The 115,343-nt window shown below is 40.0% G+C and carries 110 protein-coding genes (1 of these 110 running past the window's edge); 61 read left to right on the forward strand and 49 right to left on the reverse strand.

All coding sequences use genetic code 11. The annotated features are described in order from the left end of the window. Window positions 1-250: 250 nt before the first annotated feature. Complete coding sequence (folP, locus tag FEK29_RS11910) at window positions 251-1,063, reverse strand: dihydropteroate synthase (protein WP_044230153.1); 813 nt, start codon at window positions 1,061-1,063, stop codon at window positions 251-253. A gap of 213 nt (window positions 1,064-1,276) precedes the next feature. On the opposite strand from folP, the gene FEK29_RS17970 reads away from it, so the two are divergent. Both FEK29_RS17970 and FEK29_RS11915 read left to right on the forward strand, forming a co-directional pair. Further along, the gene (locus FEK29_RS17970; protein WP_161595354.1) at window positions 1,277-1,429 is read left to right on the forward strand and encodes a hypothetical protein; all 153 of its coding nucleotides are present in this window, start codon (window positions 1,277-1,279) and stop codon (window positions 1,427-1,429) included. A 138-nt stretch (window positions 1,430-1,567) separates the two neighbouring features. Continuing rightward, entirely contained in the window at window positions 1,568-1,786 is a 219-nt protein-coding gene (locus tag FEK29_RS11915) for a hypothetical protein (RefSeq protein ID WP_138258668.1), read from the forward strand. Window positions 1,787-2,394: 608 nt separating this feature from the next. Here the strand turns inward: FEK29_RS11915 and FEK29_RS11920 are convergent. Then, window positions 2,395-3,165, reverse strand: a complete 771-nt coding sequence (locus FEK29_RS11920) for a tetratricopeptide repeat protein (RefSeq protein WP_138258669.1) — start codon at window positions 3,163-3,165, stop codon at window positions 2,395-2,397. Next, window positions 3,149-3,574: a hypothetical protein gene (locus FEK29_RS11925; RefSeq protein ID WP_138258670.1), complete on the reverse strand. Its 426-nt coding sequence runs from the start codon at window positions 3,572-3,574 to the stop codon at window positions 3,149-3,151. The genes FEK29_RS11920 and FEK29_RS11925 overlap by 17 nt, the downstream gene beginning before the upstream one ends. Before the next feature lie 109 nt (window positions 3,575-3,683). On the opposite strand from FEK29_RS11925, the gene FEK29_RS11930 reads away from it, so the two are divergent. From FEK29_RS11930 to FEK29_RS12010, 17 genes are all read left to right on the forward strand, one after another. Further along, window positions 3,684-4,508, forward strand: coding sequence for a tyrosine-type recombinase/integrase (locus tag FEK29_RS11930; protein ID WP_138258671.1), 825 nt, complete (start codon window positions 3,684-3,686; stop codon window positions 4,506-4,508). A gap of 302 nt (window positions 4,509-4,810) precedes the next feature. Beyond that, window positions 4,811-8,914 carry a DUF6908 domain-containing protein gene (locus FEK29_RS11935; RefSeq protein ID WP_138258672.1) on the forward strand — a complete coding sequence of 1,368 codons (4,104 nt, stop codon included), beginning with the start codon at window positions 4,811-4,813 and terminating at the stop codon, window positions 8,912-8,914. Between the two features lie 4 nt (window positions 8,915-8,918). Next, the gene (locus FEK29_RS11940) at window positions 8,919-9,140 is read left to right on the forward strand and encodes a hypothetical protein (RefSeq protein ID WP_102995033.1); all 222 of its coding nucleotides are present in this window, start codon (window positions 8,919-8,921) and stop codon (window positions 9,138-9,140) included. Between the two features lie 84 nt (window positions 9,141-9,224). After that, a complete protein-coding gene (locus FEK29_RS11945) occupies window positions 9,225-13,409 on the forward strand; it encodes an SNF2-related protein (protein WP_161595355.1) in 4,185 nt (1,394 codons plus the stop codon). A 50-nt stretch (window positions 13,410-13,459) separates the two neighbouring features. Then, a complete protein-coding gene (locus FEK29_RS11950) occupies window positions 13,460-14,047 on the forward strand; it encodes a hypothetical protein (protein ID WP_138258674.1) in 588 nt (195 codons plus the stop codon). Between the two features lie 11 nt (window positions 14,048-14,058). Further along, entirely contained in the window at window positions 14,059-14,685 is a 627-nt protein-coding gene (locus FEK29_RS11955; protein WP_138258675.1) for a hypothetical protein, read from the forward strand. A 3-nt stretch (window positions 14,686-14,688) separates the two neighbouring features. Continuing rightward, window positions 14,689-15,159 carry a hypothetical protein gene (locus FEK29_RS11960; protein ID WP_138258676.1) on the forward strand — a complete coding sequence of 157 codons (471 nt, stop codon included), beginning with the start codon at window positions 14,689-14,691 and terminating at the stop codon, window positions 15,157-15,159. Between the two features lie 6 nt (window positions 15,160-15,165). Further along, window positions 15,166-15,993: a hypothetical protein gene (locus tag FEK29_RS11965; protein ID WP_138258677.1), complete on the forward strand. Its 828-nt coding sequence runs from the start codon at window positions 15,166-15,168 to the stop codon at window positions 15,991-15,993. Next, complete coding sequence (locus FEK29_RS11970) at window positions 15,974-16,936, forward strand: zonular occludens toxin domain-containing protein (protein ID WP_138258678.1); 963 nt, start codon at window positions 15,974-15,976, stop codon at window positions 16,934-16,936. The genes FEK29_RS11965 and FEK29_RS11970 overlap by 20 nt, the downstream gene beginning before the upstream one ends. Before the next feature lie 115 nt (window positions 16,937-17,051). After that, a complete protein-coding gene (locus tag FEK29_RS11975) occupies window positions 17,052-17,246 on the forward strand; it encodes a helix-turn-helix domain-containing protein (protein WP_138258679.1) in 195 nt (64 codons plus the stop codon). Window positions 17,247-17,249: 3 nt separating this feature from the next. After that, on the forward strand, window positions 17,250-19,010 hold the full coding sequence (locus FEK29_RS11980; protein WP_138258680.1) for a site-specific DNA-methyltransferase: 1,761 nt from the start codon (window positions 17,250-17,252) through the stop codon (window positions 19,008-19,010). A 3-nt stretch (window positions 19,011-19,013) separates the two neighbouring features. After that, window positions 19,014-20,021: a virulence RhuM family protein gene (locus tag FEK29_RS11985; protein ID WP_138258681.1), complete on the forward strand. Its 1,008-nt coding sequence runs from the start codon at window positions 19,014-19,016 to the stop codon at window positions 20,019-20,021. Window positions 20,022-20,024: 3 nt separating this feature from the next. After that, on the forward strand, window positions 20,025-22,667 hold the full coding sequence (locus FEK29_RS11990; protein WP_138258682.1) for a DEAD/DEAH box helicase: 2,643 nt from the start codon (window positions 20,025-20,027) through the stop codon (window positions 22,665-22,667). A 2-nt stretch (window positions 22,668-22,669) separates the two neighbouring features. Continuing rightward, on the forward strand, window positions 22,670-23,818 hold the full coding sequence (locus FEK29_RS11995; RefSeq protein WP_138258683.1) for a hypothetical protein: 1,149 nt from the start codon (window positions 22,670-22,672) through the stop codon (window positions 23,816-23,818). A 1-nt stretch (window position 23,819) separates the two neighbouring features. Then, complete coding sequence (locus FEK29_RS12000; RefSeq protein WP_138258684.1) at window positions 23,820-25,607, forward strand: ATP-binding protein; 1,788 nt, start codon at window positions 23,820-23,822, stop codon at window positions 25,605-25,607. Between the two features lie 7 nt (window positions 25,608-25,614). Then, window positions 25,615-26,877, forward strand: a complete 1,263-nt coding sequence (locus FEK29_RS12005; protein ID WP_138258685.1) for a DUF2130 domain-containing protein — start codon at window positions 25,615-25,617, stop codon at window positions 26,875-26,877. A 44-nt stretch (window positions 26,878-26,921) separates the two neighbouring features. Then, window positions 26,922-28,883, forward strand: a complete 1,962-nt coding sequence (locus FEK29_RS12010) for an ATP-binding protein (protein WP_138258686.1) — start codon at window positions 26,922-26,924, stop codon at window positions 28,881-28,883. On the opposite strand, the gene FEK29_RS12015 is transcribed toward FEK29_RS12010, so the two are convergent. From FEK29_RS12015 to FEK29_RS12035, 5 genes are read right to left on the reverse strand one after another with little or no spacing between them, the layout of a single operon-like run. Continuing rightward, window positions 28,880-29,509 carry a hypothetical protein gene (locus tag FEK29_RS12015; RefSeq protein ID WP_138258687.1) on the reverse strand — a complete coding sequence of 210 codons (630 nt, stop codon included), beginning with the start codon at window positions 29,507-29,509 and terminating at the stop codon, window positions 28,880-28,882. The genes FEK29_RS12010 and FEK29_RS12015 overlap by 4 nt on opposite strands. A gap of 3 nt (window positions 29,510-29,512) precedes the next feature. Next, entirely contained in the window at window positions 29,513-31,318 is a 1,806-nt protein-coding gene (locus tag FEK29_RS12020; RefSeq protein ID WP_138258688.1) for a DUF2779 domain-containing protein, read from the reverse strand. After that, the gene (locus tag FEK29_RS12025) at window positions 31,315-32,109 is read right to left on the reverse strand and encodes a cation transporter (RefSeq protein ID WP_138258689.1); all 795 of its coding nucleotides are present in this window, start codon (window positions 32,107-32,109) and stop codon (window positions 31,315-31,317) included. The genes FEK29_RS12020 and FEK29_RS12025 overlap by 4 nt, the downstream gene beginning before the upstream one ends. A gap of 9 nt (window positions 32,110-32,118) precedes the next feature. Then, window positions 32,119-33,174: a nucleotidyl transferase AbiEii/AbiGii toxin family protein gene (locus tag FEK29_RS12030; protein WP_138258690.1), complete on the reverse strand. Its 1,056-nt coding sequence runs from the start codon at window positions 33,172-33,174 to the stop codon at window positions 32,119-32,121. Continuing rightward, window positions 33,171-33,941 carry a DUF6577 family protein gene (locus tag FEK29_RS12035; RefSeq protein ID WP_138258691.1) on the reverse strand — a complete coding sequence of 257 codons (771 nt, stop codon included), beginning with the start codon at window positions 33,939-33,941 and terminating at the stop codon, window positions 33,171-33,173. The genes FEK29_RS12030 and FEK29_RS12035 overlap by 4 nt, the downstream gene beginning before the upstream one ends. Before the next feature lie 396 nt (window positions 33,942-34,337). Between FEK29_RS12035 and FEK29_RS17975 the strand changes: the two genes are divergently transcribed. From FEK29_RS17975 to FEK29_RS17980, 26 genes are all read left to right on the forward strand, one after another. Further along, a complete protein-coding gene (locus FEK29_RS17975) occupies window positions 34,338-34,493 on the forward strand; it encodes a hypothetical protein (RefSeq protein WP_158651290.1) in 156 nt (51 codons plus the stop codon). 54 nt (window positions 34,494-34,547) lie between these two features. Then, window positions 34,548-35,435 carry a hypothetical protein gene (locus FEK29_RS12040; RefSeq protein ID WP_138258692.1) on the forward strand — a complete coding sequence of 296 codons (888 nt, stop codon included), beginning with the start codon at window positions 34,548-34,550 and terminating at the stop codon, window positions 35,433-35,435. A 103-nt stretch (window positions 35,436-35,538) separates the two neighbouring features. Continuing rightward, on the forward strand, window positions 35,539-36,183 hold the full coding sequence (locus FEK29_RS12045) for a hypothetical protein (protein WP_138258693.1): 645 nt from the start codon (window positions 35,539-35,541) through the stop codon (window positions 36,181-36,183). Between the two features lies 1 nt (window position 36,184). Beyond that, window positions 36,185-36,754: a hypothetical protein gene (locus FEK29_RS12050; RefSeq protein WP_138258694.1), complete on the forward strand. Its 570-nt coding sequence runs from the start codon at window positions 36,185-36,187 to the stop codon at window positions 36,752-36,754. A 10-nt stretch (window positions 36,755-36,764) separates the two neighbouring features. Then, window positions 36,765-37,184 (forward strand): hypothetical protein, encoded by a 420-nt coding sequence (locus FEK29_RS12055; protein WP_138258695.1) that lies wholly within the window; start codon window positions 36,765-36,767, stop codon window positions 37,182-37,184. Window positions 37,185-37,195: 11 nt separating this feature from the next. Next, complete coding sequence (locus FEK29_RS12060) at window positions 37,196-37,744, forward strand: hypothetical protein (RefSeq protein ID WP_138258696.1); 549 nt, start codon at window positions 37,196-37,198, stop codon at window positions 37,742-37,744. Between the two features lie 9 nt (window positions 37,745-37,753). After that, a complete protein-coding gene (locus FEK29_RS12065; RefSeq protein WP_044638292.1) occupies window positions 37,754-37,981 on the forward strand; it encodes a hypothetical protein in 228 nt (75 codons plus the stop codon). 10 nt (window positions 37,982-37,991) lie between these two features. After that, window positions 37,992-38,414, forward strand: coding sequence for a hypothetical protein (locus FEK29_RS12070; protein WP_138258697.1), 423 nt, complete (start codon window positions 37,992-37,994; stop codon window positions 38,412-38,414). Next, complete coding sequence (locus FEK29_RS12075) at window positions 38,414-39,220, forward strand: hypothetical protein (RefSeq protein ID WP_138258698.1); 807 nt, start codon at window positions 38,414-38,416, stop codon at window positions 39,218-39,220. The genes FEK29_RS12070 and FEK29_RS12075 overlap by 1 nt, the downstream gene beginning before the upstream one ends. Further along, a complete protein-coding gene (locus FEK29_RS12080; RefSeq protein WP_138258699.1) occupies window positions 39,217-40,953 on the forward strand; it encodes a YncE family protein in 1,737 nt (578 codons plus the stop codon). The genes FEK29_RS12075 and FEK29_RS12080 overlap by 4 nt, the downstream gene beginning before the upstream one ends. Window positions 40,954-40,957: 4 nt before the next feature. Continuing rightward, complete coding sequence (locus tag FEK29_RS12085) at window positions 40,958-41,452, forward strand: N-acetylmuramoyl-L-alanine amidase (RefSeq protein WP_138258700.1); 495 nt, start codon at window positions 40,958-40,960, stop codon at window positions 41,450-41,452. Then, the gene (locus tag FEK29_RS12090) at window positions 41,452-41,637 is read left to right on the forward strand and encodes a hypothetical protein (protein WP_138258701.1); all 186 of its coding nucleotides are present in this window, start codon (window positions 41,452-41,454) and stop codon (window positions 41,635-41,637) included. Before FEK29_RS12085 ends, FEK29_RS12090 begins: the two co-directional genes overlap by 1 nt. 10 nt (window positions 41,638-41,647) lie before the next feature. Further along, window positions 41,648-42,121, forward strand: a complete 474-nt coding sequence (locus FEK29_RS12095) for a hypothetical protein (RefSeq protein WP_102995003.1) — start codon at window positions 41,648-41,650, stop codon at window positions 42,119-42,121. An 11-nt stretch (window positions 42,122-42,132) separates the two neighbouring features. After that, window positions 42,133-42,540: a hypothetical protein gene (locus tag FEK29_RS12100; protein ID WP_138258702.1), complete on the forward strand. Its 408-nt coding sequence runs from the start codon at window positions 42,133-42,135 to the stop codon at window positions 42,538-42,540. Window positions 42,541-42,552: 12 nt separating this feature from the next. Further along, window positions 42,553-42,933: a peptidoglycan-binding domain-containing protein gene (locus FEK29_RS12105; protein ID WP_138258703.1), complete on the forward strand. Its 381-nt coding sequence runs from the start codon at window positions 42,553-42,555 to the stop codon at window positions 42,931-42,933. A gap of 4 nt (window positions 42,934-42,937) precedes the next feature. Then, the gene (locus FEK29_RS12110; RefSeq protein ID WP_044638301.1) at window positions 42,938-43,138 is read left to right on the forward strand and encodes a hypothetical protein; all 201 of its coding nucleotides are present in this window, start codon (window positions 42,938-42,940) and stop codon (window positions 43,136-43,138) included. Next, on the forward strand, window positions 43,138-43,485 hold the full coding sequence (locus FEK29_RS12115) for a hypothetical protein (protein WP_138258704.1): 348 nt from the start codon (window positions 43,138-43,140) through the stop codon (window positions 43,483-43,485). Before FEK29_RS12110 ends, FEK29_RS12115 begins: the two co-directional genes overlap by 1 nt. Window positions 43,486-43,496: 11 nt before the next feature. Beyond that, a complete protein-coding gene (locus FEK29_RS12120) occupies window positions 43,497-43,865 on the forward strand; it encodes a hypothetical protein (RefSeq protein ID WP_240042743.1) in 369 nt (122 codons plus the stop codon). Continuing rightward, window positions 43,849-44,214 carry a hypothetical protein gene (locus tag FEK29_RS12125; protein WP_138258705.1) on the forward strand — a complete coding sequence of 122 codons (366 nt, stop codon included), beginning with the start codon at window positions 43,849-43,851 and terminating at the stop codon, window positions 44,212-44,214. The genes FEK29_RS12120 and FEK29_RS12125 overlap by 17 nt, the downstream gene beginning before the upstream one ends. Then, the gene (locus tag FEK29_RS12130; RefSeq protein ID WP_138258706.1) at window positions 44,153-44,551 is read left to right on the forward strand and encodes a hypothetical protein; all 399 of its coding nucleotides are present in this window, start codon (window positions 44,153-44,155) and stop codon (window positions 44,549-44,551) included. The genes FEK29_RS12125 and FEK29_RS12130 overlap by 62 nt, the downstream gene beginning before the upstream one ends. A 6-nt stretch (window positions 44,552-44,557) precedes the next feature. Beyond that, a complete protein-coding gene (locus FEK29_RS12135; protein WP_138258707.1) occupies window positions 44,558-45,898 on the forward strand; it encodes a hypothetical protein in 1,341 nt (446 codons plus the stop codon). A gap of 9 nt (window positions 45,899-45,907) precedes the next feature. Then, entirely contained in the window at window positions 45,908-46,240 is a 333-nt protein-coding gene (locus FEK29_RS12140; RefSeq protein ID WP_138258708.1) for a hypothetical protein, read from the forward strand. Window positions 46,241-46,396: 156 nt separating this feature from the next. Further along, on the forward strand, window positions 46,397-46,933 hold the full coding sequence (locus FEK29_RS12145) for a M15 family metallopeptidase (RefSeq protein ID WP_138258709.1): 537 nt from the start codon (window positions 46,397-46,399) through the stop codon (window positions 46,931-46,933). After that, window positions 46,933-47,367 carry a hypothetical protein gene (locus FEK29_RS12150; RefSeq protein WP_138258710.1) on the forward strand — a complete coding sequence of 145 codons (435 nt, stop codon included), beginning with the start codon at window positions 46,933-46,935 and terminating at the stop codon, window positions 47,365-47,367. Before FEK29_RS12145 ends, FEK29_RS12150 begins: the two co-directional genes overlap by 1 nt. Continuing rightward, on the forward strand, window positions 47,364-47,831 hold the full coding sequence (locus FEK29_RS12155; RefSeq protein ID WP_044638308.1) for a DUF2190 family protein: 468 nt from the start codon (window positions 47,364-47,366) through the stop codon (window positions 47,829-47,831). Before FEK29_RS12150 ends, FEK29_RS12155 begins: the two co-directional genes overlap by 4 nt. A 10-nt stretch (window positions 47,832-47,841) precedes the next feature. Further along, window positions 47,842-48,015, forward strand: coding sequence for a hypothetical protein (locus FEK29_RS17980; protein WP_161595357.1), 174 nt, complete (start codon window positions 47,842-47,844; stop codon window positions 48,013-48,015). 8 nt (window positions 48,016-48,023) lie between these two features. On the opposite strand, the gene FEK29_RS12160 is transcribed toward FEK29_RS17980, so the two are convergent. Genes FEK29_RS12160 through FEK29_RS12185 form a run of 6 tightly spaced genes read right to left on the reverse strand, consistent with a single transcriptional unit; the run spans window position 48,024 to window position 54,842 of the window. Further along, window positions 48,024-48,608 carry a TetR/AcrR family transcriptional regulator gene (locus FEK29_RS12160; protein ID WP_138258711.1) on the reverse strand — a complete coding sequence of 195 codons (585 nt, stop codon included), beginning with the start codon at window positions 48,606-48,608 and terminating at the stop codon, window positions 48,024-48,026. A gap of 31 nt (window positions 48,609-48,639) precedes the next feature. Then, the gene (locus tag FEK29_RS12165) at window positions 48,640-51,747 is read right to left on the reverse strand and encodes an efflux RND transporter permease subunit (protein WP_138258712.1); all 3,108 of its coding nucleotides are present in this window, start codon (window positions 51,745-51,747) and stop codon (window positions 48,640-48,642) included. Window positions 51,748-51,757: 10 nt separating this feature from the next. Beyond that, complete coding sequence (locus FEK29_RS12170) at window positions 51,758-52,804, reverse strand: efflux RND transporter periplasmic adaptor subunit (protein WP_138258713.1); 1,047 nt, start codon at window positions 52,802-52,804, stop codon at window positions 51,758-51,760. Between the two features lie 4 nt (window positions 52,805-52,808). Beyond that, on the reverse strand, window positions 52,809-54,113 hold the full coding sequence (locus tag FEK29_RS12175; protein ID WP_138258714.1) for a TolC family protein: 1,305 nt from the start codon (window positions 54,111-54,113) through the stop codon (window positions 52,809-52,811). 13 nt (window positions 54,114-54,126) lie between these two features. Further along, on the reverse strand, window positions 54,127-54,411 hold the full coding sequence (locus FEK29_RS12180; protein ID WP_138258715.1) for a cupin domain-containing protein: 285 nt from the start codon (window positions 54,409-54,411) through the stop codon (window positions 54,127-54,129). Next, window positions 54,408-54,842 carry a hypothetical protein gene (locus FEK29_RS12185; RefSeq protein WP_138258716.1) on the reverse strand — a complete coding sequence of 145 codons (435 nt, stop codon included), beginning with the start codon at window positions 54,840-54,842 and terminating at the stop codon, window positions 54,408-54,410. The genes FEK29_RS12180 and FEK29_RS12185 overlap by 4 nt, the downstream gene beginning before the upstream one ends. 366 nt (window positions 54,843-55,208) lie before the next feature. Here FEK29_RS12185 and FEK29_RS12190 point away from each other — a divergent pair, with 366 nt between their 5' ends. Further along, complete coding sequence (locus FEK29_RS12190; protein ID WP_138258717.1) at window positions 55,209-55,718, forward strand: PepSY-associated TM helix domain-containing protein; 510 nt, start codon at window positions 55,209-55,211, stop codon at window positions 55,716-55,718. A 73-nt stretch (window positions 55,719-55,791) separates the two neighbouring features. Here FEK29_RS12190 and FEK29_RS12195 read toward each other — a convergent pair whose 3' ends face one another. The 6 genes from FEK29_RS12195 to FEK29_RS12220 form a co-directional block, all read right to left on the reverse strand. After that, complete coding sequence (locus tag FEK29_RS12195; RefSeq protein ID WP_394347773.1) at window positions 55,792-58,107, reverse strand: glycoside hydrolase family 3 protein; 2,316 nt, start codon at window positions 58,105-58,107, stop codon at window positions 55,792-55,794. Window positions 58,108-58,127: 20 nt separating this feature from the next. After that, window positions 58,128-59,738: a carboxylesterase/lipase family protein gene (locus tag FEK29_RS12200; RefSeq protein WP_138258718.1), complete on the reverse strand. Its 1,611-nt coding sequence runs from the start codon at window positions 59,736-59,738 to the stop codon at window positions 58,128-58,130. A 52-nt stretch (window positions 59,739-59,790) separates the two neighbouring features. Then, on the reverse strand, window positions 59,791-61,158 hold the full coding sequence (locus FEK29_RS12205; protein WP_138258719.1) for an FAD-binding protein: 1,368 nt from the start codon (window positions 61,156-61,158) through the stop codon (window positions 59,791-59,793). Window positions 61,159-61,167: 9 nt separating this feature from the next. After that, entirely contained in the window at window positions 61,168-62,085 is a 918-nt protein-coding gene (locus tag FEK29_RS12210) for a sugar phosphate isomerase/epimerase family protein (protein ID WP_138258720.1), read from the reverse strand. A 46-nt stretch (window positions 62,086-62,131) separates the two neighbouring features. Next, window positions 62,132-62,833 (reverse strand): NUDIX hydrolase, encoded by a 702-nt coding sequence (locus FEK29_RS12215; protein WP_138258721.1) that lies wholly within the window; start codon window positions 62,831-62,833, stop codon window positions 62,132-62,134. A 108-nt stretch (window positions 62,834-62,941) separates the two neighbouring features. Continuing rightward, window positions 62,942-66,556, reverse strand: a complete 3,615-nt coding sequence (locus FEK29_RS12220) for an alpha-L-rhamnosidase (protein WP_138258722.1) — start codon at window positions 66,554-66,556, stop codon at window positions 62,942-62,944. 178 nt (window positions 66,557-66,734) lie between these two features. Between FEK29_RS12220 and FEK29_RS12225 the strand changes: the two genes are divergently transcribed. The 10 genes from FEK29_RS12225 (at window position 66,735) to FEK29_RS12270 (ending at window position 79,626) form a co-directional block, all read left to right on the forward strand. Beyond that, on the forward strand, window positions 66,735-67,757 hold the full coding sequence (locus FEK29_RS12225; RefSeq protein ID WP_138258723.1) for a GntR family transcriptional regulator: 1,023 nt from the start codon (window positions 66,735-66,737) through the stop codon (window positions 67,755-67,757). A 174-nt stretch (window positions 67,758-67,931) separates the two neighbouring features. Next, entirely contained in the window at window positions 67,932-70,037 is a 2,106-nt protein-coding gene (locus FEK29_RS12230) for a bifunctional aldolase/short-chain dehydrogenase (protein ID WP_138258724.1), read from the forward strand. 74 nt (window positions 70,038-70,111) lie between these two features. Next, window positions 70,112-71,392: a sugar isomerase gene (locus FEK29_RS12235; protein WP_138258725.1), complete on the forward strand. Its 1,281-nt coding sequence runs from the start codon at window positions 70,112-70,114 to the stop codon at window positions 71,390-71,392. 3 nt (window positions 71,393-71,395) lie between these two features. After that, window positions 71,396-72,766, forward strand: coding sequence for an FGGY-family carbohydrate kinase (locus FEK29_RS12240; protein ID WP_138258726.1), 1,371 nt, complete (start codon window positions 71,396-71,398; stop codon window positions 72,764-72,766). Between the two features lie 6 nt (window positions 72,767-72,772). Next, window positions 72,773-73,924, forward strand: coding sequence for an alpha-hydroxy acid oxidase (locus FEK29_RS12245; RefSeq protein ID WP_138258727.1), 1,152 nt, complete (start codon window positions 72,773-72,775; stop codon window positions 73,922-73,924). A 19-nt stretch (window positions 73,925-73,943) separates the two neighbouring features. Next, entirely contained in the window at window positions 73,944-75,353 is a 1,410-nt protein-coding gene (locus tag FEK29_RS12250) for a purine-cytosine permease family protein (RefSeq protein ID WP_138258728.1), read from the forward strand. A gap of 235 nt (window positions 75,354-75,588) precedes the next feature. Further along, a complete protein-coding gene (locus FEK29_RS12255; RefSeq protein ID WP_240042744.1) occupies window positions 75,589-77,169 on the forward strand; it encodes a carboxylesterase/lipase family protein in 1,581 nt (526 codons plus the stop codon). Window positions 77,170-77,469: 300 nt separating this feature from the next. Beyond that, window positions 77,470-78,048 carry a SanA/YdcF family protein gene (locus FEK29_RS12260; protein ID WP_240042745.1) on the forward strand — a complete coding sequence of 193 codons (579 nt, stop codon included), beginning with the start codon at window positions 77,470-77,472 and terminating at the stop codon, window positions 78,046-78,048. Window positions 78,049-78,105: 57 nt separating this feature from the next. Next, a complete protein-coding gene (locus FEK29_RS12265) occupies window positions 78,106-79,338 on the forward strand; it encodes an NRAMP family divalent metal transporter (RefSeq protein ID WP_240042746.1) in 1,233 nt (410 codons plus the stop codon). Window positions 79,339-79,434: 96 nt separating this feature from the next. After that, the gene (locus FEK29_RS12270; RefSeq protein ID WP_138258731.1) at window positions 79,435-79,626 is read left to right on the forward strand and encodes a hypothetical protein; all 192 of its coding nucleotides are present in this window, start codon (window positions 79,435-79,437) and stop codon (window positions 79,624-79,626) included. A gap of 3 nt (window positions 79,627-79,629) precedes the next feature. Here FEK29_RS12270 and FEK29_RS12275 read toward each other — a convergent pair whose 3' ends face one another. The 7 genes from FEK29_RS12275 to FEK29_RS12305 form a co-directional block, all read right to left on the reverse strand. Next, on the reverse strand, window positions 79,630-81,549 hold the full coding sequence (locus FEK29_RS12275; protein ID WP_138258732.1) for an OmpA family protein: 1,920 nt from the start codon (window positions 81,547-81,549) through the stop codon (window positions 79,630-79,632). A 10-nt stretch (window positions 81,550-81,559) separates the two neighbouring features. After that, window positions 81,560-82,546, reverse strand: coding sequence for a PorP/SprF family type IX secretion system membrane protein (locus tag FEK29_RS12280; RefSeq protein WP_138258733.1), 987 nt, complete (start codon window positions 82,544-82,546; stop codon window positions 81,560-81,562). A gap of 6 nt (window positions 82,547-82,552) precedes the next feature. Beyond that, window positions 82,553-87,016 carry a Calx-beta domain-containing protein gene (locus tag FEK29_RS12285; RefSeq protein ID WP_138258734.1) on the reverse strand — a complete coding sequence of 1,488 codons (4,464 nt, stop codon included), beginning with the start codon at window positions 87,014-87,016 and terminating at the stop codon, window positions 82,553-82,555. 153 nt (window positions 87,017-87,169) lie between these two features. Next, window positions 87,170-88,054, reverse strand: coding sequence for an ACP S-malonyltransferase (gene fabD, locus FEK29_RS12290; RefSeq protein ID WP_138258735.1), 885 nt, complete (start codon window positions 88,052-88,054; stop codon window positions 87,170-87,172). 68 nt (window positions 88,055-88,122) lie between these two features. After that, entirely contained in the window at window positions 88,123-88,638 is a 516-nt protein-coding gene (locus tag FEK29_RS12295; protein ID WP_138258736.1) for a gamma carbonic anhydrase family protein, read from the reverse strand. Window positions 88,639-88,653: 15 nt separating this feature from the next. After that, a complete protein-coding gene (locus tag FEK29_RS12300; protein WP_138258737.1) occupies window positions 88,654-89,385 on the reverse strand; it encodes a LytR/AlgR family response regulator transcription factor in 732 nt (243 codons plus the stop codon). Further along, window positions 89,382-91,583, reverse strand: a complete 2,202-nt coding sequence (locus FEK29_RS12305; RefSeq protein WP_138258738.1) for a histidine kinase — start codon at window positions 91,581-91,583, stop codon at window positions 89,382-89,384. Before FEK29_RS12305 ends, FEK29_RS12300 begins: the two co-directional genes overlap by 4 nt. Before the next feature lie 305 nt (window positions 91,584-91,888). On the opposite strand from FEK29_RS12305, the gene FEK29_RS12310 reads away from it, so the two are divergent. Further along, on the forward strand, window positions 91,889-93,064 hold the full coding sequence (locus FEK29_RS12310; protein WP_138258739.1) for a vWA domain-containing protein: 1,176 nt from the start codon (window positions 91,889-91,891) through the stop codon (window positions 93,062-93,064). A gap of 54 nt (window positions 93,065-93,118) precedes the next feature. Here FEK29_RS12310 and FEK29_RS12315 read toward each other — a convergent pair whose 3' ends face one another. Beyond that, window positions 93,119-94,147 carry a PorP/SprF family type IX secretion system membrane protein gene (locus FEK29_RS12315; RefSeq protein WP_138258740.1) on the reverse strand — a complete coding sequence of 343 codons (1,029 nt, stop codon included), beginning with the start codon at window positions 94,145-94,147 and terminating at the stop codon, window positions 93,119-93,121. 215 nt (window positions 94,148-94,362) lie between these two features. Here FEK29_RS12315 and FEK29_RS12320 point away from each other — a divergent pair, with 215 nt between their 5' ends. The 4 genes from FEK29_RS12320 to FEK29_RS12335 all read left to right on the forward strand — a co-directional run bounded on the left by FEK29_RS12320 (window position 94,363) and on the right by FEK29_RS12335 (window position 97,498). Next, on the forward strand, window positions 94,363-95,271 hold the full coding sequence (locus FEK29_RS12320; protein WP_138258741.1) for a NifU family protein: 909 nt from the start codon (window positions 94,363-94,365) through the stop codon (window positions 95,269-95,271). Between the two features lie 70 nt (window positions 95,272-95,341). Next, a complete protein-coding gene (locus FEK29_RS12325; protein ID WP_138258742.1) occupies window positions 95,342-95,542 on the forward strand; it encodes a dodecin family protein in 201 nt (66 codons plus the stop codon). Window positions 95,543-95,908: 366 nt separating this feature from the next. Further along, window positions 95,909-96,733 carry a mechanosensitive ion channel family protein gene (locus FEK29_RS12330; protein WP_138258743.1) on the forward strand — a complete coding sequence of 275 codons (825 nt, stop codon included), beginning with the start codon at window positions 95,909-95,911 and terminating at the stop codon, window positions 96,731-96,733. 105 nt (window positions 96,734-96,838) lie between these two features. Beyond that, a complete protein-coding gene (locus FEK29_RS12335; protein ID WP_138258744.1) occupies window positions 96,839-97,498 on the forward strand; it encodes a hypothetical protein in 660 nt (219 codons plus the stop codon). An 11-nt stretch (window positions 97,499-97,509) separates the two neighbouring features. Here FEK29_RS12335 and tsaB read toward each other — a convergent pair whose 3' ends face one another. The 21 genes from tsaB to sov form a co-directional block, all read right to left on the reverse strand. After that, window positions 97,510-98,187 carry a tRNA (adenosine(37)-N6)-threonylcarbamoyltransferase complex dimerization subunit type 1 TsaB gene (gene tsaB / locus FEK29_RS12340; RefSeq protein WP_138258745.1) on the reverse strand — a complete coding sequence of 226 codons (678 nt, stop codon included), beginning with the start codon at window positions 98,185-98,187 and terminating at the stop codon, window positions 97,510-97,512. Between the two features lie 75 nt (window positions 98,188-98,262). Continuing rightward, window positions 98,263-99,630 carry a TolC family protein gene (locus FEK29_RS12345; RefSeq protein WP_138258746.1) on the reverse strand — a complete coding sequence of 456 codons (1,368 nt, stop codon included), beginning with the start codon at window positions 99,628-99,630 and terminating at the stop codon, window positions 98,263-98,265. Between the two features lie 29 nt (window positions 99,631-99,659). Beyond that, window positions 99,660-100,796 (reverse strand): efflux RND transporter periplasmic adaptor subunit, encoded by a 1,137-nt coding sequence (locus tag FEK29_RS12350; protein WP_138258747.1) that lies wholly within the window; start codon window positions 100,794-100,796, stop codon window positions 99,660-99,662. A gap of 25 nt (window positions 100,797-100,821) precedes the next feature. Beyond that, complete coding sequence (locus tag FEK29_RS12355; RefSeq protein ID WP_138258748.1) at window positions 100,822-102,084, reverse strand: ABC transporter permease; 1,263 nt, start codon at window positions 102,082-102,084, stop codon at window positions 100,822-100,824. Window position 102,085: 1 nt separating this feature from the next. Further along, a complete protein-coding gene (locus FEK29_RS12360; RefSeq protein WP_138258749.1) occupies window positions 102,086-103,315 on the reverse strand; it encodes an ABC transporter permease in 1,230 nt (409 codons plus the stop codon). Beyond that, complete coding sequence (locus FEK29_RS12365) at window positions 103,308-104,009, reverse strand: ABC transporter ATP-binding protein (protein ID WP_138258750.1); 702 nt, start codon at window positions 104,007-104,009, stop codon at window positions 103,308-103,310. Before FEK29_RS12365 ends, FEK29_RS12360 begins: the two co-directional genes overlap by 8 nt. Window positions 104,010-104,108: 99 nt before the next feature. Continuing rightward, window positions 104,109-105,224: an efflux RND transporter periplasmic adaptor subunit gene (locus tag FEK29_RS12370; protein WP_138258751.1), complete on the reverse strand. Its 1,116-nt coding sequence runs from the start codon at window positions 105,222-105,224 to the stop codon at window positions 104,109-104,111. Between the two features lie 112 nt (window positions 105,225-105,336). Further along, entirely contained in the window at window positions 105,337-106,593 is a 1,257-nt protein-coding gene (locus FEK29_RS12375; protein ID WP_138258752.1) for an ABC transporter permease, read from the reverse strand. A gap of 38 nt (window positions 106,594-106,631) precedes the next feature. Continuing rightward, window positions 106,632-107,882 carry an ABC transporter permease gene (locus tag FEK29_RS12380; RefSeq protein WP_138258753.1) on the reverse strand — a complete coding sequence of 417 codons (1,251 nt, stop codon included), beginning with the start codon at window positions 107,880-107,882 and terminating at the stop codon, window positions 106,632-106,634. A 114-nt stretch (window positions 107,883-107,996) separates the two neighbouring features. Continuing rightward, the gene (locus FEK29_RS12385) at window positions 107,997-108,248 is read right to left on the reverse strand and encodes a hypothetical protein (protein WP_240042747.1); all 252 of its coding nucleotides are present in this window, start codon (window positions 108,246-108,248) and stop codon (window positions 107,997-107,999) included. An 18-nt stretch (window positions 108,249-108,266) separates the two neighbouring features. Continuing rightward, complete coding sequence (locus FEK29_RS12390) at window positions 108,267-108,761, reverse strand: DUF420 domain-containing protein (protein ID WP_394347774.1); 495 nt, start codon at window positions 108,759-108,761, stop codon at window positions 108,267-108,269. Between the two features lie 43 nt (window positions 108,762-108,804). Continuing rightward, window positions 108,805-109,530 carry an SCO family protein gene (locus FEK29_RS12395; RefSeq protein WP_138258755.1) on the reverse strand — a complete coding sequence of 242 codons (726 nt, stop codon included), beginning with the start codon at window positions 109,528-109,530 and terminating at the stop codon, window positions 108,805-108,807. After that, window positions 109,530-110,162, reverse strand: a complete 633-nt coding sequence (locus FEK29_RS12400; protein WP_138258756.1) for a hypothetical protein — start codon at window positions 110,160-110,162, stop codon at window positions 109,530-109,532. The genes FEK29_RS12395 and FEK29_RS12400 overlap by 1 nt, the downstream gene beginning before the upstream one ends. Window positions 110,163-110,291: 129 nt before the next feature. Continuing rightward, window positions 110,292-110,675, reverse strand: a complete 384-nt coding sequence (locus FEK29_RS12405; protein ID WP_138258757.1) for a cytochrome C oxidase subunit IV family protein — start codon at window positions 110,673-110,675, stop codon at window positions 110,292-110,294. A gap of 30 nt (window positions 110,676-110,705) precedes the next feature. After that, a complete protein-coding gene (locus FEK29_RS12410; RefSeq protein WP_138258758.1) occupies window positions 110,706-111,680 on the reverse strand; it encodes a cytochrome c oxidase subunit 3 in 975 nt (324 codons plus the stop codon). A gap of 99 nt (window positions 111,681-111,779) precedes the next feature. Next, complete coding sequence (locus FEK29_RS12415) at window positions 111,780-112,361, reverse strand: cytochrome c oxidase subunit 3 (RefSeq protein ID WP_138258759.1); 582 nt, start codon at window positions 112,359-112,361, stop codon at window positions 111,780-111,782. 6 nt (window positions 112,362-112,367) lie between these two features. After that, on the reverse strand, window positions 112,368-113,267 hold the full coding sequence (cyoE, locus tag FEK29_RS12420; RefSeq protein WP_138258760.1) for a heme o synthase: 900 nt from the start codon (window positions 113,265-113,267) through the stop codon (window positions 112,368-112,370). A 173-nt stretch (window positions 113,268-113,440) separates the two neighbouring features. After that, window positions 113,441-114,145, reverse strand: coding sequence for an energy transducer TonB (locus tag FEK29_RS12425; protein WP_138258761.1), 705 nt, complete (start codon window positions 114,143-114,145; stop codon window positions 113,441-113,443). Window positions 114,146-114,207: 62 nt separating this feature from the next. Next, the gene (locus FEK29_RS12430) at window positions 114,208-114,564 is read right to left on the reverse strand and encodes a VanZ family protein (RefSeq protein ID WP_262710140.1); all 357 of its coding nucleotides are present in this window, start codon (window positions 114,562-114,564) and stop codon (window positions 114,208-114,210) included. 34 nt (window positions 114,565-114,598) lie between these two features. Then, window positions 114,599-114,979, reverse strand: a complete 381-nt coding sequence (gene gcvH / locus FEK29_RS12435; protein WP_138258763.1) for a glycine cleavage system protein GcvH — start codon at window positions 114,977-114,979, stop codon at window positions 114,599-114,601. 88 nt (window positions 114,980-115,067) lie between these two features. Next, window positions 115,068-115,343 carry the 3' end of a T9SS outer membrane translocon Sov/SprA gene (gene sov, locus FEK29_RS12440; RefSeq protein ID WP_138258764.1) on the reverse strand. The gene runs 6,942 nt beyond the window's last position, so the window shows 276 of its 7,218 coding nt (coding positions 6,943-7,218); its start codon lies beyond the right edge, outside the window — the gene reads right to left on this strand; its stop codon occupies window positions 115,068-115,070.

Raw genomic sequence — 115,343 nt, forward strand, 5'->3', positions numbered from 1 at the left:
TCTATTGTATTGATTTCAAATTCCATAATTTAAATCCAATTTTGAATTCTGAGTTCGTTTCTCGCATTAAAGCTAACGGTAAATTGTATGAGTAGTGGCAGATTGCGTGGTACTTTCCTATCAAACCGCTACGCAGTTTGAGCGGGCTACAAACCTTGATATTTACCACTTCCCCTGCCATTACTTATACAAAATGTTGGCTACCGTAATTTCATATAAATCAAACTTTATAATAATTGTCAAGTAATATTTACACACCGGTATTCAATACTTCAAGTACTTTTAATGCATCATTTAAAGCCCTAACATCATGTGTCCGGATATAATCTACACCCATATAACTTAAATAAATCTCTGTTGCCAAAGTAGCAGGTGTTCGTTCATTGACTTCTCTCCCGACAATGGCTCCTAAAAAGGATTTTCGGGAAACTGAAATAAGAATTGGTAAATTGAAGTATCCTTTCAATTGAGAAATATTTTTTAAAACATGTATTGAAGATTCTGGATTAGAACCTAAAAAGAATCCCATTCCTGGGTCTAAAATAATTCTATCGGATGAAATGCCTGAATTTTGAATCGATTTGATACGTTGTGAAAAGAAATCGATTATTTCATTAAATACTTTTTCGGGTTTAGTTTCGATAACCGTCGCTGGTCCAAAACGCTGAACCGAATGCATTACGATGAGTTTACAATCTGATTTTGCAATTTCGGGATAAATTTCAGGATGGGAAAATCCTTGAATGTCGTTTAAATACTGGACGTTTCTATTTAAAAAATATTGTTGGACAGTAGATTTAAAGGAATCAATGGAAACAGGAATATTTTTAGTAAGCAAGTAATCGGCTACTGGTTTTAAACGATCAATCTCTTCTTGAGGCTTTACTTCTTTGGAGGAAGGATTACTGGAAGCAGCTCCTAAATCAATTATACTGGCACCATCTTCAACCAGTTTGAGAGATTTTTCCAAAGCTTTACCGTAATCCAGATAAAGCCCTCCGTCAGAAAAACTATCTTCAGTAATATTTACAATCCCTAATATTTTTGGCTTATGAAATTTCATAGGTTTTTAAAATTTTGTCTAAATAATTGTAGTTTAATTATATATAATCTGATAATCGTTTTATTTTCCAACTGCCATCTTAGTGGCTATCCTATTACCTCCATCATTTATTATACTCTCTTTATTTGTATCTTTGATAGCAAATGTCAATTCAATCTGATTATGGTAGCCAACGGATTGTATAAAGCAAGTAAATTTTAATAAACAATAATTATGGATTTAAAAAAAGAAATAGCAAAAATACTAGATGTTTACGGATGTTTAGATATATACGATGAAAATAAGTTTAGTAAAGAACATAACCAAATAAGGAATAAAGAATTAGTAAACGATTTATTTGCTTTATACGGTGTTATGCATCTGTAATTTTTTTAATGGCGTGGCGTAGCCAAACTGCGTTTGAGTGAGTTTTTACAAATATTTTAAATTATTTTGTATTTTTACTTGTGTAATACAATTATTTTATTTATATTTGTATAACAATAACAAACAAAGATAGAAATTATGAAAATTTTAGAAGGACATTTAACAGCAACCGATAAGAAAGTAGTAAAGCAAATGATTGCTAATAATATGACTGAAGGTGGTTATAGAGGAACTGATTACTTTATTACTTTAGAAAATGATGTTTATTCTTTAAAGCAAGTAAAAATGGAATGGGATTGTGATTTTATGAGAAACAAAAAAATAAAAAGAATTTATAAATCTAAATTTACAGCGTAATGAGTCTAATGATATGTGAATATTGTGAATGCGAAAGAGATACGGATTTTAATTCTGATTGCGAATGTGAACAATCTATTTTGATTGAAGAAATAATTGATATAATAGGTTTTGGAAGAAGGGAAGAGTTAGAATGTAAAGCAGAAAAAATATATAATTTATTCAAATAACCAAGAGTTGTAATTAAATGCGATAAAAAGGATTAGACACTTCTGGTCGACTACTTGGTTATTTTTCAATTTAAAACAATAATGGCATATATATATATAAACAAACTAACTAAAGAATCCCGAATATTTGGAAGCATAACAGCTTTATCAAAAGAAACAGGAATAAAGCCCGATAACCTTTATACAATATTCAGCCGTAATAAGGCAAAGGAACACGAAACAAACGAGTATAGGATTGTAAAAACCAAAATAGAACGCGCTTAATTCAACCGCAACAGTGAGCGCCATTAAAAAAATTATTGTGCATAACGGTCTCGGCTATGAACAGTTGCGTGGTTTAGCACTGACTTTCACAAGTACACGAAAAGTTGAAAATTCCGCAGGAATTTTCAAGATAAGCATGTAAAAGCAATTGTTTATAGCCATTGTTGTAACCAGTTATTTATTGTTTAATTGTTGTTTAAATTCTTGAATTTCGGACATATAAATCTCATTTAAAAACTCGTTATAAACATCATCTCGTTTGTATTGCATATTACTTTCTGCTTTCAATATGTTCTCTTTTGCCTTTTCGATTTGTCCAAGTTTTTGGTAGGCTTTTGCCATTCCAAAAAAGGATTCAGGCACGTATTCCGATTGCTTTAGAGCTCGTTGAAATTCGCCAATCGCTTTTTCATAATTTCCAAGTTCAAATTCGCAAAGTCCCAAATAGACAAAAGAATGAATATCAGCCCAATCTTCTTTTTGATTCTTTATGCTACGATTTAACAAGTCAATTGTCTTTTGATATTCTTTTTTGCCGAAGTAGCATTCAGCTCTTAAGAAGTCGATGTCTTCTCCCCAAGGTGCATCCACAAAATTTGGTGTTAGACTATCAAGTCGGTCAAAATCCTCAAGAGCTTTGTCATAATCTCGCATTTTTCTTAACCTTATCCATCCTCTGTAACCTAAATGTAATTTTGGGTCGAGTTCTACTGCTTTATTTAAAAATTTGAATCCATTTTCAAAATCTCCAGCCTTGTTTAAATTTACAGAGTATTCCATATACTCATCACTATCTGTTGATTCAAAACTTTCAATTCGTTCAGATAATTCTTTGGATTTCTCTATTCTATCCTCGTTCCAAAAATATAGGTAGATTCCAAAACCAATTGCAATGACTAAAATCGCACCAACTATGTAGCCAAATATTTTAAAAAATTTCTTCAATTCTTCCGTTTTTAATTTTCAGTCTAATTAGGTTGTACGTTTTATAATTTTTGTCCCGTTCCCAGTCAGTAAGTCCAATTGTGATTTGCTCTAATTCCTTAATTAGTTGTCCGTTGTTAAATACCGTACTCTTGTAGTTTTCGTCAATTTGAAAAGTTTCGATATCGCAAAGTTCTCCCGTTTTCGAGATATTCAATCTCAATGTTATAAATCCGCTACTTGGCTCAATTTCGGTTTTTGATGATTGAATTTCTTTGAAGGCTTTTCTCAAAGCTGGATTTTCGCCCTTTATTCGGCTGTTAATTTCATAAGCCCAATATGGTAAAGCCCGTTCGTCACAATCATTATTTTCCTGCGAAAAAGATTGAATAGAGAAAAGCAATATTGTTAGGACGAGAATTTTTTTCATAATTGGTTACAACTTGTTGTTAATGCAAATATAGCTAAACAATTAAATTTTATCATTGTATTACTATGTTAATCTGCTATAAATCTGTATAAACAGCTATCTTTGTTGAATGGATATTATAACAGAATTTATTAGGATTTTGGAGTTAAAGCGTTATAGCAAACAGACTATTACCAATTACAAAGGGCATTTGTTGTTGACAAAATCACACTTCAACAATAAACCATTCAAGTCTATATCCGACCAGGAGTTATTTGGCTTTATTTATCATTTGGTAAACATTAAAGGAATCTCAGCCTCTTATCAAAGGCAAATTGTTGGAGCTTTAAAGTTATTCTATAAGGAAATTCACAGAAGAGATATTCCATTTGAATATTTAAAAGTAACCCAAAGGGAAAACAAATTACCTGTTGTGTTGAGTAAAACAGAAACTATACGTCTAATTGAAAACACAAACAATCTGAAGCATAAAGCAATACTCTCGCTCATCTACAGCGCTGGGTTGAGAATTGGGGAATTGCTGGAGTTAAAGAAAGAAGATATTGATTCGGAAAGAATGTTGATACATATAAAGGGTGCAAAAGGAAAAAAGGATAGATATACGATCCTATCAAATAAAGTGCTCTTGCTTTTAAGAGATTATTACAAAGAATACAAACCCAAGATGTACTTGTTTGAAGGGCAAAAGGGAGGTAAATACTCTTCTGAAAGTGCCGGACAATTATTTAAGAGAGCCTTGAAAAAAGCCAAAATAAACAAATCAGCGACTCTACATACCTTAAGACACAGTTTTGCAACCCACTTACTTGAAGATGGTATAAGCATAGCACATATTCAAAAACTACTTGGGCACAACAATATCAGCACAACTTTGATTTACACGCATATTGCAAAAGATTCCATCCAAAATATAAAGAGTCCATTAGATGATTAGCAGACTGAAAAAGTTGGAAAAGTTGTACCGATGAAACACGGCTTAATTTATCCCTGTAATAAATGCAAAGCCTTTATTATAAAGATTTTTAGGTATTATAATATTTGAGACGCATCTTAATTTGTACCGAATTACAATTTAAAACCAACTTTTTTTCTGTGTTTAAATTACCTTTGTACACACAGAAGTATCTCTATAAATATATATATTATAGAGGCTTTGTGTAATCGCAGCCTGTTTGCTATATAGGCTTTGCTTTCCCTGCCTTTAGAAAGGCTTTTTATAAATAATAAAAAGACTGGATGAAGGTAGATATTTCATTTAATACAAATAAAAACGGTGTAGAGCTTCGCTTTGATGAAAAGCCGGACGAAGCAACAACCTCCCAATTAAAAGCCGTAGGTTTTAAATACAGCTACCGCCAAAATATGTGGTATGCTTCTAAGACCAATTCCATTGTAGATTTTGCAAACAACCTTAAAGTAGCTCTCGAATCGGGAGAAACAACCATTGCTATAAATATAAAGCCCTCTTTTTCTGCATCCGAAGAAAATATTGATCATAAGAATTTCAGTTATGTGAGCATTGCAGCTAAAGATGATGAAGGTAAACTGTTTTGGGAGAACTACATTGTATTTGAACCAAGTAAAAACATTGCAGAGCAATTGGTAAGTGAGTTTGCCAAAGAAACTTTTGGAGACAAACTCCACTCCATCAACATCTATCCAAGAAACTATGTCCGCAAAGCTCGTCAGCTTTTTAAGGAAGGCAATATCATTGGAGAAAAGTCCGAACCAACGGAAGTTCAAACCAAGGAACCAAGTGCAAAGCCTCTTGTTCAATCCGACCGCCCATTAAGCAAAAAGGACAAATTAGAAATCCTCAATGCCTTTGGAAAGTTCGCTCGCAAGCGACAAGCTGATTTTGGCAATTTAGAGGAAGAAGAAATGCCTTTGCTGTTTTCAGGTTGGTTGCGTGTGAATCATGCAGATTTAAGCGACCGCAAAAATGAGATTTGGAAAGAATACTATACCATTCAAAACATCCTGAATCCCGATCCTGAAAAACCTCAAATTCCATCCAAGGATTACCATTTGTTTTTCAGAAAATTCCGTGAGCAAATAAATAAGCCGATTGAAGAACCGGAAAACGAAAGCACTTCCACAGAGGCGTTTGCTTCATGGCTCGATGAAAACTACGCCAATATTACCGATGCGGATAAAAAAGCCCTTACCGGTAATTACGATAACTGGCTAAAGGAAAAGGCTAAGAACTTGAAAGCATTGGAGAATTTATCCAAGCCTAAAAAGATGCAGCCGTATAGTGCCATTTTTAATAAGCTGCAAAAACTCATTCCTAATCTCAATGAGCATTTGGAGGCAGGTACTCCAAACGGTAAATCGGTATTGAACAGTAAAGCTTTGATGGACTTGTCCTATGACTTTTTAGGTCAGGATAAAAAAGGACGTTACCTCATTGCTTTGGCTCACTATTTCAGTCAGAATGGCGATTTAGTTCCCGATCCTGATATGCAGATTCGCATTGATTTGGAACTGGAAACCGGTGAAGCCATGCACTATCAAGACCAATTTGGTTACCGACCGGTATATGTGTTTGAGGACGGTAAGGAACTGGTGAACCTCAAAGAGAAAAAAGAGCAAAACAAGTTCTTATCCGGATGGTTGAGCAATCTTTTGAATCAAGGTCATAAACTGGAATTAGAAGCTGCCGAAAACAATAAAGAGCAAACTGTTTCTGAGCCTGAAACACCACAAGAACAACCAAAAGACGAAGGCATTCTTGCTCATAGTGGATTAACTCCTGATGGCATATTTCTAGCATCTGACAAAGCCTACAAACAAAAGAACTACGAAGGAGCTGCTAGGGAACTGGATGTGCTTCTTATGGATATTCGCAACGGACATCACTTAGAAAGTTTTCCTGAAGCCATACTTCGATCGCAAATGACCGGAATGCGAACGCCTATGAAAAAATTAGGTTGGGCTCATTACTATCGCATTATTGATGATGAACAGTTTAAAGAGGCTCTTTCTACCAATCTTTGGGAACTCGTTCCGCAGGAATACAAGCAGGTAAAAGCAATTAAACCACTTGACTGGAAAGCCGATCCGATGGATAAAGGCTTGCAAAAGATTGTTGCTTCTTTCGTTTCAAAAGACGAATACCGAACCGCCATGTTGGGGGTGAATTTTGATAAAAATGGCATTGTTGCTACTAATGGATTCAAGCTCCTTTTTATTCCTGATACCGACCATGTAGCCGAAGGCTTGTATTGTATTTCTCCTAAATGTTGGGAGGCTATTAATGTTGAAAGTAAAGACGGAACAGGACTTTCAGAAGTAGATCAGGATCGTGTGGAGCAGTACCGTACTCAAACTCGATACCCGGATTACAGTTCGGTTATTCCTTCTTCCTTAAATCATATTCAACCCATAGATGCGGAAAGCCTATTGGGCTTTTTGGAAGGCATGAAGCGTTCCGGATTTTTAAAGCCGGACAATTACCCTGTTTGCTTAAAAGTAGGCAGCTACTTTGTTGGTTTTGCCGTGGACATCCTCATAGATTCCATTAAGGCAATATTGCATTTGGGAATCACCGAATTGGAACTAGGTGTATTGGAAGCAACCAAAGGTTGTTTACTGGCTGAAAAAGGAAAAACCAAAGATGCTAGAGGGTTACAACATCCTTTTGTGCTAATGATGCCTCTTATGGTGGATGCCGTTTATGAACGTGATTATCCCGATACTGGTGATGTGTTTTTTGATACCGCTCTTAATGCGGTAATTACCAAAGGAATTGATGAGCCCAAAGAGCAAGAATCAGAGCTTTTAAAGGATACGGAGGAAGACATTGAAGTCCCTTTTACCAAACAAACTGGATACAGAGGTTCCATTCGATTAAGAACCATTCCTGAAAAAGGATTTAGTTACGGCAATTCTTCGGGTAAACAATTTGGTGACTTTTCAGGCTCTTCTTCTCCAAGTACACCGGTTTCTGATAAAGATATTTTCTCAACAAAAGAGAAAGCCTTAAAAGCTGCATTTGATGAACATGTAAAAACACTTGCAGCTCATATTCAAAGCAGGGATAGCATTTACAACAATGAAGAGCAAAAGCTAAAGAAACTGAGAAAAGCTCTTGACGAACTAATTGCCTTTGCCAAGAAACAAGGTATTACCATTAGTGAAATTCCTGATAAAAGTCCGGCAGCCAAAGAAGGTTCTATTGATTTTATTCTACCTGCTGCATGGAAAATGACCGATGAAGAATACCCTCAAAACAAAGTGTTGGTATTTGGAAATCCCTACAATCAGTCGAAGTTAAGAACCATTCTTTTAGATCGTATTGAAGCCACTTCCATTCAATCTCAATTGGAACTGGTAAAAGATATTCGCAAGCGTTTTAAGGAACGAGCTCCTATCAAACTGGAATCTTCTTCTTTGGTAACACAAAGTAAATCAGGAGAGAAAAAACATAAAGCAATCATTCGCAATTACCTCGATGATCTGATTTTAGACAATGAGATTTGGAAAGTACCCGGAGCTACTTCGGGCGTACTGGAATATTTAGTTCGCTATCTACTCAATGAAAAAACACCTGCGGTTAAATCGGAAGCAAAACCCGATAAAAAGTCGAGTAATCAGCATGACTTGAATCTTCAAATTGAAGAGTTTATCGTGGAGAAAGATGCCGAAGATGAATCCTATTCAGAAGAGGATAAACAGTTTATTGCTCAATATACTGGAAGCGGTGGCTTAATCAAACAAGGAGCTTCGGGCAAAGGTGTGTTGTATGAATACTTTACTCCGGAGGTTATTGTGCAGAAAATGTGGGGCTTGGCATACAAGTTCGGTTTTTCAGGTGGTGCAGTATTGGAGCCTTCTTGTGGAACAGGAAACTTTTTCAAATACGCTCCCAAAGAAGCTGAATTGGTCGGATATGAAATCAATCCTTATTCAGTCCGCATTGCAGAAATCATTTATCCGAATGCCAGTATCTATCAACAGCCTTTTGAAACCCTCTTTTTTGCAGGTAACACCCACTTGAAAGATGATTTTGGTGGGGCTAAGTATGAACTGGTTATTGGCAATCCTCCTTACGGTGAATTTTCAGGGAAATGGGCAGGCATGGGCGAAAAGAAATGGACTGGAGCCACCGAATACGACCAGTACTTTATTACTCGTGGACTGGATTTATTGTTGCCCGGAGGTGTTTTGGTTTTCATTATTCCAAGTGCCTTTCTAAGTAACAATTCCAAATACAACAAGCTCAAAGAAAAGGTAGCAGCCAAAGCCGATTTGGTAGATGCTTACAGGCTTCCTGCCCGAATGTTTAAAACCACCGACATCGGAACTGACATCATAGTATTCAAACGCAAAAACTAAAGACATGGCAAAAAATTCATCTATACAAGAACTGAAAAAATTAATCCAATTGGAATTACAGGAATGTGATTCCAATAAATGGCAATACGTGTGTGAAATGCAAAGCACTCCAAAGGGTTATGCCCGAATTGAGGAAATGATTATCCGCTATGTAGCTAAAGAAGGCATGCCCATTGGCTCTGCCATAGCACTTATTGAACAGGAATTAGCTCATCAAAACGCATAAGGGATGGCACAAGGATATAAAGGCTTTGCCCAAATCGCACGAGAGGCAAACAAACGATTAGAAGAACTTAAAAAACAAAAAAGCATGGATCCACTACTAGAAGAACGAGGCTTTATTGGTCCGAACGACATTACTTCTGCTGAGTACGCATGGGAAATGCGAAAAACAGAATACCAACAAATCAAGGCGATTGAAAAAACCGGTAGCCCAATGGTATTAAATCATGCAGACGGTAAACAGCATGAATACCTCATTACCGAAGCCATAAAAGCCGGTAAGGAAATTCCCGAAGAAGTGTTGCAGGATTACCCATGGCTCAAAGCCGAAATGCAAGAACTGGAAACGGTGAAAGAAACTGAATCTGTTAGTCAAACAGAGCAACCTAATTTACTGATGGGTGATGCTTGGTTTGAGCAAAACCCTACTAAAATATTGGGAGAGCAATACGAAACGACCGACCGTTTTGGAAAGCCAACCACAAAGGTTAAAGGCTCCATGGATGATGTAATTACAGGTATTAATGTGCCTTCGGTAGATGTTCCTATAAAACATGTAGAAGCTCTTGAATCCAACATCAAAGACGATGTGGAGCATTTGGTAAAGGACAAGGTGTACAAAGAAAACATTGAGCAAGTCGTTCAGAAAACCAAAAAGGAACGAGCGGAAAAGGAACTACAAAAAGCCATCAACCCGGAGGCTCCCATGGTGGTCGCAAAAGACAATTTCTCTTTTGACGACATCATGCAGCAATACAACAAAGGACTTACCGAAGATGAAATCAAAGCATGGGTTTGGTACAAACGCAAAACCAATGGCTACAATGATGAAACAGTGATTTTGGCTAAGAAAAATGGTTGGTCAAAATATGTGGTTCCTTTAAACGAAGTAGGCAAACAACTGGATAAATGGCTCAAAGCCGGAGTGGTTTGCTACTACAATGACGACTACATGCCAAGCGTACTCTACTATGCTGAAAACATCTACAAACGTCAATCGGTATTGCTGCGTGAAAAGGAAACCATCATTCAAACCTTTGGCGAAGAGCAATACAACCGTCAATGGAAAGGACTGGAAGCGGTAAAACCACCAAAACTTACCCTAACCGATCCAAGAAAAGAAAATCGCTTGTTTATCAAGCCTACTTCTTCTTTTGGTAAAGAAATTCGTGTGGGAGCATTAACCGATGGAACCGCTTTTACAGAGTACAATTCCACGACCGGAAAATGGCAAGAAGGTACAACGGACTTAACTGATGCCTTTAAACAATGGCTTCGCAATCAGCCTAAAGATGACTTTAAAAAATCAAGTGCTTGGGATATTATTTCCTACTACATAGATGGCAGAACACCGCCAAGGCATTACGATAAAGAAGAAAAGCTCCGTATTCGTCAAAATGCTAAACAGGAAGGTGATACTTTCTTTGTGGAGTTTTTGGCAAAGGGACTTACTCGTGAAGACCAGTTAAAGATTGAGCAGCTTTGGAATGAGCGTTACAACGGCTATGTAGAAATCAACTATTTCAAAATTCCGGTAGCCTTTACCTGCTCCGCTACTTTCAAAAACAAACCACTATTTATCCGTCCAGCTCAACGAGAAGGTATTGGGTTTATTAGTGTGCATGGTTCGGGCTGTATTGCCTATGATGTGGGTGTGGGTAAAACAATGACCGCCATTTTATCGCTTGCACAAGCTTTGGAAAGCGGACAATGTAAACGTCCATTTATTGTGGTTCCCAATCAAACCTATAAAAACTGGCTGTCGGAACTGCGAGGTGTGGTGGAAAAAGGACAAGTCACCCTTACCGGAGTATTGCCTCAATATCAGGTAATGGATCTGTATAATCTTGGACGAGATTATTTAGAACTCTTAATGGATGAAAACGGCACAGTGCAACCGGTTCCTGAATATTCCATTTCGGTACTCACTTATGAAGGTTTTAACCGATTAGCCTTTAATGATGAAACGTGGGACACCATTGGAAATGAGCTTTTTGATATTCTCAACCAAGGAACCGAGGAAGAGCGTGAAAAAGTAAAGCTCTTTGAGAAGATTGAAGAGATGATGGGACGTGGTGTTAAAGGTGGAACAGCAAACATCGAAGAGCTTGGTTTTGATTACATGGTAGTGGATGAAGCCCATGCCATGAAAAAGTCTTTTACTCAGGTAAAAGGTGAGCAGCAAGGAAGTGGTAAACGTGAACGAGCTCCTTATGAAATCAAATCCGGACAGCCTTCTATGACGGCTTTGCGTGGCTTTATGATTAGCCAGTACATTCTTAGAAACAATAAAATGAGAAACGTACTGCTTTTAACCGCTACGCCATTTACCAATTCACCGCTAGAGATTTATTCCATGCTTGCCCTGATCGGTTATCAGCAATTGGAAAAATCAGGAGTGAAAAACATCAAAGAGTTTTTTGACACTTATATCAAAACCAGTTTGGAATTGGTAATCAATGCCAAGCTCAAACCGGAACGAAAAGAGATTGTGATGGGCTTTGCTAACCTCATTGCTTTGCAATCGCTCATATTCAAATTCATCACTTACAAAACCGGTGAAGATGCCAATATCCAACGTCCGAACAAGATTGTGTTACCGATGGTAAACAAGCGTGAAGGCGACCAGGTTATTGCTCTTTCACCCGAAGAGCAAATCAGTACCAACTTACCGCTTACCCCAACGCAAAGAGGTTTTATGCAGGATGTGGAGCTGTATGTTACAGGCAGAACAAGCCTTACCAATTTCTGTGTAAACCCAATGGGTATGGAGGAAGAAAGTGAAGACCGTTCTTCAGGGGAATCCATTGATGAAAGCAACATGTCGGCAGATGAAGAAGAAGGTGCAAGAATATTGCGTGGACTTTCTTTCGCAAGGCAATTGGCGTTAAGTCCATACCTCTATGCCTGTAATCCGGATAAAAATCCGAGTTATGAGCAATACGTGGATTCCTCCCCTAAACTGAAATATGTGATGGAGTGCATCAAAAGTGTGAAGCGATTCCATGAAATGCGTGGTGAAGATGTAAGCGGACAGGTAATTTACATGAATGCCGGAGTGAGTTTCTTCCCGCTTATCCGTGAATACCTGATTAAGAAAATTGGCTTCAAGGATAACGAGGTAGGTATTATCAAAAGTGGATTGAGTGCTGCAAAAAAGGAAGGCATCAAAGAGAAATTCTTGGCAGGAACTATCAAGGTATTGATTGGAAGTGCGACCATCAAGGAAGGTATAAACCTTCAAAACAAAGCCACTACACTTTACAATTGTTGGCTCGACTGGAACCCTACGGATGTGAAGCAGCTCGAAGGTCGTATTTGGCGATTTGGAAACCGCTATGCCAATGTACGAATTGTCAATCCGCTTATGGAAGACAGTGTGGACACGTTCATCTTTCAAAAGTTGGAAGAAAAAACTAGCCGTATCAATGAGATTTGGTACAGAGCAGGAAAAACCAATGCCTTGAATTTAGAAGAGTTCAATCCGGCTGAATTAAAAATGGGATTGGTAACCGATCCAAAAGCTTTGGCTGAATTGCTACTCATGGAAGAACGTGAGCAAATTCAGGATGAAATCAATAGCTTAAAAAATCAGCAAAATGTCCTCACCGATATAAAGTCCGCTCGTGATAATTTCAATAGCAATATTGAGCACATCAATCAGGCAGTTGAACGCTACAAGCCTCAAAAGACCACCGATAAAGATGGTAATCCGATAAAAGTGCAAGCTCGAAGCATTGAAACGGTGTTAAAAATCTACAAGGATTATTTGGAGGATGAAACTACCCAAACCACTTATCGAGATCAAAACATCTATGATACGGTGCGAAAAGCCAATGCCACATTAAAGCGTGGATTGGAACAAGTACTGGAGCCCAAAGGCTACGACATCAATTTTGATTTTGAACAGGTAAACGGCAGAATCAATACAGAAATTGAGGAAAAGCAACGCATTCTGGAAGAACGAACCGGAACCGAAGCGGTAAACCAAAAGGCAGAGGAAATCATCAAAGATCGTGAGCAAAAAGGCTATAAACCCAAGTCGGTTGCCGAGCGTGTGGAAGAGTTTGCCTATCTCAATGAGAAGGTGCTCACTGAGCTGATGGTCTATGGTGGTGAATCAGCAAAAGCGACCGATACCAAACGAGCCAAGAAAGGTGAAGTACTGGAAAGTTCAGCAGATAAACTCGATAAAATCAGAAAACTACGTGGTGCTTTCAAGCAAATGCAAGAACGCCTACAACGCATCAAAGCCCTGAAAAAGGCTGCATAATTCATTAACAAAATAATAAACAAGCGATGATAAAAAATGATCCATACAAATTGCTCGAAAAAGAAGGTGTAGCCAAAAAGGTATTGAGCGAACGCTCCTTGGAGGCTTTGAGCATTTACGATGAAACACTGGAAGGTTTAAAAGAATTTCCGGACGATAAAACCATGAAGGACATGGCAGAGCAAATTGGCGAAACCGCTATTGAATTGCTCAAAGAAGATATTGCTACCATCAAAGATGAGCTAACTGACAAGGCAGAGCAAGAGCAAAAAAAACAGCTCAAAAAAGCTCAATCCAAAAAGATTGTAGAGAAGTCGGAAAAAACCATGGACTACCTCGCTGAGTGTAGGAGAAAGCTACGTGAAGAGCGAAAGCAAAAAATGGCTTCGGGGGAAATCAAAAAGCCGGTGAAACGAAAGCTTACTACCAAGCTAAAGGACAATATGAAAAAGATTGCCAACATGATGCCCAAGGCAATCAAAGAGGATCCAAACAAGGTAGAGCAAACTGAAAAAGCCGTGCAGAAATTCTTAGGCGATCTCAAACGCATTTGGGGCATGAACAAGATTAAGCCTATTGAAGATGAATTGCATGAGAAATTCAGTGAGTTAAAGGAAAAAGCAGAACAAACCGCATAAAACATTTACACATGAAAAAATATCCGCATCAGGTTTTCCTTGCCGAAAACAAGCTAAAAACAGAACAGCTCCCTAAGCAATTGCAAAAACGAATCAAAGGATTTGAAGAGCTGCAAGAAGATTTGGAACATGCCCTAGACGATGACCATGACCGTTTGGCTAAAAAGCTCGACCATCTCTCTTTGGAATTGGAAGAAGACCTTTACGAAGAGTTTGAAGACCAGTTGGAAAACAATGAAGAACAAGACGATTTGCAACCGGGCAGCTTATACAGTTTTAGTGATGGATTCACTTGGAAGATTGTCTCTAAAAAAGAAGCCAAAGCCCTGTTCAATAAAAATCAGGAAGTATTCGGATTAAATACCGATGAAGAAACCGAAGGAGTAATTGAAGACTTATCCGATTTAGAAGCTTATGAGGTTTTTGCCATTGAGCACAAGGCTCCCAAAACAAATGGTAAGGCAAATTCTGATGAAGCCATTTTGGATCAGTTGTATGCTAAAGGGAAAAGAGAAATTGCCCGAACTGATTTACAGAAAATGGGATTCAAAACCCCGTTGGAAGCTTCTAAAGTCAAAGTGGGTAAATATTCCCTATACAAAGCCATGTTCTCTTACACCTACACCATTAAACGCTAGCCTATGGAAGAAACAAGCACTATTCATGGGAAAACCATGCGTTCGGATTATGAGGATTTACAATACCATATCGACATGGTGGTGGGTAAAATCGGTTTGCAAAAAACGGTGGTATTGCTTCGCAGCTTTGTAGAAAAAGCTCAGTTTGAACCGGTAAAAAACAATGCTCCTTTGCTACTTACCTTCCTGACTAATGAGGCAATTACCTTGTTTGATTTGAAGGAAGAAGATTTTTATACCAACACCACTACCGAGTACCGGGAAGCTCGCATGGCATGTTATCATTTGTACCACAAATACACTTCATACAGCTACGCCAAAGTTGCCCAGGTATTTGGAACCGGAAAACGCAACATCATTTACTACAAACAAAAAGTAGATGAACGCTTGACGATTCCGCACTATTACAAGCCTTTCATTCAGTTGTACGACCAACTGGAAGAGCGAAGCATTCAATTTATATCAAAACTGTAAACAGCCATGAAGGACATACATTCAGAAGTAGAACAAGTATTGAATTCAGGAGCCGAAAACGTGGCTTTTGAAGAGATTCCGGACGAGAATAACAGTCCGCTAAACCAACCGGTAGTAGAAGATGAAATCGGTCATGGCAAAAAGGTAGTTACTCCTAAACAAGAAACAGAACCGATAGAGGAAAATGAAGAGCAGGAAGAATCAGATGAAGAAGAAATGGAAAAAGAACCATCTATAAACGATGACTTTGACCAAAACATCTACGATGCCCCCGAACAGGAAATTGGCTCCTATGAAGAAGGTGAAGACAGTTTGGATGAACTAGACGGAGAAGATTTTGAACTCCCGACCGGACATGCCAAGCAAGCTGCGGATACTTTATTGGGTATGACCGACAATGTGCTTGCCGTTGGAAGTGGCTTTTTTGTGAAAATCAAAAAGCACAAAGACTTCTACGACTTTGAAGAGATTGTTCAGGTTATTGACGAGCAGAATGCTAAAAACGTCAAACGCATCAAGCTTGATGAAGAGGACAAAATCCTGCTTCGCCCTTTGCTTATTGCCATTCTGAAAAAGAAAGCCAAAAAGCTCACTCCCGAACAGCAATTACTGGGTGCGGTACTCTCTATCCTTATGAAGAAAGCTCAGGTAGTAATGGAAATACGAGCAGAAAATGAAATACTGCTTGATCGCATACTGGAAATTATTCGGGAAGAAAAAGCCAATGCCATGCCCGAACCGGCTTATGAACCTACGATGGAAGAGGAAACCGAAGAGGATGAACTAGAAAACACTGTATTAGAAGTAGCACAGGATGAAGAAGGAAACGACTAATCAAGACATAGAACAAAAGAAATCGACCAGAGGCAGAAAGCCCATTACTTATTCCAAAGAAGACTTGGAACGTCAACCCATGTTGGTACTTATTTGTGGTGAAACCGGTGTGGGTAAAACCTATCGAAATGTAACCGAGATACGCCACTACATGAAAGACGATGCCTCTACCGGACGGAAAGGTAGAAAGGTACTGGCTTTTGATGTGAATGATGACGATTACCCGATGTTTCCAACGGTAAGTCCTTTTCATATCAAAGCCCTTACCAAGGTGCAAGCTCGTAGGATCCGACCAATAGCCAAAAACGGACAAAACATGAGTATTGAGGAAAAGCGTGAAGTGGTTCAACGCATGGTAAATCAGTTCAAAAACGGTTTGTTGGTACTGGAAGATTTAGATAAATACATGGTGGGTGCAAAAGGTCAAACTGTGGTAGGTTTACTTACTACCAACCGCCACAATGGACTGGATATTATGATTAGTCACCAGTCTATTGCTAAAATCACCACCACCGAGTGGCAAAACTGTACATGGCTCCGTTTACACCATCAAGTAGATGATGTATCGAGGTATGAAAGCCGAATTCCTAATTACTTTTTAGTACGAATTGCGACCTACATTGTAGATGAACAATACAACCTTGCTAACAATGCCTTTGCCGATGGCAGCATCAGTAAAGACGAATACAAAAAACGCAGAAGTTTCTTTGTGTATGTGGATATGCGAAGACTTAAAATTCGAGGTTGCAGCCGTGATGCTTTTATACGTGCCTGCAAGAAGTTTATTGATACCGAAGACCAACGCAAAATACGCATGATGCTTCAGGAAAGGGATCATCAGGACAAGCCCTTATACAAAAACCGTTCAGCAGCTACCGTAAAACTCATTACCGAGTACTTACGCCACCACGAAACCGGACCAAATTCTCCTTTTGGTTCTTAATTCCCTCCTTCTTTTTGAGATACGGTAAATATTTATATATCACAAAATGATATAAAAGTCAATCATTTTAGTATCTTTAGCCCGAATTATTATGTCTAGTTCAAAAACGATAAAGATGAACAGGATAAAAGAGATTCTTGATAAAAAAGGAATCAAGCAAACCTGGTTAGCAGAGCAGCTAGGTAAAAGCTATAACATGGTAAACGGCTATGTAAAAAACAGGCGACAACCTACTTTGGAAGTGCTGTTTGAAATTGCCCGAATACTAGATGTTGAAGTAAAGGAATTGATTAACGAAGAGAAAAAATAACAGATGCCAACATTACATTGGATAGGAAAAGATAAAGTAGTAAACCACCATAGGGACGTTCCTTTTAGAGTGTTGGAACATCAGTATGGTTTTGATGCCAAAGGCGATAAAAAAGAAGCTACACAATCAGGAAATAAAGTTATTCATGGCGATAACTTGGAGGCATTAAAAGCTCTATTGCCTGAATACGAAGGAAAAATTGATTGTATCTATATAGACCCTCCATACAATACCGGAAATGAAGGATGGGTGTATAATGACAATGTAAACCATCCTAAAATAAAGAAATGGTTGGGCGAAGTAGTTGGCAAAGAAGGAGATGATTTAACACGTCATGACAAGTGGTTGTGTATGATGTACCCTAGAGTTAAGCTATTACACCAACTTTTATCAGATGAAGGTGTCATATTCATATCTCTTGATGATAATGAACAAGCACATTTACAACTATTGTGTGATGAGATTTTTGGGCATTCAAACTCTATTGGACCAATAATCCAAAATAAAATGAATGCAAAAAATGATACAGTAAATATTCAAAAGAACCATGAATTCATCCTTGTTTATAGAAAGAAAACTCATTATAAAGATGGCACAAAAGTAAAGCCATCTTTGATTCATAACGATTTTAAAATAAGAGACATTCTTCAAGAAGGTGAAAAGTATTATTATATCAATGATGCTATAACTACTAGAGGTGAAGGAGGCACTCTGAATGCTCGTCCAAATTTGGGTTATACAGTATATTTCAACCCTAAAACAATAGATAAAATTGCTGTTCAGGATTATGATGTTGAACTAGCCAAAACATCAAATAATTTGAATGAGATTTATTCTGAAGATAAAGAGCTAGTAAAAAAAGGGTATTTACCTATCAGACCACCAAAAGTTCGAGGAAAATTGGGATGTTGGACTTGGTCATTGGAAAAATTCAATGCAGAGAAAGAAAATATTGTGATAACAGGAAAAAAAGGTTCTTATGCTGTAAAAAAGAGAACTTTTGTTGATGAAAAGGATGTTTCTGAGACCGAAGGAAAGCTTATATATAAATCAATAAAATCTGGAAACTCAAGAAGTATTTTAGATTTTTCAACCAATGAAGGAACAAACGCCTTAAATAATATTATGGGTAAATCTAACATGTTTGACAACCCAAAAAATGTCGGCATGATAGAATACTTAATAGGGTTGTTAAACACTAAAAACCCAACTATTTTAGACTCTTTTGCTGGTTCAGGAACCACAGCTCATGCCGTATTAAACTTGAATAAGCAAGACGGAGGCAATCGAAAATTCATTTTGGTAGAAATGGAAGATTATGCCAATACCATTACTACCGAAAGGGTTAAGCGAGTAATCAAAGGCTACGGAAAGGATGCTAAGAAAACGGAAGGCACAGGCGGGTCATTCGATTTTTATGAATTGGGCTTGCCTTTATTCGATACCAACGAAAACCTAAACGAAGCTGTTGGAATTGAAAAAATTCGTGAGTACATCTGGTATAGCGAAACAAGAACACCTTTCATTGATCCAAAATCAGGAAACGACAACGAACATTTCTTAGGTTCTAAAGACGAAACTGCCTACTATTTTGTGTACGATAAAAACGCCCTCACTACTTTGGATTATGATGCTTTAAGCAGCATTAAAACCAAAGCCGGTCAGTACGTGATCTATGCAGATAACTGCTTATTACCAAAGGAGTTTATGGCGAAGAACAATATTATATTCAAAAAAATCCCTAGGGATATAACGAGATTTTAGCCCATGAGTAATTTAATTCCAAACGAATCAGAATTTATTCTCTACACCACACCCAATGGTGAGGTAAGGTTAGATGTATTGGTACTGGACGAAACCATTTGGCTTACCCAAGATGGGATGCAAGAGTTGTTCGGGAAAGCTAAATCCACTATAAGTGAGCATATTAAGAATGTTTTTGACGAAGGTGAGTTGGAACGGGATCCAACTGTTCGGAAATTCCGAACAGTTCAAACCGAAGGTCAAAGAGAGGTATCAAGAGATCTTGAATACTACAATCTTGATGTTATCATATCAGTTGGTTATCGAGTGAAGTCCCCAAGAGGTACTCAATTTAGAATTTGGGCAACCCAAGTTATAAAGGAGTACATCATTAAAGGTTTTGCAATGGATGATAATCGCTTGAAACAAGCAGGAACCACATTTGGTAAAGACTACTTCAAGGAATTACTGGAGAGGGTTCGTTCCATCCGTGCAAGTGAACGCAGAATCTACCAACAAATCACCGATATTTTTGCAGAATGTAGCATCGACTACGATCCCCAATCGGACATCACCAAGAATTTTTATGCTGCGGTTCAAAACAAATTTCACTTTGCCATTACAGGAAAAACGGCTGCCGAAATCATTTACTTAAATGCAGATGCCAAAAAAGAAAACATGGGATTGACCACTTGGAAAAACTCTCCGGATGGTAGAATCCTTAAATCGGACACCGAAGTAGCTAAAAACTACCTGCAAGAAAAGGAGATAAAACAATTGGAAAGAACGGTTTCAGGTTATTTCGATTACATCGAAAACCTTATTGAACGCAGAAATACCTTTACTATGGAAAGTCTTGCCGAAAGCGTGAATAAGTTTTTGACATTCAACGAATACAAGATTTTGGAAGGCAAAGGGAACGTATCTCGAAAACAAGCTTTACAAAAGGCAGAGCAACAATACACCGTGTTTAACAAAACACAGAAAATAGAATCTGATTTTGACAAACACATCAAAAGATTAAAGAAATAGAGCATGGAATTAAAAGGATATCAACAAAAAGTAATTACAGACCTGGAGCTATACTTGGAGTATATTCAGGAACACAAAAGCCTTGACCTTGCTTTTAATAAATATTGGGAGGATAAAATTGGACCATACAACGCATTTGATGGAACAGGAATGGAACCCTATAAAAACAACGTAGCGAAAGCTGCCAATGTTTGTGTAAAAGTGCCTACCGCAGGTGGTAAAACCTTTATTGCAGTAAATGCTTTACATACAATATTTTCAGCTTATGATAGCTCTAAACCAAAAGCGGTAATATGGTTAGTGCCTTGGAGTAACCTTTTGCAACAAACCGTTGCAAACCTCTCCAATCCTGAGCATCCATACCGCCAAAAGTTAAATTCATTATTCAACCATAGAGTTGAAGTGTATGAGAAAGAGAACTTACTACAAGGTTCTAATTTCAATCCTACGGTTGTGCAAGACCAGTTGAGCATTATCGTGATGAACTTTGCCAGTTTGCGTGCAAAGAAAAAGGAAGACCGTAAAGTATTTCAAGAAAATGGTCAGTTAGAATCCTTCGTGTCACAATATGCCAATAAAGAACACTTACTAACCGATACGGACGAAACAGCATTGATTAACGTAATCAGAAGTTTAAATCCGGTGGTAGTGGTAGATGAAAGCCACAATGCTGAAAGTGATTTAAGTGTTGATATGCTGAAAAACCTTAATCCTTCTTTCATTTTAGACCTTACAGCAACGCCAAAAAACAATAGCAATATTGTGAGTTTGGTTCCTGCCATAGAGCTAAAAAAAGAGAATATGGTTAAGCTTCCAGTTATCGTTTACAACAATCACGATAAAACGGAAGTCATCAACAATGCACTTCATCTTCAACGCAAACTGGAACTACTGGCAAAGAAACAGGAAGAAGAAGGTGGAAAGTACATTCGTCCCATTGTGTTGTTTCAGGCACAGCCGAAAACGAATGACGACAACACTACCTTTGAGAAATTGAAAGAACAATTGCTTGCTTTGAGAATCCCTGAAGAGCAAATCAAAATAAAAACAGCTAACATAGACGAGCTCAAAGGTATTGACTTGATGAGTCGTGAATGTGAAGTACGATACATTATTACGATCAACGCCTTAAAAGAAGGTTGGGATTGTCCTTTTGCGTACATCTTAGCCTCATTAGCTGATAAATCATCTTCGGTAGATGTTGAGCAAATTTTAGGAAGGGTTTTACGTCAGCCTTATGTTCAGAGACACAAATCTTTTCAGTTGAATCTTTCTTATGTGCTTACCGCTTCGGCAAAGTTCAATGAAACATTGCAGAGTATAGTACAAGGGTTGCAAGCATCCGGTTTTAGCGAAAAGGATTATCGCAAGCGTGATGTTATGACCGAAGAAGAGAAAACTACAAGCGTTGTAGATCCGGTTGATCAATTCCTATTCCCTGAAAAACATGAAGAACAAGAAGCGGAAGAAACAATTGATACAAATAGAATTTCCTTCAATCCAAACATTGAAGAAGACGGAACTCCTGCCTCTACCCCTGTGATAGATGAAATTGAGGCTATTGCGGAAGAACAAAACAGAGAGTTAGAAAAACAAATAGAGGAACAAAGTAAGCAACCGGTCGATGAAAATATATTTCAGGAAATGGGTGAAAAAGTAAAACGATACGGCATGAAAGAAAACTGCCGTGAAAGTGCCACAAGCATAAAACTTCCACAATTCTTTTTAAATGTGGTAGCCAGTGATATTTTCAATACAAGTGAAGAATTGCTCAATAGAGAATCACTTCTGAAAGACTTCAAATTGGCAGACGAAGACACAAAAATTGACTTCGACCAAATTTCGTCCGACCTGTATAAAATTGACTTGGAAGAAGCCAAGAAAAATGAATATCGACCATCTTTCACAAAGATTGAAGACCAAGTAATCAAAGATCCTATTGCCGAATACATTTTGGCAAAACCAAAAGAAAATCAGATAGCAGACATTACATACCAAATAATGAAGATTATTGGGAATATGTACCCCATTGCCGATCAGGAAATTCAAAAGTATGTAAGCAGAATTTTAGAAGGATTAAATGCAGAGCAACTCCGAGATATATTGGTAAGGAAATGGAGCTATACAGATAAAATAAAGGCAAAAATCCGAAGTCTTTCAGATGAGTATGCAGAGAAGCGATTTAATGACCTTATAAAGTCTAGGAAGATTAAAGTAATGTCCAACTGGACTTTACCCGAAGCTATTGTTCCAGGAAACTTAGGTTCTTCAATCGGTAACTCTTTATATGAAAGAGAGGGTTCAATGAACAACTTTGAAGAGAAAGTAATCATGGAAATTGGAACCTCTTCCAACGTAGTGTTTTGGCACAGGAACTTAGAGCGTGGAAAAGGATTTTATATCAATGGATTTAAAGCCAACCACTACCCGGATTTTATCCTATACACCAAGTCAGGTAAAACTATTCTAGTAGAAACCAAAGGAGACCACTTGGATAACACGGATAGTGCTGCAAAATGTCGATTAGGTAATGAATGGGAAAAACAAGCAGGACATGATTTTGCCTACTTTATGATATTCGACCAAAAAGAGGTGGATGGTGCATACACCTTGGATAAAGCAAAAGAATTAATAAAGGAGATGTAGGTATGGATGGAGGGTACTATGCTATAAAAGGCTTTGAATTTCAATTTGATAAAACACTAATTGAAGCACTAGATTCTGCTGATGAAAACGATGTTTTGTGTCTTGAACAAATTCAGGACATCAATAACAGCGATTTTGTAATGCAAGTGAAATACAAAGAAGCTTCAAAGCTAACTCCTTCTGTAATACGAGCACCTATTATTCAGTTAATAGAGGAATTTCAAAATGACAGATCGAAAAGGTACATTTTGTATTGCTATTTTTCGGACACTAATGGACATTCTGAAAACGTAGATTTAACGTTTTTAAATAACATATTAGGAAAAGAACAAGGACGTTTTACTACCGGTGATAAAAATGACTTTTTGAATGCGTTTGAGCTTAGATTTTCAGAAACATTTCAGACTCAATTTGAGACAGCACTGAATAAACTACAATTATTGGGCTTTGTTAATTCCAAAGATGATGCTATTTATTTCTATTCAATATTAGTTGATTACTTAAGAAAAAAGGTTGTAGATAACTCTCCTAGCAACCAAACAGGAAGACAAATTACAAAAAGAGAACTAGTCGATTATCTCAATAAAGGTCGAAAAATTATATTTCTTAATTCATTTAAAGAGTATAAAGGTGAACAGGAGTACTTCAAGCTTTTAAAGGCAAGGTTCAAAAAGCCAATTAAAAATCAGCATACAATTATGTATTTAGGAGAAGTGGCAGAAACAGATTCTTGCAATCTTCCGTCGTTTATACTTCAATTAATTGAAAAACATTATCATAAGGCAACTCACGATGTTAAGCCTCTCATATTTGTAATTCCTTCTGAAAAAGTTGAAAGCGTAAAAAGGTATCTTATAAATCAACACTGCCCATTTAATGATGGCTACGAGGCTATTCTCTTTAGTCAGAAGCACTTCGAATCTCCTGCAATTATTAATAAAAAGATACTGGGTGGAAAGCCAACAAATAGTCTTTCGAAAACTTCATTTAAAGCAAGGATTATATCAAGTGAAACTTTTGATAATATCAGCGAATTCGGATTAACTGCTTCATGGATTTTAGTTGACTGTGCAACACATAATTTAATCGGTGAATCTACCCATCAAGTTGTCAGTAAATTAAATACAGAACAAATATTAAAACTCTTTTAGAATGGATTCAAACAACTTTAAAATAATAAACGTTTCATCTACCTCAATTAGCATTGAGATAGTTGATCCAAGTCTTTTTGATGATCAGTTTAATTTGGGTAGCTACATCAAAATTCCTTACAAAAACAATGACACTAAATTTGTTATTGGAATAATCGAAAACTACCGTATTAAAGATGAGGACAACGGTGACGAAGAAACAGAATCCACCCAACCATCATTTGTTTTGGAGGTAAAACTTACCGGAACACTTGAAATTAATGGTTCAGAAAGCACATTTGAACGTGGAGGGCATGGAATACCATTACCGCCTAACAATGGAATCGCTTTACTATCTGAAGAAGAGCTTAGCAGCATCTTCACCACTAGAATTAAAGAAAATGAACAGTTTCATTTTTCAAAACTAACAACAAATGATTTGAAGGTTCCTGTAAATGGGAATAAATTCTTCAATAAACATTTCGCAATTGTAGGTTCAACAGGGTCTGGTAAATCACACACAGTCGCAAAGGTTTTACAACAAGCGGTGAACTCAAAAAATAGTGGATATACCGGGTTAAACAATTCACATATTGTGATTTTTGATATTCATGGCGAATACGAACAAGCTTTTCCAGAAGCAAATGTTTTGAATGCTACAAACTTAACTCTTCCTTATTGGATGTTAAATGGTGATGAGTTGGAACAGTTATTCTTGGATACGGGAGACAGAAATAATTACAACCAATCATCTGTATTGCGAAAAGTAATTACGGAAAATAAAAAGAAACACAACTCCGATATTGATAAAATACACTTTGATTCACCCTTAAAATTTGATATTCAAGAGGTTTATAACTGTTTATTTAACATTCAGACGGAAACGGTTAATTCCAAGGCATCCGATCGTTATATGATTGTTGGAGAGTGTGGTTCCTATAAGAATGGAGAATCTACTAAATCAGAAGATGGGGTTGAACTTTCGCCTCAACAAAGAATTGAAAAATACTTTGAAAGCAAGCTGCAATTCTATCCATCAAAATCCCAAAGCGTTACTAGTGGAACGTATGCCGATGGAACGTTGGATAAATTTATTGAAAGATTAGAAAACAAACTTCAAAATACACGTCTGGAGTTTTTATTTGGAGAAAAATCAAGAGATATTTCATTTGAAGAAACAGTCAAGCAGTTTATAGGGTACGAAAATTCAAAAGAATCAAACGTAACTATAATTAATCTTGGTGGAATTCCTTTTGAAGTACTTAGCATAACAGTTTCGCTTATTTCAAGAATATTATTCGATTTTGGTTTCTTCTTCAGCAAGCTCCTTTCAAATGGTCAAAAGGCTGAAACCCCACTATTATTGCTATATGAAGAAGCTCATATTTATGTTCCGAAAAGTGATCTCTTAAAATACAGATCATCAAAGTTAGCTATTGAAAGGATAGCTAAAGAAGGAAGAAAATATGGTGTTACGCTAGGAATTGTGAGTCAAAGACCTTCTGAAATATCAGAAACGATCTTCTCTCAGTGTAACAACTTCATCGCTATGAGGCTAACCAACCCGGAAGATCAAAATTATGTAAAACGTTTGTTGCCTGATACGCTTGGAAATTTGACAGAAACACTTCCAACCCTTCAATCTGGTGAAGCATTGCTAATTGGCGAATCAATTACACTTCCTTCTTTAGTGAAGATTGATAGATGCGATCCTGAACCAAAATCTTCGGATATAGAATATTTTGAGATATGGAAGGAACAATGGAAAAATGTTGATTTCAACAAAATCCTTGCTGAATGGAAAAAATAAGAATGTTATGAGCAAAGAAACACAAATAAAATGTCCCAACTGTGGAACTTCAATTGATGTTCAAGATATTCTTTCACATCAGTTAGAAGATGAAATAAAGCAGAAATATCAAGCTCAATTAGCGGAGGAAAAGAAAAAGTTTGAGAAGGAACAGGATGCTCTTCATCAAGAAAAGATTGAGTTTGAGAAAAAGAAGAAACAAGAAAATGAACTTTTTCAGGAAAGACTTGAAAAGCAACTCAAGGATGAGAAAAAGCAGCTCGAAGAAAAGCTTCGATTAAAATTAGCAGAAGAACAATCCGAACAAATAACTGCGTACCAAAAGGAATTGCAGGAGAAATCGGACCAAATCAAAGAACTTAATCGAACTAAAGCTGAAATCGAAAAACTTAAACGAGAAAAAGAAGAGTTAAAAGAAGCTGTTGAAGCAGAAGCTCAACGTAAAATCAATGAGCAAATAAGCGTTGAGAAAGAGAAGATTCGTAAATCGGAAGAAGAAAGAAATGAGCTTCGATTTAAAGAACTTCAAAAACAGCTAGAAGACCAAAAGAAGCTTACTGAAGAAATGAAGCGTAAGCAAGAGCAAGGTTCTATGCAAATGCAAGGTGAGGTTCAAGAATTGGCTATTGAAGAATGGTTGGCTAATAACTTTCCTTTGGATTCAATTCAAGAGATTAAAAAGGGAGCTCGTGGCGGAGATTGTATTCAGGTTGTGAATACGAGATCCAAGCAGAACTGTGGTTCCATTTACTATGAAAGTAAAAGAACAAAGGATTTTCAACCTAGTTGGATTGAGAAATTTAAAAACGACATTCGTGATCAGGGTGCTAATATCGGTGTCTTGGTGACAGATGCTATGCCTTCGGATATGGATAGATTGGGCATGAAAGACGGAATATGGATTTGTTCTTATGAAGAGTTTAAAGGGTTGTGTTTTGTGCTTCGTGAATCCATTATTCAAATAAGTAATGCTGTATCTACTCAGGAAAACAAAGGTGATAAAATGAGTATGCTCTATGATTTTTTAACTAGCAACGAGTTTAGATTACAAATTGAAGCAATTGTTGAAGGATTTACTCAAATGCAATCTGATTTAGAAACAGAAAAACGTTCTATAATGGGGCATTGGAAGAAACGAGAAAAGCAAATTCAAAAAGTTCTTCTGAATACAAATTATATGTACAGCTCAATTCGTGGTATCGCAGGAAATGCTATTCAACCAGTTCAGGCTTTAGAATTACCCGAAGCGGATGATGAAATAGAAGATTAAGAAATTATTATCCCTTATATTTTTAGAAATTTGTAAAATAAAATATGGCACAGACGATAAACATAGCAGTTGAAAAAGATCATATTGATTCTTTAACTCGTGCAAATGGCATAACTGCTATTTCTGAGCTTATTTGGAATGCCTTGGATGCTGATGCTACAAAGATTAAAATTAGTTACACACAAAACGGATTGGACGGATATCAATCCATTACAATATCAGATAATGGACATGGTTTGACTTACGAAAAAGCTCTTCAAGTTTTTGGGAGTTTGGGTGGTTCAGAGAAGAAAGTAAAAACCCAAAGCCCAAATGGTAGGCAGTATCACGGAAAAGAAGGTAAAGGACGTTTGAAAAGTCTTGCATTGGGGGATTTGGTAGAATTTAAAAGTCGTTATCAAAATAGTGAGCAGCTTTCTGAATTTACTATAAAACTGGACAGAAATCAATTATCCAAAGCTGACTTTTCTGATGTAAAAACTCTTGGTAAAAATTTTATCGGTGAACCAGGGTTTCAAATAACAATCAAAAATGTTGACGACAAGAGAGCTGATGAAGCACTATCTAAAGCAAACAAGTTAGAATTAGAGCAAAAATTTTCATCCTACTATGTTAGCTATCCTGATTTTGAAATTTCAGTTAATGGGGCAAAACTTGACTTTGAATCATTAATAAAAAATGATTATTCTGAGGAAATAAAAGCTGAGATAGAAGGCGAGGAAACTACCTTTGTTATCAAAATCGTTGAGTGGAATTTCTCTATTGACAAGAAAAAGACTTATTTGTGTAACTCAGAGGGTATTCCTTTTAGTGAAACAAACTTAGGAATCCGTTCTTCACTTCCCATTTCAATTTTTATTCAATCAGAATACATTGAGAAGCTTCACAGAGAAAATAAATTGGATATTGAGGGCTTGGATCCAAATATTTTGGCAATTCAAGAGGAAGCTAAGAAAATAGCAAGGCAGTATATTAAAGATCAGCTTCACAAGTACTCTGGAGAATTTATTGAAAATTTGAAGCGAGAAGGTCTTTATCCATATATGGGCGAAGCAGATGGAATTGTAGAATCAAGTAAAAGGCAAGTTTTTGATATTGTTGCTTTACAGTTAAATGAGTTCTTGCCAAATTTTGAGGATCAAGATCAGAAATCTAAAAAGCTTACTCTTACTCTTGTAAAAGAAGCTTTGGAAAAGGATTCAGATAGCCTAAGAAAGATATTGGAGGAAGTAATTGAACTCCCTGACGATAAACGTGAAGAACTTGTTGAAATACTTGAATTATCAAGCCTTAGCGACATAATTGATGCTATGACAGTCATAAAAAATAGGCTACATATCATTCAAGCCCTTGAAGAAATAGTTTACAATGATGATGTGGGTGGAAAGGTTCAAGAAAGAAAGCATCTACATAAGATAGTCATTCATGAAACATGGCTATTTGGGGATAATTATCAGTATGGAATTGACGATTCTACTCTGAAAAATGTTCTAAAAACATATCTGAAAGATGTCATGAAGAGGGATGATTTTGAAGAAATTGTGAACTCTGAGGACAATTCTGAATTGGGTAAAATACCGGATGTGTGTTTATGGTCTCAGTACTCACTTGGCAGCTTAGGGAAAGAAAATTTGGTTATCGAATTAAAGAAGCCTAATAAGTTGGCTGGTTTTGATGAAAAAAATCAGATTGAAAGTTATGCTTCAAGAGTTGTGAATGATGCCAGATTCCCCAAAGAAAAAACAAGGTGGCGATTCATTTTGTTGGTTAAAGATATAAAACCCGAAATTTCAAGTTCTGTGAATCAGAAAGGGAGACAAAGAGGGCATATAGTGGAGGGTGAAAATTATGATGTATTTGTGCTTACTTGGGGAGATGTCTTGTCAGAAGCAAAAATCCGACATGAGTACATAAAAGATAAGTTGAATATAAATCTCCAAGATAACGAAGCAGGGCTTCAATACTTACGGAATAAGTATAAGGAGTATCTTCCGGAGTCATTCTAACCATCCTCTTTTGAGATTTTCAACTTTTTGATAATATTCTCCAAAGCCTCTTCCTGTTTTGTAGTAAGCTTCCCTTTTTTCTCACAGCTTTTTTTGAGGCTATGGATGAAAGATGTGTCAAACCAATCGTTTTGTTCAGCCCATTTTAAGACAAGATTTATTCGGGTAAAATTTGAATTGGATTCATAGCTTGTGAAATCAAGAAGCTTTTGGTTGATTCGCTCTTTAATATTCAGCTGTTTTTCTGATAGGTTTCGTTTTCTTATGATGTCTTGATAAAAGCCGTATTCAAAATCGCTAAGTAATTTCTTATCCTTCATGAATTCAAGCACTTCGGCACTCATGCTTTTTGAAATATCTTCTTTTAACCGTTTGATTGATGTAAAAATCTTGTTGCCGTCATCAATGTTCAAGAATTTATTTACGCAACAATTTCCGACTTCGGTTATTGTGCCATTCATTTTGTTTTTAATAACACAGATATTCTTTATTGGGTAATGACCACATAGACACGATTCAAGTTCCTCACTGTAATAAGCGTAGTCAAAATCCCATTCAAACTTGGCATCCGTCCAATTATTGGATTCACTTCTATCAATTATCTCAGATATGAGTTTATACTCCATAAGCTATAAATTTCTCCAATGCTCCCAAATAATTACCATGGCAAGCGTATCCAGTTTGCAATAGCGTAATAAAGCCTCTTTGTAGGCTTTTTTTATTTCCGGTTGGTGTTTGCTGATACCAAAGAGCATATCCTCATAAGCTCGCATTGCTCCGGTTCCTTCGTTTACCTTTTCAGCATTTTCCAACAAGTCGATGGGTGGTAAATGTTTGTATGGGTTCTCAATTATTCCGTCTTCGCCACAATGCAATAAATTGATGCCTTCATCAAAATTGGACAGCCAGTTTTCGGTGCGTTTAGAATTGTTGGCAGCCAAAACAGCCGGCAGCGTTACTTTGATGCTGGTACGTCCTTTCATTACTGGATGGAAGTAGTATTTCAATGCCAAGTCGTTCATATCCACAAAGGCTCCGGCTCCGTTTTTATCGAATTTCACCACGTATTCCAACCATCGCTTTAATCCCGGAATGGATTGGTTGTACTCTTCCATTTGGTAATAGATGTTTCGCAAGGTGGTGTTTTCATGTGAACTCCACATCAAAAGTGTACCATCATATCCGACCTTATTCATCAAACTTTCTGCAAAAGCAAAGCTTGGAAATTTAGGATCGGTATTGAGCCATTCGCTATGAATTGGTTCAGCTCCTGGTTGTTTAATGGTATGGCAACTCCATTGAAAAGCACTCATTTCATACGGTCGCATGCCTTTATGAAAAGGCAAAGCCGTAATACAGGTTTCAAAGTCAATAAAATGCAGCGGATATTTCCACGAGTTGATTTCCTCTTTCAATTCCCTGGCTATCCATTCCGATTGAGCTTTAGTATTGTTGATCTGTATCAATCTGCGTTCACCCCAAACACCTTCAAACGCTTTTTCAGGCAAGGCATCTACATCCAGTTTCTTTTCCCCAATTAAAGCATTGGCAACGGATTCCTTATTTTCTTTAATATTCCCCAAACGGTACACATCTCTGATATGTAATTCCGGTTCCGGCATTCCTTTCCAACATTCATGGTAGCCGTTTTTATCTTCTCCGGCATTGTATTCACAAGAGAAGCAACCAATATTCAAAGGTTCCTGAATTTTCTCTCCCTTCTCTAAGCTCTCTGAATAAACTTTGATGGCGTTCTTAATGATGGAGCTACGTTTTTTCACTTCATCATTTACATCCACCTTCACCATAATATCATCCTTACGGATAAGTTCAGGATCACCAATAAACTCAATCTCGTAAAACTTAAACTGATTGTGAGCTTCTACTTCTTTGAGCTCAAACAAAGCATTTAAGCCATCTATTTGGGTTCGCTTGGCTTTATCCGGAACAAACAGAAAACAGTCGATATGAGCATCCGGAAATACTTCCTGTAATAGCTCTTTTTGAAAAGCAATATCCTCTAGGTATTCATCCCAACCTTTGTCAAATTTCGGATTATCGGAATCAAAGCCTTTGGACTTCACTTCAATAATCTCAAAACGATTGCCTTCCTTGACTAAAATGTCAATGGCAGCCACTTTGCCTTTCGTTAACAATGCCGGTTCAAAAAGAACTACTTTTTCTTTTTGCAGCTCTTCTTTAGTTTGATCTATGGCACTTTCCAGTCCGAGTTCATTTTGTATGCGAATACCTTCCGGAAAATGAAGCGTAGCCAATTTGCCAACGGCATAACCACCTTCCGCAAGGTATTCCATGTATTCGTTACCATCATTGGAAGATGGATAGCCATTTTTCTTGTAATACAACTTGGTCGGGCAGCTACGAGCTACCTTAAAATCGGACTTAGATAATATTTTTGAAAAGTCGGTTTTCATTTTCCAAGTTGCAAAATTTTAAAAGCTCCTTTTATTACAAGAATAAATACTATACTACCAATTATTAGATCCGGTATCCCTGAATTCAATAACATTACACATAAGCCTGCCATTATTACTCCTAAGTTGATAATTATATCATTAGAAGTAAAAATCATACTTGCCTTCATGTGTGCTTCGTGATTAGATTTTGATTTTTGGAGAAGAAAAAGGCAAATAGCATTTGCAATCAAAGCAAAAATGGAAACCAATATCATGGTTGAGAAATTGGGTAATGTTTCTGATCCTACGAATCTTCTTAGTACTTCAATAAAACCAATTACAGCAAGTAGTATTTGAAAATAACCTGCTAAGGTGGCTACTTTCTTTTTTCGTATAGCCGACTTACCAACCGCAAACAAACTCAATCCATAAACAATTGAATCAGCTAGCATATCCAAACTATCCGCAACTAATCCCATTGATTTAGAAAACCAACCTGTTGTTAGCTCTATGGTAAAAAACACAAAGTTTATAATAAGCACCGTCCATAATAGTTTGCTTTGCTTTTTATCTTCTGGCATTTTAACATCCTCGGTCTTTTCTGAAGATATGAGTTGATCGCCAAGTTTTAATTTATTAATAGCAATCTCAATTTCAGGCAAATTTCCCTCGTGAAACACAGTCAATTTACGGTCAGAAATATTGAAATCCAGTGTTTTAATACCTTCAACAGAGTCTAGCTTCATTCGAATTAGACTTTCTTCCGAAGGACAATCCATTTGTGTTATTTTAAATATACTTTTATCCATAATCAATTCTTAATTCAACGCCTTATACCAATAGAAAAATGCTGCTTTGTCTCTCGACTTTTTGAGCTTGTTAAGAAAGTTTAACTCTCCAGAAATTTCCAGTTTGCTGATGTCCTGACCGTTGAATTTCTCTATCGTTGAATGGTCTTTGTTCTTTAATTGTTTAGCGAGGTAAGCTGCTTTTCCTGCTGCAAGTATGGCATCTTCTATTTTGAAGTTCTCTGCTATCAAAAAACCTTCAAACCTGCGTATTCCGGTAGTGAGTTCGGTAAACCTTGTTTTGTCCGGCTCTTCGGTGTTTTTGGTTCGTTTGGCTATGAGTAAAGAAGTGGTGAAAATATCATCCAGTATCTCTGTTAAGCCAATTTCCAGTTCACGATAGTTGATTTCCTTAGCACCAATTTTCTCAAAACTCAACGCAATTTCTTCTACGTTTTCTACTTCGTCAAAGAGGCATCCAATATCAAAGAGTTGCTTAATAATTTCCTGTTCTTTGTCCTTGCCATAAAGGATTCCAACGGTATTGGGTGCAAATGCCGTGAGTTTATCTCCTAAAATAGATTCTATAGAGGGAACAGCTACTTCCAACACGTCTTCGGATTCAATCCACTCCGATTGAATGGGAGCCGATAATAATCTAGGGTAATCGGTTTGCTCAAATAGAATATCCAATAACACAAAATGAGCACTTTGATTCAGGCTTGATTCATAATCAAATTCGTAATGAGCTTTGGGTACACCTTCTTTGTAGCTTCTTCTATCTTGTAGATCCCATTTATTGAAATGTGAATTAGCTACCACTTTGTCCAGGACAGCTTCAACTTCTTCACGACTTTGGGTAGTAATAATGTCAATATCTACCGAAAATCGTCTCGATTTAGCAAGTAGTAAAACAAGGCTTGTTCCGCCTTTAAAGGTAAAATCTAAACAATGAGCTTTAAGTTGCTGCAACAAGGAAAGGGCGTGTATCATTTTCTCCAATATCGGAGGGTTGATACGCTTCAAATGCTTTTGCTGCTTAAAGCCGTTGATCCATTCTTTGGTAAAACAATGTGCTTTTATCATTCTAAAATATCTTTAACAAAGTCACCAAAGTTGTTCTCTAAGTAACTTTTAATTTGTTCTTCTTTATTTCTTCTTCTAGCGTAGCTAATGAGCTTGGTGAAGTTTATTTGATAGCGTTTCAAAGCATTTTCAAACAGTGTATCCATTTCACTTCCCTGAATGGCATAGAAGGTGACGGTATCGCTATACACATCAATTAGTATTTTCTCCAAGGTCGGCACATAGACCTTATCCTTGGATTTTTCCTTGATGGCAATTTTCTGTATTGGTGATCGGGTTATGAGTGGTTTGATAATGATAGAAATTTCACTTTCCACATACCTTTCCATGATGTCCTCTTTTGGATCGAGATACACCCGGTACTGTTTAGATTCGGAATACGCATTGAATACTTCCTCTACAAAATCTTTTTCCACCTCCAGTATATAAAAAAAGGTTCCCAATTGATGTCGGGTAAAATCATTCAGCCATTCGGTACTCCACAGGCAGTAATCCAATTCATCAAATTCCTTTGCTACAATCTTGGATAATCGTGCCAGTTTATCTGATACAAATGGCTGGTAAGCTACTTTGTCGGAAATCGTGTAAATACCCATTTTCACTTGATCAATCACTTTGCGTTTCACCAAATCATGAATTCTCCAGGTTAAAACACTTTCTGTGATTTCTGGATCCAAATCGGTTAAAAAGGAACTGAGGGTATCTCGGTTGAAATGCCCTTTGCCTTTAAAATGCTTCGATATTTGACGGTCAATGATTTTAGACATAGCTCAATTTTGCCAGTATTTAACTTTTTTGGCATATTTTGGATTTACTCATTTTTGCCAATAGTGCAAATATAATGACATTTTTTAGAAACACTCATTTTTGCCAGTAAAATGTATTTACTGGCATTTTTGAGTAAATTTTTAAGTAACTGAATTTATCCCCTACATAAATTCCAATACCCATTTAATTTATACCTAGGATAAATTAAATCGCTTCCTTTTTTGTACCGCACTATTCCAAGTTTTTGCCTTAAAGTTTGTCGATAAACAAACACTCACCAAAGGACAATTTTTGCCCTTTTTCTCGGCTTGTTTTCCCCTGACCTTAGCATCTCAATTGGTTTAAAAACCGCACAGTTCAATTCGGAAGATTTAAAAATTTAAAACGATAAAAAAATGAAAAATACTGATTGGAAATCAATTGGCATTATGGCAGGAGTTTCACTAGGAGTTTTTGTGATTGGTACAATCCTAACCAAAAAAGTGATTGACCCTGCTATGGAGAAAGCAAAAGCTAAAAAGTTAGCAGAAAGCAGCGAAACAAAGAAGTAGTTCCATGGTGGGGCTACCTGAATTTAGTTACAAACACTTAAAAAAGCATTCAAAATGAATCCATATAACGATGAGTTGATGGCATACGAAGATGATGCCGAAGACAGATACGATGACTACGATGGGTATGAAGAAGATGACTTCGATACCGGTTTTGAAGGTCATGAAGACAGTTATTACGATGAGGATGAATACTACGATGAAGAAGTAGAATACATTCCTGCCGATGATGACGACATGTACGATAGTTACAAAACAAATTCTATCGGACGTATTGACCCGAACGACCGTACCTTAACCGTAGTAGTAAAAAACACTTCCGGAGCCGATGCAGAAGCCATTCTGTTTGGAGCAAACGAAGAAGCAGCACAACCTGCCGGTGTAACGGTAAGCGTTGAAGAGAGTTCACACAAAGAAGTAAGGGAGGAATCAAAAGCCAACCCATTCAAGATTGTGGGAATGAAAATGTCGGTTTCCAATCCATTGCAGTTTGACAATGTGCTGAAAATCAACAAAAGGACAGCAACAGGAAGCAATTCGGTAAGAGTTTACCAACCTAGAAATGCGACTTCACCTCAAAACTTCACTCAAGGTTTGATTGATGACCACAACTTTGAGATGGATGTTACAGGACAAGACAGCATCAGACTATTGCTTAAAGATGGTGTAACGGTGGTATTCACCTTCACAATCAAAGCAAGAGCCAACATGGGTAACCTATTGGATGGTAAAAATGTTGCCGAGCTTTCAACTGCTCCAAGAACTACCGGTCTTCCTCAATTAGACTTAATCAGAAGTAAGAAGCCATCAGCCTTTGGGTTGAAGCCTAAGAAACTGGTAAAGAAGATTGTCAGAAAAAGACCAAGCCCTGTTAAACGCAGACGTGGTATTTCAATGAGAAGACGACCTGGAGGTAGAGGATTCTTACGCAGAAGAAGATAAGAACCTATGCAAGCTGTAACAGGCTCATAACAGGTAAACCATTAAGCAGCCAAAGTCAGCGATAGCTCTTTGGCTGTTTTTGTAAAACTCAAATTGAAATACGATGAAGAAAAGTTTAACAAGGTCGAAATACGCACAAAATCGCATTGCATACATCGTGTATGGCAATCCGGATGGTGCACGCAAATTTTTGTTTGACCAAGGGTATCATCCTCCTAAGAACATTCACGATTTAGTGAAGGCTACTAAGGAACTGGTGAAAACACAAGGCAAAAACATTGTTCCGCATCTGTTAACGTTTCATCCGGAAAAAGATTTGATTCTGAAACTGAACCAACCCCAAAATAACCAAAGGGAAGATAGCTTTTGCGGTGCATGTGGAAGTAGCTCCTTTAATCCTGAATCCAACTTTTGTGGAGCTTGTGGCAACAGCAACTTCGGTGGTGATTCCAATTTGGATGTAGGCGACTACATTGATCAGTTGGTGGACATGACCACTTCTCAATTGGAAAAACACTATCAGGAAGTACTGGCAGCCTCCAATAAAAAGCCGGAAGACTTATCCCTAATGGAAGAAGTTCAACTGGTTTGGAATGAATTAAGACAGCGAAAATTAACCGCTGAAACCCCAACAAAAGAAGAACCCAAAGACAAGGATCGCTTTTCTGTTTCAAAAGACGGATTAGTGATTTTGGGCTTAACACTGGTTGCCGGTGTACTCATCGGATCCTCCATAAAAAGCAACTAAGATGATTAGAATAGTTAAAGAGGAAAATACACAGGCACTTAATCAGCAATCCAAAGCTGCTCTATCCTTAATAGGTGTAGCAGTTGCCAAAAATCCAAAGCCCTATAAAATGCTTTTGGATAGATACGGTATTCAGGTTCCAACAAGCGATAAAATATCTCTTGCCAATGGATTGGTGGAAGGTTTAGCCCTTCAAAACAAAGCATTCAACAGGGAGCTCACTGAACTACTTAGCAAAATGGTGGAATCAGAAACCGCCTATAATCCCGATGAAGATGAATACCATTATGTACAAGCCATAGCCGGAGCAATTGCCGGAATATCCGGAGCTGTGGGAAGTATTGTTGGTGGCAAGAACAAGCAGAAAATGGCGAAAGAAGAAGCTCGCAGAGAAATGCTGAATAACATGCTTGCCATGAAAGCCCAGGAACAACAAGCTGCTGCCGAAGAACGCAAGTTGGCAGGCAAGAAAAGCCTATACCTCATTATCGGTGTATTGGGCTTACTGGGCATTATCAGCTTCTTCTATTTCCGGCAGAGAAAAAATTCAATCAATGTAAATCCTTCATAAACGATAGATCATGGAATTAAGCAATTATAACTACGGAATAACCGGTCAGCCTACAAATGAGTGGGACAACTTTTTATGCTTTGGCAGAAAATGTAAGCAACGAAAAGCCGAAAGGCATAAGCTAAGAATGGAAAAGCGAAAGCTAAAAAATGACCAAAGGCGTGCCGAGACAGAGTCATTAAGAGCAGAAACAAGTTTAACCAAGCAATTGGCTTCACCTACACCTGCACCAACACCGCAGATGGCTCCACAAATGATGATGCAGCAAGCACCACAACCGACTGCAACGGCACAACCCCCTGCACCGCAAGTGCAAAAAGCAGGCATGGGAAGCCCGGTAATGATTGTCATTGGATTGCTTGTAGTTGGAGGCTTAGTGTATCAATCCATGAAGAAAAAAGGAGCTGCTGCTCCAGTACAAACTGCTTAAAAAATTGAAGTATGATAGCTGCAAATCCATTATATGAATTGAAGTTTTACGGAGGTCTTTTGGAAGAGGAAGACAATTTTGTTGATGGCTTAGGAAATGAATTTGAGTACGATGAATTCATTGGCAAGTGGATCAAAAAGAGAAAGGAAAAGCGAAGCCAAAATCCTAAAGTCATTGCCCGAAGAGAAAAAAGGGATGAAAAACGAATAGCTAAAGGCAGAAGGCCAAGGTTTAGTCGTCCTGCTCCAGTGCGAACTTCCAAACCGGTAGTTAAGCAAATTGCTCCCGATTTACCTCCAAAAAAAGAACCCATAGTTAGTGAACCACAGGTGAAAAAAGCCATGGTGGAGAGCTCTTCTAAATCAGAAGAACCAAGCACTAAACCGATGGAACAAACCGAAACAACGGCTTCGGAAACCACTACCAGTTTAACAACAGAAAGCACAGAAAATCAACCACAACAAGCTTCTATGTTGCCATTTGGCATGAGCAAGAAGACCTTGGTTTTTGTGGGTGTAGGTGTGGCTGCTTTGGTAGTAATTGGAATGATAAGAAAATAATGAACAAGCATGGACATACTCGCTCAAATAACGGAAGAAGAAGCAACAACCAACGGAAACTTACCCCAAGGTTTTCTCTTCGCTTCCATCAAGAACGTGGGAACAAGCACAGCTCTTGTGAACAATGTGCCTTTGCCTCCGGGAGAAGCCAAAAGCTACCCCTTTGTCGGAAAAGGTTATCAGGCGGTAAACTATGAGCCACAAGGTTCTACGCTTAGAATATTAAGAATCCTATAAATGAATCAAGATGATTGCAGGAGAAACAGAATATATCATGCACGGTGGAGAAGATAATTACGATTACTTCTTGAAAAACCTGTTTAAGAAAGATCCCAACAAACAGGCAAAGCCAAAGCGTACTGCCGAAGAAAAAGCAGCTCGAAAAGAGCAACGTCAACAATGGTGGGGAAAGCAAAAAGAGAACTTCCAAAATGCTGGAGGTGTGGAAGGTATTACCAGTACGCTAGGCAATATCGTGGGATTTTTCAAAGACGATACACCATCGGACTATGATATTTCCATGGGTGGTGGACAACCTGCTCCGCAGCCTGAAAAGAAGGGCATTTCAAAAGAAGTAATGATTATCGGGGGAATTGCCGTGCTAGTGATTGCTGCATACGGCTTTTCAGTCATGCAAAAGAATAAGAAAGTACAAATCCAGTCCGCTTAATGTTAGTACCAGTACCAACATACAACAATCGTTTTGTTTTGAAGGTAGGAATCAAAGCCCTTCGACCGGTCATTGTTGCCCTTAAAGGTTATGATGCCCATAGAGCTAATTCCTATTATTTCAGAAGAAAGGTTCCTTTCAAGCCTTCTGCAATAAGAGACGGTATGAATTACAAGGAAATATCTATTCCTATGCCTTTGTCTCCTGAAACCTTGTTGGTAGAAATTTACAATAGCGAAACCAGTGAAGACAATGGCTATGTGATTGAAAAATTTGAGGTGGAAAAAATGAAAGCCTCTGAAATATGGGCTCAACCTGCTATACACCGATTCATTGACTTTGCTCAAAACTTTGCAAAGTATAGCGGTACATACAAACCCGGATTTTTCGATTCACCCGATCACGAGTTTTTGATTCAGTTGCTACCGGTGATTAAAGACCAGTTTGGCAATACCATGGTTACCCCTGCAAGAACCAACCGTCAGACCGGTAGAATACAAGTTTCCAATCAAGCATTCAAGCACTTTACTATTCCTGTAAGGATGTTTGTGCTATTGCATGAACGCCAACACTTTCAGATACCAACGAGAGAAGAACGTCCGGCAGACTTAGCTGCATTAAAGCTCTATTTGGATTTACAATACCCAAAAATCGAAGCGGTATATGCTGCTACAAAAGTATTTGCCATGCATCCCGAAACCGTGGGTAGTCAGCATGTAACAAGAGCTCAGGACATTATCAATTTCATTGACAGGTATCGCAATACCCAAGAAATCATGTTAAACCACAAAGCCAAAGCCGTATGAACAGCAAGCAGAAAATAGGGTTATTGGGAGCTTTGGCGGTGGTTGGCACAGGTTATTTCCTTTTCAAAAACGATAAGGACGAAAAGTCAATAAGTACCTCAGACAAAGAAACTAAGTTGCACGGTGATGATACCGAAAGCAACTTTATTGGTATTTCCAATGCTCGCATTCATCAGGCATTAATGGCTCAAAACCCCAACTATGCTAAAGCCTTTAAAAAGGACTTAAAAACATGGGGAACGGTGTCAGGTGTGATGGATGTTTCCAATGACTTTGATGAAGCCAAACGCAAGAAAAAGAAATTAAAAGCCTTTGCCCAAAAAGCATTGGAAGTTCAGAAGAACTACGAGGAAAAGGCAGTTCATTTACCTGAAATATCCAAAACACAAATTACCCTTACCAATAATGGTACTTCGGTTAGAACCATCAATTTATGGGGAGCCAATATGGGTACTTCTATCAGTAAGCCATTGCCCGGAGATGTTCAGGATCACAAAGTAAATCAAGAAGTACAGACTGGTGTACATCCTCAAAATGTAGGTTTCAATTCGTTCAATGGCTTACTCTATGTAGCTAATCAGTTGAGTGATAGTGTTACTATCATGGACACATCAGGAGCAATTGTAAAAACCGTTGCTTTGGGTAATGTTTATCCCGGATTTGTTTCTCCAGTGGATGTTGCTTTTAATCCTTTTAATGGAGAAGCATGGGTAGTTTGTTCGGTCGAGAATACAGTTAGAATACTGGATGCTTCCCACAACATCATTCAAACTATACCGGTTGGCAATCGACCAACTTCCATTGCTTACAATCCTGAAAATAGCTGTTTTTATGTGAGCAATTTATTGGATAACACCTTATCCAAAATTGACAGTACTAGCTATAATGTAGTAGCGACTTTAAATACTGGAGAGGATCCAAGAACAGTTTCGGTGTGGAATCAGCAAGGAACGGTTTGGGTAAGCAATTCAAGTTCAGATTCGGTAAGCATTTTTGATACAGCCGATAATCTGCTAAGTGAAATAAATGCGACAGGAGATTATCCAACGGAGTTTACAGAAACGACTACTAGCTTGTTTTTGATAGCCAAGAACAGTAATGAATTACTGGAGCTCAATCCTGAAACTCACAATATTGAAAACACCTATCCACTAGGATTTCAACCTAGCGGAATCATCTATAATCCGGTTAATGGATTTTTATACGTGTTGAGCAATCAAACAGGCTTAATCTATATCTATTCCACTAATGGAACGATTTCAGAAACATTGTCGCTGAACAATTCACCGAACATAGGAATAACTGCCTTACCAAGTGGCGAGGTGTTTACGACCAACACAAGTGGTGGCAACCTTGCTTTTATTGGTTATTCCGATAGCAGTAGCGACATCACCATTAATGAAAGTTATCCTGAAAAGCGAGCTGAATTTCAGTTCAAACCTGCACTAGTGAAGCATGCCAAATTTGTGTTTTCAGATGAAAACCGAGCAAGTGGCTTAAAATTGATTCACCAAAGTCCGACAGGGAAACAACACGTTACCCCGATTTCATTCAACAATTACAAAAGTCCACAAAACTACCTCGATGTAGCAGAAGTAACAGCCGTTCGTGGTGATGTGATTGATGGAAAATCGACATGGGAGTTTAAGATAGCTCCCGGACAGACCATTACCATTTTGGTCTATTACAAACAGCTTCAATTCAAATATTTAATACCAACAATTAAAATTTAAAACAATGGGAAAATTAAACTATCTGGTCATTCACTGTACCGCAAGTCCTGAAGGTAAAGAGCTCACTAAGGACGATATTATTCGCATGCACACCAATCCAAAACATTTGGGAGGAAGAGGTTGGAACCGTCCGGGATATTCGGACATCGTGTACCTCGATGGAGAGCTTGTAAACATCATACCATTCAACCAAGACGATCAAGTGGATCCATGGGAAATATCCAACGGAGTGCGTGGTATCAACGGCAATTCAAGGCATGTGGTTTATGTAGGTGGTGTTGATGAAAGTGGTGAAAAGCCAAAAGACACAAGGACTAAAGAGCAAAAAGGCACTTTGGAAACCTACGTAAAGTTCATGCTATTACGCCATCCTCATATTCAGGTTTTAGGACATAATCAAGCTCCTGGAGCAAGCAAGGCTTGTCCAAGTTTTGATGTTCCTAAGTGGTTGGAAAGCATCGGTATTTCAGAGGCAAACATTTACAAAGAAGAAGACTAATGAGAACGGTAATCACATTGGCAATAGGCTTTTGGCTAGGCAGACAGATCTACATTAAGTACGACAAGCAAACGGCTCTTAAAAAGGAAGAGCAAATCAAAAACCGCTTAAAGTCCTTTTTGGAAGATAATGGCTTAACCAAAAGTGAAGTGAAAGAAACCACAGAAGAAATTATAGGCATATAAATCAATTATTATGGTAGGAGCAGTTGCAGGAGCGAAAGCCGTTGAAGGCTTATCACAGAACAAGGCTACCCCTTATATCATAGGGGGAATTATCCTAGTAGGTATTGGCATTACCTACTTTGGAGTGATACGTCCGATTCTTTGCAAAACAGGAATTGCCGACTGTAAAAGCAGCAAGAAGATTCGTGACATTATGAGCTACAAAGGCTTTGATCCGAATTATGCTCGTCCGGAAAAAATTACACTTTCCCACGATAGAGCAAAACAACTGGCTACCCAAATTTATGATGCCGGTTCCTGGTATAATGATGATGAAGGAGCCATTTATTCAGCTTTAGAAGAAGCCGGAAGTGCTGATAACCTTTCTCTGATTTCTCGAATGTTCAGTGCCATGAAATACGGCAGTTTGGCAGAGTACATCACTTACTACCTAGATGATGCCGATGAAGTGGCACGAGTAAAAGACATTTTAGAAAGCTATTAACCTTTAGAATTATGGATGCAAAGACAAAGAAATATTTAATTATAGGTGGTGTAGCCACGGTCGTTTTAGCCCTTGCAGGATTTGGAGTTCACAAGTTTATCAAGAACCGAAAAAACCGCACTACAAGTGGCAAACAAAAGGAACGAGAAGAGCAAAAGCTCATTGGTAAAAAAGTGCATTACGGATCCGAAGGTTATGTGAATATAAGAAGCTCTGCGAAGGTGGATAATGAGAACTGGACTACCATGGATTTCTCGCACAACCTATTAACACAAGCAGAAAGTAATCCGGTGGGAACCATTTTAGAACGCCTCAAAGGTGAAGATGGCTATTACTGGTACAAAATAAAATTGACCAAACCTGTGGGAGGCAAAACCGAAGGTTATGTGCGTGAAGATGCAGTTGTAGTTCAATATTAAACCCTAAAAGACATGAAGAAAGAGACAATTAAACTAGATAATAAAATGCTATGGATCGGAGCTGGACTGGCAGTTACAGCAGCCGGTTTTGGCGTATGGTATTTTCTGAAAAAGCGAAAAGAGAAACAGCAATTTGCTGCAAGCATTAAGGGAACAACCACTTCGAGCAGTTCTTCAGGAGTTCGCTCATTTAGTTGTATGTATTCCGATAGCAGTTTCCCATTGAAATTCGGAACCTGTGGAACCAATGTAAAGAAACTCCAAAACTACCTGAACTCAAAAGGATCGGGAATAGATACTGATGGCAAGTTTGGTCCGAAAACAGAAGCAGCAGTTCAGAAGGTATTTGGCACTAAAACCGTGTCTCAGGAGAAGTTTAAAACCATAAGCTAATACCATGGAAACAGAAGAAAGAACAGGCATAAAAAACTATTTGGACAATGTGTTTAGCGATGATGGATTAAAAACCGACATCAAAATCACAATGACCGATGAGACTTTGAGAAAGACAAGCTTGTACCTCGTGGGTTCAGGTTTGGTGATTACGCTCATCGTTTTTGGTATTCGAGGAATTGTAAAAAATATGGAAGCTCAGTAATGAATAAGAAGGTCATTGCATTATTCGCTATATCCGTTTTTGCCGGAGCCGGTTATGTGGCTTGGGCGTATTCTCCTTTGGGGAAAACGGTCATTTCTAAACGCTTATTAAGTCGTTGGGAAAAGGATTTAAAGGTGGATGAGGCTAACAAAGAACTTCTTGAAAAAGAGCTCAAAGTATTGGATTACGAACAGCACGTTTTGCTATGGAATTTAACTCGATGGCATTTAGCCAAACCTTCCGAGAGGAAAGAGAAAAAGCTCAAAAAATTGGCTTTGCAGCTAAACGAATCGGGTATAGAAAAGCATGCAGCCCTCAAACAGATAACAGATATGCTCCAATCATAAATGCAAGAATTATGGATACAGGAATTATTACGGAAATAGCGACACAAATTATGGGATATGTGAAAAGCCTTGATTGGGCTTACATTCTCACTTTTATCATTATTGGATATGGTATCAACTCACAAAAGTTTACCAGTCAGATCAAGCAGAAAACCAATATTTCATCCAAACGAAGATACCGGACGGCATTGGTGGGTTTAGTCTATGCAGTGATTCTGTATTTCATTCGAGGATATGAAGTCAAACATATCGAAGTACTGTTTCAGTCCTTCGTTTTTGCCTTTGTTTTTCACAAACTCATTTTAGATGGATTAGTCCGCTATATCACTGGTAAAAGAACGGATTACAAAACGCTAAAGGAAAATGAAAATGCGACTTAGCTATGCCGTCTTGTTGCTTTGGCTGATGACCATAATTGGTTTTGTATGGTATTGGAGCTCAAAGGATAGGTCGGTTAATCCAAACCCCAATTACGAGCAAACCATCAAGAAACTGGAACAGCAAAACGACAGCCTCCTAGCTATCAATCAGGGTTTGCAAGAGCAAATTGCTGAACAACTGGAAAAACAAGAAGGCATTAAAGAAGAATTAAAAAAACGAAACAAGGATTTAGAACAACTCAAATACAGGAAAAGTGAAAAGATTAGGGCTATTGGTAATTATGATAATGATGAGCTGTATCGGTTTTTCGCAGAATTTAAAACCGACAGTTTACACCATTCAGAATGATACGCTTTTCTGCTTTACAGTAAGTCAGGCAAAAGTAATTGCGATTGAACTGGAAGGGAAAAAGTATCAGGACAGCATTGCAGTTGAGCAATCTACCCAACTGGCTTTGCAAGATTCTTTGATTCAGCAGCAGGATTCAACCATAAAGCTGCTTCAAAGTCAGGCGATCAACTATCAAAGCATCATTGCCAATAATCAAGAGGTGAACAACGAAGTGAACCTGCAATTGGGTTATCTAAAAACAGAAGTGAAACGACATAAACGAGATAAGATTTTCCTAGGAACCGGACTTGGAGTAAGCATTGGCATCATAGGAATCTTAGCCATACTTAATTAAAGAATTATGAGTGCAATTGGTGGATATAGCAGCGATGTAAACCTAAACGATTTAAACTATGTAGGTGATTTTCCGGTGGAAAATAGTCTCGGTGGTTTTGGTGTTACAACCGGTGGAACAGATGACTATGTGTTAGAATTAGATCCTGCATTGAAAAACGCTTACCGACAAGGATTGAGTATTCAAGTGAAATTCAATCATGGTAATTCAGGCGTTTCAACAATCAATATCAATGGTAAGGGAGCGGTTCCAATAATGAAAGCCGTGAATGGTGTATTGGTTGATTTGGCTGCCGATGATTTGGGAACCATCAAACATTATCTATTGCTATTTGATGGGACTTGCTTTCAAGTGTTGGCAGGGTTAAAGTCTAGCATTGAAACGGCATCAGAAACCGTTGAAGGAAAAGCAAGAGTTGCCACGATTGAAGAAGTCAATGCCGGAACAAATAACTCAACTTTTGTTACCCCTCAAAAGCTTGCAAGCTATGTATCAGATAAGGTAACAGGACTTTGGGAAAACAAAGGAACTATTGACTGCTCAACAAATCCTAATTATCCGGCAGCCTTAGCTGGAGATGCCTATACGGTAAGTACAGGAGGTAAAATTGGTGGAGCTGCCGGAGAAGATGTTCAGGAAATGGATGTCATTGTTTGTTTGGTGGATAATGCCGGAGGTGATCAGGCAAGTGTTGGAGCTTCATGGAATGTGATTCAAAGCAATGTTTCGCAAGCAACTGAAACCATAGCAGGGATAATTAAAGTGGCTTCACAAGCCTTGGTGAATGGTGGAACAGATGATTTGAGTGCCATTACGCCTTTGAAGCTAAAAACACTTTTGGATTCAAGACTGGCGACTGAAACACTTATTGGATTAATCGAAATTGCTACTCAGGCAGAAACGGATTTAGGAGCCGATAACCAAAGAGCCATTACACCATTGCGACTAAAAACTCGATTGGATAATTACCTGAATCGAGAATCACTACTCACCATCACGGCTGCACAGATTGGAACGACCATGTATCATACACCGGGAAGAAATCGCTATTCGGTAGTAAATGGAAATATGATACTCATAAAAGATATTCGATTAAAGCGTACAGGTGGAGCCGGTTCAGTTAGTGGTTGGATGATGAATTTTCCAAAACCTAATAATAGTCCAACTGGAGCTTTATCCGGAACACTTACCAGTAATGGTGGGCAGACTTTCTTTTACAACATCGACAGTAATGGAAGGGTGTCCATAAGCGGAACCTTTATAGATCCCAACGATGAATTGCTATTCAATATTCATCCTTATATCGCTAGATACCCAATCGAATACGATGCTACTTCACCTGCTTAAACGATGACTATGGAACTATGGAAAATAATAACGCTGATTTTGGGAGCTACCGGATTTTGGAAGTTGCTTGAAATCCTTGTTCGCCTGCGTACTGATAAAAAAGTAAAGTTGGCAGAGGCTATCAACCTACATGCACAGGCAGAGAATCAGATTGTTGCAAATTGGATACAGTGGTCGCAAATGTTAGAAAAGAGAATTAAAGAATCGGAGGAACATACAGAAGCGTTACAGAAAGTAATAGAGAACCAACGCAAACGCATCCAAGATTTGGAGAAAAAAGTGGTTCACATGGAGAAACAAAACAAGGAATTAATTAACGAGCTAAAACGCATAAAACAGTAAGTCATGAAGGAGAATAAAACAATGAACATCTTGTTTGCAACATTTATGGTTTTGTCCATTGCAAACATTTCAATCAACCTATTGAGAATGAAAAAGAGCTGCAAATGCCAAAGCGGTGAAAGCGGTGGTTGTAGTTGTCAAAAACAAGCATAACAAATGGCTGTTCAGGTAGATAAAAAGGTAGTCTTTATGGGTGTTGGTATCCTTGTAGGTGTCATCGGCATTGCTATTGCAAGCCGTTGGCTTTACAAGAAACTGGATATTCAAACCAAGTTAAAGCTTCGTCAGCTTCGACCTGAAGTAAGAAAGAAGGTCGAGAAGTTTCTCATCAAAGCCCAAAAGGCAGGCATTCCACTTAAAGTAACCAGTGCTTACCGTGATTGTGAAGAGCAAAACAAACTCTATGCACAAGGACGAACAGCTCCCGGAGGAATTGTTACCAATGCCAAATGCGGACAGTCGGACCACAATGTAGGAGTAGCGGTAGATATCGTTCCAATTGTTGATGGACGAGCCAATTACAAAGTGCCTGAATCGGTATGGAATACTATTGGAGCCATTGGTGAAAGTGTTGGTCTGTCATGGGGAGGGCGATGGACTTCTTTTAAAGACCGTCCACATTTTTACGACCGTGGAGGTAAATCCATTGCACAGCTTTGGACTGAACAACAAAACTTAGCAAACCTAGCATAATGAGCGAAGCAACAAGAGTACATAAAAACGCCTATCGAAATGGTAATGCCTCTTCCATGTTAGACTACTTGGAAGAGCTGATACTTATTCAAAGTGGTGAAAACGGAAGGTTCACTATTCCTGAAACTGAGCAAGGATATGAAGACTTGTCAGTTACCGATACGGAAGTGGCTCAATTGACCATTCCTGAAAATGCGATTTCTGCGACCATATCCATTGAAGCTGATGCAAGCATAACGGATAAATCAAGAGTAATTCGTTTCAAAGAAAATGGCAGTGATCCAAGTGCAAATTCGGGTATTGCTTTAGGTGATAATGACCTTTATGAAATTACCGGTCGATGGAATTTGGAAAGCTTTCGAGTTATCGGAATTGAAGCAGGGAAAAACCATGTTTTAAGAGTGCAATACTATCAATCTCCACAGAACGCATGAGGTATATCAATAAACAACGTTTTGTAAAAGCAAGTCAAACCATCGTTGAGCAAACTGGTGGAACAGATCCGGGAGGTGGAACTGGAGGTAGTGAAATTCAACTAACAAACCGTTCGGCTCAGATTTTAGAACCCGGTGATGTGGTAATCATTGAGAAAAACAATCCTTTATCGGTAACGACTACTAATTTGTATTACAGCGAAGATGTTATTGGTGTAGTGAAAACAGGTGGTGGAATAGGTCAATTGGTAACCATCCAAACATCAGGTATTGCAGATATTAAAATGACTGTTTTTCCTGTAAATATTGGTGACAACATTTATACCGGTGATGTTCATGGAAGAGGTTACGCTTCATCATCTTCCTGGCCGGGCACTTTTGCCAAAGCATTAGAATCAAAACCCAATGCCATTTTAGGAACTGTAAAAGCCCTTTTATCCGGAGGTGTACCGGAAGTTTATTAAACCAATTGATATGATTGAAATACTAAAGCTATCTATTCAGGAAAATAACGGTCAGAAAATGATTGGTGTCCGTTACCAAAAAGACGGTCAAGCCCAACCGTTTGTAATTTTCCATTATTCAGACCTCGATTCTCCAACTGGTAATTCTGAATTGAAAGAGGCGGTGAAGGCTTATTTGAGATAGTGTCTAAATTAAATTCCTCTCAGTAATTTTTCTATAACTTGCCTAAGCATAACTCCTTCTTTTCTCAAGTCATTTGAATAGTTGTTTAATCTCCATTGAAGAATAGTAAAACGCATACTCCCCATGAATACTGAAGCTAATTGATTCGGATCTACATCTGAACGGATTGAGCCATCTTGCTGTCCTTGTTGAATAATGCTAACAACTCTCTCCTTTTTATTCGTTAGTATGTTGTGAACTGCACTTGACAGTTTCTCTTCATACTGGAAACTAGTTTCTGCGAAAATAACCATCACAATGGCAGGATGATTGGAGAAATGTTCAAATTGAAAGTCAATGATCTGTTTTAACTTTTCTATCCCTTTATCTTCACTTTGAATCAATTCGGTCATCTTTGTTTTCAACCCCATTCCAAAGTAATTCAAGACGGACGATAAAATATCCGTCTTGTTTTTGAAGTGACGATAAATTGCAGGTTCACTAAACCCCATTTTTTCAGCTAACGCTTTGGTGGTTAGTTGTTGAATTCCTCCCTGATTAATTAATTCGGTTGCTGCATTGATGATCTCTATTTGTCGTGCCGTGTACTCCATATTACAAAGGTAAGTTAGTGCGATTAACTTATTACTGTTTTGCAAGTGTTTTTTTACTTGTAAAGCGTTCTTTAATTGAATCAACTACATAGTAAACAACTGGAACTAGGTAAACTGTTAGAATGAGTGATGATGTTACGCCTCCAATTATTACCCATGCCAATCCGTTCTTCCATTCGCTTGCAGTTCCTTGCGCCATGGCAATTGGTAACATCCCTACAATCATAGAAATACTGGTCATTAAAATTGGACGCATACGACCTTTTCCTGCTTCAATTAGAGCATCCTTGTAGTGCATTCCTTGTGCTTTCAATTGATTGGTAAAATCGACAATTAAAATAGCATTTTTCACCACTAATCCCATTAGCATAATCATTCCTAATAAGGCAAATAAGCTTAAGTGACTTTGCGAAAGATTCAATGCTAAGAAAGCTCCAATAACTGCAACTGGAATAGAAAACAATACCACAAATGGATAAATGAAGCTATCATATAGTGCAACCATAATGAGGTAAATAAGAATAAATGAAATCAATAGCACAGAACCTAGAGCACCAAAACTATCGTTCTGTCTTTTTATGTCACTTCCCCAAGTCATTTGCATTCCTTCAGGTAATGGATTTTCATTGATATAAGCTAAAACATCATCCGCTACACTTCCTGAAGGGCGACCTAATGCATCTGCTGTTATTGTTACAGCAGGCTGTCTATCTTTTCTCTCCAGTAGTGATGGAGATTCTTCTTGAATCACATCTGCAAATTGAGACACCTTAATTGGGATTCCTTTTGGATTAATGATGGTCATGTTTTTCAGATCGTCATATTCGTTTCGATTGAACTCATCAATATAGATTCTTACAGGATATTCTGTCCCTTGTTGGGTCAAAACTGCATCATCATTTCCAGTTAGTGCATTTCTAATACTCATTCCCACATAAGCTGCTGTTAAGCCGTATTTCTGCATTAATATATCATCTGGAATAACTCGATATTCTGGTGCACCATTTTCTACGGACAGTTGCACATTATCTGCTCCTGGAATCTCTTGTATGGCATTTTGTAAATTTGTTGATACATCCAATACTTCTTCAAAACTAGCTCCACTAATGGTTAATTCAATAGGTGCAGAGCGTGGAATTAAACCTAATCCTGCCATGGAGAAATTAATTCCTGCGAATTGATCTTGAAGCTCAGCTCTAAGATCCTTCATGTAAGTCTCTGTTGGTTGAAAATCTCGATCTTCTTTTGGCTTCAGTTGAATAGTGAATTCTGTAATATTTGGAGAACCGACACCCAAACTTCCAATTCCTGTACTTGGACCTCCAACATTACTAAATACTGTTGAAATATCAGGTTGACTTAACAAAAACTGTTCTACTTGATAGGAAACAATGTTATTTTGTTTTAAGGAAGTCGTTTTATCGTATTCCAGAGATAGACGGAATTTTCCTTGATCTCCTGTTGCAATCAATTCTTTTCCAATGATGTTTTGTTTCATCATAATTCCTGTTAGCGCAAACAATGCCAAAAGTATTCCTGTAAAAATGAGTTTATGATTTAACACCCATTTTAACTGGTTTCCGTACCAATTGGTAAAATTGTCGAGTTGAACTTCAAACCAAATCAAGAACTTATTAAAGAAATTAGTAGGCTTTAAGTCTTCTGATTTACCAATTCTAGACGCCATCCAAGGTGTTAATGTAAATCCAACTAACAAACTGGTGAGGGTTGAAGTTATCACAACTACTGAGAATTGTTTGAGCATATCCGCTACAAATACTTGCAAAAAGAGAATCGGAAGGAAGACCACAATATCAACTAGCGTAATCGATAAGGCGGAAAAACCAATTTCCATACGCCCATCCATTGATGCTGTTCGTTTATCTTTGCCCATATCAAGGTGACGTTGGATATTTTCTAATACTACGGTTGCGTCATCTACCAAAATTCCAATAATTAACGACATGGCTAAGAGTGTCATTAGATTCAGTGTGTAACCAAGCATCCACATTACTGCAAAAGCGGTTACTAAAGAGGTAGGAATAGCGACCAATACGATCAAGGAGTTTCTAAAACTACGCAAGAACAGAAGCATTACTAGCGATACCAGTAATACTGCCATAATTAAATCGACAACAACCGAATTAACGGCAGCAATTGTATTGTCTGTACTATCATCTGCCACAATGAATTTGACATTACTTTCCTTGTTTTGATCTTCAATCCATTTTAATTTCTCTTTCACTTTTGTTGATACATCAACTGCATTGGCATCACCTTGTTTTTTGAGGAGAATACCAATACCGTTTTTACCATTGTAACGACTGACAGAAGTAATTTCTTTAATTCCATCTTTTACAACTGCCAAATCCTTAATGTAAATAGAAGTGCTTGGAGGAAAAATAGCTACCTGAATATTCTCTATGTCTTCTACTGTATTGTACTTGGATGATATTTTAACAGAGTTGGATTGAATTCCATTTTCAATTTTACCTGCTGGAATATCCAAACCAGATCTATTGATCGCTTCCACTATTTGCAACATTGGAATCTTGTAGTATTCCAATTTGTTTTCATCTACAAGCACCTGAATTTCTCTTTCTTCACCACCTAATATCGATAATTCTGCAACCCCTTTTATTTGTTGAATTTGAGGTAAGTATTCATCCTGCATTTTTTGATAGAATTCTGTTGCAGGCAAATCACTGGTTGCACTAATCGACATTATCGGTAAATCGTTCGGAGATACCTTACTCATTTCAGGACTAAGAACATCAGCAGGTAAATCTTTACTGATGTTATCAATGTATCTCTGAGCATCTTGCATGGTTTTGTCCAAATCAGTTCCATACTCCAAATTGGCAATAATGACGGAAGCATTGGGTAATGATTTTGTTACCAAGTAATCAACTCCTTCAAGGTTAGAAAGTGCATCTTCAATTTTGCGAGACACAGATGTTTCCACTTCTTGAGGTTCTGCACCCGGATAGACCGTTTTAATTACTACAACTGGCTGATTAAAATCGGGCATTAACTCATAACTCAAATTTTTAAACCCAATGTATCCTAAGAGGATAAACACACTGAATAACACAATAATCAGGGAGGGTCTCTTTATCGAAATTTCGGTAATATTCATGACATTTAGATTATTGGTTCACAATTACATTGGCGTTATCAAAAAGATTGATAAATCCTCCTGTTACAATCGTATCTCCTTTTTTGATCTCACCATTAACAGATAGATAATCTCCGTTTCTTGATAGAATTGAAATTGGTGTTCTAACAGCTTTGCCATTGGATACAACATATATTTCTGGATTTGATTCAGATCCAATAATAGCCTTTGAGGATATAGTTAATGCATCATTCGAGCTTTGATTGGTAACGAATTTTAACTCACCATTCATTTTAGGTTTTATTCCATTTGAATTGTCTAGTGCAAACTCAACTTTGAAACTGTTTCCCATGCCACCTTTACTGCTTACTTGGTTTAAACTTGCCGAAATAGATTTAGGAGATATACCTGTTGTTACAGAGTAATGTTGATTCTCTGTAAACAAATAGAGGTCTTCTTCGGGAACATTAATTACAAACTTTAATTCTGATTGATTGATTAGTTCAAACAAAGGAACGGCAGGTGAAGCAAATCCACCCACTTCACAAAACTTCATAGAGACCACTCCATTAAATGGCGAACGAACAGTTGATTTATTGATTTGTTCAAGGATTGTTTTCTTCTCTGCTTCAATGGTAGCAATTGCGTTTTGCGTTTTTTCCAAAGTGATAGCAGGAACGGCATCTTCATTCGATAAAGTCTGATAGCGGGCTTCATCCTTTTTTAAACCACCTAATTTGGTTTCAAGAACATTCAATTGAAGTTGAAGCATTTGGTCATCCATTTTCAGTAAGGCTTGCCCCTTGGAAACTTTTTGACCTTCATTCACAAAGATTTGGGTGATTTTGCCTTGTATATCAGCACTCACTTTTACTTCATTCATTGATTCAAACAAACCACTAAATGTTTTGTTTTGTATTTCACTTATATCTTTTACTACTTCACCAAACACTTTTACTGGAGCTTCTTTATCGTATTTATAAACTCGATTTTCTGCTTCCTTTTTGTTTTGAGCTAATTGGATAATAACTATGGCGAGCAAGCCCACAATTATTAATATGCTTATGATTCTTTTCATGACCCTAATTATTTGAAATGTTGTTGGTTAATTTTTTTAGTTCTAAATCAGCTGCAAGGAATTCAGCTATACTTTGAAGATAGTTTTGCTGTTTCTGAATAAGCTCGTTTTGTGCAATCATTAAATCGTTCACAGAAATTAGCCCTTGTTTATGTTTCTTTTCCTCCTGCTCATAGATGGCCTGAGCTAGATCGACTTGTTGTTCGCTTAGCGTAACATTATTAAAGGCATTTTCTAATTGCAAAACAGCATTTTCAACTTCAACTTGTTGCGCATCTTTGGTCAATTCCTCCTTTAATTTTAAGTTCTCTAACTCTAGATTTTTTTGACTTATCCTTTTATTCGTAACCGTACCATTGAATAGAGGAAAAGAGAATCTAATTCCAGCATATCCAATAGGATAAAAGTTTAGAAACTGATTTGGACTCTGATCATATCCAAAGCCTTGCGTTCCGTATGTTGCTACAAATCCAACCTCTGGTATATATTTAGATCGTTTAAGTGACTTTAAATCAATATTGACAATCTCTTGTTGCAATTGAATGATTTCTATATCCTTATTGCCATTGTCTTTATACTGCATAAGGTCAATCATTAATATATTGTCCTCTACCTCAATAGTTGAAGCACTTCCTGTAAGCAATTGAAGTGCATTATAGATTTGCTGTAATTTGACATCCAGATTGGCTTGATACGACTGGAGTGTGGATACTTTTAACTCCAACTTCTTCACATCATTTTGATTTGCTAACTTTTGTTCGGCTAGTAATTCAATGTTTTTCTTAACTCTTTCTGTATTTGAAATGGTCGAATCAATAAAAACCATTTGGCTCTTTAATAGCTGAGCATTTCGATAAATGTTTGAGACTTCAAAATAAATTTGGTCATACGTCTTTTGGACTTCTAGCTCTACTATTTTTTGAGAAGTTTCCAACTTATTAATGTTGCCCATCAGCCCTGATGAATAAATAGGAACTTGTAACAACACATTTGCATTGATGTTATGAGGTACTCCAAATTGAGCTTCTTTAAATTGTCCCTCTGGTCCACCGAAAACCGATAATGGCATTAGCTGATAAGGGAGTTCAATGAAGTATTTATACTCACCATTAATACTAAGCTTTGGTAAAAGATTGGATTTAACTTCCTTATGTTTCAGAGCTGATAATTCTTGAGTATTCTCAGCAATGGCAATTTTCTGATTGTTCGCAAAAGCGCTATCAATACATTGCTCTAGTGTCCATGTTTGTCCGTATAGATTTATACTACTTAATAATAAAATCAACACGTTAGTAATTACTAACCTCATAACGCAAAAAATTTTATTTCAATAATACCAATTGACTGGTTTCCATTCCATCCACCCAATGCTTTACCATTGGTTCAATTAAAACACTATCGCCACTTGTAAGATCATGTGTTTCTCCTTTCTCATTTTCAAATCGAGCTGAACCACTTACACAAATTAAAAAAGCCTCCGTTTTAGTAATATGCTCTTTAAGCTGTTCTCCTTTTTTGATTTGTATTGCAGTTGCGCTTCCTTCAACTCCTTTGAATAAAGGGTATGCAGAAACGACTTTTTCTGAGTGCTTATCTTTTATATTCATTTGAAATACGTATTAAATTCATTCATTGATTCTTGTATTGCTTCAAAAGATTGCTTTTGATCTTCTTTTGAATCTGCTGCATTGAGTTCTTTTACCAAATCAATAAAAGGAAGTAGCCATTTATGAAGTTCATCATGCGCTTTTCCTGTCATTGTGCAATTTGATGTTAGAAGACCTATATTCTCATCCAACTTAGATCCAAGTTCATCATAGTTTCGACTGGATTGATTTGAAGTAGACTTTATATCCGATTCCATATTTTTAATATGAACCATCATTTCCTTGTTCACTTTCCATTTCTCATTGTTTACCAATTCTATATTGTAGGTATTCTTATTTGATTCAGAATTTTCCTTGGAATCTGATTGGTTCGTACAGCTAATAGTCATTAGAGTTAAACTTATTACTGCTATTCTTAATATGCTTTTCATAACTACATTAGTTAGTATTCACTAACAAAGGTAGTGAAATATTTTTTCTTTCAAATTATTTTCCAATTTATATTGATATCCCCACAAGCTTTGCATGGTGTAGAATTATGTCCACATCCTGCATAATAAAGTTCGATATTTGTCGGTTTCCTTGTACAGAAACCCTTGTTAATCAACTGATTTTCAAGGGTTTTTAAATTATTATGATTTCGATTTATATAAGCAGTCTCCAAAGCCTCTTTTAAAAATAGGGATTCTATTTTTTTAGAAAATCATTCGAATACCAGCAAAAATTAAGTCTTCCCCATTAAACCTTTTCCTATTTTAGGCCTCTAAAATTAGAGACACTAAATAACCAATATTATTATGAGTAGAAAATCAGAGAACACCTTTAGGGAATTTCACCGCTATCTAGGCTTTTTCCTTGCTGGTATAATGGCCGTTTATGCCATTAGTGGTATTGTGCTGACCTTTCGTAACACAGATTTCCTAAAAAAGGAGGTAACAATTACAAAAACCGTACCTGCAGGCCTCAATGAGGAAAAACTTGGGGAGGAACTTAAAATGCGCTTCTTCAAGGTCGATAAGACCGAAGGCGATATTGTCTATTTTGGCAATGGCACCTATAACAAAGCTACGGGCGATGTATCCTATACGGAAAAACGTCAGCCCATTGTCATCGAAAAAATGAACAAACTGCATAAGATGCACCAGGGGAATCCCTTATTTTGGCTAGCCATCTTATTTGGGATAGGTTTGCTGTTTTTTTCGGTATCCGCCTTTTTTATGATCAATCCAAAAGCGCCCATTTATAAAAAGGGTATCTATTTTGCCGTTGCTGGATTTTTATTGACGGTAGTCCTTTTGATGGTGTAATCCATTAGCAACCTTAAAAAAAACCCGGGCAATTGTCCGGGTTCTTTTTTTGGTCAATTGGTTATTTGATTTTTTATTTATACTTCGAAACACGCTCGTCGGTAATGAGCCCATTCCAATTTAGTCCGAAGGCGAAATCATATACATTTCCAGCAGCATCCGTGTACGGCACCATATCCCTTGGTACATCCTCAAATTGGGTTTCTACCGTGGCCATATCTGCCGGCATTTGAAAAGGCAGCAATGCCGATGGTTCGGCTTCTCCTGATATGATTTCCAAAAGTGCCTGGTCCTGCACCCCAAAGCCCACTAAAATGGCATCGGATTGTTTTTCGATTTCAGAGAAGACCATGGGGTTGGTAGTATGTACAACTGTCAATACAGGTTTGCCTTTCATGAGCGATTTTGTTCTCACTACCAATTCGGCATCGGACTTATTTGCTGTGGAAACCGATTTGTTTCGATAGCTTCTATTCGTAAAATCTTCCAACGGGTCACCGCCTGCGATACTTTCCGCCCGAGCTTCGGTCGCCGTATAATCGCCGTATTGCAGACTTATCGGGAAGTACCCGTTACCACCCTTTTTAACATCGGCCTTATCATACCCTATTCCAGAAGAGGGACTTTCTATAAAAACCAATGCGATATCCGCAGCGTTTGGATCATCGGTCACCTCAAAATATTTTTTGACCAAATCCATGTTCACCGGATAATCGTTGGTGGCCGGACTTTCCATACCCAAAAAATTTCGGCTTGCCGCCACGTAGCGCTTAGGCACATATACTTTCTGCATTTCCTTCAAGGGAAGCACATTGTTCATATTTTTCAAAAGGACAATGGATTGAAGCTGTGCTTCGAATCCGGCTTTCATAAATGCCGGTTGACCTACCACTTTTTTCGTTTCCGCCGGTGCCACGTACGGATTCTCAAAAACACCAACCCTAAAGATATTCCTCAAAAGACGTACTGCGGATTGCTCCATTCGTGCCCGCATTTTTTCCTCCCCATGCTCCTTTGTACCCATTTCATAGGCATCCAAAATAGGTTGGGCGTTATTGTTACCGCCAAACTGGTCCACACCGGCCATCAAGGCTTTGTAGTGAAGTTCAGCTTCGGATAGGTTTTCCAGTCCCCAAGGTTTTCCATCGATGAAATTGTCCATAACGGTATGCTCATGGGTCACGCTCCAATCCGTACAGACCACCCCATCAAATCCATATTTTCCACGGAGTAAATCCTTTATTATGTATTCATTGTAACCATTCCCTACATTTTCCCCATTCTTGGTATCCTGGTTCCAGGAAATGGTATAATAGGGCATAACCGCAGAGGCCATTTTAGTACCGCCATTAAGTTTAAAGGCACCTTCTAAAAAGGGGGTCATGTGCTCATCGAAATTATTACCTGGATATACCGCATACTTTCCTGCACCGTAGTGGGCATCGCGACCCGCTTCACCTGAACCACCGCCAGGCCAATGTTTGACCATGGCATTGACACTTTCAAAACCCCAACCACCGTCTTGGGACGATTGAAATCCGTCCGTATAGGCGCGTGCCATATCGGCGGCCAATTTTGTGCTTTCGCCAAAAGTGCCATTAAAGCGTGCCCATCTGGGCTCCGTGGCAATATCGATTTGTGGCGACAATGCTGTCGTAATTCCCAAGGCCCTGTATTCCTTGGACGCTATTTCACCAAATTTCCTCACCAAATCTGGGTTAAAACTTGCTGCCATGCCCAAGGAGCTGGGCCACATGGAAATATCCCCACCCGAAGCGGCATCGTATTCCATACGGGCCACCGTGCCGTGTCGCGGATCTGAGCTATTATTGGCCGGTATGCCCAAGCCAACACCCTCACAAAAAGCCTGTAATTTATTGTTCCATTGGGCGGCAATCTCGGGGGACTGTACCGTGGTTATAAGCACATGACATAAATTATCGGTTTCAAGGAACTTTTTCTGCTGATCTGTTAATTCGGACGGATCCGTTTTTCCCTCAGTAAAGGGTTCTCCATTATAGGTGCCTGAGAAATACCCATTCGGCCTTGCCGGAATCGATTGATGACCCGAGTACAACATAAGTCCAGCAATTTGCTCAACGCTCATTTTCTTTGCCAAATCCAATGCCCTTTCATCCACGGTCAGTCGCCAGTCCTCATAGGCATCCAATTCCCCGTTCTTATTTAGGTCCTTGAATGCAAAACCTTCAACTGTCAATAGTTTTACTCCAGATTCCGAGTGATAGCCTAAGGTAGCGCCCCCTGTATTTTTAACCAGGGAATGGCCGTCCACTACTTCCTCCGTAAACTTGGGAGCCGTTTCACAGCTGGCGATTACCAGTGCAAGACTGCAAAGAAACAAAGGCGATACTTTATGAAATATTTGCAAACTTTATATTTTGAGTGTGGTTAAAGGCTTGATGTCAATTCAAAAAGTTCCTTATCCAATTGGGGCTTCACCTCGCAGCTGACATCAAAGTGCATGGTTGCCGTATTCTCTTCTGTATAGGCAGGCCATTCCGGTAAATTATCCGTGTTGGGGTTTCCTGTTGTGGCGAAATTAATCCACGCCTGGCTCATCTTATCGGCCAAGGCATGTGCCTCTGCACCACCACCGGTCATTTGATTTGCCTTGTCCACCGTATTAAAAACAAAGGGTAGTTCCATACAGTGTAGTGATTTGTATTTGCCGTCAAAAACCGGGGATTGCCACGTAAATAAGTACATATACACATCGGCACCACCTTCCAAGCTTGATTTAGTATTTGCCTGTGCCACGGCACCTGGTCGGAATCTGGTATCCACGTCCAATAAGTCCTTAGGGTCCGTGTCATTTGGATAGGCCTTTTTAACCGCAGCGATGTAATCATCGGCCTTATCCTTGTACGTATCCTTGATATGTTGCATAATTTCGGTCTCGTTAGCTTCCAAAAACCGCATATTGGCGAATGGTGCAAATTCGTTCTTAACGGTTCCTATCATTAAAGGAATGTTCTTGGACAACTCAAAAGCTTCGTCTGAATTTACCTGATAAGGCAAATCCTCCCCATCCCTGCTGGGCCCCCAGTTCAGTCCAAAACCTATGACCGGCTTTCCAGAATCCTTCATTTTTCGGGCGACATTTTGTAATGCCTTGGCACTGGCATCGGCCAACACTTGGAACGGTATCTTTTGAATACTATCGATGTTGGAGGCATCCAATCCCAAAATAGAAATGGTTTCCGCCGCTATCGCCTGCGTATCTTCCTTCTCCAAAATACCGCTTCTCATGGCCCCGCTCTGGTTGATGGCCTTATGAAAAAGTCCTTTTGCCTTGGGCATGGCCATCAAAGTATTCACCTTGGCCCCACCCCCAGACTGACCAAATATGGTTACATTGTTGGGGTCGCCACCAAAATTCCCGATGTTCGCCTTTACCCATTCCAGGGCCATGACCATATCCAATATACTGTTGTTGGCGGAGTGCTTGTACTTTTCTCCATAAGCCGATAAATCCAAAAAGCCCAATACATTCAAACGGTGATTGATGGAAACCACGACCACATCCCCTTTTTTACTGAGGTTCTCCCCGTCATAGGAAGGGAGTTCATGACTTGAACCCGCCGTAAAACCACCGCCGTGAATCCAAAACATAACGGGCCTTTTTTTGCTATCCGAAATACTTGGGGTCCAAACGTTCAAACTAAGGCAATCTTCGTTGGTATAGCCCCAATCATGATCGAACACAAACTCCGATTCGTCCTGAACCGAAGTGGTAGGCGTCATCAAAGGAGCCACAGGACCGTACATGGTGGAACTGCGTACGCCTTCCCAGGCTCCGGGCTTTACGGATGCTTCAAAACGTTCCGCCTTGGCATAGGGAATTCCCTTATAGGTAAAAATTCCATTTTGGATATATCCGCGAACTTTGCCACTTTCCGTATTCGTAACGGCTACATCCTTACCCGTGGTCACTTCTTGGGCCATTGTGGCCAAAGTAGTCATTGCCAGAAACAACGCATTTAGTACTAATTTTTTCATTTTCTTCGTGTTTGAATGAACTTGGTATTCATAGAAAATCCTAGTAGGACCACTAGGAATAAATGTTCGTGTTTAAATAATCATTTTTGAATTTCCCTTCTGGGTCATGTTGCTTGGCCAATGCCAGAAAGCCGTTGAATTTGCTATACCTACTGGCTAATTTTTCCCGTGATATGGTAAAGAGTTTGCCCCAGTGTGGTCTGTAATTAAATGGCTCCAGTTCTGCCTCAATCATTTTAATAAGCGCCCCAACTTCTTCAGGGTTTTGTTTCCATGTGAAATGGATGGCCACACAATCCTGCTGATAACAAGGGCTCATCCAATAATCATCTGCCGCTATCGTACGTATTTCGGTAATCATTAATTGCGGAGAAATAAGGTCCCTCTTTTTTTCCAAGGTCAAAATCGCATCCAGTGCCTGCTCCGTGGGTACAAAAAATTCCGATTGCAATTCCTCTCCGCTACTGGGCGCAAAGCCCATTTTAAAGTGGGGCAGGCGATCGTACCAAGGTCCGGGAACTCCCATTTGGCCAGTACAGTTTTCTGCGGACAATTCCGTAATGGGGTGAAGGTTTCTAGTGGCGGCCTTTGCACCAAAATAAGTATCGCCCAAATCCTTTACTTCTTCATCCGTTCTTCTCTTGACCCAAACCTGACTTATTTTTTGGTCTTGCCAATCTGTAAAAAGACTCACACTATATCCCCCCGATAAAATTTCCTCAAAATTTTCCTGAAGGGACTCCAAGGGCAGTTCTTGAAAAACGTCCTGGCGCACCTCAAAAGTTTTCTGGATATCCAAGGTCATTTTGGTAATGATGCCCAAGGCACCCAAATTAACGATGGCACCATCAAAGGCTTCATGGCCCCGTTTTAAGGTAATCAATTCACCCATTCCGTTCACCAATTCAATGGCAGCGACACCTGTGGCAAGATTTCCATTTTTTACACCTGAACCATGGGTCCCCGTAGCACAGGCTCCAGCAACTGAAATGTGTGGTAAGGAAGCTAGATTATGCAGGGCATATCCTTTGTCATGAAGTTCCGGGGCAAAATCCCCATACTTGGCCCCAGCACCGACGGTAACCGTCATGTTTTCCTCATCCAATTCCAGAACCCCTTTAAGGTTTTCTGTCGAAATTTGGTTCAAGGGGCTATCTGCAATATTGTTGAAACAATGCTTGGACCCCAAGGCTTTTTGAGCGCCCAATTCCTTCACTAGTTTTTGAACCTCCTCAGCCGTTTTTGGAACATGAAGTTTTTCCGCTTTATAAGTATAATTGCCGGCCCAGTTTTTACGGATAGGATCCAAAGGCAAATCTTCGGACATTTTGGCCTTTTCCATTTTACAGGAAGCCAAAGGATTAATAGCGGTAACCGCGGCAAAAGCCGCGGTGGTTTTGATGAATGTTTTACGTTTCATGTTCGGTGTTTATTCAAATCCGAACTTCTTCAAGCCCTCATGGCTGATTTTAATGGCTTCCAGCGGTTTAAGTCCGTCAAAGGTCATATCCTGTTCTACCATATAATACTCCATACCGGACAGCTCCTTTTTCGCTAAAATCCTACCGAAATCAATGGTTCCCTCACCTACGGGCGCAAATCTGCCCTGGTCGTCCATATCCTTTACGTGCCATAATTTGAATCGGCCCGGATATTTCTCAAAATACGCTACAGGGTTCGCACCTGCTTTGGTCACCCAATACAGGTCCATTTGGAAGTTTACAAATTCCGGATTACAGTTTTCCAAGAGATAGTCAATCATAACCACATCGTTATCTCCTTTTTTGAACTCGAAATCATGGTTGTGATACAACAGTTTAAGACCTGCCGCATTCGCCTTTTCGCCCAGGGTGTCCAAAATATCGGCCAATTCTTGGGCCGTACCTTTCATGCCCATGGTCCTATCTTCCATATTGAAGGTAAACATTCCCATTGGGGGAACGGGCACCACAAAGTATTCAAAACCGGCCGCCATGACATCGGCCATCATCTGATCGGCATTCTCCAAAGTAACGGAACCTTGATGCGTACTTACCGGGGTCAAACCTACCTCGGCCAAATAAGCCTTGAAATCCGCTGGGGACATATCATAAAATTTCCCATCGGCATAACTTGCGGCCTCGATATTTTTATAGCCGGCATCGGCCACCGCCTTGAGGGTGGTTTTGGCATCGGTACCCATGTCTTCCCGAACGGTATAAAGGGCCAATCCACCAAAATCAGTCTCTTCCTCCACTACAGTCGCTGGAGTCTCCGTTGCCTCACTTGCCTTATCGGCTTTTTCCTTACAGGAAAAGACCAACCCAGCCGCAACCAATACAAATACATTTAAGATTATTTTTTTCATGTTCATGTTGTTACTAATTATCGATTTATGTTTAAACTCAAAATGCTTATTTGAAACTGTATAAGTAAGGTGCCTTATGCGCCTTTCCTTGAAACAGTTTTTCGTGCCTTACCAGTATTTCCATGGACAGCATTTTTCGTTGAAAAGTGGTACGACGTATTTTTTCGCCCAAAATGGCCTCGTATACCTCCTGTAATTGCCGCATGGTGAACTTTTGGGGCAGCAGGTTGGTACCAACGATTTTTCGATCCAGATTAACGCGTAGGACTTCAAGCGCCTTATCCACCATCTCCTTGTGATCCATCATCAGTGGAGGCAGTTCGTCAATGGAATACCAGTTGATACTATCCGAAAGTTCATCGGGCCTTAGACTCACCTCCTCATAATTGATCAAGGCGTAATAGCCTATGGAAAGAAATCTGCCCAACATCCATTGGTGTTGCTCCAAATCCAGTTTGTTTTCGGTAAGGATCTTTTCCATGATCTTTGGGTCTGACCTTTCCAAACTTCCAAAGGTGTAAAACTGCTCCAAGTAAATATCCTGTAATCCCGTACGCTGACTGACGCCGTTTTTTACGGCATCGTCCAGACTTTGGTCCATCTTGACAAATCCCCCCGGCAATGCAAAATAGCCGGTATTGTGGTATTCCAACACAAGGATTTTCAGCTGGCTACCATTAAACCCGAATATGACGGAATCATATGACACATTCTGAATATAATCCCGCTTTTCTTTTGAACTACTCAAATTCAGTACTTTTAAAATCCCAAAGTATCAAATAACGAACAAAATGGACAGAAAACAAAGCATTATTGTAACAAAATGAGACAATAATTGAAAGGATTCCTTAATCCACTACTCACTTATTTCAAACATATATCTGCCCGATATCAATTCCAATTGTATCTGACTAGTCTCACCCTTTGAGATAATTTTGACACCCTTCGCTTTTTTAAGCTTCTTGCCATTAACCAAAACTTTCTTAATGGAATCAGTATCCAAATACAATGTAGCACTGGTATTGGCGGGAACGGTTGCGGTATAATTCCACCCACCTTCGGTCCATTCCCAAGCGCTTTCAATGCGTCCGTACATACTATCATAATACCCTTTGGCATATGTCATTTCCTTATCTGGATCAGGTATAGGTTGTAAGATAAAATGTTTAAATCCAGGATTGCCCTCGTCACGCTCGATTCCTAAGGAATAATTATACATCCATGCGGCCACTGCCCCAAAGGAATAATGGTTAAATGAGTTCATGCTATTGTTGCCGCTAAATCCGTTTTCCACTGTATAGGAATTTAATCGCTCCCATATGGTTGTTGCTCCGTTTTTTACGGAATATAACCAAGAAGGATAAGAGGTCTGCTGCAATAACCTATATGCCATCTCATTCTTTCCATTTTCCGATAGCGCATGGTTCAGCGACGCAGTCCCAATAAAACCGGTCATTAAGGAATATTCGGGACGGACTATTCCAAGCTCGTCCTCATTAGTTCTTTGAATCGTGGTCACCAAGTTAGAAATTGACTTCCCTTTATTTTCTTCACTCAAAACACCCATATCCAAAGGAATCGCATAGGATGCCTGGGTGTCCACAAAATCGCCCGCCTTTTTTCGCTTGTCCTCCGGCAAAGGAGGGCCAAAACGCATGCTTTGGTTTCCAAGATGCAATGATTTACCGGTTTCACTATCAACATAAGTGTCATTGAAGAATTTCTTACGCTCTTCATATTTCCTTTGGAAGGTTTCGGCATCGGCTTCTTTGCCGAGCAGCTTTGCGGTTTTTGTCAATATTTCCAAATCCCTAAGATGGTAAGCTGTCCAAAAAGCCGTATCCTCGTTCTTGAATCCTTCCGGACTCAACCAATCGCCCAAGGGACCTTCATTGATAACTCCTGTCTCAGAATTAATTTTTGAACTTAAAAATGCCTCATAGCGTTTCATGGCATCATAATGTTCGGCCAATAAAGCCAAATCACCATATTGTTGATACACTTCCCAAGCCACAATAATACCGGCGCTTCCCCATAGGGTCCCGCCAAATCCGCCCCCAACCGGAGCTACATCGGTAAAGCGTCCATCCTCGCGTTGCACATCTCGCATGGCGAGCATATGCCTATCCAAAAAAGGCTCCACGTCCGCCAAGTAGGTAGATGCTTTTGAAAATACGTTGATATCACCGCTCCAGCCCATACGCTCGTTCCTAGCAGGGGTGTCCGTTGGAATGGATAGGAAATTTCCGCGTAAGGACCAGGTAATGTTTTCCCAAAGTTTGTTCACCAATTCATTGGAGGTTTCATAATTGGATGAAAGACTATCAATGGAACTGATGACCAACGCTTTTATATTTTCCATGGGTACCGGGGTATCGACCCCCGTAATTTCCAAAAACCGAAAACCGTGAAAGGTGAAACGCGGCCTTATGGTTTCCTCCCCACCCTTTCTTATGTAGATATCCTGTGTAAGGGCGGCCCTAATGTTCTCCAACATGACCATACCGACATTGGGGTCATATTCCCTTAAATCAGGATACTTGACCTCGGCATACCGCAGGGTTATGGTGTCACCGGCCTTCCCCGGAGGAAGCACAATTTCTGGAAAACCTACCATATTTTGGTTCATGTCATATACATACACCCCAGGCCTTACTTCTTCCATAGACACGGGTTCTAATTCTTTTACTATAGAAGCATTTTCCCCAATTTGGCCAATTATTTCAAGGTTTTCATATGTTAAACCATCATCTGGATAGGTGGTACCTCCCAACGAAACCTCCTTTACAGATTTCCAGGATGCATCATCAAAACCGGTTGTAGACCAGCCTTCGATGACAGCTTCCTTGGTCGCGTCATATACCTCCCCTTGGAAAAAACTACCATATTGAATTGGCCCGTCTGTAAATAGTTTCCAATCGGTATTGCTGGTGACCATCTTTTCAGTTCCATCCTCATAGGTAATGATTAATTGGGCTAGTAGTGATTGCCTATCCCCAAAAAAGTTCCAATGCTCACCGCTATAGGTAATATTTCCACTCCACCAACCCTCACTCAACCATGCACCCAGTGAATTTTCCTTTCCCACCATATTCGTGACGTCGTAGGTCTGATACATGTGTGTCTTGTTGTATTGGGTCAACCCGGGATTGAAATAATCATTTCCTACCCGCTCCCCGTTCAGGTACATTTCATAAATACCTCTGGCCGTAACGTACAATCTTGCCTTGGCTACTTTTTTATCCGCTATATCGAAAGTGGTTCTAAGCATAGGCGCGGCATTTCTGCTTGGATCGGCCACAATCAAATTTCCTTCCTTTCCTCCCGAAATGGATAAGCCATTTGGCTTTATAACGAGATCGGCATTATTTTCCATAGCTTTCCTAAAAATACCGTCGTACGAATCGGCATCCTCTAAATCCTCGGAAAACAATGCGTTTGATGGCGCCCTAAAGTTTTTGATTTGGAGATTTGAAAAATAGGCCTTTTGACCTTCTCCTACATAAAAGCCGATATCCGCCACCATTGGAAAACTAATATAGTCATTCCCCTTTCCGACAGGATTTAGATTAAAACCAACCCGACCCCTAGGTGGTGGATTGGTATCGTCATTGCCCGAAATTTTATTAGCAGGCTCCCATCCGTCCAAAAAAATCTCAAACAGGCCAAAATTACAAGCCATATGAAAAGTATGGTTTTGATACTTGTTTTCCTGATTGATCAAGTTCAATGGAATATCATAACTGCGAAATGGCATTTCATCACTATCTTCAGGAGCATATCCTACACGATATACATTGAATTTTGCCAATCCAGATTCAGAACCGTCCACTTCAGAAATATCCAATTCAAAACGAATATAACTCTCGTCCTTTCCCGAAGCTACCCCTTGAATATTCTTGTCCTTGTCCATTAGACGCTGATCATTGGCCCCAAACACAAAAGAGGCTTTGGTACTTTTGGATTTTTGATCCAATTGCATCCCATATTCAAACTTAAAGACGGACAAATAATGCGAGTACAGTACCATATCTACATCCCCTCCCCCGATCCACTGGGCATTGTTCCATTCACTGGAATTTGGATCAGGGTCCATTAAGCCCGTTTCGAACCATGAAGCATTGGTAGAAACGTTATCATCCTGATCCCAAACCGAGAGATTCCACGCATAGCGTGTTCTTGGTTGTAATTTTTCGCCGGCATATGGGATGGCCAAGGATGCATCACTCGCGATCCTCCCACTGTCCCAGACCAAATCACCATCTTCAGTTTGCACCTGTATTTGATAACCTGTCTGAAATTGACCGACCAACTCCGTATTGGTTACCATTTGCCAGCTAAATCTGGGGGTATCCACATCTATCCCCATGGGAGTGGGCAAATATTCAACAGTGAGCTCTTTGGTAGGTGTTTGGGCAATTACAATTGTCGTTGATATAAACAATGTAACAAGCGATAGTATCCTTTTCAAAATATTCAATTTTAATTTTCGAGTCTTCAATCTCTTAGTTCAAACTTGGTGAAGAATTTGTGCGGAAATATATTCCTTAATTTAAAAACAACCGTTACGTACTGTTAGGTATATATTATAAAAGTGAAGAGATATCACTTCCCTAATTTAGTATATTCGAAAATATTTATACCCTTCCATGCTACATCTCATTGACATAATTGAAGATTCCAAAGTTCCTAAATACAAACAGATCATTAATTCCCTGTTTGCGGCTATTGAAAATGGCGACATCAAAAAGAACGATAAGCTGCCATCGGTCAATGAACTTTTGATAGAGTTCGATATATCCAGGGATACCATCGTAAGGGCCTATGACTATCTGAAAAAAATGGAGCTCATAGAATCCGTTCCCGGTAAAGGTTATTACATCAAGAAAGATGACTTGGTCCTTAAGGCCAAGGTCTTTTTGTTGTTCAATAAGCTAAGTGCCCATAAGAAAATCATCTACGATGCCTTCGCCAAGGAACTAGGGGATAGCGCCACCATTGATTTCTTTATTTACGACAATAATTACAGGCAGTTCAAGAATTTGATCGAGGCCAGCAAATCTAGGGAATACACGCACTATGCCATCATTTGCCATTTTGAGGAAGGCGGAGAGGACCTCATCAATTTTATAAAGACCCATATTCCATCGGAAAAATTAGTCATTCTTGATAAACGCGTAGAACAGTTAGGTGATTCCGTAGGATGTATTTACCAGGATTTTGAGAAGAATATTTACGAGGCCCTTGCCGAACTGAATCCGCAATTGAAAAAGTACAAACAGATCAAATTACTCTTGCGCAAACGCACCTATCATCCTATCGAAATAAAGAATGGCTTTATAAAATTCTGCGGACAATACGCCTATGACTTTAAAATTGTGGAGGAAATAGAGAACGAGACCATTGAAAAGGATACGGCCTACATCAACCTTATGGAAAACGATTTGGTCATCCTCATCAAAAAAATAAAGGAAACCAATTTTGTGCTGGGCAAGGATGTAGGCATCATTTCCTACAACGATACCCCGTTAAAGGAAATCCTCTTGGATGGTATCACGGTAATCTCAACCAATTTTGAACAATTGGGAAAAGAAGCGGCAAAACTCGTCATCAATAAGCAAAAACACCAAAAGGAGAATCCATTTTACGTGATTCTCAGAAAGTCATTGTAACACTAAAAAAAGTAACAGAACAGTTCGGAACAGGTTTGAGAACCGATTTATGTAATCTTGTAATCATTACATTTAGGTACTGTGCTGGAAAAAATCCTTTCTTAGGTTAAAGAGATAGGTACTAAGGTGTAAGGCAAAAAAACGATAATAATACCTGTACTAAAAAAAGTTTTAATGAATGCACATACGAAAAAGTTTAAACATGTAGACTACCTCTGGGATGATGAGAAAGCGGCCGCTTTAGAGGACGATCAGGTTGCCTTGTTTCTTTATCGATCCAATATTTTGGGTGCGGATTTACGAATCACCAATTATGGAGGTGGAAATACAAGCTGTAAGACCATAGAAAAGGACCCATTGACCAATGAGGATGTGGAAGTCATGTGGATCAAAGGTTCCGGTGGGGATATAGGAACCTTGACCAAGGCCGGAATCGCCGGTCTTTATACGGAAAGACTTCGTAATCTTAAAAATGTATACGGTGGTTTGGAAGATGAGGATAGAATGGTGGGTCTTTTCAATCATTGTATCTATGATCTGGATAGCAAGGCACCGTCCATTGATACCCCGCTCCACGGTCTACTGCCTTTTAAACATATTGACCATTTGCATCCGGATGCCCTCATAGCGGTGGCCGCCGCAAAGGACAGCGAAAAGGTGACCAAGGAAATATGGGGCGACACCATGGGATGGGTGCCTTGGCAGCGGCCCGGTTTTGATTTGGGACTTCAGTTGGAAAAATGCCTGAACGATAACCCAGGCATTCGTGGTATTGTATTGGGTAGCCACGGATTGTTCACTTGGGGCGATACGTCCTACGAATGCTACATGAATAGCTTGGAAGTCATTGAAATGGCCTCTGAATTTATCGAAAAGAAAATCAAGGAGAATGGAAGTGTTTTCGGGGGACAAAAAGTGACCTCACTACCCGAAAAAGAACGAAAGGAAAAAGCAGCGCAATTAATGCCTTTATTACGGGGACTTTGTTCTTCCGAAGCTAGAATGATCGGTCATTTTAACGATAGTGATGTCGTTCTTGAATACATCAACAGTAATGATTTGGAACGATTGGCACCCATGGGCACCTCCTGCCCCGATCATTTCTTGAGAACGAAAATCCAACCTTTGGTACTGGATTTGGATGTGAACGAAGACACGCACGATTCCGATGCATTATTGAAAAAATTGGAACCTGCCTTCGAAAAATATCGTGAGGAATACAAGGAGTACTACGAAAATTGCAAACGGCCCAATAGCCCGGCCATGCGTGACCCTAATCCGGTCATAATCATTTATCCGGGAGTGGGAATGTTCAGTTTTGCCAAAAACAAGCAGACAACTAGGGTCGCCAATGAATTTTATGTAAACGCTATCAACGTAATGCGAGGTGCAGAGGCAATAACGGAATATACATCACTACCAAGACAGGAAGCATTTGACATTGAGTATTGGTTGTTGGAAGAGGCTAAATTACAGCGTATGCCCAAGGAAAAACCACTTTCAAGAAAAGTAGCTCTAGTTACCGGTGCGGGTGGAGGAATAGGCAAGGCAATCGCCGATAAATTGGCCCAAGAAGGCGCCAATGTAATTCTAAGTGATATTGCCGAAAATCGTTTACAGGAAGCTGTAGAAACGTATCCAAGGGATGTCGCTAGTTATGCGGTGTGCGATGTAACCAAAACGGAATCCATTGAAGATGCCTATAAAAAAGCCTGTTTGGAGTTTGGAGGAATTGACATTGTAATTCATAGCGCTGGCCTGGCAATTTCAAAACCCTTGACCGAAACGACCGAAAAAGATTGGGACCTCCTTCAAAATGTATTGGTGAAAGGTCAATTTGAATTGGCCAAACAAGGAGTAGCCATCATGAGACAGCAAGGACTAGGTGGGGATATCATCAATATAGCAAGTAAAAATGGATTGGTTTCAGGCCCCAACAATGTTGGATATGGAACCGCCAAAGCGGCACAACAACACATGTCTAGATTACTGGCGGCAGAATTGGCCTCCGATAAGATTAGGGTAAATGTCGTGAATCCGGATGGTGTCATCGTTGGTAGTAAGATATGGGAAGGAGAATGGGCCGAAGGACGCGCCAAGGCCTATGGTATTACAGTAGACGAACTTCCCGCACATTATGCCAAAAGAAACCTACTCAATGAAATTATCTACCCAGAGGACATTGCCAATGGGGTTTTTGCCCTAGTCGGCATATTGGACAAATCCACTGGAAACATTATCAATGTTGATGGGGGTATGGCCAATGCATTTGTAAGATAATCGTGTTAATTTTAAGTTGAGGGGAATCTCCACAAGCATTTTGCTTGTGGAATTTCTCTATTTAATGAAAAGGTATGATAGTAAACAAATCAGATATAGCATCAGATAATCAAAAATCACTTCAAGATCATCAAGATAAATTTGAGTTTTTGTCCAATTCTTTGGCAAAATCAGAAATTAATGTAGATGATCTTGTAAATAAACTGGCCGACTTCCAAGTGGCCATTCCCAGCTGGGCCTTGGGTGCAGGAGGAACGCGCTTTGGCCGTTTTTCCTATGGCGGAGAGCCAGGCACTTTGGAACAAAAGATGGACGATGTAGGTATCCTCCATGCATTGACCCAAACGGCAGGTGCCATCTCACTACATATACCTTGGGATATACCAACAGATTATGAAGCCATCAAACAAAAAGCTGCCGAACATGATCTGATTTTTGATGCGGTAAATTCAAACACTTTTCAAGATCAAAAAGATGCCAAGGAAAGTTACAGATACGGTTCACTCAGCAATACGAGCGATGCCGCAAGGGACCAAGCAGTACAGCATAATATAGATGTCATCAAAATTGGGGAGAAACTAGGTTCCAAAAGCCTAACGGTTTGGTTGGCCGATGGCATCAATTTCCCGGGACAGGGGAACTTTCAATCGGCACTTCAACATACGGAGGATAGCTTAAAAAAGATTTACAATTCCATGCCCGAAGACTGGAGTCTTTTTATTGAATACAAACCTTATGAGCCCAACTTCTACAGCACAGTAATTCAGGACTGGGGTACTTCGTTTATGTTGGCCAATGCTTGTGGCGATAGGGCGTATACCTTGGTGGATTTGGGGCATCACCTGCCCAATACCAATATTGAACAGATCGTTGCGACGCTCATGCTCAAGGGAAAATTGGGAGGTTTTCACTTTAACGATAGTAAATATGGGGATGATGATCTTACCGTAGGCTCCATTAAGCCTTATGCCCTTTTCCTTATCTTTAATGAACTGGTACAAGGAATGCAGCACAATCCCCAAAATCCCTATCCGGCTTGGATGATCGATGCAAGCCATAATATCAAAGATCCGCTAGAGGACTTGATACAGTCCTTGGAAGCCATTCAGGAAGCATATGCGAAAGCAATGCTTATCAATCAAAATAAATTAAGGGAAGCCCAAGCAGCGCATGATGTGGCACTTTGCCAAGAAATTATACAATCTGCCTACCGGACCGATGTAAGACCCTTATTGGAAAAAGCCCGATTGGCACGAGGCGGAGCCCTCTCACCTATTCGGACCTATCGAAACCTAAAAGTAAGGGAAACATTGATAAAAGAAAGAGGTCTTCATTCGGTAGCATCGGGACTTTAAGCTATGCAGAACGTAACGGCCATATTTGACATTGGTAAGACCAATAAAAAGTTTTTCCTTTTCGACGCCAATTTTCAGGAGGTGTATCGGGAATATACTTCATTCGATACCATTGAAGATGAGGACGGTCACCCAACGGAAGACCTACTGGCACTTCAAAGATGGCTAAAAGGTGTTTTTGACAGCATACTTAACGAAGGGAAGTTCAATGTAACCGCCATAAATTTCTCAACCTACGGTGCCAGCTTGGTGCATTTGGACGAAAATGGGGAAGTACTTACCCCTTTGTATAATTACACTAAACCCTTGGGAAACGAGATTATTGAATCGTTTTTTGAAAAATACGGTCCAGAAGATGAATTTGCAGCCATTACCGGATCCACAAATTCAGGGATGCTGAATTCCGGGATGCAACTTTATTGGCTGAAAACCAAAAAACCGGACCTTTTTAAAAAAATTAGATACTCTCTACATCTTCCTCAGTATATCAGTTACGTTTTTACGGGAATTCCACTAAGCGAATATACCAGTATTGGTTGCCATACAGCTTTATGGGATTATTCTAAAAAAGACTATCACTCTTGGGTTTATGCAGAAGGTCTTCATAAAATATTCCCTCCTATGGTTTCCACGGAGACCAGTATCAATATGAACTATAATGGAAAACGGATTAAAATTGGTGTTGGGATCCACGACAGTTCTGCGGCTTTGCTTCCTTATGTTCGAAGCATAAACAAAAAATTCGTCTTGGTTTCCACGGGCACATGGAGCATTACCTTAAACCCTTTTGAAAATGGCGTACTATCTAAAACTGAAGTAAAGCAGGATTGCATCAATTATATGCGGATCAATGGAAAGCCAGTGAAATCCACCCGATTGTTTTTAGGAAACGAGTATAGTCATCAGATTAAAATCCTATCGGAGCATTACCAAGTTTCCGAAGATTATCACACCTCGGTTGCATTTGATATGGAATTATATCTGAAGTTAAAAAAGGATTTTCAGCACAGGTTTTCATGGAAGGCTTTAAACAGTCCTGAAATGCCTACTAGAGCCATACTTAACTATGATACTTTTGAAGAGGCCTACCACCAATTGATGATGGAATTGGTGGAACTGCAAGTGAAAAGTATAAAAATGGCCCAAGGGGCTATGAGTATCAAAAGACTATATATTGAGGGTGGATTCAGTGATAATGAAATTTATATTCAGTTGTTATCCGATGCCTTAAAAGATATGAAACTCAGAACAACGGATTCCTCCTTAGGATCAGCTTTGGGAGCAGCCATCGCAATTTCTGATGTGAAATTAAATTCCAAGTTTTTAAAGAATAATTACTCGTTAAAAAAACACGTACCTTTTATTACCAAATAAAAAGCAATGGCCAAAAATTTTGACTCAAATTATCCCTCGGTAGACGATTTAAGAAACAAAGCTAAATCTAGGGTCCCTAGGTTTGCCTTTGAATATTTGGACGGAGGCTGTAACGAGGATGTAAGTTTGGCAAGAAATACCAACGATATCCGCGAGGTGCAGTTAGAACCCAGATATTTACAGAATTATGGTACCAGCTCCACCAAGACCAAGGTGCTGGGAATGGAATTCGACGCACCTTTTGGGATTGCTCCAGTGGGATTACAGGGTTTGATGTGGCCCAACTCACCGGCCATTTTGGCAAAAGCAGCTTTCAAACACAACATTCCCTTCATTTTAAGTACGGTAACTACGATGAACATTGAAAGAGCGAGTGAGTTGACCGAAGGCAATGCCTGGTTTCAGTTATACAACCCCGTAGATGATGCCATTAGGGACGATATCATTAATAGGGCACAAGCCGCCGGTTGCCCAGTTTTGGTATTACTCTGTGATGTTCCCACATTTGGGTTCAGGCCCCGTGATTTTAAAAACGGACTGGCCCTACCTCCAAAAATGTCCGTAGCCAACATCCTTCAGATTTTGGGCAAGCCTACATGGGCATTCAATACCTTAAAATACGGACAACCCACCTTCGAAAACTTAAAACCATATACGCCAGAAGGGCTGAATTTAAAACAATTAGGGGCTTTTATGGACAAGACCTTTTCTGGTCGGCTTAATGCCGAAAAAATAAAACCCATACGGGACAAATGGAAGGGCAAATTGGTATTGAAAGGTGTGGCCTCGGAGCAGGATACCCAAGATGCCATTAAAATGGGCTTTGATGGAATCATCCTTTCCAATCATGGCGGAAGGCAATTGGATGCCGCACAATCCACCATTGGTACCCTACAGGACGTTGCCGACAAATATGGTAACCAAATAGAAATTATGCTGGATAGCGGCCTACGTTCTGGACCCGACATTGCAAGAGTCATGGCCAGTGGGGCCAAGTTTACCTTCATGGGCCGTTCCTTTATGTATGGTGTAGGTGCACTGGGGCCAAAAGGGGGTGACCACACTATAGGTATGCTGAAGACCCAATTTCAACAGGTGATGGATCAGTTATGCTGTGAAAGGGTCGAGGATTTACCAAACCATCTCATTAAACAATAACCAACCTAAACAATATTTCATGAGTCAGTTCAACATTGAGGAAGAAATCGAGGAAATCGCTGGCGGTGAGTTTGAAAGGGAACCCGTACCTCAATCCAAATTAAAAAACTGGAAAAGCTTTTTGGGCATGTATGCTGGGGAGCACGCCGCTGGAACCGAATTTGTAATCGGACCCTTGTTCCTTACTACCGGGGTCAGTGCCTTTGACCTCATCATTGGCCTATTGCTGGGAAACCTGATGGCCGTATTGAGCTGGCGATTCCTTACTTCGGAAATAGCCGTTAAAAGAAGATTGACCCTCTATTATCAGCTAGAAAAAATCTGTGGCAAAAAACTTGTCATTGCCTACAATTTGGCCAACGGTATTCTTTTCTGCTTTTTGGCAGGGTCTATGATTACCGTTTCGGCAACGGCGGTGGGCATCCCTTTTGATATGGAAATGCCAAAACTGACGGATACCATGCCCAACGGCATCACTTGGATAGTCATTGTAATGATTATTGGGGCAGTCATCTCCTTAATCGCCTCCAAGGGTTACGAAATGGTTTCAAGGGCCGCAAACTGGATGTCACCCGTAATTGTCCTCGCATTTTTAGTGTGTGGTTTTGTGGCACTCCAGCAATTGGGTGTACAAAGTTTTTCTGATTTTTGGAATATATGGGGCGATGGCGGTGACCCATTTCCCGGCCAAATCAAATATACTTTCTGGCATGTGTTCTTTTGGTCCTGGTTTGCGAATGCGGCCATGCACATAGGTATGTCCGACCTATCCGTTTTTCGCTATGCAAAAAAGGCAAGTTCTGGATGGACCTCCGCTGCCGGTATGTATGTAGGGCATTACATGGCTTGGATTGCCGCAGCACTACTATATGCGGTCTACATTAGGACTCCCGAAGCACAAAATTTATTGAATATGGGCGAGGCACCCTCCGTCGCACCAGGTCCCTTGGCCTATAATGCCATTGGGGTATTTGGAATCATAGCCGTAGTACTTGCCGGATGGACAACGGCCAACCCTACCATTTACCGGGCAGGATTGGCATTTCAGGCCATAATGCCCAAAACATCTACATTTTGGGTGACCATTTTGGCCGGTACCGTAGCGACACTGGCTGGCCTTTTCCCTGCCTTCGCCATGAAACTATTGGATTTCGTTGCTTTTTATGGATTTGTACTCGCTCCCGTAGGTGCCATCATCGTTTTTGAACATTTCTTCCATGAAAGAATGGGCATCGTCCAGGATTATGCCGAAAAGGCGAATTTGCAGTTTAATAAATCGGTGTTACTGGCATGGGCCATAAGCTTTGGGGTATTCTATTTTATATCCGTACAATTTGATGTGTTCCTGTCCTTTTTAACCTTACCTGCTTGGATTTGTTGTGGCATTTTATTTTTAATACTCAGTAAGAGGACACAAAGAACTATCTAAGAAATTAAAAAATTGAACATTTAAAAGGGAAAGAATAAGCACTTCTTTCTCTTTTATCATTTTATATATAAAAACACTGCCACATAAGCATTTTTGATTGTTATTTATTATGAATGTCATAGAGTTCTCAGAAAAACGATGTATTATTGTATCACACTGAGACAATAGAAAAATTAAAATCATGCAAAAACATATCTTATCACTTTTCGTAGTGTTTGCGTCTATAAATTTACTTATGGCCCAAGAAACAAACTCCTTTCCGGTTCAAGTATCGATAGAAAACGGAATCATTGAGGGAAATTATGATACCCATTCCGGAATTCAGCGCTATTTTGGTATCCCCTTCGCCCAACCTCCTGTTGGAGACCTGCGATGGAAATCGCCCCAACCTGTTAAAAACTGGGAAGGTGTTAAGGAAACTAAAGCTTTTGGTCCTAGGCCGATGCAGACCATGGTCTTTGGGGATATGAAATCCCGTTCCAACGGGGTAAGCGAGAATTGTCTCTACCTAAACGTATGGACGCCTGCAAAAAGAGATACCAAAAACCTTCCGGTTTTGGTCTATTTTTTCGGCGGTGGCAACGTGGCAGGTGATGCTTCCGAACCTCGTTATGACGGGGAAAGCATGGCCAAAAAAGGAATTGTTGTAGTTACTACCAATTACCGACTCAATATTTTTGGTTTTCTTGCCCATCCGGAACTTAGTGCGGAAGCCAACTACAAGGCCTCTGGCAACTATGGCCTTTTAGATCAACATGCAGCCCTAAAATGGGTACAGAAAAACATAGCCGCTTTTGGTGGAGACCCAAATCACGTAACAATTGCAGGGGAATCTGCTGGATCCATAGGCGTAAGCCAACAAATGGCCTCTCCCCTATCCAAAGGGTTGATTGCCGGTGCCATTGGCGAAAGCGGAGCAGGAATACATCCCACCATGGCACCCGTTTCTTTGGAAGAGGCGGAAAAAATCGGTTTGGAGTTTGCAGAAAAAATAGGCTATCCAACATTGGCGGAATTACGGAGTTTGAGTACCCGCGAAGTGTACGAACTTTATAATGAATCCCAAAGATTTGGCTTTCCAGCGGTGCTTGACGGGTATTTTCTTCCTAAAACGCTCCCAGAAATCTTTGAAAATGAGGAACAAGCCATGGTTCCCCTACTATTGGGATGGAACTCAGCGGAAATTCCTGGAATGGCATTTACACAAGGGCCATACACTGTAGAAAACTATACCAACAAAGTAAAGGAGGCCTATCCAAAAGACGTTAAAGAAGTACTGGAACTTTACCCTGCCGGTTCGGAGAAAGAAATAGAACTATCCGCCACGGCATTGGCCTCCGATCGTTTTATTTCCTACAGTACCTGGAAATGGTTCGATTTACACAGAAAAAATAGCGACCAGCCGGTATATCGCTATCTCTATAGCAAACTTAGGCCACCATTAGTGGACAATACCAGAGCCAGTGGTTTGGCAGGCGGTACCGTAGAAAGAGGTGAGGATGTCCCACCGGCACCAAAACCAGTGGGTGCACCCCATGCCTGTGAAATTGAGTATTGTATGGGGAACTTGTATTTGGTGGATGACTATGCCTGGACAGCTGATGATTTTAAGGTTTCCGCCGATATGCAGAATTACTTTGCAAACTTTATAAAAACAGGCAACCCCAATGGCGAAGGTTTACCGCAATGGGACGCGGCCACTGGAAAGGACGATACCCCACCGGTAATGGTCATAGATACAGAGAGTAAGTTGATCAACGCTAAAACTGATGCTCGTTATGAATTTCTCGACCAAGAGTATAGTAATAAAAATTAGAAATCTTTGGCCCTTTTGTAATGTTTAGATTAATAAAACTATTGTACTTAACGTAGTTCCCTTTGACAATCTTTAAGGTGGCGTTACCACTTTCGCCCTCTTGATTTTGACATTTCAGCATTTACTGCTATTGTATCGAGGGAATTTCGTAATTCTATAACCAAAAGAAGTTGGCTTCAAAAGAATACCTATTTTTGATAGTACCAATATTTCTTTACATTGATAAAGCATCTATATTCAGGTATAAGGAAAAGATTTTTACCCATTCTAATCTTTTTTGCGGGCATTATACTTTTATCCTTGATAGTCTGTAATATCCTGATCAATTCCTTTGCGGAGGGAAAAACGTATTCTAATCTTACGTCCATTCCTAAAAATAAAGTAGGAATAATTTTAGGTACTGCCAAGAACATCAAAGGGGGTGGTTCCAATCCATATTATGAATACCGACTGAAGGCAATCTTTTCCCTCTTTAAAGCCAAGAAAATTGAATTTATATTGGTAAGTGGGGATAACGGCAGTATTTACTACAATGAGCCTACTACCATAAAAAATGACCTAGTATCATCTGGTGTCCCAGCCGATAAAATTTTCCTGGACTATGCAGGTTTTCGCACTCTGGATTCCATGGTAAGGGCCAAGGAGGTTTTTGGACTAGATGATGTTACTGTAGTCTCACAAAAATTTCATAATGAACGGGCTATATACATAGCCCACAAAAATGAGTTGAACGCCATAGGATTCAATGCCGAGGACATCTCTTTGGAATCCGGTTTAAAAGTACAATTAAGGGAATACTTTGCCCGTGTAAAGGTCTTTATAGATTTGGCCCTTAACACCCGACCTAAATTTTCAGGGGATAAAATTAAAATCGAATGATTACATTCGTTTTAAAATAATTTTGGGTTCTTTTCATTCATGGGGACAATTCGAATTATGATCAAGAATCTTGGGCCAGGCTTACTTTTTGCCAGCATGGCGATAGGCACATCACATTTGGTACTTTCCACAAAGGCAGGTGCACAATATGGTTGGATAATGATCATCCCTATCGTTTTGGCCAATGTACTCAAATATCCCTTTTTTGAATTTGGCGTTCGTTATACGAGCATAACCAACAAAACCCTTATTGAAGGGTATTTGAACCGAGGCATAGGCTATCTATGGTTTTATGCTTTTATCACGCTCTTTTCCACGTTTACCATTTTGGCGGCCCTTTACACGGTTACTGCCGGACTCTTTATAAATCTTTTTAAGATGCAAGGTATTTCCATAAGTATGGTGGCCCTAGGTCTCTTTGTGTTTATAAGTACTATACTAATTGTTGGGAAATACAAATTTTTGGAAATAAGCCTGAAATTTGTAATCAGCATTCTTTTTGTGGCTCTTATCGTAACTACGGCCCTTGTCCTTTTTAATGGGAAGACCACTGCAATCGTTGGTTTTGAACCCACACCTATTTTTAACGAGGTGGGTATCCTTTTTTTGATAGGTCTTATGGGGTGGATGCCTACCACTGTAGAGGCGTCCAGTTGGGTAAGTCTTTGGAGTATTGAAAAATGGAAGACCCAGGACAAGCCAAGCCTAAGGGAGTCCCTTCAAGAATTTAATCTTGGCTATTTTTTCACAGGCCTGCTCGCCATTTTCTTTATGCTCATCGGTTGGTTTACCCTGTATGGTACCAATACCGTATTAAGTGATAATTCAGTTCAATTTGCGGATCAAGTCGTCCAATTGTTCACCACCCATATTGGCCCTTGGGCCTATATTTTCATTGCCGTATCCGCATTTGCTACCATGTTCAGTACGTGTATGACGGCCCATGATGCCGTAAGCCGTGTTAGTTTGGACATATTGGACTTGTTGTTTCCTAAACAAACCACTAGGCAAACCAAACTGAATTTTGCAGTAACAGTACTTGTATTAGCCGTTATAAATTATATTGTGATTTCGGTTTTTTCAGCAAACATGGGGAATTTAGTGGCGCTGGCCACATTTGTATCCTTTGTGGTGGCACCCATCATTGGCTACATGAACTTGAAAAACGTAATGAGCGCCGATATCGACCCACGCTTTAGACCTGGTAGTGCCCTTCGTCTCCTAACCTATTTGGGCATTCTATTTCTTTCGCTTTTTTCCCTTTACTACTTCTGGATCGTGATTTTTTAAAACCACCTGGACCCTTTTAAATAGGAGTGTTTTGGGACGATTTGCGATTTATCCTTGATTTTTAGACCTTTGCACCTGACAAATGCAAAAGAAATCATGAAGCTTATTTCCATTAGAAGAAGAACAAAAAAAGAAAGAAGGTACACGCAAAAGATGGGTGTTCTTTACACCGATGTGACCTACATTAAAAAATACGCCGTAGGCATTCCCTTTAAGACACTCCGAAAATACAGAGGTACCTACTACGGTAAAATAAAGGAGTGTGACGATTGCGTATTGGCGAACTAAGCCCTAATTACTTACTACCTCGATCAAAGTCCGTTCGTTCTGTTTGTGAAGGAAGTCCAAGCAATACACCCCATTGGTACAGTTGTTCTTGATGTATTCCTCACCATATCCTATGGATTCCAAAATGGTTTCTGAAGGGACGCCCTTGCTTACCAAATAATCACGAACGATATCCGATCTTTCCTGTGACAACTTTTGGTTGGTGGCATTACTGCCCCTACTGTCCGTATGGGTCTCTATGCGTAACTTAATATTGGGAAAGTTTTGTACCGCTTCCACTACCTTGTCCAGCTCCATGGTAATTTCGGGGGTCAAGGTGCTATTGCCTTTGGGGAAATAAAACTTTTTAAGTCGTACGACCTTTTTACCTTCAGTCTCCTCCACTAGGTCTTCCAATTGGAGTAAGCTTATGGTATACGGACTTTTTTGGATTTCTTCCAATTGCTTACCAGAATAGGATTTTGAATATGCGGAAAACTCCCCTTTTCCAGATTGTACCGTGATTTCATCCTGCCAAGGTATTTCTACCGTAAAATCGCCATTTTCTGCACTATACAATTCCTTTAAGACATTCCCTTCATTGTCCAATAGTTTGATCTGTGCCTTGCCGATTCCTTGGTTGGAGGAAGCGTCCACCACAGTTCCTCGGAGAGCAAACGTCTTAAGTCCGGGCATAGCATCCATGCGAAAGGCATAGATATCGTCACCACCCTTTCCGCCGGGTCTATTGGAGGCCAAATACCCCATATACGTATCGTTTTCCTGTTTGATGATGAACCCAAAATCGTCTTCCTTGGAATTGATGCCCTCACCCAGATTTACGGGTATGCCGTATACATCCCGACTTTGGATTCTGGATTTATAGACATCCATACCCCCTAGGCCATAAAAAACATCGGAAGAAAAATAAAGACTGCCGTCAAAAATGAAAGGCGCGATTTCGTTCCCAGGAGAATTGACCCGGGGACCTAGATTCACAGGTGCCGACATTACCTGGCCGTTGTTCGTGGATACGTAATAGAGATCTGTACCTCCATAACTATCATCAAAATTCGCGGCAAAATAGAGTCGGTCCGTTGCATCATCAAAAAAAGGATAATAGAATGATGTACTTAGGTTCTTTAGCAAAAACCTGAACTGCCCAGAGTTATAGGACATCCCCATCGCGAGTGAATTTTTCCCGTTTTCATCATAGGTCAACTCTCCTTCTTCAGCATTGGACAAAATATAAAAGAGTCTTTCGTTTTCCTCGGAATAAAAAGGTGTGGATTTATGGAACTTGGAATCGGGCACTTGATCGAACAACTGTACAACTCCTGTTTTACCGGTATCGCTTATGGCAACTTCATAAATATCCAAATAAGATTCTCCAGACGGCACGTACACGCCTTTTGACTTTAAAGGCCTGCTGCTGCTGAACAATAGCTTGTTTTTGTAAAAGGCGGGTGAAAAATCGGTCTGTGGAGAATTGATGGGCAGGTTGACAAGGTTTACGGTATTGGCATTATTGGCACCCATTTCCAGTATTTGAAAATTGAACTCCGCATTTTCCATCAATTCATTGGATAACACCGGGGATTTTGAGCGCAGGAAGGTCTGTACGCGCTCCTTGTTGGAAGTTTTTGACAAGCTTTGCAATAATTGGTTGAATTGAAGCACGGTCAATATGGAGTCCTTTTTATTGACTTCCTGATAGATTTCCGATGCATTTTTATAATTCCCAACCTTAAAATAGGAATCGGCCAAATTCAACAATTGCGAATTGCTCAAGGAACCTTTTTGTTGTTCTTTTTGGTATTCTGTTATCGCCTTTTGATATTGATATCCGTAGAAATAATTATCGCCCTTGGAATTTTTGCCCTGCGAAAATAATAAGCTGGGAAGGGCAATGAATAACAAGAAAATATATGTTGTAACCTTCATATTCTTCATATTAGAAAAATCTTGGAGAATCAATTTGTTTGGGTTTACCCTTGGCACCTTTCGATTCCTTATCGGCGGAGCCACCAGAACCTCTTCCCAGATAGAACTTAAGTATGACCTCGTGGGAACCGCTGTTGAACTCCCCCAACGGATTGGTATTGTAATCGTACGAATATCCAATAAATGTACCATTGGAAATTTGGAAGCCTGCCAAGCCACTGAACGCATTGTCTACCCGATACGAAGCGCCCACGGTGAGTACATCACTTATTAAGAAATTAGTGGATAAATTAATATTCACCGGAGCTCCGGACAAGGTATTGACCAAAAATGCCGGTTTAAACTTGAGTCCATCCGAAAGGTCAAAAACATAGCCCCCAATAAAGTTGAACTGTAGCTTGTCCTCTACGATAGAGGCCACATCGTCATTATAGATGCCCTCCGTTAGAAAATTGGGAACCGATGCTCCCAAATACCATTGATCTGCATACATGAACAGACCGGCCCCTATAGTGGGATAAAATCTGGTAATTTGCTCCTGATTTAAAGGTTCACCGGGGTTTTCAAAGGTTCCTTTGGAAAAATCGACATTCAGAAAAGAGCCGCCCGCATCCATTCCAAAAGACAATTTTGTCTCGTCCGATAGATTTACCTGATAGGAATAGGATAGGTCCGCATAGGTCTGGGTCACAGGGCCAAGCTGGTCATTGACCACGTTGAATCCCAGCCCCATCGTTTCGTTGCTCAATGGAAGGTTCGTACCAATCCTGATTGTTCGAGGTGCTCCGGGAATATCGATCCATTGTGCGCGGTACAAGGCAGCGATTTCGGGTGTTTCAACGGTCCCCACATACGCCGGATTGAAACTCCCAATGTTATACATATACTGTGTGTACTGCGGTTCCTTTTGACCGAAAACCGTATTTGAAACGAGAAATACACCTAGGACGAACCCAAGGATACTACCGAATGTTGCTCTGTTCTTTAGGTATTCCATTGCAATCTATCTAATTAATTGGATCCAACCTTTGTCCGTCTGACTTTCCATGGGACCAAAGGCATCCATCAAAGTATATTCCAGTACGTAGAAATATGTCCCCTTGGGCACTTCCTTGCCCTTGAAAGTACCGTCCCATACATCTGCAACGGATTGGGTTCCATTTGGGACCGTATCCGCCCCCTCAAAAACCGTATTTCCATACCTGTCCACAATCGAAATGGCATATTGGATTCCCACCAGGTTGTTGTCCCCATCCTCTAGGTTTAGACGTAAAACATCGTTGGTTCCATCCCCATTGGGTGAAAACTGATTGAATAGGAAACCGGGGTCAGCGGATGTCCGTTCGTTTATGGTAATTTCTATCGTACTTTGATTGTTGGTGGCATCCTTACTGTCCCTTGGCGACGAACGGTCAATGATGGCCGTATTCCTGAAACTACCCACTGCGGTAACCCTACCCGAAATTTGAAGCTCCACCGCGTTTTGCTCACCGGCCAGTAATGAAGGTATTGTCCAAATACCAGTTTCTTCAGTGTAAACACCGATGCTTGCACTACTAAATTCATATTCAAAAAGGGACTCTTTCCCTACCTCGATACTATCGCGCACTACGATATTTTCAATGGCTTCCGCAAAGTCCGATGCATTGGTAAGATTGGTTACCTTGATAGTGAACGTAATCTGTTCTCCCACCAAAGGTGTTTCATTGTTCACTGACTTTTCTATGTCCAAATCTATGCCTTCGTATACTTGTGTTTCTATTGAAAGGATTGCCTTATCATTTTCAGGATTATCATCCAATGGCGTTGAAGTAATTAATTCCGCCATATTCGTGTAGCTTCCATCCTCCAGCACTATCGCTTTAATATCCAAAGTGGCTGTTCCCAATGCCGGTAAATTGACCATTGTCCATGTCCATGATTCGTCAAGTGGGCTATATTCTCCTAAAGACGTTGTATGGGACACATAGTCAAATCCCGTACCGGTCAAATCATCAACTATGATGACCTCATCCACTGGTTTATCTGTTAGGTTCCTTACCGTTATGGTAAACGTAATTTCTTCTCCCGGAGCTACATTTTCACGATCGGCTACTTTGGTAATTTCCAAATCAACTGGGCAGTCCGGGCTAGAATTATCGGGAATACATGGATTATCGTTGGCAGGATCTTGCTGATCATTGACACCATCACCATCAGAATCCAAGATATTGGAATCCAAGGCATCGATAATACCATCGCCGTCCTCATCCAAAGGATTTTGAACATCGGGACCAACTTCCTCCCCGTCCAAGATTCCGTCTCCATCAGTGTCTGGATTATCTGGATCTAAATCAAGTGCAAATTCCTCACCTGTTAACAATCCGTCGTTATCATCGTCCACATTACAGTCGCTTACGGTAATTACCACATCTACGGAGATATCGGTACAAGGTGCCGTGGCCACATTGGTGGTATAGGTAAAGGTATAGGGGCCATTGGGAACGCCTTCAAAATCCACTTCGTTATCGGCATTTATGACCAAGGTATTTCCGTTTGCCGTCCATGTTCCAGCACTTGCACCTACCAATCTACTGTCCAAATCAACGACCGTATTACCAAAGGCGGCAACACTACAGGCGCCTCCATTCGCAACAATGGTACCCGTAGTAGGCTCATTACCTATGGTAGCAACCACCTCAACCCTTTCGGAAACGCATCCGTTGGAAACGGCTTCTACATAAAAACTCGTTGTCGATGAAATATTGGGGGTAGTGAAATTTTCACCGGCCCCAATAGGTGTAACCGCAGTTGGAGAAGTGTACCAGCTTAGGGAAGCTCCTCCACTGGCCTCAGCCGAAAGCTCTACTGTTCCGGGTCCACAAGCCTCACCATTGTTTGTTTGAATTATTTGAGGAATGATATTCAAGGTAAGTTGTACCTCAATCGTTCCACTGGCACAGTCATCGGCAAAATTATTGGGCGTACCGTTATCGTCTAGGAAAAATCCAAAATAAGAACCTTCCAAAGTAGGATTGTCAACCTCGGCCGGTAATAAATAGGCATTCTCGTTTAACGGGTCATTACTGGTACTCCATACTAACCTTGTGGAACCTACCCGTCCGGCAGGGGGCGTTGTGCTTGTATAATCATCCAAACTAGAAATCGTTGTATTCTGAAAAATGGGTGTGGGTCCTGAGGTTGATTCCACGCCACAAAACGTTGTTTCCAAGCTTGTATCCAGTTCTGGTGCCGCCACACAATTATCATCGTCATTGATGGTTCCTATGGCCGTACCCCCATTTGTAAACTGAACTCCATTGGTAGGTGAACCCAATTGAACCGTAAAGGTTTCACTATCCTCCAATAGTTGATCATCTACTAAGGTCACTGTAATCGTTTCTACTTCACCGGCCGTACCTGTAAAGGACAAATTACCGTCTGAGGCCGTGTAATCAACGCCACCCCCTGTTGCCGTACCATCAGAAATAGTATAAGAAACAGTGGTCCCCCCAGCTACCGCAATATCCAGTACAACCTCAAAAACCATCTCTCCTGAAGCGACATTCTCATTGGCCGTAACATCAGAAATGGTTAAGGTTGCTTGATCATTGTCAGCAATGTTTACCGTTGCAGATCTTGTCCCCGCCGTTCCCAAATCGTAATCCGGGGAACTATCGGTCAAAGTTAAAATTACGGTTTCGGTACCTTCCTGTATTTGATCATCTATGGGTGTTATGGAAACCGTTCTAGATCGTTCTCCGTTTGGTATGCTAACGCTAGCACCTATATTGTTATAATCCGTTCCATTAGTTGCCGTTCCCGTAATATTGTAGGTAACGACAATAGGTCCGCCGGTTGTATTCGGCGACCCCAAGTCTATGGTAAAAAGTCCGGTTGCCGTGGCAGGAGTGTTTTCTGCAGCAGTGGCATCCGTTGCAGTAATGGTTGCCGTAAAAATATCATCGTCCAATATGGTTACGATAGCCGAATTAGGGGCGCCTATGGCATAGGCCGATGAACTGACCGTACCCAAATTGAGTACTACCGTTTCATCGCCTTCCACTGCAGTATCATTTATTGGGGTAATATTTATATCTATGGAATCATCGTTGTTTCCAAAGACAGCCGTACCATTCCCACTATCATTGAAATCCTGCCCCGGCCCAGAAGCCGTTGCAGTACCGCCAAATGAATATGTTACAGTGATATCACTTCCTGTGGTATTGGGTTGGCTAAGGTTTATCTGGAATCTTCCTCTATTACCCCCACCTCCATCTTCTTCGTTCGTGGTCTCTCTACCAGGTTCTGTCACCACTATAACTTGTCCCACATCGTCATTTAGAATGGTGCCTATTGCGGTATCAGAATCATCAATCAAAGGGTCCGACGCTGTTAATGAGACTATAAAAGTTTCATCCGCTTCCAAAACATTATCGTTTAAAGACGAAACGTTGAATTGTCTAGTTTCACCAGCTGTACCATTAAAATTTAACGTCTGCTGAACATTATTATAGTCCTCGGGCGCAACTAAAGGAGGAGCTCCACCTTGAGCGGTTCCTCCTCCAAAATTCACATTCACAGAAAAAGGATTTGCCACAGCGTTATTCAAAGTAACCGTAAACTGCATGGACAGACCTTCGGATTGAGAAACATCTTCAATGGTCAATGTGGCCGTATCGTCATCCTCATTAGTAACCGTTAATTGGGCCACATCTGCTCCACTTAAAGCATCATAATTGGGATCTGGAGAAGTTACGTTACCGGTATTTATCGTTGTGGTAATGTCTCCGTCCGCAATTGCATCATCCAATCCGGTTATAGTCAAATCGACGCCAGTGTTCCATTGTGCTGGCGGAATGACCACACTCGCTGGCCCAGAGTTCTCGGTCGCATCATAATTATTTATCGGAATGGTAACACTTGCAGTTGGTTGGCTTGTTAGTGTGAATGTAAAAGTTGCAGTGCCACCAGCTTCTGTGGTAGTTCCGATAGTAGGAGTAACATTTACACCGGCAACATCATCGTCAGCAATGTTGACCGTTGCGCTGCTCGTTCCAATAGTAGTGCCTGAAGGTACAGTTGTAATATTCACTATTACATTCTCAGTAACCTCAACAAAAAAATCGTCCAGAACTTCCAAATCAACAATGGCAAATCCGGTTCCAAAAATACCGGTTGTTATTGCTACTTGAGCGGGGATTGGATTAAAATCAGCTCCAGATGTCGCAGTACTTGCTCCGTCTAGACCCAACCCAATAATATAATTATTACCAATTCCGCCTCCAGTTACACTTACAGTAAACTGTCCATCTACAGGACCATCTTCATCGGCATTGGGTTGCGATGCCGATATGGAAACCGTTTGTCCGTACACATCCCCACCCATAAAACCTAAAGTGAAGAAGAGTACCATAAAAAAGACCCAATTATGAAAGGAAAGTTTTGGGACTTTGCGTAAAGTGCGGAGGTTATTATTCAAATTCATAGCGTTACTTATAAAACATTGGACAGTGTTCCAAAAATGCCCAATACGACAAAAACAGAAGCCAATAATACCAAAAAATTGCTCCTAAACCCTTAATTAACAGATTAAAAAGCTATTTTCTTGATAAACTACCTTTTTTATGGTGTACGCGTTCTAATCCAACTCTGGGGATAAGGTCTCTGCGGAACCATCTATCTTCTTGACCAATCCCTGAAGTACTTTTCCCGGTCCGATTTCCGTGAAGATCGTTGCACCATCAGCAATCATCTGTTGCACGCTTTGGGTCCACTTTACGGGAGCCGTCAGTTGGGAAATCAGGTTTTTCTTGATTTCATCAGCATCGTTTACCGCAGTGGTCGTTACATTCTGATAGATAGGGCAACTTGGAGCGGCAAAATGGGTTCCTTCTATGGCACTGGCCAATTCTTCCCTGGCAGGTTCCATCAATGGTGAGTGAAAAGCACCGCCCACGGGTAGGACAAGGGCCCTTCTGGCACCAGCCTCCTTCAATTTTTCACAAGCGCGGTTCACAGCTTCCACTTCCCCTGAAATAACCAATTGCCCTGGGCAGTTGTAATTCGCAGCGACCACGATTCCCGGTGTTTCCGTGCAGATTTTTTCAACGGTCGCATCGTCCAATCCCAACACGGCGGCCATTGTACTGGGCTGTATCTCACAGGCTCGTTGCATGGCCAATGCCCGCTTGGATACCAATTGAAGCCCGTCCTCAAAAGTGAGGGTGCCGTTGGCCACTAAGGCACTGAACTCCCCAAGAGAATGGCCTGCAACCATATTAGGCTTAAAACTGTCGCCCATAACTTTGCTTAAAATAACGGAATGCAGAAAAATTGCAGGCTGGGTGATCTTCGTTTCCTTTAGGCCTTCGGCAGTTCCATAGAACATGGTTTCTGTAATTGGAAAACCAAGTATTTCATTGGCGGTATGGAACATATCTTTAGCAACGGGATACTTTTGGTATAAATCCAATCCCATACCCACAAACTGTGCGCCCTGTCCGGGAAAAATGTAAGCGTTCATCGTTTTAAATTTAGGTTGGGCAAAAGTAATGATAATCGTCGAAAGGTACATTCAGTTGGTCAATCAAGTCAATTATTTTCCTTAAACCAGCCGGAGTACAGTATGTAGGCTTCAGCGATTCTATTGATTTCCCCGGCGCTCAACTCCGGACTAATATCCTTGATTTTCTTTGCGGGCATACCCGCAAAAACACTACCGGATGGCACATGTGTCCCCTTCGTCACCACGGCACCCGCAGCAATGATACTGTTGCTTTCCACCACACAATCGTCCATGACGATGCTTCCCATCCCGATCAGCACATTATCCTGGACGGTACAGCCATGCACAATGGCATTATGGCCTATTGAAACATTGTTTCCTATAGTTGTTGGCGATTTTTGATAGGTGCAATGGATGACCGCTCCATCCTGGACATTGACCTTATCCCCGATTTTTATGTAATGTACATCGCCACGAATGACGGCATTGAACCAAACGCTGCATTGATTTCCCATGGTGACATCGCCAACAATGGTCGCGTTTTCGGCAATAAAACAATCCTCTCCCATTTTTGGGTGTTTTCCATTAACCTCTTTGATCATAGTCTTCTTTTTATTTTAGTCAAAATAGGACAATAAATCCTTCTTTTTGGAGGCCGAAACCAATAATTCTTTTCCATTTGACAATACCACACTACCTCCCTTTCCCTTCCTATATTTCACCACTTCGTTCACATTGACCAAATAGGATTTGTGTATCCTTGCAAAATGGAATTCGGCCAAAGCATCCTCAAAATATTTGAGTGTTTTGCTCACCAAGATCTTTTTTTTCTCCAAATAGATTTCCGTGTAGTTATCATCGGCCTTACAAAATAGGATTTCTTCCACATTGAGTACCTGAAAACCATCCTGTTGGGGAAGTGTCAGTTTTCCTTGGATACTTTTGGCATTGGTATTCAACACCTTTTCCTGCAAACGATTTTCCTTGGTTTTTACTTCCTGTACATAGTCCACCGCCTTTACCAGCTCATCAATATTTATAGGCTTGGTCAGGTAGTAGGCCGCATGGTGGTTCAAGGCATCCTTCGCATAGTGGTCATATGCAGTTACGAATACGGTCTCAAAACTGCGGTCCGGAACTTGGTCCAACAGATCAAAGGCATTGCCAAAAGGCATCTCAACATCCAGAAATACCAGATCCAAATCATTGTTTTCGATCAGTTCCAAACCTTCCTTTATGGAGGCCGCCATGCCCACCAGGTTGACATCCGGACAATATTTATGTATATAATTGCCAAGGATTTCCCTGCTATTGGCCTCGTCCTCTACTAAAATTGCGTTTAAGGTCATTTGTCCTTCTTTAAGGTAAACAGTACTTGGGTACCCTCACCGTTTGTTTTTAAATTGGAAATGGAAACCGACACCTTATCGCCGTACATATCGTTCAAAATGGCGATTCGTTGTTTTATATTTCCCATTCCTTTTGACTTCTGCTTCCGTTGGTTGACCGTTTTAAGTTCGGCTGATTTTTTCCTGCCGATGCCATCATCAGACACCAATATTTCTAGTTCATCTTCATTTTTTGCCTGGACCTTCACTTCCAATCGGCCCTTTTCTTCCTTATACCTGAGTCCGTGCCAAATCGCATTTTCTATATACGGCTGGAGTAACATGGGCGGAATCTGAAACGTGGAAACATCCAGGTTTTCATCGACTTGAAGTACATAATCGAATTTATCCGGAAAGCGGGAATGTTCCAATTTTATATACAATTCCAAAAGTTCCAACTCCTTGGTCAAGGGTATAAAATCCTCCTCTGAATTTTCCAGCACGGACCGCATCAGTCTTGAGAAATCGCTCAAGTATCTGTTTGCACTTCGCTCATCGCTCTTGGAAATATAATTGTTGACAGAATTAAGGGCGTTGAAAATAAAATGCGGATTCATCTGGGACCGTAAGGATTTCAAGGCCAGTAGATTGTTGGCTAACTTTTGTTGTTGGTTGCTCCTGTAAAAAAAGAACGCCGCCAAGCCGGTAAGCAATAATCCGAATATCAGGGAATAAATAATGTATCGTTGCCGCTTGTAACTTTCCTCGGCCAATTCCTGTTCCGTCAAGGCCAATTCATACTTGCTTTGTGACAGCTCCCGCTCCTGTTCCAAGCCGGTAATCCTACTCTGTGTAACGGCAATTTCCCTATTGAAACGGGCCGCCCTGGAAATTTCCTGTTCCTTCCGTATGTATAAGGTATCCACAAGGGCCACATAGTCCTGATAGGTTTCTAGGGCCCTGTTGTACTCGCCCTTGAATTCATATACTTCGGATAGTTTCCTAGTGGCATCCTTTTGCACGACCAAATCGTTATCGGAATCCGCCTGAACGATACTCTTCTGTAGATAGGGTATCGCCTCCTCGTATTTGTCCTGCGCGATGTAGGCGTTCGCAATCTTATAATTGATGCGCTGGCTTGTGATGGTATCGCCCAGATCCATTGTTCCATCTGCTTCAGAAATGTTCAGCTTGCCCAAGGCCTCCAAACTATTCTTTCTGATGGCTATTTCCTCGGTATACTCGTTCCTTTTGTTGTAGAAATCGGCGACTTTTTCACGCTCCTGCAGTACCCTCTTTGGGGCCATTTTGCTGGCCAGTTCTACGGAATTGCCATAATAGACCTCGGCCTCCATTACCTTATTATCCTGCGCATAGGCATCCGCGATTTTGGAATTTAGATCGGTCATCTTGGGGGTAATCTGGTTCTGGGAGGCCACCTTTAAACCTTCGTTGTAATAGTCTACCGCCAATGGAGTATCGCCGGTTCCTTTCTTGATATCCCCAAAAATCTCATAGAGTTCAACTCGTTGGTAGGGCACCATATTCTTGAGTCTCTCAAGCGATTTCAACACATTTTCGGCCGCATCAAATTGATCCGTGATTTCATAGGTCCTGGCCAACATTAAGGATGTTGCTATGGTTTTATTGGCCTTTAAGGCGTCCTCAAAATTATCGATGGCCAAATCATATTGTTTGTGATGTAAATAGATTTCCCCCAATTTGGTCAGGGATTTTGCCAGTTGGTCCTTATCGCCATCGGTACCCAAAACCTCCAAGCTTTGGGCCACAAAATCGATGCTTCTGGCAATATCCGTTTTCTTATAGTATTCCGCGGAATCCAAAAAAGCCTGGTTGCTCAGGACCCTATTTCTGGACATTGAGGACCTACTTAGGGCATCATCCTTTTTACTTTCTTCAACCACCTGTAGTTTGATATCATCCCTGCTGGTCACTTGATGCCTAACAGTCTCAAAACTGGGGTGTTCCAAAATCAACCGCTCACCAATGGAAACGGAAATCCTGAATTCCCCCATACCATTGGTATACGTAAACTGCCCGGAGCTTGTGGATACGGATACACCCTGAATGGGTTTATTGGATTTTTGGGATTCCACCAAGCCCTTGAGTACAAATTTTGGGGTTCCGTTGTTTTGGGCCAAGCCCAAAACACTCACGAAAAGAAATGGAATGATTATATGTAAAAGGGATGACCGCATCTATTTTTTCTGATCATATGACTGTAAACTTAGATGATTCCTAGCACACTAAAAAATGTGGATTTTAGGATATTACCTGAATTTCCACCGTGCTTTCTCACTTTGCTAAAAGAAAGGTTTGGTTACCTCATCCAAATGGCACGTTCCCTAAAAACGGTTATGTATCCAAAAAGTTTCATTCTAGGTTTACAGCGTAATCAAATCAATAAAACGATGAAACCCTCATCAAGGGATTTGATATAGTGAGTAATTCCTCTACAAAAGGAACTATTTAAAAATCAAGCTTTTAATTTAATTCAAAACGTATGAAAAAATATCAAAAAATAATGACCCTAGGTTTTTCGGTACTATCCATGGCGGTAAGCTATGGATGTAAAAACGAACCAAAAAAGGAAAAACAAATCCTGTTGGCGAAAAGGGTCGAACCTTCCAATAAATCAAATAAACGGACTGTTAAAATTGCCCTGTTATTGGATACCAGTAACAGTATGGACGGATTGATAAATCAGGCGAAATCCCAATTATGGGACATCGTCAACGAATTCACAAGGGCTAAGTGCGGAAATGAAACCAGACCGGAACTTGAAATCGCTTTGTACCAATATGGCAATGACGCGCTTTCCTATAGGGAAGGTTACATACAGCAAGTTCTGAATTTTAGCAATGACCTGGACGAGATATCAGAAAAACTATTTTCATTGACCACCAATGGAGGAGAGGAGTATTGCGGCGAGGTAATCCAAACCTCCTTGAAACAATTGGAATGGGGCAAAGATCCAGATAACTTGAGAATGATATTCATTGCTGGCAACGAACCTTTCACTCAAGGTAGGCTTCACTACAAGGATGCCCTAACCAATGCCAAAGAACATGATGTTATCGTAAACACCATATTCTGTGGAAACTACGAACTGGGCATTGAAACGCAATGGAAAAAAGGAGCCCAACTGACAGGTGGTGAATATATGGCCATAGACCATAATAGGGAAGTGGTACATATCAACACACCGTATGACGACATCATCATCAAATTGAATTCAAGGTTGAACAAAACGTACATTTCATACGGTGCCAGGGCGAGCGAATATGAGGAAAACCAAGCCTCACAGGATGAAAATGCCATGAGTGTGGGATACGGTGTGGCTATCAAACGAGCCGTTAGCAAAAGCTCCCGACTTTACAATAATAAATCATGGGATTTGGTGGATGCATCGGCCGATGCAGATTTTGAATTAAAGGAAATGGACCGAAAAAGCTTGCCCGAGGAACTAAAAGGAAAATCGGATGAAGAAATTATATCCTACGTTGAAGAAAAACGCAAGGAAAGGGAACGTATACAGGCCGAAATTGCGGAACTAAATAGTAAAAGGGAACGTTATATCCGCGAAAATCAAAAGGAAAACACCCAAGGGGAACTGGAAAGTGCTATGCTCAAGGCTATCAAGAAACAAGCGGCCCAAAAGAACTACACATGGGATTAGCTTAAACGAAAATCGGATTTATTCGGGTCTTTTACGAAGGTAAAAGGCCCTTTTTTAATTCGCGGCGGGACAGTAACAATCGTACCTTTTTTCGGGCTTGCAAAAATCGAAACCTAAGGTTATCTGGTGAAAGCCCCCATTATCAAAACGTATATCGCCCATCTGATACGAGTAATTATAGGAGATCATAAATTTATTGAAATTTGCCCCCACGATTGGCGTAATCAATTGAAGGCGTTGCTCCCCAAAACTGGTTGCCGTTTGAAACTGTGCACCATCAAAACTCCTTCTGTAGGAAACACCGCCCCAAATCCGACCAAAATCAACATCCTTGTAAAGCTTCGCATTAATGTCCACGGTCTTTTCCTTGGTGAAATCCGTCAATTGAAAAAGCACGGAGGGTTCAAATTGCCATTCGCTTCTGCCAAATACATATCCTGCCGAAATGAGATATCTTCTAAGATTATCCACCCTGGGAACCGTTAGATTATCCGGGTCATCAGCTCGATTTATCCTATATAAGTTTCGCCTCGAAGAAAGTGCATTCAAGACGGCAAAATGCGTATAAAACTCCTGATAGGCATAGGACATTCCAAAATCCACATTGAAATAGGTCTCATTGAGCTTAATCCCTGAAATAGCAGGATCAAATGCTACGGAACGAAATTCCGTTTCATCCAAACTACTTTGAAGCACCGTTCCACTCAAACCAAAGGAAAGCTGGTTCAAGACCCGCACATCGTCACCACCCATGCGCAAATGATGGGCGTAGGTTCCTTTGAATCCAGTTTGGGAATGGTAGCCATTGGCATCGTTAAAAATGATGGCCCCTAAACCGCTGGGGGAGTCTCCCAACCTAAAGTGCCCGTTTAAGGTCTGTAAGTTTGGGGCATCATCCACATCAAACCATTGCTGTCTCGCCGTAGCCCTGATTTGGCCGCATTCCGTAAAACCCGCCATGGATGGAAATACCAGATAATAATTATCCGCCAAATAATCAAAATATACGGGAATCCCTTCTTGACCATTGGATTTTAATCCAAATAATAGGAAGGAGAACAACAGGAACAATTTACATCTCATGTCAAGAATTTGGGGTAAAAGTGTACATGACACTAAATATAATGGTTAACGGTACAAACAGTACATTATTATGTAGGTATAAACTTAGAATTCCTTCGTATTTTTGAAACCCGCATCGAGGGATTTGGTATGGTTAGCTAAATACTATAACAAAAGGTAATTACTAATTATCAGATTATTGACATCCATTTAAACGTATTATAAAATTGGAACACATGAAAGAGTACAATATAACGGTCGTAAAAACCAAGAATCCTGCCATATTGAAGTTTGAATCCAACCACATGTTGGTCAAACGGCAAAACTATGAATTCAAAAATATAGACGAGGCCAAAAATTCCCCATTGGCACAACAACTTTTTTACCTACCCTTTATCAAAACGGTATACATTTCAGGGAATTTCGTTGGTATGGAACGGTACGATATTGTCGAATGGGAGGATGTTAAGGACGAAGTGGCACAGCAGTTAGTGGAATACCTAAATGCCGGGGAGCCCGTGGTCATTGAAGCCGAAACCGACAAGCCCATTGCCGTGACCGTATACGCTGAGGTTACCCCAAACCCCGCCACCATGAAATTTGTGGCCAGTAAAAAAATCGTAGGTTCTATGTTCGAGTTCAAGAATATAGATGAAGCCAAAGACTCCCCTTTGGCCACACAGTTGTTTCAATTTCCCTTTGTGAAGCAGGTCTTTATTGATGACAACTACGTTTCGGTTACCAAATACGAAGTTGCCGAATGGGACGATATTACAATGGAGCTAAGGGAACTTATTAGAAACTTTATAGCGGAAGGCAGGGATATTGTAACCACGAATGCGGAACCCATACAAGGAAACCAAGCAGCGGACCCCACCCAGAATATCATCCAAGATGAATTGGACGATACCTCTTTGGAAATCATCGATATTTTGGAGGAATATGTAAAGCCCGCGGTGGCGAGTGACGGTGGGAATATTCTGTTCAAGTCCTATGAGCCCAACAGCCGTACCGTAAACGTTATTTTACAAGGAGCCTGCAGCGGTTGCCCATCCTCGACCTATACCCTGAAAAACGGCATCGAGACCATGTTGAAAAACATGATGGGCGATAGGGTCAACGAGGTTGTCGCCTTGAACGGGTAAATAATGCCCGTATTAGTCGTATTTCCAACTTAGATTCCGTAACTTCAAGGAGATCTAAAAAACACTAATTATGGCAGTTTTAAAAGTTATAGAAGTATTGGCTAATTCCGATAAAAGTTGGGAAGACGCCGCAAAAAATGCAGTGGCCCAAGCCTCAAAATCGGTTAAGAACATTCGTTCGGTATATATTAACGAACAAAGTGCAACCGTAGAGGATGGAAAAATGGTAACCTACAGGGTAAATGTAAAGATCACCTTTGAGGTGCAATAAGTTTTTTGCATTTGACCACTATTGAAGAGGCTGTCTAAAAAGTAGTTCTGAATGTCATATTGAGCGTGTCGAAATATTATAAAATACTGATAAGTTAAAAATCGGTTTCGACAGGTTCAACCTGACAACTAAGCCAAATAAGACTTTTTAGACAGTCTCTTTTTGTTTATAATTGAGAATCATCCCCTCTCTGAGTATAAGAAGATTGTTCAAAAATTTCAACCTTCATAATTGCTTTTGACTCAAAAAAAACAACCTTTGACTCGTCTGGTTTAAAACCAACCGCATTAACATTAGTTTAATGAAATATTTTTGATTGGACTGTTCCAAATTTTTAAGTTGTCGCCAAAACTATTTAAAACAACTATGGAACAATTCACCAACTATCAAGAACATCTGGATAATGCCATAAAATGGTTCTGGGACGCACTCCCAAATTTGATTGCCGCCATCATTCTCCTGTTTGTAGGCATGTACGTAATCCGATTTACGAACAAGATGGTCCGCAAATTTTTTGCAAAAAAAGATTATGATCAATCTCTGGAATCTTTTCTTCAGAGTTTAATATCCATTGCCCTAAAGATTTTACTTTTTGTGTTGATTATCACCCAACTCGGTGTGCAATCCTCATCTTTGGTCGCCATCATTGGTGCTGCAGGTTTGGCCATTGGTCTTGCACTACAAGGGTCCCTTGCCAATTTTGCAGGTGGAGTACTTATCTTGTTGTTCAAGCCCTTTAAAGTGGGGGATTTTATTTCCGCACAAGGAGTTGATGGCACGGTGAAGGAGATATCGATTTTTACTACCAAGCTAAAGACTTTTGGAAATCAGGTTGCAATTGTGCCAAACGGTCAATTATCGAACAACAACATCATAAATTATAATGCCGAGGACACCCGAAGGGACAAAATAGACGTAGGTATTGGTTATGGTTCCAACATCAAAAAAGCCAAGGATATACTTTTGGCAATTTGTATAGAAACCGATACGATTTTAAAAGATCCCGCACCTGAAGTATATGTTGGGGAACTAGCTGATAGTTCTGTCAATTTAACACTCCGTTTCTGGGCCAATAATGACGTTTTCTGGAAGGCACATTTCCATGTGATGGAAGAAATAAAACACCGGTTCGATGCGGAAGGTATAGAAATTCCATTTCCACAAAGGGTTGTTCACGGAACCTCTTTATAAACCGTCTAAATCTATTTTAAGGAATTTTAGAAACAGGACAAAAAGTTGATACTTGAAAAATAATTAACTATCTTTCTTAAGATGAATAAGTTATATTTTTTATTTATGTTTTTTTTGTCCTTAGGATATGGACAGGTGATAGGTAATGGTGATGGTATTACTACTGATGTTCAAGTGGGTATTGTTTACAGGGAAGTACCTATTGAAGGTAGCGCCTACATAAATGATATATATAAAAACGGAAAAATTTACATTAACGGCGTTGTGAGATCAGAGGCCTTAATGCGATTCGATGCGGTAAACGAGGCAATTGAAATTCTAAATGAAAATGGTAAGCCAAGAAAACTTTTTCGACAAAATAATATAAAGGTCACCTTTGATAATTTGATATATGAAGTAGATGAATATATGGAAGGTGAGAAAACGAAAATGGCCTATTTCAATCCTTTGAACAGTGGTGACGTCAAACTTTTATTTAGGCCAAAAAAGGTATTTTTACAAGCTGAAAACCCTGATAACGGCTACGATAGTTTCTCCCCACCTAAATACAAGGATGTTTCTTCTTACTACCTTAAATTCGGGAATAATCCGGCAGAATACATCAATCTTTCCAAAAGAGCTATAATAAAGGCGCTAGGGCAATACGAAAAAACTTTGAAAGATTATATTTCGACACAGGAACTAAATCTTAGAAATCAAAAGGATGCCATTCAATTGATTCAATTTTTCAATACTCTTAAAAGTGATTTAAAACCAGAACTTTAAAACGGTATTTTTTATTGTTTTTTAGTCGATGTTGTCAAAAAATCCTTTAAATAATAGGGTTCAAAATACGCAACGTCCTCAAATTCAAATTTCTTATACTTTTCATAAGTTAGTTTTGCCATTTCCTTAGCTGATGGAACAGCATCCATATAAAATTCGGCATTGACATTGGGTAGTGTTTGCTTTATTTTTTCAGCACCGGAACCAATAAAATGGATTTTACTTTTTGAAAGATAGTCTTGGAAGGATTCCAAATCTACAATTTCAGCCTGTGTGTCCCTTATTTGGTTCAAATCCGCATCGAATACTGCTGAATAGACCTCCATTCTTCTGGCATCCAAAACCGAGACGATAGAATCTCCCTTGGTTACATCCAATTGGCCAGCCAAGCTTTTTAAGGTTGCAATGGAAATCAGGGGAATATCAAGGGCAAAACAAAGCCCCTTGGCCGCTGAAACACCAATTCTAAGGCCTGTATAGGAACCAGGACCCATACTCACGGCAACGGCATCCAAATCACTCATTTCGTACCCGGACTCATCCATGCTTTCTTTAATGAAAACATGTAATTGTTCCGCATGGGAGTAGCTTGGTGTGTTGTTTTCCTTTATGGAAACCATTTTACCGTTTAAGGACAAACACACGGAACAGTTGGTAGTAGCCGTTTCCAAGTTTAAAATCAATGCCATTTGCCAAAGGTAGATAATAACCATAAAAAAACCTGCAATTCAATATTACAGGTTTTTTTATGATGGGTCAGTCTACTAGTTCAAGACAACTGGGAGCCCAAAATAAAATTCCAATATCTTAATCCTGAAAATATAGTCATATTTGGTCCGTATAACATCGGCTTCGGCATTGTCCACGCGGGCCTGCGCCTGACTATAATCGAAGGAATTCATAAGACCTACTTCAAAACGCTCCTTGGCGTATTCAAAGGCCAATCTTCTTGCCTCTAGGGTTTTCTCAGCAGCCTCATATGCCTTTGCGGAAGTTTTCACCGCAACGTAGGCTTGGTTAACCGTATTTTCAAGATCTAACTTATCCTGTTCAAATTGCAACTTTGCACGCTCCACATCTATTTTCGCCCTATCAATATTATTCCTAGTGCTAAATCCATTGAAAATTGGAACGCTCAGCTGTACACCGTAGGAAACGCCATCGAATATCCACAACTGATCCGTGAAATTGGGCGTAAAGAATTCGGGTGGAGATCCAGGTGGAAGACCGGCAACGGGTAATTGAGCAACATCTGAATATCTAGTTCCATAATTGGCAAATGCGTCTATAGTGGGCAATAAAGCACCTTTCCGAATTTGAAGGTCTTTTTCAGCTACTTCTACATTTGCTTTGGAGAATTTAATATCATTCCTAAATTCCAAGGCTTTTGCAAAGATGCTACTTGGTGAATTCGCCAATATTTCTGAAGGGGGTACTTCATACGACTCATCGGCCGTATCAAAATTTTCGTAATCCGTGATTTGCATTAATTGTGCCAAGGCAATTTTGGATATCAACACTTGTCCTTCAGCATTTACAATTTGTTGCTGCTGATTGGCCGCAGTGGCCTCAATATCCAAGAGATCTCCCATAGGCACTACGCCAGATTCCACCAATTCTTTGGTACGTTTTAAATCTTGCTCTGTTACCGCATATTGAGCCTGGGCTACCTTAAGACTTTCTTTGTTCGAAATTACCTGCAAGTAGTTATTTGCAACATTTAATCGAATGTCGTCCTTTAAATCTTCCAATCGATACTGATTGGCAATGGTATTCAATTTAGATCTGTTCATTTGATGCACGTCCCTCATACCATTAAATAGATTTACACCCGTGGTGATACCGGCATTTACGTTATTTTGGGTGCTATTTGTCGGTAAGTTGGTTGTTGGATTAATAGAGAAACCAGTGTTACTTGAAAAAGAGGTATTGGCATTTAGGTTTGGCAGAAAATTTCCAAAAGCATCCTTTTCATTGATTTTCGCATTCTCCAAATCCAGTTCAAACTGCTCAACGGATAAGTTATTTTCCACTGCATAGGTGACACATTCCTCCAAGGTCCATTTTTTGTTTTGAGCCATGGAAGTACCTGCTACCAAAAGCAGTAGTAGTGTGGTTATCGTATACTTCATTTTTTGATTTTTATTTTGATTGATGATGATTATTCTGTTTCTGTTTCTTCCTCACCTTTCTTGATAGGCTCTGTTTTGTTCCAGTGTTTTACTTTGTCATCCTTGGTCAATCCGGATATCACCTCCACATTCACCCCATCTGAAATACCGGTTTCTATATCCCTTCGCTCGAATTTTTGCTCTTCGGCGGAGCCTACCGCTACCTCTACATAAGGTTTATCGGTTTCCTTGTCAAATTGTAAAACCGCCTCTGGTATTACCAAAATACTATCCTTTTTCTCCAGTACGATGGAAGCATTGGCACTGTACCCTGCACGGATAAAGACATCGTCTTTCTCCTCTACATCGCCTTCTATCTTAAACTGTACGGCACCTGTCTCCTCAACACCCTTTGGTGCTATAAACTTCAATTTAGCATCCAACTCAACATCCTCAACGGCTCCCAAACTTATCTTCAAAGGTGTCCCAACTTGCAATTTTCCAACTTCTCCTTCATCTACCTTTCCTTCAAAAATCATCTTGCCCAGATCTGCAATCGATGCAATGGTTGTTCCATCATTAAAATTGTTACTTTGGATAACCTGATCTCCTTCTTCCACGGGAATTTCCAAAATAGTACCGTCCACGGTAGCCCTAATATTGGTATTGGCGGTGGATGATCCACCTGCAGAACCACGAAGGATTATCTGATAATCGTTTTGCGCATTTTCAAGTTCCAGTTTTGCCTGGTCATAAATCAACTGGATGTTCTGGAAATCCTGTGCGGAAACCACACCTTTATCGAACAAGGTCTTGTTTCTGTTAAAATCGAGTTCTGCGTTGCCCAAAGCAACCTTCGCATTGTTTACCCTGCCACGTGCTTGGAACAAGGCTTGTTCGTTAGGAACGACCTTTATTAAGGCAATCAAATCGCCGGCCTTTACCTTGGCTCCTTCTTCCAGGTATATTTTCTCGATAATCCCTGATATTTGCGGTTTTATTTCAATTTCCTCTTCCGGAACAACCTTTCCGGTAGCCACCGTCTTTTTCTCAATACTGGAAATAAAAGGTTGGCTGGTATCATAGGTAATGGCAGATTTGCTGTTCGATTTAATAAAGAACACCGCGGCCCAAAGTGCTCCCAGCACCAAAACTCCTATTAAAATATATTTTACGATTTTGTTCATTTTTAAGTGTTTATTTAAATGGTTGTTATTCTTCTCTTAATGCATCTATTGGTTTTATACTTACTGCTCGTTGCGCCGGTATCAATCCGATCAGGGTTCCAAGGATCACCATAATCAAAAGTGCCCCAAGCACGTAAGGGATTTGTACTGTTGGATTTGTATATGGAAAATCCAAATCCTTGGTAAGATTGTTTATGATGGACAATACACCTGCGCCCAGTATGATTCCCATAATTCCGGCTATCATAGTTAGAAAAACGGATTCCAGAATAATCTGGTTTCTGACTTCGGCAGGCGTCGCACCCAAGGCACGCCTTACACCCAATTCCTTGGTCCGCTCCTTTACGGATATCAATAATATATTTCCGATACCGATGACCCCCGCAAGAATCGTTGCCAAACCAACAACCAAGCTCAAAAAGGTCATGCCCTTGGCAAACCCGGACACCCTTGCAAAGGCTTCACCTAAATTAAAGGAACCAAAGGCCCTTTCATCCTCTGGATTTACCCGATGGATATTTCTAAGCAAGGCCTTAACATCCTTCTCCACTTGAACCACATCCACATCATCATAGGCCGCAATACAGAAATAATCCACATTTTCGCCGGTATTGTAAAGTTTTCTGAAGGTTGTAAAAGGTATAAAAATCGCCGCATCGCTATCAAAGCTTACGCCTTGTGAAAGTTTATGTATCCCTACAACCTGAAAATACACGTCCCCGATTCTTATGTACTGACCAATGGGCTCCTCATCCTTATCAAAAAGCTCCTGTACATTTCTTTCCCCTATTACACAGACCTTTCTGGCCTGGGCGATGTCCTCGTCATTAATAAACCTACCACCATCAAAAATCTGTTTGGTGGCAATTTTGGTATAGATGGGATAGTCGCCATTTACCGGATACGTTCCCGATTTTTGACCTCTGACCGTAAATACGGGTTCCGTTCCAAAATTGCCCAAATTGATCCTGGGTGCTATATAATTGATTTCCGGTATTCTATTTTCCAACATGGTCGCGTCACCCAATTTCAATTGCATGGGCCTGCCCGTTTTAAATCCTTCGTAGGGCATACTTGTATTCTGTCCCCATACGAACATACTGTTCATGGAAACACTTTCAAATACCTTTTCAAAACCATTGTCCATTCCTTTGGCGGCTCCTGACAAGGCTATATAGATAAATATGCCCCATAGAACCCCAATAATGGTAATGATGGTCCTGGTCTTGTTCTTACTGATAGAACCGAATATCTCTTGCCACGTATTTCTGTCGAAAATAAACTTCATATCATTCGTCCCTTAGTGCCACAATTGGTTTTATTCTTGCCGCCCTTCTAGCGGGTATATATCCGGCCAAACCTCCAAAGAAAATCAGGACAATGGTCGAAAATATAGCGGTTCCCATATTAATGAATGGATTTGTTATGAAATAGTCCTCCAGGGTATCCCCCAAGGAACTTAACATGGCCACCCCTACAATCATCCCGAAAATACCCGAAATGGTAGTAATGAAAACCGACTCCAAAAGTATAGTACTTATAACGGATCTAGGGGTTGCGCCCAAGGCCTTACGAATACCTATTTCCTTGGTGCGTTCCTTGACCACAAACACCATAATGTTACTGATTCCAATTATCCCGGCAATGATAGTCCCAAATGCCACAAATGCAACGATGATTTGCAATACCCCGGCAAATTGTTGGTTCTGCTTCAACTGATCCGCCACATTTCTGATAAAGAAACCTCTTTCATCGTTTGGGTCAATGAATTTTTTCTCCCTCAAAAAGTCCCCCAACTTCCGCTCAAAAGTCATGGCCCCGGCATATCCTATTTCGGTTTTGAAGCCAATCACGATTTGGTCTACCTTATCTGTATTTTTTTCTATCAATTGTCTTGTAGTATAAGGTATGTATATCCTTCGTTCCTCATCGTCCCCAGCTTCATCCTGAAAAACCCCTATTACCTTAAAGGCACTTCCCGTAATATCAATATATTTTCCTAGCGCATTTTCATTTTTGAACAAATCCTGCTCCACCAACCTACCTATCACTGCATATTTGGCCTTTTCCTCTATATCCACTCGATTGAGGTACCTACCTTTCATTATGACGGTCTTTTCCGCAAACTGGTAAGCATCACTCACACCCCGGGTCGTGTAATTGTTCGATTCGTTTTTATATTTTACCATACCGCTACGATCCACCCTGGGTGAAATATATTCCAAAAACAGCGGGAAAGACTCCTCAATATCGGCTAAATCGGTATTATCGAACTCTATTTGCCTGTTGGATTTATATCCTTTGTAGGGTTTTGAAGTTCTACCCGGAAACACAAAAAATGTGTTCGTGGCATCATCCTCAAAAAATTCGTTGAAGGTGTTAATAAGTCCGTTTCCAAAACCATAAAGTACAACGAATATCAAGATACCCAAGGCCACAGTAAACCCGGAAAGGAAGGTCCTTAACTTGTTTTTCTGTATGGTCTCGAATATTTCCTTCCAGTTGTCCCTACTAAACATATTGTTCGGCCCTTACCTGTTCCACCTTTTTATCCTCTACGATGACACCGTCCTTTAGATGCACGATTCGTTTGCACATATGGGCGATATCCTCCTCATGGGTCACCACCAAAATGGTATTGCCCTGATCGTTGATTTTCTGGATAAGGTCCATTACTTCATAAGAAGTCTTACTATCCAAAGCTCCTGTAGGCTCATCCGCCAATAATACTTTTGGTTCCGCGGCCATGGCCCTGGCAATGGCCACGCGCTGTTTCTGTCCACCGGAAAGCTCGCTGGGCAAGTGCGTCGCCCATTGTTTAAGGCCCACTTGTTCTAGATATTTCAATGCTTTCTCCTGTCGTTCCTTCCTTCCTACCCTTTGGTAATACAAGGGCAAGGCCACATTCTCCGCAGCGCTTTTATAGTTTATCAAGTTGAAGGACTGAAAGATAAACCCCAAGAACTTGTTTCTATATTGGGCCGCTTTCGTCTCGTTCAAATTTTTGATGGGCACACCATCAAGGGTGTAGGTACCCTCGTCCAACTCGTCCAACATCCCAAGGATATTTAACAAGGTGGATTTTCCCGAACCTGACGATCCCATAATGGCGACCAATTCTCCTTCTTCGACTGAGAAATTGATTCCTTTGAGCACGTGCAGGGAGTTTTTGCCCATTTTATAGGACTTATGAAGATTTTTAATTTCAATCATGTTGGTTTTGGTTTTAGACCTTTAATCTAGTAAGATCTACTGGTTAGACTTAAGTTCGCTGATTTTGTTACAGGAAAAAATAAAATATCTCCCCATTATTTAGTTTTGTGCCAGTTCATCTTTTTCTATTTCGTTCCAGACCTTGATTTTGGCTTCCTCGGTGATACCGGACTTCACCTCCACGTAAATACCGTCACTGATCCCCAATTCAATATCCCTTCGTTCAAACTGTTGTTCACCCGTAGCAATTTCCACAAAAGGATTCTTGGTCTTATCATCAAACTGGACCAAGGCTTCCTTAATCGCCAAAACACTATCTGCCCTGGCCAAAATAATGGAGGCGTTTGCACTTAGACCCGCTCTTATAAAGGTAGTATCCTGCTTTTTCAAGGTGCCCTTAATTTCAAATTGGATGGCCCCGTTTTCCTCCTTGCCTTTTGGTGCTATGTAATCCAAAACGGCATCGAACACTTGGTTTTCAATAGCGCCCACCGTAATTTCCAAGGGTAGGTCTTCCTTAATCTTTCCCACTTCGGATTCATCGACCTTGCCTTCAAAAATCATCTTCTCCACATCGGCAATCGCGGCAATCGTGGTTCCTTCGTTAAAATTGTTGCTCTCAATGACCTGATTCCCTTTCTCAACAGGTACGTCTAACACCATTCCCGTAACGGTAGACCGAATTAAGGTATTGGCCTCGTTCCCATATCCGCTGGCGGTACCCGTTTTGATGATGTCCAGCCGTTTCATGGCCGCATTGTAGGTTTGTTTAGCCTGGTCATGTGCTACCTCCGCACGTTCCAAGTCGGTTTTAGAAACTACGCCTTTTTCGAACAATGTTCGTTGTCTGTCCAGATTTCTTCGCTGATCGTCCAAGTCTATTTTTGCCCTATCGATGGCATCGCGGGCATCGTTTACCGCACTTAAATTTGGCACCACCTTTATTTTGGCCAACAAATCGCCAGTCTTGACATAATCGCCACCTTCCACATATACTTCCTCGATTACGCCGGAAATATTCGGTTTTATGAGCACTTCCTCCAAAGGAAGTATACTCCCGGTGGCCATCGTTTTCCGAACGATCGTTTGCTTGGAAGGGGTATCCGTTTCATACACCACGGGGTCTTCTGAATTCTTTTGATAAAGGTAGTACATGGCACCACCGAAAAGTACCACGATTAAAGCAAGTATACTAATTGTGACCGATTTCTTCATGTTGATTGGTTTTGTATTATTTATGATTGATGATTACAGGAAAGCCTGATTATTACAAATAGAATAACCGCTAAAATTCCTAAAATCAGTTTTAACTTTTTGATCATTTTAATTATTCCGTCCTCAATGCCTCTATGGGCCTTACCTTAATGGCACTATTGGCCGGTAAAAAACCTGCCAACAATCCCGATACTACCAAAATCAATAAGGCACTCACCACCACGCCTAGACTAACACTTGGGTTCAAGAACATATCCACAGGGCCCACGGAGTCCAACAAAATATTTATGCCGTAAATACTGAGTGCCCCAAAAATAATCCCGATCATTCCTGACATAATGGTCAAAAAGACCGATTCCATGAGTATTTGCAAACGTATGGACCATGGATTCTCCCCTAAAGCGCGTCTAATTCCAATTTCCTTGGTCCGTTCCTTGATGACAATCAACATAATATTACTTACCCCGATAATTCCCGATATCAAAACCAAAATCCCAACGAAATACGCCACAAACCTTAAGGCACCGAACAAACTCTGCACCCGATTAAACTGTTCGTACAGATCAAAAAAACCAATGGCCCGTTCATCCTTGGGGTGCACCTTTCGACTTTGTTTTACGGTATTAACGATTTTCTCGGTGAGATTACTGATAGAGCTACCGTCTTTGGCCGTTATGGCCATCCACCCCACGTTATCCGCACGGTTGAATGCTTGGGAAAAAGTTGTAAATGGCATAAAAATCTGGCGTTCACTGTTCTCTCCTCCCCCGTTGCTCGTTTTTTCCTTGTAGGTGCCAACGACCATAAAATTGATGCCACTTATCTTAAGATAGGTACCCAGCACCTCTTCGTCCTCCTCATAAAGTTCCTCCCGAATGCGGTTCCCTATGACCACGACCTTTCTTTTTTCCTTGATGTCGTTATGGTTAAAGAAACGCCCGTGGGCAACGTACATGGGATTTTGCTCGATAATTTCTGGGTAATCGCCAAAGACCCGATACCTCCCGGTCTCCGTCCCCCGTACCACATTGTCCCCTTCTTCCAAGCGTATGCTGTTTCGCGGGGAAATAATCCGTAGTTCCGGAATGTTTTGACGGAGCAGTTCTACATCGCTCAGTTTAAAATTGAATGTCCGCCCTTCAGGTAGCCCGGCATAGGCCATGGAAGTCGTTTCGGTCCACATGAACATGGTGTTGGTGGCCACTCCGTTGAAGTCCTGCCGTATACCATTCTCCAGTCCTTTCCCAGCCGCCAATAATATAATGAGGATAAAGATACCCCAGCCCACACCAAAAGCCGTAGCAATGGTCCGTACCACATTACTGGACATTACCTCCAGAATTTCGTTCCAACGATCTTTATTGAACATAAATTCCCTGAATATTATTTAATTGATTTCCCATCATCCTAATCATCCCGTAATGCTTCGATTACCTGTACGTTCACCGCCTTCCATGCCGGAAAGAAACCCGCGATTGCCCCGGCAAAAATTAATAGGATCACCGTAGATAATGCCACATTAAAGTCCACGGAAGGATTCATAACGTAATCCACCTCAATGTTTGGCCCAACAAATTCCAACAAAGCCATGCTAAAAATAAGCCCTGTGCATCCTGCCACGGCAGTAACAAATATGGCCTCGTGCATGATCATCCCAACAATGGACCAAGGTTTGGCACCCAGTGCCTTCCGAATCCCAATTTCGCGGGTGCGTTCCTTAACCACGATTAACATAATATTGCTTACACTGACCACACCTGCGATCAATGTCAAAAACCCTACGGCCCAAAAGAAGAGCTCAATGGCCTTTCCCAAGGTATAGAATCGTTTGGCCTCCTGTATGGGATTGTATAGCCGTATGGCGCGGTCATCTTCAGGGGCCACACCGTGGTACAATTTTAGATATTCCAATAACTTGGTCGTAAAGGTATCGTTCATGGCAACGGTCTCTTCAAAAGAATCCATTTCCGGAAGCATAAAATTCAGGTTATTGATCTTATCCGCACCATTAAAGGCCAATTGTGCGGTCGTTACCGGAATAAATATTCGCTCCTCTTCACTTTCATTCCTACCGTACTCTCCGTATACACCCACAATCTTAAAACCGGCACCTGAAATCATGATGTACTCCCCAACAGGAGTTTCCAAATTTGAGAATACCTCTCTTTTAATTTTGTTGCTGATTACCGCAACCTTGGCATTTTCCCGAACATCCTTTTCGTTGATATACCTTCCCTCCGATAAAAATTCGTTCTCGATTACCTGAAGGTCTCCATTGGTACCGGCCACATTGTATACCAGTAGATCATTGTTATAGACTACTTGAACATCGTTTGGAAAATACAAAACGGAAGCTTTTTCAAAATCTTGATCGAAAATTTTTGAGACCGTCTCGTAGTTTTCGTTTCTTAGTTGGATCCGCCGACCGGGATTCAGGCCTTTATACTCCATGGTCGTGCGTTGTGGCCAAACCCAGATACTGGTAGCAGCATCGCCCTTAAACTCATTGTCAATGCCATTTTGCATGCCTTGACCAAATCCCAATAAGATTACGAGGATGAATATGCCCGAAGCTACGGAAAGTCCCGTTAGAAAGGTACGAAGCTTGTTTTTTCGAATAGTATCGAAAATTTCCTGCCATCGTTCTAAGTCGAACATGTTGATTGGTTTTGATTGATGAACGTAATACAAGTATTACTATGGATAAGACTATAGAATACCTACAATGTTACACAATAGAACCAAAAAAAATGTTAAATCCTTAAAATTGAGTTAAGAACGCATTTTGCGATATACAAAATAGAATACGCCCGCTACAAGCACATAGGGAATCGCCATAAGATACACGATACCGTTATTGATGCCTTCTGCCGCCGTCCCAGATTCCTCACTTTCCAGTACGGCACGGCACATGGCACATTGGGCCTCCAGTTGTGAAGGGAAAAGTGCCAATCCAATCACCAAAATAACAAAGAGGGAATTGATACTGGTTTTTGTCAAATTTATATGTCTATGCGGTTCCATGGAAAGCCTTTATTGAAATTAGGAAGTATAATAAGGGGAAATCATCAGATACACCACAACACCGGTGACGGCAACATATAACCAAATCGGAAATGTATATTTGGCCAATATTCTATGGTCCTCAAAACGACCCAAATATGCTTTGGCATAGGTCCTTAATACCAAGGGAATCAGGGCAATGGATAATATAATATGGGTAATCAATATAAAATAATACACATAGGAAAGTACACCTTCTCCCCCATAAGGTGTTGAGTCCGAAGTCATATGATACAGAATATACATGACCAAGAAAATAAGCGACAATCCAATATTGGTTGTCATTAGCTTTTGGTGAAGGGACTGTTTGCCATTTTTTATCGCCCAAACGGCCACAACGAGCAATACTGCCGTAAGTCCGTTTATGGTCGCATAAATGGGTGGCAGAAATGTTAACGGGGCCACATTGGGAATTTTAATCCCAAAAAGCAATGCTACCACAATAGGAATCACCACAGATACAACGGTAATCATCCTATTAAATTTTTTCTCCTTAAGTGCGATATTATTCTCCATGTTACTCCTCCAATAATCGTTTTATGTCCTCCTTCAAAATACTTATCTGTTCCTTTTCTCCTTCGCTATTTTCCCCCATGGCTTCAGTAATTGCACCACGGTAATACACAATAGGGTTTCCAAAGGCATCTTTTCTGGAGCGTATATATCCCTCCTTATCGATTAGTGCGAACAACCCGGAATGTTCAAATCCACCTGGGGCATCGGGCATTTCAGCTGCAAAGATATTGAATCCGCTATTGGCCAAGTCATAAATCGCTTCCTTGTTTCCGGTCATTAAATGCCAATCCATATGGGTAATGCCATACTTTTCGGCATATTCCTTTAATACCTGTGGCGTATCGAAATCTGGGGTGATACTAAACGAGGCTATACCAAAGTTTTCATTTTGCTGAAATTCATTCTGTAATACGACCAAGTTTTTGGTCATAATTGGACAGATACTGGGACATCTTGTGAAAAAGAAGTCGACAACGAATACCTTTCCCAAATAGTCCTTATCGGTTATTACCAAACTATCCTGATTTATAAATTGAAAGGAAGGCACCTTACGCTTTTCACCGTTCAATAATACATACCCTAAGGTTCCCTCTGCCGAAGCGGTATTCATGCGATCATTTTCCACCACATCGCCTGATTTTAATCTATTGACAATTTTAGGGATAAATATTATCCCGAATATCAGTATGATAAGCGAAACCCAAACGTAGGTATATTTTTTGTTCATTAGTTTTTTCCCTGTAGGTTGTTTTCCTTTCTGGCCATCCTGTATTCCGCCAAGATAATCTTTACATCATCGACCATCTTATTGTTCAAATCGGCAACAGAAGCGGTGTTATACCCATATTTAAAGCCCTCGTCCTCATCATTGTTCCTTCCTCTCAGATGTAACTGCTTGTCCACTATAAACACAAATGGAGAACTAAGATCGCTTTCAAGTTTTTTATCCGTTCCCAAACTTTCGAATAAACGTGTAATGTCTTGATCGTCCAAAAAAGCGAAATTCCACTTATCAGTTTCATCCAAGTTGGACAGCTCCTTTTTTAAATTTGAAACCGCTACTTCGGTTCCTTTAGGGACAACCATTAAAAACTGAAAATCATCGAACTCATGGAAACGTTTATAAATTTTCTGGTTCAAATTGAAGGCATTACCCTTTCTACCCTCAACATTTTTACCTAAAAAGCCCAATACGGAGATTTTTTCCGAAAACATGGGATTTCCACTATTAAGCGGGATTTCCATGATACCCTCCTTAAGTGATGGCAACCTACCAAAATTGGTGACCCCGCTGGCAAAGAACAAATAGGCCACGATGGGTAAAACGAACAACACAACAAGAACAAAAGTCTTTTTCATGCAACCGATATAAACAGATTTTATGTTAGGTGAACCATTGGTTAAACCCATTTTGAAAACAATACAAAAATAAAAAAGACGGTTGGCAAACCGTCTTTCAATTTTGTTAATTAAATTCTAAGGCAATCGTTAGAAGTTCCATTTTACAAATCCATCCTTGTACACATCGAACACATAATTCCCCTCTACCAATAAAATGAAAGCCAGATAAAGGACCAAAAAAACGGGTGTCCAAACAATGGCTCTTCTCAAAGCACTTTTTTCGTCTCTTAGGTGCATAAAATCCCAAGAGATGTAATAAGCTTTTACCAAGGTCAGGATGATAAAAATCCAGTTTAACAATTTCATACCAAGTACGTAGGTGCCGGTTAAAAACTCAGGTTTGAAAATACCCAAAACAACTTCTACCGCAGTCACAAGAGTAAGAAATGCCAAAACGCCCCAAATTTTCTGGGTATTGGACTTAAACTTCCATAACCCCCTAAAAATCTCTAATTTATGTTCGTGTGCCATAATATCTATCTAAACTTAACCTGAAAATTTTTAAACCAAATAAAAGAAGGTAAATACGAATACCCAAACCAAATCTACAAAGTGCCAATACAGACCAACTTTTTCTACCATTTCATAGTGTCCCCTTCTTTCATAGGTTCCCAAAATGACATTGAAGAAAATGATAAGGTTAATAACTACGCCAGAGAATACATGAAAGCCGTGAAAGCCCGTAATGAAGAAAAAGAAATCGGCAAAGAGACGGCTACCGTATTCGTTGTGAATCAAATTGGCACCTTCTACAACTTGGGAGGCATCGGCCAATTTTGAAAGGGATTCCTGTCGGCTTAAAACAACTTTCTCACCTTCTTCATTAATTGTTTCCGTTTTAATCGCCAAACCGGGATTCGCCTTAAATCCTTCAATTACTTCATTTACCGTGAAACTTGGCATAGTCCCTTCTCCATAGAACCAGATACCATTACTTTCCTCATGGGCGACACGCTCGCTTGCAATACTTTTGGCGAAATCGGCCAAAGCAACCCTCTTTCCAGTTTCCGCATCTACAAACTGTAAAATTCGGCCCCCTTTTGTTTCAATGGCACCATAATCCCCTTTTATAAAGGTCGCCCATTCCCAAGCTTGTGAACCTACGAATATGGCACCTCCAATAATCGTTGCGAACATATACCATATAACCGCATTTTTCTTCATTCTATGACCTGCATCCACGGCCAAAACCATGGTTACGGAAGACATAATCAAAATAAAGGTCATGAAGGCAACATAAATCATTGGGTAATTACCATGGAAAAAAGGAACGTGCGTAAATACTTCGTCCGCAATGGGCCAGGTTTCCATAAACTTAAAGCGGGAAAAACCATATGCCGCCAAAAAACCAGAAAAAGTAAGCGCATCCGAAACCAGAAAGAACCACATCATCAACTTCCCGTAGCTAGCGCCCAAAGGCCTATTGCCACCTCCCCACACGCTTTCTTTAATTTCCGTAGTAACTGTCGTATCCATAGATTTATAAATCGTTTTAATAAAACATTGGCAAATTTACATTTTTTTCAGCTATATAAAAGCTTGAATCAGATTCAAAACCAATTTTGTTTCAAAATATTATTTTACGAAGATCATAAACAACAAAAGGTAAATCCATAGCAGGTCCAAAAAGTGCCAAAAAGTGGCACCCAAGGTAATTCCCAAATATTCATCTTTTGAATATTTCCCTTTGTATTGATTGTACAAAACCACCAAAAGGGAAATAAGGCCCGCCACTACATGGACAATATGCACCATGGCTATTAGAAACACATAGGACATCTTAATGTTACTTGTGGGCCCCGTAAAATAATAGCCCTCAGCCACCATCTGGGAAAACCCATAGAACTGCATAATTATAAAAGCGATACCTAAGGCCAACGTTGCCAATAGCCAGGTGGTGCCCCTTTTACCATTACCTTGCTTTACCGCATTTTTTGCAAATATATAGGTGACACTACTGGTGATGATTATGGACGTACTTACATAAAAAGCCGAAGGAAGATGGAGGCTGCTCACCCAATCTTCTCGGGAGCTACTAACAATATACGCACTGGTCCATCCAGCAAAACCCATCAACAGGCTCACCATCCCGAACCAAAGAATCATCTTTTTGGAACGGTCCCTTTTTTCCTTTTCAGTACCCGTGGTCAAATCCATATCAGACTAAATAAATTTATCGATTACATATATTATTTGCATTAGTGTAATATAGCTTACACTTGCCAACATTAGTTTTCTAGCGGTTGCCGTATCCCTTTTGATATACAGCCTAAACGCAAAAAACAACATTACCCCGCCCATAAGAAATATGAGTATTGCAGCCGGAATGGAAAGGGACAGTCTTCCTGTAATCCCAAATACGGGGATTACGGATATGACCATCATCCATACGGTATACATGATAATCTGTAATGCCGTACCCGCATCCTTTTTACCTGTAGGCAACATTTTAAAACCCCCTTTTTTGTAATCATCGTGCAACATCCAGCCTAAGGCCCAAAAATGGGGAAATTGCCAAAAAAACTGAATCATGAACAAGGTTCCCGGCTCGATTCCAAATTCGTTCGTAGCGGCGACCCAACCCAACATAAAAGGAATGGCGCCCGGCAAGGCTCCTACAAAAACAGCCAAAGGCGTTTTGGTCTTTAGAGGGGTATATACACTTGTGTACAGGAAAATAGAAATAGCCCCGAACATGGCCGTTTTAGGATTGAGAAGGTATAGAGTTACGATTCCCAACAGGGAAAGTGCAACTGCAATGGTCATCGCCATAGAAACCGACACTCTTCCCGCTGGTATGGGCCTGTTCCTAGTCCGTTTCATCAAGGCATCCAAATCCCTTTCAATGACCTGATTAAAAGCATTGCTCGCCCCTACCATGCAATATCCTCCAAAGGCCAATAAGAAAATAGCGCTAATGGTTACTTCGTAGGCACCTAAAAAATAACCGGCAACAGAGGAAAACACTACACTAACCGCCAGTCTTACTTTGGTAATCTCCTTAAAGTCAGCAAAAATCACTGCCAGTGTATTGTCTTTTGCCATACGGACCGCGGTCTTCATCCTTACACAAAAATTGGAATGCAAAGATACTCTGACAATCATTGTCCTGCAAACCCTGATATGGATTTTAAGGAAAACTTAGAACTGTATCAAATACTGATTGAAAGATTTGATTCAATCCCAAAAAAAAGGTCCGAACTAAGTTCGGACCTAAAAATGATTTTTATATCTTGTTATTGTAACTTAAAGTTAATAGGAATACTAAAAGGTACACGAACCGCTCTACCTCGCTGCTTACCGGGAGTCATTTTAGGTAATTTACCTATGATTCTAGCAGCCTCTGCCTCCAAATTTTTATCCGGCCCACGCATTCTAATATTACCAATACTTCCATCCTTTTGGATTGTAAACATTACGCTTACCCTACCTTGTATACCCATTTCCTGGGCAATTTCTGGATAACGGAAGTTTTTACTGATGTGTTTCTGGATCATTGAGTTGAAACAGGCCCTCTTGTCGCTTTCATTTTCACAACCTGGGAAAATAGGTACATCTTCAATTACAGCGAAAGGAACGTCCACATCTTCCACTTCTTCCTCTACCACTACATCCTCCACTTCAATGATTTCCTCTTCCTGACTGGTTTCAGTAGACTCGATAACGGTTTCCTCAACTTCTTCCTCATCTTCCACAACTTCAATGATTTCAGGAGCCGCTGGTGGCGGTGGCGGTGGCGGTGTCTTGATTTGCTCAGTCATGGGGACTTCCTCATCCAACAAATCATCCACATTCATGGAGATGTCATAATTATTTACTTCGTCGTACGTTTTCCATTCAAATGCTACATAAGTAAGTAACATAACAGCGAAAAGACCTATAACAAAGTATAAGCTGCTGTTTTTAGTCAAATCCGCCTTTGGATTCTTTTTAGGTTCCATATCTCATCATTTTAGTGTTTGCTAATTTAATTAATTAATCCTTAAAGATGCAATTAAAATTTTCATTTTAACGACCCACCTTTATAAATAAGGCCTTTTGTAAGCATCAATCCTACAATCGCCCCCATGGAATTGGCCAAAGCATCCATGATATCTCCCTGTCTGTTTACGGTAAGGGTATACTGTAACACCTCAATAATCATGCCGTAGATAATAGTAAAAGAAAGCACTCCCCACAGTACGGTCCATAATTTCAACTTTGGCAAAAATTGGTCCTTTACCGCGAAAAATGCTGTCAGGAACATGACCAAATAAAATACAAAATGGACTAGCTTATCAAGATGGGGAATCCTAAGGGCGAAAGATCCCATTTTCATGCCTTCAAAAGAAAATAAGCTGGAAAAAGTGACGAACACCATCCAGCTTATAAAAAGTACTTTATAAAAGAGCTTCTTAAGCACCAATCACTTCCTTATACTCGGTATCACTTAAAAGTGACTCTATTTCTGAGCTATCTGAAAATTTTATTTTCACCATCCAACCCGCTCCGTAGGGGTCTTTGTTTACGACTTCGGGTTCATCTTCCAACGCTGTATTGAATTCGATGATTTCTCCGGACAAGGGAGAAAAAAGATCAGATACAGTTTTTACTGCCTCAACGGTTCCAAAAATAGCTTCTTTATCCAAAGTCTCATCCAAGGTATCCACTTCTACATAAACAATGTCCCCCAATTCTCCCTGGGCAAAATCCGTGATGCCCACCGTAGCAACATCGCCTTCGATTCTAACCCATTCGTGGTCCTTGGTATACTTTAATTCTGCGGGTATATTCATAATCCTAATTTTTGATAGGGCACAAATGTAAATGATTCCCTAAAGGAATTCAAAAAAATAATTTCAGTTACTAAATATCTCGGTTTGCCTAGTTGCCAAAGTTATACCGCAATGTAAACCCGGCATTCACAGTAGTCTGCGGGAAGGCCGTAGAAACGGCAAATTGTGAGAAGTTGTGATCGTAAAAGAACAAAACGTTCAATTGTTTGCTTAACGCGTAGTCCGCTCCAAATTTAATGGACAATAAATTCTGACCAGATGTAATCTGGTTGTTGTCAATATCCAAATTCCGAATAATCGTAATATTGTCCCTAAGGCTAACATCGGCCTTTAAGTTCAAATCACCTTTTAGACGGGTCTTGTT

Origin of the sequence: Maribacter aurantiacus, from assembly GCF_005780245.1 — a bacterium.
In the GTDB taxonomy this organism is placed as follows: domain Bacteria; phylum Bacteroidota; class Bacteroidia; order Flavobacteriales; family Flavobacteriaceae; genus Maribacter; species Maribacter flavus.

Bases quoted from the DNA above. Each gene is read 5' to 3' on its own strand.
- fabD (WP_138258735.1), bottom strand. From the start codon at position 88,054: ATGAACGCTTACATTTTTCCCGGACAGGGCGCACAGTTTGTGGGTATG.
- FEK29_RS12330 (WP_138258743.1), top strand. From the start codon at position 95,909: ATGGAACAATTCACCAACTATCAAGAACATCTGGATAATGCCATAAAA.
- FEK29_RS12135 (WP_138258707.1), top strand. From the start codon at position 44,558: ATGAGTGCAATTGGTGGATATAGCAGCGATGTAAACCTAAACGATTTA.
- FEK29_RS11970 (WP_138258678.1), top strand. From the start codon at position 15,974: ATGAAGAAGGAAACGACTAATCAAGACATAGAACAAAAGAAATCGACC.
- FEK29_RS12115 (WP_138258704.1), top strand. From the start codon at position 43,138: ATGAATAAGAAGGTCATTGCATTATTCGCTATATCCGTTTTTGCCGGA.
- FEK29_RS12315 (WP_138258740.1), bottom strand. From the start codon at position 94,147: ATGAGATGTAAATTGTTCCTGTTGTTCTCCTTCCTATTATTTGGATTA.
- FEK29_RS12280 (WP_138258733.1), bottom strand. From the start codon at position 82,546: ATGGAATACCTAAAGAACAGAGCAACATTCGGTAGTATCCTTGGGTTC.
- FEK29_RS11985 (WP_138258681.1), top strand. From the start codon at position 19,014: ATGAGTAATTTAATTCCAAACGAATCAGAATTTATTCTCTACACCACA.
- FEK29_RS12070 (WP_138258697.1), top strand. From the start codon at position 37,992: ATGATTGCAGGAGAAACAGAATATATCATGCACGGTGGAGAAGATAAT.
- FEK29_RS12125 (WP_138258705.1), top strand. From the start codon at position 43,849: ATGAAAATGCGACTTAGCTATGCCGTCTTGTTGCTTTGGCTGATGACC.
- FEK29_RS12395 (WP_138258755.1), bottom strand. From the start codon at position 109,530: ATGAACAAAAAATATACCTACGTTTGGGTTTCGCTTATCATACTGATA.
- FEK29_RS17970 (WP_161595354.1), top strand. From the start codon at position 1,277: ATGGATTTAAAAAAAGAAATAGCAAAAATACTAGATGTTTACGGATGT.
- FEK29_RS12255 (WP_240042744.1), top strand. From the start codon at position 75,589: ATGGCCCAAGAAACAAACTCCTTTCCGGTTCAAGTATCGATAGAAAAC.
- FEK29_RS12140 (WP_138258708.1), top strand. From the start codon at position 45,908: ATGGAACTATGGAAAATAATAACGCTGATTTTGGGAGCTACCGGATTT.
- FEK29_RS12000 (WP_138258684.1), top strand. From the start codon at position 23,820: ATGGATTCAAACAACTTTAAAATAATAAACGTTTCATCTACCTCAATT.
- FEK29_RS12175 (WP_138258714.1), bottom strand. From the start codon at position 54,113: ATGAGGTTAGTAATTACTAACGTGTTGATTTTATTATTAAGTAGTATA.
- FEK29_RS12200 (WP_138258718.1), bottom strand. From the start codon at position 59,738: ATGAAAAAATTAGTACTAAATGCGTTGTTTCTGGCAATGACTACTTTG.
- FEK29_RS12025 (WP_138258689.1), bottom strand. From the start codon at position 32,109: ATGGATAAAAGTATATTTAAAATAACACAAATGGATTGTCCTTCGGAA.
- FEK29_RS12005 (WP_138258685.1), top strand. From the start codon at position 25,615: ATGAGCAAAGAAACACAAATAAAATGTCCCAACTGTGGAACTTCAATT.
- FEK29_RS12400 (WP_138258756.1), bottom strand. From the start codon at position 110,162: ATGAAAAAGACTTTTGTTCTTGTTGTGTTGTTCGTTTTACCCATCGTG.
- FEK29_RS12375 (WP_138258752.1), bottom strand. From the start codon at position 106,593: ATGTTCAATAAAGATCGTTGGAACGAAATTCTGGAGGTAATGTCCAGT.
- gcvH (WP_138258763.1), bottom strand. From the start codon at position 114,979: ATGAATATACCCGCAGAATTAAAGTATACCAAGGACCACGAATGGGTT.
- FEK29_RS12310 (WP_138258739.1), top strand. From the start codon at position 91,889: ATGAAAAAATATCAAAAAATAATGACCCTAGGTTTTTCGGTACTATCC.
- FEK29_RS12170 (WP_138258713.1), bottom strand. From the start codon at position 52,804: ATGAAAAGAATCATAAGCATATTAATAATTGTGGGCTTGCTCGCCATA.
- FEK29_RS12120 (WP_240042743.1), top strand. From the start codon at position 43,497: ATGGATACAGGAATTATTACGGAAATAGCGACACAAATTATGGGATAT.
- FEK29_RS12355 (WP_138258748.1), bottom strand. From the start codon at position 102,084: ATGAAGTTTATTTTCGACAGAAATACGTGGCAAGAGATATTCGGTTCT.
- FEK29_RS11960 (WP_138258676.1), top strand. From the start codon at position 14,689: ATGGAAGAAACAAGCACTATTCATGGGAAAACCATGCGTTCGGATTAT.
- FEK29_RS12050 (WP_138258694.1), top strand. From the start codon at position 36,185: ATGATTAGAATAGTTAAAGAGGAAAATACACAGGCACTTAATCAGCAA.
- FEK29_RS12345 (WP_138258746.1), bottom strand. From the start codon at position 99,630: ATGAAGTATACGATAACCACACTACTACTGCTTTTGGTAGCAGGTACT.
- FEK29_RS12160 (WP_138258711.1), bottom strand. From the start codon at position 48,608: ATGGAGTACACGGCACGACAAATAGAGATCATCAATGCAGCAACCGAA.
- FEK29_RS12305 (WP_138258738.1), bottom strand. From the start codon at position 91,583: ATGCGGTCATCCCTTTTACATATAATCATTCCATTTCTTTTCGTGAGT.
- FEK29_RS12385 (WP_240042747.1), bottom strand. From the start codon at position 108,248: ATGGAACCGCATAGACATATAAATTTGACAAAAACCAGTATCAATTCC.
- FEK29_RS12035 (WP_138258691.1), bottom strand. From the start codon at position 33,941: ATGTCTAAAATCATTGACCGTCAAATATCGAAGCATTTTAAAGGCAAA.
- FEK29_RS12285 (WP_138258734.1), bottom strand. From the start codon at position 87,016: ATGAATTTGAATAATAACCTCCGCACTTTACGCAAAGTCCCAAAACTT.
- FEK29_RS12180 (WP_138258715.1), bottom strand. From the start codon at position 54,411: ATGAATATAAAAGATAAGCACTCAGAAAAAGTCGTTTCTGCATACCCT.
- FEK29_RS11935 (WP_138258672.1), top strand. From the start codon at position 4,811: ATGAAGGTAGATATTTCATTTAATACAAATAAAAACGGTGTAGAGCTT.
- FEK29_RS12380 (WP_138258753.1), bottom strand. From the start codon at position 107,882: ATGTTCGACTTAGAACGATGGCAGGAAATTTTCGATACTATTCGAAAA.
- FEK29_RS17980 (WP_161595357.1), top strand. From the start codon at position 47,842: ATGATTGAAATACTAAAGCTATCTATTCAGGAAAATAACGGTCAGAAA.
- FEK29_RS12190 (WP_138258717.1), top strand. From the start codon at position 55,209: ATGAGTAGAAAATCAGAGAACACCTTTAGGGAATTTCACCGCTATCTA.
- FEK29_RS12405 (WP_138258757.1), bottom strand. From the start codon at position 110,675: ATGGCACACGAACATAAATTAGAGATTTTTAGGGGGTTATGGAAGTTT.
- FEK29_RS12390 (WP_394347774.1), bottom strand. From the start codon at position 108,761: ATGATTACCGTTGTATCTGTGGTGATTCCTATTGTGGTAGCATTGCTT.
- FEK29_RS12250 (WP_138258728.1), top strand. From the start codon at position 73,944: ATGAGTCAGTTCAACATTGAGGAAGAAATCGAGGAAATCGCTGGCGGT.
- FEK29_RS12360 (WP_138258749.1), bottom strand. From the start codon at position 103,315: ATGTTTAGTAGGGACAACTGGAAGGAAATATTCGAGACCATACAGAAA.
- FEK29_RS11995 (WP_138258683.1), top strand. From the start codon at position 22,670: ATGGATGGAGGGTACTATGCTATAAAAGGCTTTGAATTTCAATTTGAT.
- FEK29_RS12225 (WP_138258723.1), top strand. From the start codon at position 66,735: ATGCTACATCTCATTGACATAATTGAAGATTCCAAAGTTCCTAAATAC.
- FEK29_RS12130 (WP_138258706.1), top strand. From the start codon at position 44,153: ATGATGAGCTGTATCGGTTTTTCGCAGAATTTAAAACCGACAGTTTAC.
- FEK29_RS11975 (WP_138258679.1), top strand. From the start codon at position 17,052: ATGAACAGGATAAAAGAGATTCTTGATAAAAAAGGAATCAAGCAAACC.
- FEK29_RS12425 (WP_138258761.1), bottom strand. From the start codon at position 114,145: ATGGAACCTAAAAAGAATCCAAAGGCGGATTTGACTAAAAACAGCAGC.
- FEK29_RS11925 (WP_138258670.1), bottom strand. From the start codon at position 3,574: ATGAAAAAAATTCTCGTCCTAACAATATTGCTTTTCTCTATTCAATCT.
- FEK29_RS12430 (WP_262710140.1), bottom strand. From the start codon at position 114,564: ATGGTGTTCGTCACTTTTTCCAGCTTATTTTCTTTTGAAGGCATGAAA.
- FEK29_RS12145 (WP_138258709.1), top strand. From the start codon at position 46,397: ATGGCTGTTCAGGTAGATAAAAAGGTAGTCTTTATGGGTGTTGGTATC.
- FEK29_RS12365 (WP_138258750.1), bottom strand. From the start codon at position 104,009: ATGATTGAAATTAAAAATCTTCATAAGTCCTATAAAATGGGCAAAAAC.
- FEK29_RS11965 (WP_138258677.1), top strand. From the start codon at position 15,166: ATGAAGGACATACATTCAGAAGTAGAACAAGTATTGAATTCAGGAGCC.
- FEK29_RS12295 (WP_138258736.1), bottom strand. From the start codon at position 88,638: ATGATCAAAGAGGTTAATGGAAAACACCCAAAAATGGGAGAGGATTGT.
- FEK29_RS12410 (WP_138258758.1), bottom strand. From the start codon at position 111,680: ATGGATACGACAGTTACTACGGAAATTAAAGAAAGCGTGTGGGGAGGT.
- FEK29_RS12150 (WP_138258710.1), top strand. From the start codon at position 46,933: ATGAGCGAAGCAACAAGAGTACATAAAAACGCCTATCGAAATGGTAAT.
- tsaB (WP_138258745.1), bottom strand. From the start codon at position 98,187: ATGGCATTGATTTTAAACTTGGAAACGGCTACTACCAACTGTTCCGTG.
- FEK29_RS12100 (WP_138258702.1), top strand. From the start codon at position 42,133: ATGGATGCAAAGACAAAGAAATATTTAATTATAGGTGGTGTAGCCACG.
- FEK29_RS17975 (WP_158651290.1), top strand. From the start codon at position 34,338: ATGAAAAATACTGATTGGAAATCAATTGGCATTATGGCAGGAGTTTCA.
- FEK29_RS12240 (WP_138258726.1), top strand. From the start codon at position 71,396: ATGCAGAACGTAACGGCCATATTTGACATTGGTAAGACCAATAAAAAG.
- FEK29_RS12270 (WP_138258731.1), top strand. From the start codon at position 79,435: ATGAAGCTTATTTCCATTAGAAGAAGAACAAAAAAAGAAAGAAGGTAC.
- FEK29_RS12230 (WP_138258724.1), top strand. From the start codon at position 67,932: ATGAATGCACATACGAAAAAGTTTAAACATGTAGACTACCTCTGGGAT.
- FEK29_RS12210 (WP_138258720.1), bottom strand. From the start codon at position 62,085: ATGAAAAAAATAATCTTAAATGTATTTGTATTGGTTGCGGCTGGGTTG.
- FEK29_RS12245 (WP_138258727.1), top strand. From the start codon at position 72,773: ATGGCCAAAAATTTTGACTCAAATTATCCCTCGGTAGACGATTTAAGA.
- FEK29_RS12015 (WP_138258687.1), bottom strand. From the start codon at position 29,509: ATGGAGTATAAACTCATATCTGAGATAATTGATAGAAGTGAATCCAAT.
- FEK29_RS12055 (WP_138258695.1), top strand. From the start codon at position 36,765: ATGGAATTAAGCAATTATAACTACGGAATAACCGGTCAGCCTACAAAT.
- FEK29_RS12080 (WP_138258699.1), top strand. From the start codon at position 39,217: ATGAACAGCAAGCAGAAAATAGGGTTATTGGGAGCTTTGGCGGTGGTT.
- FEK29_RS12110 (WP_044638301.1), top strand. From the start codon at position 42,938: ATGGAAACAGAAGAAAGAACAGGCATAAAAAACTATTTGGACAATGTG.
- FEK29_RS12085 (WP_138258700.1), top strand. From the start codon at position 40,958: ATGGGAAAATTAAACTATCTGGTCATTCACTGTACCGCAAGTCCTGAA.
- folP (WP_044230153.1), bottom strand. From the start codon at position 1,063: ATGAAATTTCATAAGCCAAAAATATTAGGGATTGTAAATATTACTGAA.
- FEK29_RS11955 (WP_138258675.1), top strand. From the start codon at position 14,059: ATGAAAAAATATCCGCATCAGGTTTTCCTTGCCGAAAACAAGCTAAAA.
- FEK29_RS11915 (WP_138258668.1), top strand. From the start codon at position 1,568: ATGAAAATTTTAGAAGGACATTTAACAGCAACCGATAAGAAAGTAGTA.
- FEK29_RS12090 (WP_138258701.1), top strand. From the start codon at position 41,452: ATGAGAACGGTAATCACATTGGCAATAGGCTTTTGGCTAGGCAGACAG.
- FEK29_RS12185 (WP_138258716.1), bottom strand. From the start codon at position 54,842: ATGAAAAGCATATTAAGAATAGCAGTAATAAGTTTAACTCTAATGACT.
- FEK29_RS11980 (WP_138258680.1), top strand. From the start codon at position 17,250: ATGCCAACATTACATTGGATAGGAAAAGATAAAGTAGTAAACCACCAT.
- FEK29_RS12265 (WP_240042746.1), top strand. From the start codon at position 78,106: ATGATCAAGAATCTTGGGCCAGGCTTACTTTTTGCCAGCATGGCGATA.
- FEK29_RS12370 (WP_138258751.1), bottom strand. From the start codon at position 105,224: ATGAAGAAATCGGTCACAATTAGTATACTTGCTTTAATCGTGGTACTT.
- FEK29_RS11990 (WP_138258682.1), top strand. From the start codon at position 20,025: ATGGAATTAAAAGGATATCAACAAAAAGTAATTACAGACCTGGAGCTA.
- FEK29_RS12235 (WP_138258725.1), top strand. From the start codon at position 70,112: ATGATAGTAAACAAATCAGATATAGCATCAGATAATCAAAAATCACTT.
- FEK29_RS12300 (WP_138258737.1), bottom strand. From the start codon at position 89,385: ATGACCTTAAACGCAATTTTAGTAGAGGACGAGGCCAATAGCAGGGAA.
- FEK29_RS12060 (WP_138258696.1), top strand. From the start codon at position 37,196: ATGATAGCTGCAAATCCATTATATGAATTGAAGTTTTACGGAGGTCTT.
- FEK29_RS12075 (WP_138258698.1), top strand. From the start codon at position 38,414: ATGTTAGTACCAGTACCAACATACAACAATCGTTTTGTTTTGAAGGTA.
- FEK29_RS12415 (WP_138258759.1), bottom strand. From the start codon at position 112,361: ATGGATTTGACCACGGGTACTGAAAAGGAAAAAAGGGACCGTTCCAAA.
- FEK29_RS12040 (WP_138258692.1), top strand. From the start codon at position 34,548: ATGAATCCATATAACGATGAGTTGATGGCATACGAAGATGATGCCGAA.
- FEK29_RS12030 (WP_138258690.1), bottom strand. From the start codon at position 33,174: ATGATAAAAGCACATTGTTTTACCAAAGAATGGATCAACGGCTTTAAG.
- FEK29_RS11945 (WP_161595355.1), top strand. From the start codon at position 9,225: ATGGATCCACTACTAGAAGAACGAGGCTTTATTGGTCCGAACGACATT.
- FEK29_RS12350 (WP_138258747.1), bottom strand. From the start codon at position 100,796: ATGAACAAAATCGTAAAATATATTTTAATAGGAGTTTTGGTGCTGGGA.
- FEK29_RS12205 (WP_138258719.1), bottom strand. From the start codon at position 61,158: ATGAAACGTAAAACATTCATCAAAACCACCGCGGCTTTTGCCGCGGTT.
- FEK29_RS12010 (WP_138258686.1), top strand. From the start codon at position 26,922: ATGGCACAGACGATAAACATAGCAGTTGAAAAAGATCATATTGATTCT.
- FEK29_RS12095 (WP_102995003.1), top strand. From the start codon at position 41,648: ATGGTAGGAGCAGTTGCAGGAGCGAAAGCCGTTGAAGGCTTATCACAG.
- FEK29_RS12105 (WP_138258703.1), top strand. From the start codon at position 42,553: ATGAAGAAAGAGACAATTAAACTAGATAATAAAATGCTATGGATCGGA.
- FEK29_RS12335 (WP_138258744.1), top strand. From the start codon at position 96,839: ATGTTTTTTTTGTCCTTAGGATATGGACAGGTGATAGGTAATGGTGAT.
- FEK29_RS12045 (WP_138258693.1), top strand. From the start codon at position 35,539: ATGAAGAAAAGTTTAACAAGGTCGAAATACGCACAAAATCGCATTGCA.
- FEK29_RS12325 (WP_138258742.1), top strand. From the start codon at position 95,342: ATGGCAGTTTTAAAAGTTATAGAAGTATTGGCTAATTCCGATAAAAGT.
- FEK29_RS12155 (WP_044638308.1), top strand. From the start codon at position 47,364: ATGAGGTATATCAATAAACAACGTTTTGTAAAAGCAAGTCAAACCATC.
- FEK29_RS11930 (WP_138258671.1), top strand. From the start codon at position 3,684: ATGGATATTATAACAGAATTTATTAGGATTTTGGAGTTAAAGCGTTAT.
- FEK29_RS12275 (WP_138258732.1), bottom strand. From the start codon at position 81,549: ATGAAGGTTACAACATATATTTTCTTGTTATTCATTGCCCTTCCCAGC.
- FEK29_RS12020 (WP_138258688.1), bottom strand. From the start codon at position 31,318: ATGAAAACCGACTTTTCAAAAATATTATCTAAGTCCGATTTTAAGGTA.
- FEK29_RS11940 (WP_102995033.1), top strand. From the start codon at position 8,919: ATGGCAAAAAATTCATCTATACAAGAACTGAAAAAATTAATCCAATTG.
- FEK29_RS12065 (WP_044638292.1), top strand. From the start codon at position 37,754: ATGGACATACTCGCTCAAATAACGGAAGAAGAAGCAACAACCAACGGA.
- cyoE (WP_138258760.1), bottom strand. From the start codon at position 113,267: ATGAAGACCGCGGTCCGTATGGCAAAAGACAATACACTGGCAGTGATT.
- FEK29_RS12165 (WP_138258712.1), bottom strand. From the start codon at position 51,747: ATGAATATTACCGAAATTTCGATAAAGAGACCCTCCCTGATTATTGTG.
- FEK29_RS12320 (WP_138258741.1), top strand. From the start codon at position 94,363: ATGAAAGAGTACAATATAACGGTCGTAAAAACCAAGAATCCTGCCATA.